This window comes from Thioclava sp. F1Mire-8, assembly GCF_002213165.1.
GTDB classification, from domain to species: domain Bacteria; phylum Pseudomonadota; class Alphaproteobacteria; order Rhodobacterales; family Rhodobacteraceae; genus Thioclava; species Thioclava nitratireducens.
Genome location: NZ_NBNY01000001.1, coordinates 679,534 through 790,523, shown reverse-complemented (window position 1 = coordinate 790,523; position 110,990 = coordinate 679,534). Strand labels below are relative to the sequence as shown.

Below are 110,990 nucleotides of genomic sequence, written 5' to 3'. Positions count from 1 at the left end.
TGAAGAAGGCCGATATCGGCATTGCGATGGGACAACGCGGCACCCAAGTCGCCCGCGAGGCGGCGCATATGGTGCTCAAGGACGATGATTTCGCGACCATCGTCGAGGCGGTGCGACAGGGCAGGGTGATATTCGGCAATCTCCGCAAGTTCATCGTCTACCTGATGTCGTGCAATCTCTCGGAGATCCTCGTGGTGGGGATCGCCGTGGGGGTGGGGCTCCCCGCGCCGCTCCTGCCCCTGCAGATCCTGTTTCTCAATCTCGTCACCGATGTCTTCCCGGCGCTTGCGCTTGGGATGGGGCATGGCGACGGACACGAAATGAGCCGTCCGCCCCGCGACCGTGCGGAGCCGATCCTCGCGCGGCGCGAATGGGAACGCATCGTCATTCTTGGGGTCATTGTAACCCTCGCTACGATGCTGGCCTTCGGAGGGGCGCTCTACGGGTTACAGCTTGCTCCCGGGGCCGCCGTCACGGTGGCCTTCGTCACCCTCGCGCTGGGCCAGCTTTGGAACGTGTTCAACATGCGGGAGGGGGACACCCACGCCCTGCGCAACGATGTGACGCGCAACCCTTATGCCTGGGGCGCGCTCGTGCTGTGTCTCGTGCTGATCGCGGGGGCGCTGTGGCTACCCGGGCTCTCCGATGTGCTGCAGCTTCCGTCGCCCGGAATCGCGGGGCTGACGCTCGCCGGGGCGATGAGCCTGCTTCCGCCGCTGCTGGGGCATCTGGTCGTATCGCGCGCAACCCGCAGATAATTTCCGCTCCCGCGTTGAGCCACATCAATGAAACTGCCTCCTGTCTTCGCCTAGGGAAGGTCATGGGCCGTTCGTCACGGGAGCGGTCTGTCGACTGGCATCACCTTGGGAGGAGGCGTGATGACTTGGGCGATCATCCAGAAGTCGGCCGCTGAACGCGCCGCCGCCACGCTCTCCGAGGAGGACCGCAAGGCGTTCACATGGGACACCGCGCGGGCGATGCTCGACGGGTTTCCCGATGGCGGGTTGAATATCGCGCATGAGGCGGTGGATCGGCATGTCGCCGCGGGTCATGGGGATGACGAAACGATCCTCTGGCTCGGCAAGGACGGCGAGCGGCAAAGCCTGAGCTATCGTGATCTCGCTGCCCGGACCGCGCGCTTCGCCAATGTTTTGACTGCGCACGGGCTGGAACCGGGCGACCGGCTCTTCGGTCTCGCCGGCCGGGTGCCCGATCTCTACGTCGCGGCGCTGGGCACGCTGAAGGCAGGGATGATCTTCTCGCCGCTCTTTTCCGCCTTCGGACCCGAGCCCCTGCGCACCCGGCTCGAGATCGGCGAGGCCAATGCGCTGATCACCACCGCCTCGATCTATCGCCGCAAGATCGCCGCGTGGCGGGACGAAATTCCCTCGCTCAAACTGGTGCTGATCATCGGCGACGAAGCGCCGGAGGGTTGCGTGGCGCTCGGCCCTGCGATGGCGGCGGCCTCGGAGTCGTTCGAGACGGTTCATACGGCACCCGAAGATCCCGCGTTGATCCATTTCACCTCCGGCACCACGGGCCGCCCGAAAGGCGCGGTGCATGTGCATAATGCGGTGGTGATGCACGCCGCCGCAGGCCGCTACGCGCTCGAACTGACGCCGGGCACGCGCTACTGGTGTACCGCCGATCCGGGCTGGGTGACGGGGACATCCTTCGGGATCATCTCGCCGCTGGTGAACCGGGTGCGGATGATCGTTGATGAGGCCGATTTCGATCTCGACCGCTGGTATTCGATCCTGCAGCGCGAGCAGATCGAGGTCTGGTACACCGCGCCCACCGCGATCCGCATGATGATGCGCGCAGGGAAAGAGGCGGCCGCGCCTTACGATTTCTCGACACTGCGGTTCATGGCCTCGGTGGGCGAGCCGCTCAATCCCGAGGCCGTGGTCTGGGGCAACGAGGTCTTCGGTAAGCCCTTCCACGACAACTGGTGGCAGACCGAGACCGGCGGCATCATGATCGCCAATACCCGCGCGATGGATGTGCATCCCGGCTCGATGGGAAAACCGCTGCCGGGGATCGAGGCGGGGATCGTGGAGCGTGTCGACGACGGCCTGCGCGACTGCAAGCCCGGCGAGATCGGTGAGTTGGCGTTGCGCCCCGGCTGGCCCTCGATGATGCGCGCCTATCTGCATGAAGAGGCGCGCTACAAGAAGTGTTTCGTGGGTGGCTGGTATCTCTCTGGCGATCTCGCGATGCGCGATAGCGAGGGCTATTTCTGGTTCGTCGGTCGCGCCGATGATCTCATCAAATCCTCCGGTCACCTGATCGGCCCCTTCGAGGTCGAAAGCGCGCTGATCGAGCATCCGGCAGTGGCCGAGGCTGCCGTGATCGGCCTGCCCGACGAGACCGCAGGCGAGGTCGTGAAGGCCTATGTCGCGCTCAATCCGGGGTTCGAGCCGTCCGAAGATCTCGAACGCGACATCCGTGGTCTCGCGCGCAAGAAGCTCGGCGCGGCGGTCGCCCCGCGCGAGGTGGTGTTCCGCAAGACCCTGCCGAAGACCCGTTCGGGCAAGATCATGCGCCGTCTGTTGAAAGCGCGCGAGCTGGGCCTGCCGGAAGGCGATATTTCGACGCTGGAGAGTGACGAGACATGACTGCCGACAAACCGCACCTGACCCATGACCACATCCGCGAATTGCTCACGGCGATGATCCGTGTGCGCCATTTCGAGGATAAATGCGCCGAGCTCTACACGCAGGAAAAGATCCGCGGCTTCCTCCACCTCTACGATGGCGAGGAGGCGGTGGCCTCGGGCGTGATCCCGCGGCTTGGCCCCGATGATCGCGTGGTGGCGACCTATCGCGAGCACGGTCATGCGCTGGTTCGTGGCGTGCCGATGGAGCGCGTGATGGCAGAGATGTATGGCAAGGCCACTGGTGCCTCGGGCGGGCGGGGCGGCTCGATGCATATCTTCGACGCCGAGCGGAATTTCTACGGAGGCAACGCGATCGTGGGGGGCGGGCTGCCGCTGGCCGTGGGGCTTGCGCTGCGCGACCGGATGATGGGTGCGCCCAATGTCACCGCCTGCTTCTTCGGCGAAGGGGCTGTGGCCGAGGGCGAGTTCCACGAGTCGATGAACCTCGCGCAGCTCTGGTCGCTGCCGGTGTTGTTCGTGTGCGAGAATAACGGCTACGCGATGGGTTCGGCCTTGGCGCGAACCGAGGCCGTGACCGACATCCGGCGCAAGGCGGCGGCTTATGGGTTCGCGACCGAGCAGGTGGACGGGATGGATGTGGTCGCGGTCGAGGCCGCCACCCGCCGCGCGCTCGCCGCGATCCGCGAGACTGGCAAACCCTATTTCCTCGAATGTCTGACCTATCGGTTCCGCGCGCATTCGATGTTCGACGCCCAGCTCTATCGCGACAAGGACGAGGTGGCCGCGTGGCGCGAGAAGGGACCGATCGTGCGGTTCCAGTCCTGGCTCTACGAGAGCGGGCTGATGCATCCCGAAGAGGTCGCGCAGATCGAGGCGGGGGTGGAGGACGAGATCGCCGCCGCCGTCGCCTATGCCGAGGGGAGCGAGTGGGAGCCGCTCGAGACGCTCACCCGCCATGTCATGGCCGAGGAACGCCCCGCGCCGCCCGCGCCGCCCGAACCCAGCGCCGAGACCGTCGAGATGACCTATCGCGAGGCGGTCAAGCAGGCCATCCGCGACGCGATGATCCGCGACGAGCGGGTCTTTCTGATGGGCGAGGATGTGGGCGCATATGGCGGTTGCTATGCGGTCTCGAAAGGGTTGATGGCCGAATTCGGCGAGGACCGCATCCGCGACACGCCGCTGTCGGAGTCCGGCTTCACCGGGGCCGGGATCGGTGCGGCGGCGGCAGGGATGCGGCCCATCGTCGAGGTGATGACGGTGAATTTCTCGTTGCTCGCGCTCGACCAGATCATGAACACCGCCGCCACGATCCGGCATATGTCGGGCGGGCAGTTCGGCGCACCCGTGGTGATCCGTCTTGCGACCGGCGCGGGCAAGCAACTCGCGGCGCAGCATTCCCATTCGCTTGAAGGGTGGTACGCGCATATTCCGGGGCTGCGGGTGCTGGCGCCCGCCACGCTGGAGGACGCGCGCGGGATGCTCTGGACTGCGATTGAGGATCCCGATCCGGTGCTGATCTTCGAGAACGTCATGCTCTACAAAATGACCGGGCAGATCGCGGCGAATGCCGGGCCGGTCGATATCGACAAGGCCGCGATCCGGCGCGCGGGCAAGGATATCAGCCTGATCACCTATGGCGGATCGCTGTGGAAGACGCTCGAGGCCGCCGAGGCGCTGGCGGGCGAGGGGATCGAGGCGGAGGTGATCGACCTGCGCTGCCTGCGCCCGCTCGATGATGAGACGATCATGGCCTCGCTCGCGCGCACGCGCCGCGCGGTGATGGTGGACGAGGGCTGGCGGTCCGGTTCGCTCTCCGCCGAGATCGCGGCCCGGATCGGCGAGCAGGCCTTCTGGCACCTAGATGCGCCGGTGGGGCGGGTGTGCTCGGCCGAGGTGCCGATACCCTATCCCAAACATCTCGAGGACGCCGCCATTCCGCAGGTGCCCGCTATCGTCGCCGCCGTGAAGACGACGCTCGGGAAAGGGTGAGGCGATGGCCGTTTTCAAGATGCCCTCGCTCGGCGCGGATATGGAGGCGGGCAAGCTGGTCGAATGGCTGGTGAAGCCCGGCGATACGGTCAAGCACGGCGATATCGTCGCGGTGGTCGAGACGCAGAAGGGTGCGATCGAGATCGAGGTCTTCGAGGACGGTGTGGTCGAAAAGCTGGTGGCAGAGCTTGGGCAAGACCTGCCGGTTGGCGCGCCGCTGGCCGTTATCAAAGCGCCCGGGGAGGCGTCGGCGGAGACCTCTGAGGCCGCGCCGCCAGTTGCGCCGCAGTCGCCTGCCGAACCGGTCGAACCGGAGGCAAGGATGGAGCCGCCCAGTGCGCCGCCTCCCGCCCCCCCATCAGGGATCGCCGCCTCTCCTGCCGCGAAGGCACGCGCCGCAGAATTGGGGGTCGCGCTGGAGAGCCTGACCGGCAGCGGGCCGGGGGGCGCGATCGTGCTCGCCGATGTCGAGACGACGAAACCCGCCGCGACGCCGAGCCCGGCAGAAGATCGCGGCGCATATATCGCAGAGATGCGCAAGGCGATCGCCGCCGCGATGGCCCGGTCCAAGCGCGAGATCCCGCATTACTACGTCACCCACACGGTCGATCTCAGCGCCGCGAGCGATTGGCTGAGCGCCGCCAATGCGAACCGCCCGCCCGAAGAACGCATCCTGATGGGCGCGCTTCTGATGAAGGCGATGGCACTGGCGGCTCGCGAGGAAAAGGCGGTGAACGGGCATTTCGGGGAGGACGGGTTCACGCCATCCCCGGCGGTTCATCTCGGCCTCGCAATCGCGCTTCGGGGCGGCGGGCTCGTGGCCCCAGCAATCCTCGATGCCCACAAGAAAAACCTTCAGGATTTGATGGAGGCGATGCGCGACCTCACGATGCGCGCTCGCGCCGGGCGGCTCAAAAGCTCGGAGATGAGCATGGCGACGTTGACCTTCTCGGCGCTTGGCGAGAGCGGGGTCGAGGCGATGGCCGGAATCATCGTGCCGCCGCAGGTCGCCATCGTCACTGCCGGCGCGCCCGGCCCGCAAGCATTGGTGCGAGACGGCAAGGTGGTTGCCGCCCAGGCCGTGACGCTGACCCTCGCCGCGGATCACCGCGTGAGCGACGGGCGGCTGGGCTCGAAATTCCTGACCGCGATCGACGCGAAGCTGCAAACGCCGGAGGAGCTATGACCGAAGACGAAATCCGCAGAGCCTATATCGAGGAGCTCGTGCGCGTCGCTCCCGATCTCGATCCCGCCGAAATCGCGGGGTCCGATCATCTTCAGGACGATCTTGAACTCGACTCGATGGATATTCTGAATTTGGTGATTGCGCTCGATAAACGCTTCGGCGTCGAGATTGCCGAAGCCGAGTATCCCCAGATCGCCACCCCGGATCTTGCTGCGGGGTTTCTCGCGTCGCGGATGTGAGAGGAAGGGGCGCCGCCGTATCTGGCGGAGCTGCTTTATCGGAAGTCCTGCGGGGGGCTGGATAGGGCTGCAAGCAGTCCGGCACCCCCCGCAAGAAGCCTCAGAGCCGCTGCAGCGGGATGCGCAGGCTGATCGAAAGCACATGCGCGTCGTTCTCGAAGGTCAATGGAGCGACCGGCGATTCACCTTCGGTCAGCGGCGTGCTGCCGCCCTTCGCGGTCCCGAAGCTGTAATAGCGATAGGACATCTCGAGGATCGCCGGATGCTTGCCGGGAGCCGTCAGTTGGTAGGCCATGCCGATTCCGAGCGAATAGGCGAAATCGCCGTGGGTGTCGCCCGAGAAGGTCCGGTCTACGGGATTCTTCGCGGTATTCGTCCGCGTCCAGTCGCTGACCTTGTTGTTGGCGTAACCAAGCCCCGCCACGACGAAAGGATGCAGGCGGGAATTGACGCCCATCTGCTCGAACGGGGAATAGTAGAGATTACCCATCACCGCGCTGGTCGAAACCGAAGCCGAAGTGATGTCGGCATGCTCGCCGCTGGTCGTGTGCGGACCGGTCGTCGTGGCCGAGCCAGTCGTGAGGACGCTGACATCACCGCGGAAGCCGTTCATCCAGTCATAGCCGAAGGCGATCTCTCCGAAGCCACTCGTATCGTTGCTCAGGTTGAAATCGATCCGCGGATCGTCCGGATATCCGGGCGGGAGCCAGTGCTCGTCGGAGGGTCGGGTGTTCGCGACCCCGAGCCCGAAGCGCACGTAAGGTCCGTAAGTGACGCTTGCCGTGCCCACCTTGAAGAAGTTGGCCGAGTCTTGTGCCGTAGCAGCCGCCGGGGCCGCAAGGCTGAAGACAAGGGCGCAGGCCGCAGCCAGCTTCGTTGAAAATTCCATCTCGATGCCTCTCTGTCCGTCTTTAGTCATTCGCCGGGTCGGATATCCCCATGTCGCGGGATAATGATCTCCGAACCGTGCAAGCAGAAGTGAAATTCTCTGCCCACGCTTTACGCGAGGGCAGAGTGTTGCCTAGGTTCCATAGAGTCTCAGCCGTCATGCCCGGCGAGAACCGCGATCCGCACCGCTTCGGCTTGCGCGGCGAGACTGGTCGCTGCCGCGCCCGTCACCGGCTGGCCGAGAATGGTCGTCACCGCCGTCACCGTGGCGGCCGTGATCGGCACGGTCTTGTCCGAGGCCGTGCCCAGGAAAATCGCCTCCAGCGTCGCGGTGTTGTTCGTCACCCCGAGACTCGAGAGCGCCGAGCTGCCATCCAGCGTGTCCTTGAGAAGGGCGAGGTTTTGCAGTGGCGAGTCGATGAAGGAGACGTTGTCCCAGTTCAGCGAAAGCTGGTCGATCGCCTGATTGAGCGGCAGGTTGTAGAACGAAACCATGGTCGGCGAAATCGTCGCCAGGGCTTCCTCATAGGCGCGCTGAAGCACGTGATCGGGTGAACGCGCCACGTTCAGCCGCCCGAGCTCGACCTCCGGAATTCCTTCGCTGGACCAGACGGGCTTGGTGCCGCGCGTGCCCGACGGGGTGCCGGCTTGCGGACCCTTGCCCTCGGAATCGGGGCCGGGGCCGCCCTGACCCTGCCCGGAAGAGCCGCTGGCGCCGCCATGGCCGCCGCTCTCCTCATGCGTGCCGTCGTCCTCGTGGCCGCCGCTACCATGGCCAGCCTCGCCGGTCTTGCCCTTCTGCTGGCCGCCATCCGTGTGATCGCCATCGGTATGCGAGCCGCTGTCCTGCGCAAGAGCGCTCGGCACGGACAGATGGAATGTTCCGAAGGTCGGGCCGGGCTGCACGGTAAGGCCCAGCCCCGCCATGAGCGCGATGCCGGCTACGGTCGTTGCGCGTTTTGCAGTCTTGCGTGTCATGACTGCCTCCTTGTTATGTTGGAAATGGGTCTGTGGACCCGGACCCCGCGCCGACGGGCGGGTCCGGGCTATTGCGTTTCGGATGCGATCAGCCGTGCCCGGCGAGGATCGCGATGCGAACGGCCTCGGCATCTGCAGCGAGGGATGCCGCCGCGGTACCCGTCACCGGAACCCCGAGGATCTGCGTCACCGCGATTACCGTATCGGTCGAGATCGGGACATTCTTGTCCGACGCCGCGCCGAGGAAGATCGCCGCGAGCGTGTCGGCATCATTCGAGACGCCGGAACTCGCGAGCGGCGTCGAGCCGTCGAGCGTCGCCTGCAGAAGGCCGAGGTTCTGCAACGGCGAGTCGATGAAGCTCACGTTGTCCCAGTTCAGCGAAAGCTCCTCGATCGCCTTGTCCAGGGACAGGTTGTAGAAGGAGACCATCTCGGGCGAGATCGACGCGAGTGCTTCTTCATAGGCCTGATCGATTACGTGCTCGGGCGAGCGCGCGACGTTCAGACGACCGAGTTCGACCTCCGGAATTCCTTCCTGCGACCAGGTCGGCTTGCCGCCGCCCGAAGAGGAGGGGGCGCCTGCCTGCGGCCCCTTGCCGTCGGAATCTTCTCCCGGGCCGCCTTGTCCCTGACCTTGCGATTGCCCGGTCTGAGCGCCTTTGCTACCCTGACCCTGACCGCCTTGATTTCCCTTGCCGGTCCCTTGGCCGCCGGACTCCTGTGCATTGGCCGCGAAGCTTAGCGGGCCGGTGACCGGTGCCTGCCATGCGATCGCGACTCCCAGCGCCGCTGCAAGAGCGACGAGCGAGACGCGAGATTTGCCCGTGAACAATGGATTACGCATTTCATCTTCCTCCACTTTGATGACGCATGGAACCCGCGTCGATCAGAGAAAATCACAGGAGAAGAGAGCGAACTTTGATTCCTATCAATATGATGAATATTTCTATCTAACCGCGTCACAGACCGACTCCGTGCTTCTCGATCCTCGTCTGCCACGATCGAGGTTGCGACCGCACTCCATGGATCTCGGCGGCAAGTTCCGGGCAATTTGGCGCCTGAGCGACGACCGGCTTTCAAGACCTGAGCGACGACCAGAAAGTCTCTTCCGCGAGGTTGTAATTGCCTTGCAGGCGCATCGCCTTGATTTGCAATTCGCAGACCGGAAGTTCCGTGGAGAGATCGACCAGATGTCCCGCCGTGATCGGCTCCAGCGCGAGCGATTCCGGGACCCACGCGACCCCCATGCCGATCACCGCCATCTCGACCGCCGCCAGCGTCAGTGCCGTCTCGACCTTGGGCGCATAGCGGATCGCCGGGCTGAGATAGGGCAGGATACTGCGCTCCATCACTTGGCCGAAGAAAACGTCCGAGGGGTAGGCGATGTAAGGCGTCTCGACGGGACCGGCGCCCTCGGGCGCGGCTTTCGGCAGGCTGGAGTTGAAGACCGGGATCAGCCGGTCGGTGCCGATCGTGATCTCCTCGAGAAAATCGGCACGGGCGTCGTCTCTTTCGTCCGGCGTGCGGTAGACGATCGCGACATTGGCCTGCCGCGAGAGCAGTAGCCCCGTGCAGGCGTCGAGATTGGCCGAGCGCAGGCGGACATATATCCCCTCGCGCTCTGTCGGCATCTTGCGCAGGATCGATGGTATATGCCCGGTGGTCAGCGAGTGCTGGCAGGCGATCACCACGCGGTTGCTTGCCACGCTGTCGCCGCGCCGCAGATCGGCGACGAGCTGACGCAGCCCGTTCGACAGCTGCATGATTTGCTCTCGCTGTGCCCGCGTCGTCGGCTTGAGACGGATCGGCTTGTGCGAGCGGTCGAACAATTCGACGCCGACGAAATCCTCGATCTGCTTAATTCGGCGCGAGAATGCGGATTGCGTGAGCATCCTGCGCTCGGCCGCGCCGCTGAAAGATCCCGTATCCTCGATCGCGAGGATGTCTTCGAGCCATTCCAGTCGCATATCGCCCCTAACTTGCAAGAAGTGCAAAACATATCAAGAATTTCGAATTTGCATAGGGGATTGATCTGCGCAACGCTCGATACAGACAAGTTACCCAAGGAACTCCATATGCATCTCGCTCGCTTTCCCCGCGTTCATCTGGCGCATCTGCCGACCCCTCTCGAAAAGCTTGATCGCCTCTCGAAAGAGCTGGGCGGGCCGGAAATCTGGATCAAGCGGGACGACTGCACGGGCCTGTCGACCGGTGGCAACAAGACGCGCAAGCTGGAATTTCTGATGGCCGAGGCGCAGGCGATGGGCGCCGATACCGTGATGACCCAGGGCGCGACCCAGTCGAACCACGCACGCCAGACGGCGGCGGCTGCGGCGAAGCTCGGGATGGCCTGCCATATCCTGCTTGAGGATCGCACCGGCTCGAACGACGCCAATTACAACGAGAACGGCAACGTGCTTCTCGACCATCTGCATGGGGCGACGACGTCGAAACGGGCGGGCGGCAAGGACATGCAGGCCGAGATGGAGGCGGTCGCCGAGAAGCTGCGCGGCGAGGGCCGGACGGTCTACGTCATTCCCGGCGGCGGCTCCAACGCGACCGGCGCGCTCGGCTATGTGAACTGCGCCTTCGAACTGGTCGGGCAGGCGAATGACCGCGGGCTGGTGATCGACCATATCGCGACGGCGACCGGCTCGGCGGGCACGCAGGCCGGGCTGATCACCGGACTCAAGGCGATCAATGCCGGGATCCCGCTGACGGGGTTCGGGGTGCGCGCGCCGAAGGACAAGCAGGAGGCCAATGTCTTCGCGTTGGCGCAGAAGACCGCCGAGAAGCTGGGCTGCCCCGGTGTGGTGGCCCGCGAGGACGTGGTGGCCGATTGCAGCTATGTCGGCGAGGGTTACGGCATCCCGCGAGAGGATACGCTGGAGGCGATCCGCATGTTCGCGCAGCTCGAAGGGATCCTTCTCGACCCGGTCTATTCCGGCAAGGGCGCGGCCGGGATGATCGACTATTGCCGCAAGGGGCATTTCAAGAAAGGCGAGCGCGTGGTCTTCCTGCATACCGGCGGCGCCGCGGCGCTGTTCGGCTACGAGACCGTCTTTGCCGAGGCCAACAAAGCCCTCGTGGTGGCCTGAGATCATGATCCGGCCGCGCTTCTCCAAGAGCTTCACCCAGCAGCCCCCGATCCCCGAGGAGGGGATCGAGGCGGCCGTGGCGGTGATGCGCTCGGGGCGGCTGCATCGCTACAACCATGCACCCGGCGAGGCGAGCGAGGTGGTGGAGCTGGAGCGCGAATACGCGCAATGGCAGGGCGCGCGCTATTGCCTCGCGGTGGCTTCGGGCGGACAGGCGATGCAGATCGCCCTGCGCGCCGCGGGGGTGATGCCGGGCGATCGCGTGCTGACCAACGCCTTCACGCTCGCCCCGGTGCCGGGCGCGATCGCGGCGGTGGGGGGCGTCCCGGTTCTGGTCGAGATTACCGAGGATCTGGTGCTCGACCTCGAAGCGCTGGCGACGAAGGCTGCGCAAAGCGGCGCGCGGCACCTTCTGCTGTCGCATATGCGCGGTCACCTGTGCGACATGGACCGTCTGATGGAGATCGCGACGGCGCATGGGCTGACCGTGATCGAGGATTGCGCCCACACGATGGGGGCGCGGTGGAACGGTCGGTTGTCCGGCTCTTTCGGGCTGGCGGGGTGTTTCAGCACCCAGACCTACAAGCACATGAATTCCGGCGAGGGAGGCTTGCTGACCTCGGATGACGCCGAATTCATGGCGCGCGCGACGGTCCTGTCGGGCTCCTACATGAACTACGAGAGCCATGGGGCCGGGCCCGCGCCCGAGATCTACGACAAGATCCGGCTGGAGACGCCCAACATGTCCGCCCGGATGGACAATCTGCGCGCGGCGATCCTGCGCCCGCAGCTTCGCCAGCTGGAACAGAGTGTTGCCGCGTGGAACGCGCGCTACGATCTGGTGGCCGATGGGCTGACGCGCTCGCCCGCGATCTGCCTGCCGCGTCGACCGAAGGCGGAATTCTATGTCGGCTCCTCGATCCAGTTTCGGGTGCCCGGCCTTGCGCCTGCCGAGGCCGAGGTCCTGATCGCGCGGCTTGCGGAGGCGGGGGTCGAGGTGAAATGGTTCGGGGCCGATCAGCCCCGGGGCTTCACATCCGATCATCGCAGCTGGCGCTACGTCGCCGCGCAGGAGCTGCCCCAGACCGATGCGGTTCTCGCCAGCCTCTTCGATATGCGCCTGCCGCTGACGTTCAGCCTCGAGGATTGCGCGCATCTCGCAGGTCACATCGTCGATGCAGTCGAGAGCGTCCGCGCCAGGGTGAGCGCATGATGCGGCGGGTCGGAATTCTGGGCGGCATGGGACCGGAGGCGACGATCCTGGTTATGCAGAAGGTTCTGGCCAGCGTGACGGCGCGCGACGATGCCGATCATGTGCCGCTGATCGTGGATCTGAACCCGCAGGTCCCCTCGCGTATCCGCCACCTGATCGAAGGTACGGGCGAAGATCCGGGCCCGGTTCTCGCCGACATGGCGCGCCGGTTGGTGGCAGGCGGGGCGCAGGCTCTCGCGATCCCCTGCAACACCGCGCATCACTACCTGCCCGCGATCCGCGCGGCGGTCGACGTGCCGGTGCTCGACATGGTGGAGCTGTCGGTTGCCCGGGCCGCACGCTTGGCCGGGCAGGGTGGTAGGGTCGGCGTTCTTGGCTCACCCGCGCTGTGCAAGGTGAAACTCTTCGATTCAGCCGCAGCGCGACACGGGCTGGACCTGCGCTACAGCGAGGCGGAAGACGATCTTCTGGCTGCGATCCGCCAGATCAAGGCGGACGGCCCGCAACCGGGCGCGCGCGAAAAACTGGCGGCCGCCTCGAGCGCGTTGTTCGAGCGCGGCGCAACTGTGCAGATGATCGCCTGCACCGAATTTTCGCTTATTCCGGAGGCAGTCTGTCCCCGGGCGGACGTATTTGACACGCTCGACGAGCTGGTCAGTGCTATCGTCGCCTTTGCGACCGCACCGGCGGAGGGGCGCAGCGATAGTGGAACGCGATAACCATCAAAGCGAGAGATACATCTCGCAATGTTACCAACGGAGGTTCTGACATGAACAAATTCAACAAGATGATGATGACGGCGGCGGCCGCGCTGACGCTCTCGACGTCCGCGCTCTGGGCCGAGACGATGACGATCGGGACGTTCAGCGATCCGACCCCGATGAACGCCGCGCGCGCCGAAAAGGCTTTCGAGAAGGCCACCGGCTGGACGATCGAATGGCGGGTGTTCAACTCGGGCACCGACGTGATCGCAGCCATGGCCTCGGGTGATGTCGAGGTCGCGGAACTTGGCTCCTCGCCGCTGGCGATCGCCGCGAGCCAGGGCGTCGACCTGCAAATGTTCATGGTGTCCTACGCGATCGGCGATTCCGAGAGCCTGATCGCGCATAACGGCTCGGGCATCAAATCGCTGGAAGATCTGAAGGGCAAGCGCGTCGCGGTGCCGGTGGGCTCCACCGCGCATTACTCGCTGATGGGCGCGATTTCCCATGCCGGGATGAAGGAATCCGATCTGACCATCATCTCGATGCCGCCGGACCAGATCGCCGCCGCATGGGATCAGGGCACGATCGACGCCGCTTTCATCTGGCCGCCGGTGCAGACAAATATCCTCGAGACCGGCAGCCGTATCGTGAGCGCCGCCCAAACCGCGAAATGGGGCTATCCGACCTTCAACGCATGGACCGTGAACACCAAGTTCGCCGAGTCCCACGAGAAGGAAATGGTGGCCTTCGCCAAGGCGATGAACGCGGCGAACAAGGCCTATCTGGACGATCCCTCGGCCTGGACGCCCGATAACGAGAAGGTCAAGGAGATCGCCAGCGTGACCGGCGCGGGCGCCGACCAGATCCCCGGCATTCTCAAGGGCTACACCTTCGTGCCGCTGTCCGAACAGGTCAGCGACACCTGGCTTGGCAATGCCGCGAACATCATGAAATCGACCGCGGAATTCCTGAAATCCGCGGGCCGCATCGACAGTGTCGCCGACGACTACTCGGCCTTCGTGAATACGAAGATCGCCGAAGACGCCCTGAAGTGAAACAGTCTTTCCTGCCCGGGTATACGATCCGGGCAGGACCAAGAAACCGAGAGGGAGCAGCGACGTGGGATTAAATGTCGAGGACGTATCGGTCGTCTATCCAGCGGCGGATGGTCGCCCGCCCGTCGAGGCCTTGAGCCGGATCAACCTGACAATCGAGGACGATGAATTCGTCGTGGCGCTCGGCGCATCGGGGTGTGGGAAATCCACGCTTCTCAACCTGATCGCGGGGTTTCTGTCGCCGTCCTCGGGGGCGCTGATGCTCGATGGCGAGCAGGTCTCCGGCCCGGGCGCGGACCGCGCGGTGGTGTTTCAGAAACACGCGCTCCTGCCGTGGCTGAACGTTTTGGACAACGTGGCTTTCGGCCTGCAGATTCAGGGCGTCGCCGAGGCCGAGCGCAAGAAGGTCGCCAACAGGTTCCTGAGCATGCTCGGGCTCGACGGGTTTCAGGGCGCACCGGTGTACTCGCTTTCCGGCGGGATGCAGCAGCGCGTCGGCATCGCCCGCGCGCTTACCTGCGATCCGCGCGTTCTGCTGATGGACGAGCCGCTGGGCGCGCTCGACGCGCTGACCCGCGAAAAGGCGCAGGAACTGATCCTGAACATCTGGAACGACACCCATAAATCGGTCTTCTTCATCACGCATAGCGTGGAGGAAGCACTGTTCATGGGCACCAAGCTGGTGGTCATGTCGCCGCGCCCGGGGCGGATCACCCACGTATTCGACCTGCCGTTCTCGCGGCAGTTTCTCGATGGGATGCCCGCCCGACAGGTGAAGGCCTCCCCGAAATTCATCGAACTTCGCGAAGAAGTCCTGAAGATCATCTTCGCCGACGAAGAGGCCGCGGCATGACGGAGCAAACAACTCAAACCCCGACGAAACCGCCCGGACTGTGGGCGCGGATTTCCCGCTCGCGCGCGACCAAGCCCGGCCAGACCTACGGCGTCCCGGGGCAGGGCAATACGCTGTGGCTCTCGATTGGCTCGATCCTGTTTTTCTTCTTCGTCTGGTGGCTCGTGACCTTCATGGGCTGGGTGAAGCCGCTCTTCGTGCCCTCGCCGATGGCGATCGTGTCGAAGTTTCTCTCGGTCTGGAGCGACGGCTATACTGGCACCTCGTTTCTCGATCACGTAGTGATCTCGACTGTGCGAGTCTTCGGCGCCTTCCTGCTGGCTTGCGTGATCGGGATTCCGTTGGGGCTCGCGATGGGGATGAGCCCGATCATGCGCGGCATTTTCGACCCGCCGATCGAGTTCTACCGGCCGATTCCGCCGCTCGCCTACCTGCCGCTGATGATCATCTGGTTCGGCATCGGCGAGACCTCCAAGGTCCTGCTGATCTTCCTGTCGGTCTTCGCGCCGGTCGTGCTGGGGGCGCGCTCTGGCGTGAAATCCGCCGCGATCGAGCAGATCCACGCCGCCTATTCCTTCGGTGCGACACGCTGGCAGGTGATGCGCTATGTCATCATGCCCTCCGCGATGCCGGAGATCCTGACGGCGATGCGGATCGGGGTCGGCTTCGGCTGGACCACGCTGGTCGCCGCGGAGATGGTCGCCTCGACCAAGGGGCTTGGCTATATGGTGCTCTCCGCCAGCCAGTTCCTGCAGACACCGGTCGTGATCATGGGGATCTTCGTGATCGCCGCGATTGCCTTCGCTTTCGATCTTTTGATGCGCTTCGTCGAGCGTCGCCTCGTGCCCTGGAAGGGCAGAATGTAACGGGAAGAACCACCATGATCTACTTGAAGAAAGCCGTCCGGACAGCCGAGGCGGATCAGGAAGGCGTGCATGACATCGTCTCGAAGATGCTGGCGAAGATCGCGGCCGGCGGCGAGGACGCGGCGCGTGACTATGCAAGAGAACTCGACAAATGGACCGGCGAGATCGTCGTCACCCCGGAGCAGCGCGCCGCCGCCAGCGCCGCCGTGCCCGAGCAGCTCAAGGCCGATATCCAGTTTGCCCATAACAACGTGCGCCGCTTCGCCGAGGCGCAGCGCGCGACGGTCACCGATTGCACGATCGAGATACTTCCGGGCCTGACCGCCGGGCAGAAGCAGATCCCGGTCTCGGCCACCGGTTGCTACGTGCCCGGCGGGCGCTACAGCCACGTTGCCAGCGCGATCATGACGATCACCACTGCCAAGGTCGCGGGCGTGCCCCACATCACCGCCTGTTCGCCGCCGCGGCCCGGTCTCGGCATCCCGCCCGCGATCCTCTACGCGATGGACCTGTGCGGCGCCGACGTGATCCTCTCGATGGGCGGCGTGCAGGGGGTGGCCGCAATGGCCAATGGTCTGTTCGGCCTGCCCAAGGCGGATATCCTCGTCGGACCCGGCAACCAATATGTCGCTGAGGCCAAGCGGATCCTCTTCGGCCAGATCGGCATCGACATGTTCGCTGGCCCGACCGACAGCATGGTGATCGCCGATGCGACGGCGGATCCCGAGATGGTCGCCTATGATCTTGTGGGGCAGGCGGAGCATGGCTACAACTCGCCCGTCTGGCTCGTCACCTCCGATCGCGCTCTGGCCGATCAGGTCATGCGCCTCGTGCCGGAGCTGATAGAGACCCTGCCGGAACTCAATCGCCATAGCGCGAAAGCGTCCTGGGCGGATTTCGCGGAAGTCATCCTGTGCGACGGCGCCGAGGAGATGGCGCGGTTCGCCGATCAACTCGCGCCCGAGCATCTGCACGTGCAGTGTCGGGATCTCGACTGGTGGCTGGCCCGGCTGAAATCCTACGGCTCGCTGTTTCTCGGCGAAGAGACGACCGTAGCCTTCGGTGACAAGACATCGGGCCCCAATCATGTGCTGCCGACCTCTGGGGCCGCGCGCTACACTGGCGGGCTCTCGGTGCACAAGTTCATGAAGACGATCACCTGGCAGCGCGCCACCCGCGAGGCGGCCCGACCGCTCGCGGAGGCGACGGCACGAATCTCGCGGCTCGAAGGGATGGAGGGGCATGCGCGGTCCGCCGATATCCGGCTCTCCAAGTTCTTCCCCGAGGAGCATTTCGACCTGCGTCCGGCGCAGGTCCAGGGCTGACGCGGAGCGCGGACGGAGAGGGGAGGCAGGGATGCCGGAATTGTCCTTCACCCGGGCAGGCAACGGGCCGCCCCTCGTCCTCGTGCACGGCTATCTCGGCGGCAGCGCAATGTGGGACGCGCAGCTTGCGCATTTCAGCCCGTTCCGCGATGTCATATGTCCCGATCTCGCGGGGTTCGGGGCAAGCGCAGCGCTGGAGGCGCCCGAGAGCATCGAAGGTCACGCGCGCATGGTGCTCGGACTTCTCGATCGGCTCGAGGTCGAGCGCTTCGATCTTCTCGGCCATTCGATGGGCGGCATGGTCGTGCAGGAGATGATCCGGCTGGCCCCCACGCGCATCCGCAAGCTGATACTCTACGGCACCGGGCCGCGCGGCGTGATGCCGGGCCGGTTCGAGACGATCGCGCAATCCCGTGAACGGCTTCTGCGCGACGGGGTGCCCGCGACCGCGCGGCGGATCGCGGCGACATGGTTCCGGCAGGGAGAGGCGGCGGAGGGTTTTCCGCTCTGCCTGTCGCTCGGGCAGAAGGCGCGCCAGCAGGCCGCGCTCGCAAGCCTCACGGCCTGGGAAGCTTGGGATGGCACGCCCGCTCTTGGCGCGATCGCAAGCCCGACCCTCGTCCTTTGGGGCAGCCGCGACCGCTCCTATGACTGGACGCAGCCCGAAGCGCTCTGGCGCGGCATCCCGGGGGCGGATCTCGCCGTGATGCCCGGCTGCGCGCATAACGTTCACATGGAGAAACCGGACCGGTTCAACAGGCTGGTCGGCGATTTCCTGGATGCGGCAGACTTTTAGCAGGACGCTGAAATCGCCGCGCCGCGACGGGAAGCCGGAAAACAGAAAGCCCAGAGCGAACTCTGGGCTTTGATCTTTGAAATCAATCTCTTGCGAGAACTTTGGCTGCCGGCGGTAAGGAGTTGATCGGTCTTGCCTTCATGCTTAAGGCATTGCATGCGTTATTGTTCTTCTGCGTGGCCTCTTGGTTTTTGCTACATCTGGGTGTTCCAGGGCTAGATATTCGAATTCGGCGCGGCAGGGAATTTTTCGGTAGTCCGCACAGGTGATTAAGCCAATAAATCTCCCGGGTTGACAGAAGGGTCAGCCTAGCGATTTCACCGTCGCCCGCAGCAGGAGCACCCCGCCGCTACCGTGGCCGGATTTTACTCCGCCGTTGACAAGGACCGGATGCGCGCAATGATCGCCGCTCAGGACAATACCTCCGACACGCTGACCGAGCTGATCCAAACCTCGCGCAGCCTGCGGCAGGACGAAATCACCGAGGAGATCGTGGAGCTTGCCACCGCAAGCCCGCCGGTTCGGTAATCGAGGAGGAGCCGATGTCGGAGACAATCGAAGGGGAACGCACCAAGCCCCAGCCCGCCGATGACGTGGCGCGCGAGGTCGATCTGCCGTGGTGCGAGCCCAAGCCCAGCCACGAGGATGTCCGCGCCCCCGATCTGACCCGCGAGATCATGGCGCATCCGAATTACTTGCAGGCCGATGAGGATGTCGATTTCCTCAACCGCGACGACATGCGCGGCGCGCGCCTGCAGCTCGATTACCAGAAGGCCGAGACGCTGCTGCGCGAACAGGGCATCGCCCATTCGATCGTGGTCTTCGGCGGCACCCGGATCCCCGAACCGCAAGCCGCGCATGAGAAGCTGGCCGAGATGGAGGCCCGCAGCGCGGCCGATCCGGGCAATGACGACCTGACGCGACGCGTCGAGATTGCCAGACGCGTCGCCGCGAAAAGTCGCTATTACGACGTCGCCCGCGCCTTCGGCCGGATCGTCGGCGCGCGCGAGGGCCCGCATGGCAACCGGCTGGTGATCGTCACCGGCGGCGGGCCGGGGATGATGGAGGCCGCCAATCGCGGCGCCTATGATGCGGGCGCGCGCACGGTGGGGCTCAATATTACGCTCCCGCACGAGCAATTCCCCAACCCCTACATCACGCCCGGCCTGTGCTTCCGCTTCCGCTATTTCGCCCTGCGCAAGCTTCATTTCCTGATGCGAGCACGGGCGCTCGTGGTGTTTCCGGGCGGCTATGGCACGCTCGACGAACTGTTCGAGACGCTCACGCTGATCCAGACCCGCAAGATCCGCCCGCTGCCGGTGATCCTTGTCGGGCGCGAGTATTGGAGCCGGGTCTTCGATCCGGATTTCCTTGTGGAGGAGGGGGTGATCGACCCCGAGGACCGCGACCTGTTCTGGTATGCCGAAAGCGCCGAGGAGATCTGGGAGGATATCGGGCGTTGGTATGCGCAGTTCGGTCGCAATATCGACGAACCAATGGGAGGAGAGGATGAAGATTTCATTTCACGGTGCCGCGCATGAGGTGACGGGCTCCTGCCATCTCGTCGAATGCGCGGGGCGCAAGATCCTGATCGATTGCGGCATGTTCCAGGGCCGCTCGGAACTGGTCGAAGACAACGCCGCGAAATTCGGCTTCGAGCCCTCAGAGATCGACATGGTATTGCTGACCCATGCCCATCTCGATCACTGCGGGCGGCTCCCGCTTCTGGTCAAGCGCGGCTTCAAGGGCGAGATCATCGCGACCTCGGCCACGCGCGATCTGGCGCGACTGGTGATGCTCGACGCGGCGCATCTGCAAGAGGAAGAGGCGCGCCGTCATCACCGCCATGGGCGGCGCGGCGGGTCGCGTGAGGCGCTTTACGACACGATGGATGCGCTCGACGCGGTCGATCGGTTCGGGCGCAACGCGACTTATCGCAAGACGCTATCGCTGTTTGACGGGATCGAGGCGACCTTTTTCGACGCGGGCCATATCCTCGGTTCGGCCTCGATCCGGCTTGACCTGACCGAGCATGGCCGCAGCCGAAAGGTTCTGTTCTCGGGCGATCTGGGCCCCGACAATCGCCCGCTTCTCAACGATGCCGACCCGCCGGAGGATGCAGATATCGTGGTGATGGAAACCACCTATGGCGAGCGCGACCATCGCGGGCTCGAGGCCTCGATCGCGGAATTCCTCGCCGCGATCCGCGCGACCACGGGGCGGGGCGGCAATGTCATCATCCCGACCTTCGCGCTGGAGCGTGCGCAGGAGTTGCTGTGGTTCCTGCGCGATGGGATGGCCTCGGGCGAGATCGAGAAATCGCTGCGGGTGTTCCTCGACTCTCCGATGGCGATCTCCGCGACCCGGATCTTCGCGCGCCATGACGAGGCGCTGCGCCCGGAACTGGCCAATATCATTCACAAGGGGCGCGACCCGTTCCAGCTGCCCGAGCTGCATTTCACCCGCGAGACGCAGGATTCGATCGCACTCAACGAGATCCGCTCGGGCGCGGTGATCATGGCGGGTTCGGGGATGTGCACGGGCGGGCGCGTGCGCCACCACCTGCGCCACAATCTCGCGCGGCAAGAAAGCGCGGTGATCTTCGTGGGTTACGCCGCCGAAGGGACGCTCGCGCGGATCATCGTGGACGGGGCGAAACATGTGAAGCTTTTCGGCGAGGAGATCCCGGTGCGTGCGCAGATCCACACGATCAACGGCTTTTCCGCCCATGCCGACCAGAGCGATCTGAAACGCTGGCTGGCCCGCACCCGCCACCCGGAAAAGATCTTCCTCGTGCATGGCGAGAAAAAGTCGATGGAGGTCTTCGCGAAAGGGCTCGACCCGGCGAAGGTCGTTATGCCCGAGCTGCATCACAGCTTCGAGCTCTAGCCGCGCTCACAGCCCCGGCAGGTCGATCGCGACGGCCGCGTGATCGCTTGCATGGGGGCGGTGGCGGCCGATGCCGGGCAGGTGCTCGCCCTGATAGCGGGCGGCCTCGGTGCCCAAGCCCTTGCGCAGGATACGCGGCGCCGCATCGGGGTAGCGCGCGGCGAGAGCGCGCGAGGCGAGCAGCACATCGGGGCAATGGTAACGCGCCGAATGGGGGTCGTAATAGGTCCAGCGTTCGGGCCGGGGCATCCGTGCCATCAGATCCACGCTGAACCCGTGTTCAAGCGGCGCCGTCGCGCGGGGCAGAGGTAGCTCGGAGTCGTCGGGTTCGTTGAGATCGCCAAGGATCAGCCAGAGCGCTTCGGCCGGATTGTCGAAGTGCTGCTCGATCAGCGCCCGCGTCGCCAGCGCCTCGAGGTGCCGGGTGCGCCAGGCGGCGGCCTCGTCGGGGTAGGGCGATTTGAAATGCGTGATGAACAGCGTCAGCGCGCCCACTTCGACCATCAGGCAATCGCGCCGGAAGATCGGCATCTCGGGATCGACGCCCTCGGGCAGCTCCAGCCCCAGATCGCCCGGCGTCAGCGCGGCGTGACTGCGCACCGCTCCCAGCTTCCGGCGCGACAGCACCGCCAAATCGAGCCCGCGCCCGTCATTGCCCGGCAGGCAGACCCGCTCGGGGTAAGGCCGCGTGCCGGCGGGCAGCAGGTAGCGCGCGTGGAAGTGCTCCAGGGTCGCGAGGTCGAACACCTCTTGCAGCGCGACCAGATCGGCGTCGATCCCGGCGAGCAGATCGGCCGTCAACCTCCGGTCGATCGGATCGAGGCGCGGGTCCTCGGGGTCGTCGCTGTCCCAAGCCCCATGCAGCCGCCCTAGCTCCCGGTTCGGTAGCAGGCGCATGTTTTGGGTGTTGAGGCTCGCGATCCGCATCTTGGCGTCAGCATCGCATGGGCGAGGCGGTTTGGAACAGCGCGAATGCGTCCGTTGATCCTCCCCCAATGAAGCGGTCCGCCTTTATGTTTAGAAAAACGGAGGATCAGAATGGCTACGAAGCGACACAAGCCGGAAGAGATTGCCACGAAGCTGCGGTGATCACGGGGGCAACGCCTTGCAAGAGCTTGAGCGCGAGGCAGCGGGGCGCATCTTCGACACGCAGGTCGCTCGGATCGGTGAACATCGCCCGAACCGCGCTTCGGATCTTCTCCGGCGATGCGGACAGCGCAATGGCATTATCACCGGGTTTCGACATTTTGGCCTTGCCGTCGATACCGGGCAACCGGCCTGACTTGGGGATGATTGCCCTAGCCTCGGCCAGCACGGCGCAACCTGTCACTGCGTTGATGCGCCGCGCCTTCTCGGGATCATGGGCGTTGTCGGTCAGCGCGTGCCAAATGGCCCTTCCCACATTTGTCGCGCGAGATTAGCTGCTGGATGAGTGTTGGCGGGGCGTCTTTGCGTGCTTTTGTTTCTGGCCCATTTGGGTCAAATGCTGTTTGTAAGATTCACAAAAAGCTCTAACTATTGCGCTCGTTCAGAAAACCCAATCTGCATTGGACCGATTAAGTGAATTCGCAAGACGCTTTGATGCCGGGAGCACGCGGCGCCGAGGACCAAACTGCTCCTGACGCTGGCTACAAGGCCTTGATGGAGTTGATCGATGACGGGTTCTGCGTCATCCAGTTCATCGACGGTCCCAGAGGCCCACTCAGCGACTACGTCCATATCGAAGCCAATTCCGGTTACGAGAGGCATACCGGGATTGACGGCATTGTCGGCAAGACCGTTTTCGATGTCGCTCCGCAAGATGGGGACGAGTGGGTGAAAATCTACGGCGAAGTGCTCAGAACCGGGGAGCCTCTGAGGTTCGAGCGCGAATTCGTTGAGGTCGGGCGGCACATCGAGGTCTCTGCGAGGCGGGTGGAGCCCGCAAGCAAAGCTCAGGTCGCGGTTCTCTTTCGCGATATCACGGATCGCAAACAGAAGGAGCGCGAGCTACGCGAAAGCCAGCGGCGCGCGGAAAAGAACGCGCGTCACGTCGCGCGAGCGCTCTCGGCCGGGGCGATCCTGGGCACTTGGGTCTGGTATCTCGACAGCGAAACCTTCGACCTCGATGACGACTTTTCCCGCAGCATGGGGCTCGACCCCGCGCGGGCTGTCGAAGGCCTGACCATCGAGCAGATTGTCGTAAACGTGCACGAGGACGACAAGCCGGGTCTGATGGCGGCGATCCACCGCGCGACGCAGCAGACGTCGCCTTACGCGCATCAGTTCCGTGTCCGGCGGGCCGACGGGCGCTATCACTGGGTCGAAGCCAACGGCCGGATGGAATCGCAAACACCGCGCATTTTCGCAGGCGTTCTGATGGATCTCGATGATCGGCGCGCCATTCTCGAGGAGCGCGACAAGGCGGCCGCGGCGCTGTCTCAGCTGAATGAGACTCTGGAGCAGCGTGTCGAAGAGCAGACCGCGAAGCTGATGCAGCAGGAGGAGAAACTCCGGCAGGCCCAGAAAATGGAGGCCGTGGGGCAATTGACCGGCGGTCTCGCTCACGACTTCAACAATCTCCTCACCGCGATTTCGGGATCCCTCGAATTCGTCGCGAAGCGCCTTGAAGACGGGCGTCCCGAGGAAATCCTGCGGTATCTGGAAGCCGCGCGATCGTCGACCGAACGTGCCGCAGGCGTCACCCAGCGCTTGCTTTCCTTCTCGCGTCAGCAGTCGCTCATGCCCAAGCCCACCGACGTTCCCCAGCTGGTGCACGGTATGGAGGACCTGTTGCGGCACACGATCGGGCCGCACATCTTGATCAGAACGGAGCACAGCGCAGCGCCTTGGCCCGCGATGGTCGATCCGAACCAGCTCGAGAGTGCGCTGCTAAATCTTTGCATCAATTCGCGCGATGCCATGCCCGACGGTGGCACGATCACGATCAGCACGGCCAACGAAGTCATACAAGATGGACATTCGGAACTTCAGCCCGGTAACTACCTGCGCCTTTCCGTGCGTGACACCGGAACGGGGATGTCCGCAGAAGAGATATCGAAAGCGTTCGATCCTTATTTTACCACCAAGCCCAGCGGTAAAGGCACCGGCTTGGGCCTCTCGATGGTCTATGGGTTTGCGCGGCAAAGCGGCGGATGCGCTACGATCGAAGCCGATTGCGGTGTGGGAACGACAGTGAACATCTTTCTGCCGCGCTCTACGGCGGCGATCGAGTTCCCCACTGCGCAGCGTCCGGTGGCTGAGGCTCCGGCCGCGAGCGCCGATCACTCGATCCTCGTGGTCGATGACGAAGTCATCGTGCGCTTCGTCGTGGTGGAGGCCTTGGAAGAGGCTGGGTTCACTGTCTACGAAGCCGGGAACGCGACTGACGGCCTCGCGTTGCTGCACGAACAGCCGGGGGTGTCGGTTCTGCTGACGGATATCGGCTTGCCCGGCGGGATGACGGGTCGTGAACTCGCATCCCGGGCGAAAGAGTCCCGCGAAGACCTGAAAATCATATTCATGACCGGATATGACGAAGAAGCCGCGACAGGGCCGGCTCAGGTCGACGCCGAAGTCCTTTTGAAACCGTTTGATTTCGACGAGATGGTGCATCGCGTGAAGAGGCTCTCTGGGCTCAGCTGAGTGATGCGGTTCGTCACGAACGGTGTTCGGCGCATTCGCTTTTGCGATTTCGAGTGACAGGGATGTCGGTTCCATTGACCGGTTTGCAAGATCGCAGTGCCCGTGGACGTCGACGATCAGGGGCTTGTCCTCGGGGCAAGATTGAAGACCATGCGTTGACTTTGCCGCAGCTAATTGGCTTACCTGTTTTATTCATAAGAACGGGAGTTCCTGCACATGCCGCAGACAGCGACGGCAAATATCCTGACCATACTCGAAACTGATTTCTCAGGTGTCGTCGAGGAGTGGCTTGGCACTCAGGTGAAAGAGGGCGTGAAACGCTCTGACCTGTTCTCCGACTCCGAGAGTCGTGCGCAGAACCAGGAACTTCTGAAAGCCTTCACCAAGGGTATCCGTGCCGGCGTCGTAAACGAAGAGTTCAGCCTGGACGACGACGAATGGGAAGACCTGCGTGCCGTCCTCGCAGACGTCAGCAAGGAGCGCGTCGGCCGTGGCGTCACGCCGACCGAGATGGCGACATTCGTGCTCGCCCTCAAAGCTCCGCTGTTCAAGCGGCTCGAGGCGATGACGGATGTCGAAAGCGGGAAGCTTATCAGCGACGTGCTGATGGTGACCCGTCTCGTCGATGCTTTCGCGATCTATACCAACGAGATCTTCATCGGCGAACGCGACCAGATCATAGAGCGCCAACGTCAGGAAATGCTCGAGCTGTCGACCCCGGTGGTCGAACTCTGGGATCGCGTTCTCACGCTGCCGCTGATCGGCACTCTGGATTCCGCCCGGGCGCAGGAGGTCATGGAGAACCTGTTGCAGACCATTCTCGAGCGGCAGGCCGAGGTGGTGATCATGGACATTACCGGTGTCGGCACGGTCGACACGCAGGTGGCGCAGCACCTTTTGCGGGCCGCGGCCGCCGTGCGCCTGATGGGCGCGGAATGCATCATCAGCGGCATCAGCCCGATGATCGCGCAGACCATGGTGCAGCTCGGCATCGACGTGGGCACCGTGTCCACCCGGTCCAGCATCCGCACGGCCCTGGCCGATGCATTGCAGAAGGTCGGCTACGTCATCAAAACCAGCGAGGTCTCCTGACGTGTCGGGTGTGACGTCCATAAACCTGGTCGAGAACGCGCTTCTGGTCTCCATTCAGGACGACGTCACCGATACGGAAATCGTGGAACTGCAGGACACGCTCTCCAACCGGATCGCCAAGGAGAACGTCAAGGGCGTGATCCTCGACATCAGTTCGCTGGAGATCGTCGATACCTTCGTCGGGCGCGTCATTGCCCAGCTCGCTGGCATTTCCAAGCTGCTGGCCGCGGAAACCTACGTTGTCGGGATGCGTCCAGCGGTTGCGGTGACCTTGGTCGAACTGGGGATGTATCTGCCCGAGACCCGCACGGCGCTCAGCCTGACCCATGCACTCACTCAGTTGCGGCGTGCCTGATCCAAACGAAACATCCAGCAGACCCGCCGTCGCGGAGATAACGCTTGCGACCAGCCGCGATGTGGTCGCTGCGCGTCAGGCCGTCGCTCGAATTCTCAAGGAGCGCGGGCTGTCGGCGGTGCGGATCACCCGTTTTGCGACGGCTGTGAGCGAAATCACTCGCAACGCAATCGTGCACGGAGGCGGCGGCAAGATTTCAATTTATCTCGACGACCGTTCCGAGTATCTGCGCGTCGAATGCCGCGACGAGGGGCCGGGAATCGAAAACGTATCGCTGGCCATGTCCGACGGTTACACGACCGCGGGAGGCCTCGGCAGAGGGCTCGGCGGCGCCAAGCGCCTTTCACACGGGTTCGAGGTCCGCTCTGCCCCCGGCAAGGGCACAACCGTCTCCATGAGCGTGAAGCTATGAACCAGTGGGTGGAAATTGATGATCGCAGTGCCGTGGCCGTTGTTCGGCGGCTCGCGCGGCGCCATGGGGTCGCGATCGGTCTTCCCGAGACACGCGTCGGCGAACTCGCGATCGTGGCTACGGAGGCCGCGACCAACATGCTGCGCTACGCAGAGCGCGGGCGAGCCCTGATCGAACTTGTGCGCCAGCCCGGTTCCGACGTCATCAACATGATCTTCACGGATCGAGGGCCGGGGATCTCGGATATCGACCGGATGTTCCAAGATGGCGAAAGCTCGACTGACTCCGCCGGTCTCGGGCTCGGGGCGATCGTGCGCCTCTCGGATACGTTCGACATTTTCAGTTCGCCGGACACCGGAACGACGATCGTATGCACCTTCGGCGGGAAAAGCGGCGGTGCTGATTGCGGCGTCGAAGCGGTGGGGCTGCGTGTTTGCCACCCGAACGAAGACACCTGCGGCGACGACTTTCAGATCCGGCAGACCCCGCGGGCGACCGATGTGTTGCTCTGCGACGGCCTTGGGCATGGCCCCGCCGCCGCCGAAGCCGCCAGCGAGGTGATCGCAGCTGCAGGCGCCGCGGGCGGGCTTTCGTCGGAGCCAGGTAAGCTGATGCGCCAGATTACCGAGCGGCTGGTCGGTCGACGCGGGGCGGTGGTAGCTCTGATGCATGTCGCACAGCCGCAGATGGAGCTACGTTACGCGGCGCTTGGCAATATCTCGACCTTGCTGATCGGTGCGAAAGGTATCAGGCGGCTGGCGGTGCGCGACGGTCGCATCGGTGGCGCGGCGACTCATGGCTACGAGGAAGCCGTGCAGCTGGAGGCGGGGGACATGGTGATCCTGCATAGCGACGGTTTGAAAACCCTGCGGGAGGCGCATTTTCCGCCCGGATTGCTGAAGAAAAGCCCGCTGTTGATCGCCGGATTTCTTCTGGATCGCGCGTTCCGCGGGCGCGATGATGCGAGCATCGTCGTCATGCGCATAAACCGGGGAGGCGCCCACTGACCATGGCAAAACTCACCACCGTGAACCTTGAGAAGAGCGCCGACGTGGCCCGGCTGCGCGATGTCGCCATGACGCTCACCAACGTCCTGCAATTCGGCGCGTTCGAGCGCACACGGGCCGTCACCGCCGTCGTCGAACTCGGTCGCAATGCAATCGAACATGGGCAGAAGGGACGCGCGACCTTCTCGCTCACCGAGGTGGAAGGCAAACCGGCACTCGGGCTTCTCGTGACCGACCAGGGGCGCGGCATCCCGAAGGAGAAACTTCAGCCGGATGGGGCGCCTTCCTCCTCGACGGGGATGGGGCTGGGGCTTCGCGGTGTGCAGCGCATCGCAACGCGTTTCGATGTCGAGACCGGTCACGAAGGAACTCGGATCGAGGCGGTTTTCCGCTCGTCGGCAAATCTGTCGGCGGATGCCCGGCTCATCGATCAGGCGACAGAAGCGCTAAACGATCTCAGCATGAAGGACCCGACAGCGGCCCTCAGCGAACAGAACCGCGAACTCTCGGAGGGGATCACCGAACGCGACCTGCTGATGCAGGAGCTACACCACCGGACCGGCAATAACCTCGCGCTCATCGCCGCGCTCATTCGTATGAGCAAGTCGCGGGCCCAACAACCGGAGACCCAGCAGGTTCTGACCGAACTCGAAGTCCGTGTCGGGGCGCTCTCCAAGGCCCACGAATTGATGCAGCGCGGGAAGGAGACCGGAAAGGTGGATCTCGCGCAGATGGCTGCCGAAGTCGCGAGAACTTCGGAGCGTGCGTTCAGCGGCGAAAGCCTCGACGCCAATATCGAGGTGACCTGCGCAGAGCTGATGCTCGACAGCAAGCTCGCCATCGACATTGGGCTCATCATCGGAGAGCTCATCACCAATGCGTTCAAATATGCCTTTACCGGCAGGGAGAGCGGAACCATTCGCGTCGACGTCTCCGGCGACCTGCAAAGCGGGATCGCCCTGGTCGTCTCTGACAACGGCATCGGCTTGCCGTCGGATGCCGAGCGCCCGGAACGGTCGAATTCTCTCGGCTGGCGCCTGATCCGGACCCTGACGTTCCAGCATGATGCGACGCTGACCGTGGACGGCTCCGACGGGCTGCGCGTCTGTATCAAGTTTCCGGCACAAAGCTAAATTTCGGCTCTGATCGTCTTCAGGAATACGCCTGCTTCCCGATGATCAGGATCGTGCGACGATTTCAAGCAAGATGCCGTCGCGCAGATCACGGAGAGGGTCTACCCGGTCAGAGAGGTGGCCGAGCGCTTGGGTGTGAGCCAATGCTCCCTCTGCCCCTGGAGGAAGAAGTTCTCGAAAGCGTCGGCTAGCGACACGGAGACGGATGCCGAGATCTGTCGGCTGAAGAAGGAACTGGCACGGGTCTCGGAGGAGCGCGACATCTTAAAAATGGTCCCCGCTTATTTCGCCTGGAATGCAAAGTGAGATACGCGTTCGCGGCCGAGCATCGCGGGCAGTTCGTCGTCAGAGCCATGTGCCGCGGCCTTCGTCGGTCCGTGCCGCGTTTGTGCCTTTGGGACGCCGGAAAAAAGAAAGCCCAGAGCGAACTCTGGGCTTTTCTCTTTGAAATCAGTCTCTTGCGAGAGATTTGGCTCCGGCGGTAGGGATCGAACCTACGACCAATTGATTAACAGTCAACTGCTCTACCGCTGAGCTACGCCGGAACATGTGAGGGTGTATATGAATCTCGAATTGGGATGTCCAGAGGGTTCTGGCGAAAAAATTCAGGCTTTCGTCACGTCAGCGAAAATAGCGCCTCCGGGCGCAGGTCGGGCGCGGCGATGACTTCGTTTTGTACCGACATTTCAACGAGATGGGCGAAGACATTCCGTTCGGCGGCTGGCAGGAGGGCTGCGGGGACGTCAGTGTATATCGCGCGGGTGAGCGTCTGCGGGGTGGCGGGGCGCTCTGCCAAGGCGCTTCGGATCTGCGCGGTGCGGGCGTCGCGATGTGTGCGCTGACTCGCGATCAGCGTTTGCGGATCGGTCACCGGCTCGCCATGGCCGGGATAGAGAATGCGCGGGCGGAGTGCCTCGATGCGCGCGAGGGAGCGATAGTAGTCGCCCAGATCTCCGTCGGGCGGTGAGATCAGCGTCGAGGACCAGCCCATCACCACATCGCCGGTCAGAAGCGCATCGCCCATCGCGAAGCTCAGATGGTTGCAGAAATGACCGGGCGTATGCAGCGCGGTGAGCGACCAGTCGCCATGGCTCAGCGTCTCGCCATCCTCGATAAGGATGTCGGGGTCGAACGCGTGATCGACTCCTTCACCGCCGCCCGCATGTCCACGCGCTGCGAGTTCCGCCATCACAGGCGCGCGCCCGGCCTCGGGCGGGCCGAAAGCGAGGATCGGCGCGCCTGTCGTTTCGGCCAGCAGCCGCGCGCCGGGGGAATGGTCGAGATGCGCATGGGTCACGAGGATATGGCTGACGCGCTCTCCGGAGGCGAGCGCGTCGAGCAGCGCCTGCAGATGGGCGGGATCGGCGGGGCCGGGATCGACCACTGCGACCTCGCCTGTGCCAATGACATAGGTGCAGGTGCCGGTATAAGTCATGGGGGACGGGTTCGGAGCCAGGATCCGACGCAAGCCGGGCTGCAATTCTTCCATCTTTCCCTCCGTCGCGGCCATCGCTAGGGTTCTGGCATGAATTTTCGCTGGCTGAAACAGATGATGCCGCGCGGGCTTTATGGGCGGGCCGCGTTGATCCTGATTCTGCCGGTGGTGACGATCCAGCTGGTGGTATCCGTCGTCTTCATCCAGCGCCATTTCGAACGTGTCACGCAGCAGATGACCGAAGGGATGGTGCGCGAGATCGCGCTGCTCGATCAGGTCGCGACCAATGCGCCGACGGCCGAGGTTGCGCGCGAACGGCTCGACGTGCTCGACAAGACACTGAACTTCACCTCGCAATTCCCGGCGCCGACGGATCTTGCGTCGCAGCGGGGCGATACGCGCAACTTCTTCGATCTCACCGGGATCGTGGTGATCTCGACCCTGCGCACGAATCTGTCTCAGATTCGCTCGATCGTTCTCGACAACACCACCAACTCCGTGCGGGTGGTGCAGGAGACGCCGAACGGGCCGCTGGCGGTGACCTTCGCGCGCAGCCGGGTATCGGCGTCGAATCCCCACCAATTGCTCGTTCTGATGGTCTTTGTTTCCATTCTGATGACGCTGATCGCCTATATCTTCCTGCGCAATCAGCTGCGTCCGATCCGCAGACTGAGCCATGCGGCGGAGGAATTCGGCAAGGGGCGCAACCTGAATTACCGCGTCTCGGGGGCGACGGAGGTGCGCGCCGCGGGCCGCGCCTTCCTCGACATGCGCAACCGGATCGAGCGGCAGATCGAGCAGCGCACGCTGATGCTCTCGGGTGTCAGTCACGATCTGCGCACACCGCTCACGCGTCTGCGGCTCGGGCTGTCGATGATGGAGGAGACGGACGAGGTCCGCGCGATGGAGCGCGACGTCGAGGAGATGGGTCGCCTTGTCGATGCCTTCCTCGATTTTTCGCGCGACGGCGCCTCGCATGGCGAGCCGGAGACGCTGCCGATCTGCGGCTTCGTCGAAGGCGTGGTGGAAGACATGCGGCGGATGGGCCGCGACGTGACGCTCGTCGATTGCGACACGGAGGAGGAGGCGACTTTCCGTCCCGATGCGCTCAAACGCGCGCTGGCAAACCTGATCGGCAATGCGGTCCGCTACGGCACCCGCGCCGAGATTACCGTCTCGATCGCGCGCACGGGATGGCGAATCGCGGTGCATGACGACGGCCCTGGCATCCCGCCCGAACGCCGCGAAGAGGCGATCCTGCCCTTCACGCGGCTCGATCCGGCGCGCAATCAGGATCGCGGGCAGGGGGTGGGCCTTGGCCTCTCGATCACCGCTGACATCCTGCGGCGCCATGGCGGATCGCTGAAACTCGGGCGATCCGAACGGCTTGGCGGCTTGATGGCCGAGATGATCCTGCCGCGGTGAGCGGCTACACGTTCGATCACGCGCGCGCACGAACCGCTCACGGCAGCGAGATCGCCTCTTGCGGCCTGTCCCGGGGCCACGCATTGTGACGGATGAGTGACATGGCCTAGTTGAATGGACGCTTCGCGGCTCCTAGATATTGGGTCGAACAGGGGAGGGACGTGGTCGCCGAAAACGGGGCCGGACCCTCCTGCCAAGAGAGGAACGCCGATGACCGAATTTAGCTCTGTCACCCATCCGGTCCTGCCGTTGCGCGATATCGTGGTTTTCCCCCACATGATCGTGCCGCTCTTCGTCGGGCGCGAGAAATCCGTGCGCGCACTCGAAGAGGTGATGGCGGATGACCGTCAGATCTTGCTCGCGAGCCAGATCGACCCGTCGCAAGACGACCCCGACACAGACGGGATTTTCCGCGTTGGCGTGCTCGCCAACGTGCTGCAACTGCTGAAACTGCCCGATGGCACCGTGAAGGTTCTGGTCGAGGGCAAGAGCCGCGTGCGCATCAGCGAGTTCGTCGAAAATGACGACTACTTTGAAGCGAATGCCGAGCCGCTGATCGAAACCGAGGGCGACGTGGAGACGATCCGCGCGCTGCTGCGTTCGGTCGCCGAGGAATTCGAGCGCTACGCGAAGATCAAGAAGAACATCCCCGAAGAGGCGCTCTCGGCCGTGGCCGACGCGACCGAAGCGGACAAGCTGGCCGATCTCGTCTCCGGCCATCTGGGGCTGGAAGTGGCCCAGAAGCAGGAGCTTCTGGAGACGCTCGACGTCTCCGAGCGGCTGGAGCGGGTCTACGGGCTCATGCAGGGTGAGGTCTCGGTTCTCCAGGTGGAGAAAAAGATCAAGTCCCGTGTGAAAACGCAGATGGAGAAGACCCAGCGCGAGTACTACCTGAATGAGCAGATGAAGGCCATTCAGAAGGAACTCGGCGATGGCGAAGACGGCCAGAACGAGATCCTCGAGCTGGAAGAGCGCATCGAGAACACGAAGCTTTCCAAAGAGGCCAAGGAAAAGGCCGAGGCCGAGCTCAAGAAGCTCAAGTCGATGTCGCCGATGTCGGCGGAAGCCACCGTCGTGCGCAACTATCTCGACTGGATGCTTTCGATCCCGTGGGGCACCAAATCCCGCGTAAAGAAAGACCTCAGCAAGGCGGAGGCCGTGCTTGATGCCGATCACTACGGGCTCGAGAAGGTCAAGGAGCGCATCGTTGAGTATCTCGCGGTGCAGGCGCGCTCGGCCAAGCTGAAAGGCCCGATCATGTGCCTCGTGGGTCCCCCCGGAGTGGGTAAGACCTCGCTCGGCCGGTCTGTCGCCAAGGCAACGGGGCGCGAATTCATCCGCATCTCGCTTGGCGGCGTGCGCGACGAATCCGAGATCCGCGGCCACCGTCGGACCTATATCGGCTCGATGCCCGGCAAGATCATTCAGGCGCTGAAGAAGGCGAAAACCACGAACCCGCTGATCCTGCTCGACGAGATCGACAAGATGGGTCAGGACTTCCGTGGCGACCCGGCTTCGGCCATGCTTGAAGTGCTCGACCCCGAGCAGAATGCGACCTTCGTGGACCACTATCTCGAAGTGGAATACGATCTCTCGAACGTGATGTTCCTGACGACGGCGAACTCCTACAACATGCCGGGCCCGCTTCTGGACCGGATGGAGATTATTCCGCTCGCGGGCTACACCGAGGACGAGAAGGCCGAGATCGCCAAGCAGCACCTGATCCCGAAGCAGATCAAGGGTCACGGGCTCAAGAAGAACGAGTTCGAACTGACCGATGGCGCGCTGACCGACGTGATCCGCTACTACACCCGCGAGGCGGGCGTGCGGAATCTCGAACGTGATATCGCGAAGCTCGCCCGGAAAGCGGTGACCGAGATCATCAAGTCGAAGGGTCAGATCAAGCACATCACCGTCGATGAGGCGAAGGTGGGCGAATATCTGGGCGTCAAGAAGCACCGCTACGGTCTGGCCGAGAAGGAAGATCAGGTGGGCGTCGTGACCGGCCTCGCCTGGACCTCCGTGGGCGGCGACCTGCTGCAGATCGAAGCTCTGCGCCTGCCGGGTAAAGGCCGGATGAAGACCACCGGTAAGCTGGGCGACGTGATGAAGGAATCGATCGACGCGGCATCCAGCTATGTCCGCTCGGTCGCGCCGCAATTCGGCATCAAGCCGCCGCGCTTCGAGAAGTGGGACATCCACGTCCACGTGCCGGATGGCGCGACGCCGAAAGACGGGCCCTCTGCGGGTCTGGCGATGGTGACCTCCATCGTGTCGGTGCTGACCGGAATCCCGGTGCGCAAGGATATCGCCATGACTGGCGAGGTCAGCTTGCGCGGCAACGCGATGCCGATCGGTGGCTTGAAAGAGAAACTGCTCGCGGCACTGCGTGGTGGGATCAAGACGGTGTTCATCCCCGAGGAGAATGAAAAAGACCTCGCGGATATCCCCGACAACGTGAAGGAGGGGCTGGAGATCGTGCCGGTCACTCATGTTCGCGAAGTCCTCGCCCGCGCGCTGGTGCGTCAGCCCGAGCCGGTCGATTGGGACGAAGAGGCCGAAGAGGCGGCAGCCGCCGCCGCAGCCGCGGCCAAATCGGACGCACAGGGCGCAACCGCGCACTGATCGGCTTTGGATTGAAAACGAAAACGCCCGTCGCATATCGCGGCGGGCGTTTTTGCATCTGAAGGCATTTGCACGTAACCTCCTTTTATTCCGGTCAAAAAAGGAGCCGCCATGGCCAAGAGCCAGAAGCCGAAATCGACCCGCAAGCCCCCCGCCGCGACACCTCCGGCCTCCGCCGCGACGCTCACGCCGGCAGCTCCTGATCCGGGGGCCGAGGCGAAGGCGCTCGTGCGCAAGCGAAGCTTCGTGGATCGGGTGATGGTCGAGGCTGGCGTGAAGCGCGGCGAGGCGAAAGCGATGTCGGAGGCCGTGCTGAAAGTTCTGGGCGAGGCGCTCTCGGAAGGCGAGGAACTCAGCATCCCGCCGCTCGGCAAGCTGAAGATCAACCGCCAGTTCGAGAAGAACGGCGACGAGATCCTCGTGGTCAAGCTGCGCCGCCCTTCGGGCATGCTCGAGGCCGTCGCGGCAGAGGCGGATGGCGCCGCGCAGGCCGAGGACGACGCCTTGGAAAGCGAGGTCGAAAACCGGGGCTGAGATTTCGTCGAAAACCCTCTTGCGGAGCCAGAAGCGGGGCGCTAAAAGCCCGCCACGGAGGGCGATTAGCTCAGCGGTAGAGCGCATCGTTCACATCGATGATGTCGGGGGTTCAAATCCCTCATCGCCCACCATTTTCCTACGAAGGCGCGTCTTGAACAGACGCGCCTTCGTCGTTTTCCGGTTAGTTTTCTGCGCCCCGCGGCGTCAGATTATGGGCCAGACAGCACGCCAGAGAAGCGCCCGAGGCACGAGACGCGGAGGATGCGATGACCGACACGATGCCGATGAACGAAACGACCCCCGACGAGGGGCTGCGCGTCTCCGATTGTCCGGACTGGCTCTATCTGCTGCGGGAATTCGACACGCTCTACCGTCATGGCTCGGCGGGCGGCAGTCGCCTCATCCGCAGCCACCGCAAACGGGTGCGAGACACGCTCTCGCAGATCATCGACACCAATCCCCCGGTGACGCCGCGCCAGCCGCAGCCGAAACCGGTGACCGCGCATCTGTCGCGGGCACTCGATCTGGGCGAGCGCGGTGCGGTGGCGGGCATGGCGCGGGCGCTGTCGCGTGTCGCGAGCCAGCTGACATGGGAATATGGCTACGAGAAAGTGCCGAAGGCGCTGGCACGCAAATATGCCTATTGCGAGGTGCTGGGTCCGCGCGGTCCGGTGGCCTCGGATCGGCTGGTGCTGGGATTCGTCCTGTTCGCGCCGCGCACAACCTATCCGCAGCACAGCCATAAGGAGATCGAGGAAAGCTATATCTCGGTCGCGGGCCCGTGGTCGGAAAATGACACTGCGGTGCATGCGCCGGGGTCGCTGATCCTAAACCGACCCGATCACGAGCACCGCATCACCACGGCCGATCTCGATCCCTGCCTGCTCGCCTATGCCTGGGTCGGGCCGGAAGCGCGGCTGTCCGCGCCGGGGATGAAACTCTCCTCGACCCGCAAGGCGCGGATGCGCGAAGGCATCTGAGCCCTTGATCCCCGCGCAAGGCGGAGCTAGAGGAAGGGGCGGGGGCGGTTAGCTCAGTTGGTAGAGCGTCTCGTTTACACCGAGAATGTCGGGGGTTCGAGTCCCTCACCGCCCACCATTCCCCATGAATAGTACGGATATCAACGGCTTGCGTGGCGTTGCGCGACCGCGCTCAGACTCTGTTCGCGCATGGCTCTATGATATGCGCGCCGCGATGCTACCTTTCCCTCAACCACAGGAAAGGAGCGCTCCGATGAGCTGGAACCCCGCCCTCGACCCCGAAATTCCGATCGGCGATGCCGTCGACGCCATTGAAACCGTTATCGCGCCCCGAGCGCGCGACCTTGGTGGATTCGAGGTGCGCCGCGCCTTGCCCTCGGCTGCACGCCAGATGATCGGCCCGTTCATCTTCTTCGACCAGATCGGCCCGGTGGAGTTCCTCTCCGGCCAGCGGGGCATCGACATTCGCCCGCACCCGCATATCGGGCTCGCGACTGTGACCTACCTGCTGCAAGGCCGCCTGCATCACCGCGATTCGCTGGGCACCGATCAATGGATCACGCCGGGCGCGGTGAACTGGATGAGTGCGGGCTACGGCATCACCCATTCCGAGCGCACTGACGGCAAGGTCCGCGACACCGGCCAGAATCTCGCGGGTATCCAGACATGGGTTGCACTGCCCGAGGATCAGGAAGAGGGGCAGGCGGCGTTCAAACATGTGGGTGCCGAGGCGCTTCCCGAATTGCAGGCCGAGGGCAAGACCGTGCGGCTGGTGCTGGGCGATGCCTGGGGTGCGCATGCCCCAATCGATCTGCCCTCCGAGATGTTCTACGCCGATGCGAAGCTCGATCCGGGCGCGCAGATCCCGCTGCCTGACAATCACGAGGATCGCGGGGTTTATGTGCTGCAAGGCTCCGTAACCGTCGCGAGCGAAACCTACGAGGAAGGTCGGATGCTCGTTTTCCGCCCCGGCGACCGGGTGTCGCTCAAGGCGGGCGGGCAGGGCGCCCGGCTGATCGTTCTGGGCGGGGCGACCCTGGGCGGTCCGCGTTATATCTGGTGGAATTTCGTGGCCTCCTCGCGCGACAAGATCGACGCGGCCAAAGAGGCATGGCGCGCGGGCGACTGGGCGCATGGCCGATTCCAACTGCCGCCCGCGGATGATGTGGAGTTCATTCCCGCGCCGGAACGTTGATTGCATCCGCCGAGAAAGGGGGCGCTGCCCCCGTCGCCGGACGGCGACAAAACTAAAAGAAGAGGGGGCTCCGCCCCCGACCTTCGGTCTCCCCCGGGATGTTTCTGCCAAGGGGAAGCAGAAAGCGCATCTCATCGGGGCACGTGCGGGCGCGATAAATAAGGGCCGCGGACGCGCACTGAGGAGCCGCGATTTGCTTGCCCGAACGGCAGGTGAAAATTCGTCGGATTTTTGCTCTCAGGCCGCTTGACGGGGGCAGGTCGCCCGCGTAATACCCTCCCCACGCTCGGACGGCGATCCGGGCAGATGATGCGAGCGGTTGTAGCTCAGTTGGTTAGAGTACCGGCCTGTCACGCCGGGGGTCGCGGGTTCGAGCCCCGTCAACCGCGCCACTTTCCCCCCTTCTACGGTAAAGTTGCGTTTGTGAAACGCGTATCTGTCGCTTATATCCGGGCGAAGTTTCGGGAGGAGCGCATGCGCTGGATCAAGCAGTTTTTCGACCACATCACCCTGCTGCAAGCAGTCCTGTTCGCGGGTCTGCTGGGTCTCGCGCCATTCACCCCAGAGCCACATATTTGGGAAAAGCTGAAGATGTTGGCGGCGGGCACGCTGGTGCGTACGGTCGATTGGTTCGATCTGGTGATGCACGGGCTCCCGTGGGTCGTGCTGGCGGTGAAGCTGGCGCAATGGGTGAAAACCGGACAAACCGGGAAATCCGGTAGGGGTGCGTAATGAAAGACGACATGGACGCCAAAGGGCTGATCGAGACGATGGGCGCTGCCGCGCGGGCGGCCGCGGCGGAACTGGCCTTCGCCAGCGCCGAGGTAAAGCAGAAGGCGCTGGAAGTGGCGGCCGATGCGGTGCTCGCGCGTAAAGATGACATCATCACCGCAAATGGCGAGGACATGGCCTACGGGGCCGAGAAGGGGCTGAGCCCCGCGATGATGGACCGGCTGATGCTGGACGATGCGCGGATCGAGGCGATCGGCAAGGGATTGCGGGCGGTGGCAGCGCAACGCGATCCGGTGGGCGACACGATCGCGGAATGGGACATGCCCTCGGGGCTGCATATCAAGCGCGTGCGCACGCCGCTTGGCGTGATCGGCGTGATTTATGAATCGCGGCCCAACGTGACGGCGGACGCCGGCGCGCTATGCCTGAAATCGGGCAATGCGGTGATCCTGCGCGGCGGCTCGGAGAGCTTCCATTCCAGCCGTGCGATCCATGCCTGCCTGCTCGAGGGGCTGCGTGCGGTGGGGCTGCCCGAGGCGGCGGTCCAGCTCGTGCCGACCCGCGACCGCGCCGCCGTGGCCGAGATGCTGCGCGCGACCGAATTCATCGACGTGATCGTGCCGCGCGGGGGCAAGGGGCTCGTCGGTCTGGTGCAGGCCGAGGCGCGTGTTCCGGTCTTCGCCCATCTCGAGGGCATCTGCCATATCTATGCCGACGGGGCAGCCGATCTGGAACAGGCGCGGGCCGTCGTGGTGAACGCCAAGACCCGGCGCACCGGGATTTGCGGCGCGATGGAGTGCCTTCTGATCGACCGCGCCTTCTGGAAGAAACATGGCGGCGTGCTGATCGAAGACCTGCTCAAAGCAGGCGTCGAGGTGCGCGGCACGGGCGATTTGCTGCAAATCGAGGGCGTCACCGAGGCAAGTGCGGAAGATTTCGGGCGCGAATTCCTCGATATGATCTGCGCGGCGAAGATCGTCGATGGCGTGGATGGCGCGATCGAACATATCCGCCGCTATGGCAGCCAGCACACTGAATCGATCCTGACAGAGAATGACGCCGCCGCCGACCGCTTCTTCGAGCGGCTCGACAGCGCGATCCTGATGCGCAACGCCTCCACCCAATTCGCCGATGGTGGCGAGTTCGGGATGGGCGCAGAGATCGGTATCGCGACCGGCAAGATGCATGCGCGCGGGCCGGTGGGCGCCGAGCAGCTCACCTCGTTCAAGTACCTGGTGACCGGGCACGGCACGGTGCGTCCCTGAGCGCACCGTACCCTCCGATTTCAGCCGGACGCGGTCGCTGTCAGAAGGCGATCGTGCCGCCTTCGGAATCGACCGACCAATCGAGTCTGCGACCCTGCCGCGCCGCCTCGCGCGGCAGGAGTGCGAATTGCACCCGCGTGGGCGTCAGGTCCAGCGGTTCCCCATCGAGCGCCGCGAAGGCCGCACGATCGGGTCGCGCTTTCTCGGCGCGCGCCGTGATCATCCAGCCGTCGCCGCAGGGCATCGCGCGGATATCGCCGCCGAAGGGCAGCGCGGTTTCGAGGCAAAGCATCGCGAGAAGCGCCAGTTTCACCTCGGCGCGCGGCGTCTCTCCCGGCGCCCGCCAATCGTATTCCACGCGGCTCTGAGCGGAGACTTCGCCCAGCAACCCGGTGATTTCCGCTTCGCTCAACTGCTGATCGGGTCCGGCGCGTCCAAAGGCCAGCCGGAAGAACTTGACGCGCGCATTCGCCGCCGCCACGCTTTGCGAAATGAGCTCCACCTCCGGGCCGGGCGCTTCGCTTGTCATGGTGAGCAATTCTACCCCATTGCCGATGGCCCCGATCGGGCTGATAAGGTCATGGCACAGGCGCGATGCGACAAGTTCGATCAAATCAGCGTCCTCCGCACCCGCATTCGCGGTCTCGAATGGCATCAAACTCTCCAGAAGGTGAAATGTGATCTATGAAATCCTAGAACCCGGCATGCTGGTCAGGAATCCCGCCCAGCCCGACTGGGGCACTGGCCAGGTGCAATCGCGTATCGGCGAAAAGGTGACGGTCAATTTTGAACATGAAGGCAAGCTTGTCCTGGACGGTCGGCGGGTCGCGTTGGAATTGGTTTTCTCTGAACAAAGTTGATGAAACGTTAACAGGCGCGTGAGGTCACGCGAGAAATTCCGTCAACCGGAGGATGTGGCGCATCGCCCCCCGTCGTGATGCGTCCATGACACGCTCCGCGCCGCGCGATATTGCCAATCCGGGCGCGGCTTTCTAAACCGGGCCAGCGAATATCGGCAGGAGGACACCCGTGATCGACAGCGCCGCATTCGAAATCAGGCTGGCCCGCGATGCCGCCGATCTCGTGGCGTCGCAGCGGCTTCGCTACCGCGTTTTCGTTGAAGAACTCGGCGGCGGCGGCGAAACGGTCGATCACCAAAATCGTCTGGAAAGCGATCGGCTCGACGCGATCTACGATCATCTTCTGCTGGTCGATCCCGCGCGCGCGGAAGGCGAGCATGTGGTGGGCGCCTACCGGCTGCTACCTTCGGATCGGCTGGAGCGGGCAGGGCAATTCTATTGCGATAGCGAATACGACCTCTCGCCGCTGGTCGGCACCGGGCGCAAGTTGCTGGAGCTTGGGCGCTCCTGCGTCGATCCGGACTATCGGGGCGGGGCGGCAATGCTGCTTTTGTGGAATGCGCTGGCCGATTACGTCCTTGCCCATGACATCGAGATTCTCTTCGGCGTTGCGTCCTTCCACGGCACCGATGCCGAGAAGCTGAAAGCGCCGCTGTCGTGGTTGCATCACCATCACCTAGCGCCCGCGCACATGCGTCCGCGCGCGCGGTCCGAGGCGTTCCAGCCAATGGACCTCGTACCTGAGGCGGCGCTGGATCGGCGTGCGGCGCTGGCCGAAATGCCCAATCTGATAAAGGCCTATCTGCGGCTTGGCGGATTCGTGGGCGAGGGGGCTTTCATCGACTATCCGTTCAACACGACCGACGTTCTCCTGCTCATGGATACCAAGGCGATGAGCGACAAGCATCGCAGCTTCTACACCCGTCGTTTCGAGGGCCGCGCGTGAGCTGGATCGAGGACGAGCCCGATCCAAAGCAGTTCGGCGCGCTCGATTGGATGCGGGCAGGGCTGCGCGGTCTGATCTGGGGGCTGATGCTGCTGATCGGGCTTGCAGTGCTGCTGCTGGTGCGTCTGGTGGAGCGCCCGGTTCACGGGCTGGCGCGGCCCTGGACGCCGTGGATCACGCAAGCGGTCTGCCGGATGAGCTTCCCGATCCTCGGGATCTCCTATCGCGTCACGGGGCGCCCGATGACCAAGATCGGGGCGGTGGTCGCAAATCACGGATCGTGGCTCGATATCTTTGCGCTCAACGCCTGCCAGCGGGTCTATTTCGTCTCCAAGGCCGAGGTCGCCAAATGGCCTTTCGTCGGCTGGCTCGCGCGGGCCACGGGCACGGTTTTCATCAAGCGCGATCCGCGTGAGGCAAAGACGCAGCAGGGGCTGTTCGAGGATCGCATCCGGGCGGGCCATCACCTACTGTTCTTCCCCGAGGGCACCTCGACCGATGCGCGCCGGGTGCTGCCCTTCAAGCCGACGCTGTTTCAGGCATTCTACAGCCATGGGCTGGAGCGCGTGATGCAGATCCAGCCGGTCACCGTGGTCTACACGCCCCCCGCGGGCGAGGATGTGCGGTTCTATGGCTGGTGGGGCGATATGGAGTTCGGGCCGCATCTGATCAAGGTGCTGGCACAGGCGCGGCAGGGCGCGGTCGAAGTGGTGTTCCACGCGCCGCTCTCGGTTTCCGACTATCGCTCGCGCAAGGAGCTTGCATGGGCTGCGGAAAGCGCCGTGCGTCGCGGCTTGCCTTACGAGATCGCACGCGCCCGGTAATAGGCCAGCACGTAGAGGCGGATTGCCGTGGCAAGGCCCGTCTCGGTGCCGCGATCCACATCAATTTCGGCTGCCAACTCGTTGAGGCCTAATGATTTCTCATGGGCGATATCGCGGAAGGCACGCCAGAATTCATCCTCCAGCGTGACCGAGGTGCGGTGCCCGCCCAGCGTCAGGGAGCGTTTCTTCGGTCGGCTCATTCGTCGTGCTCGCGCTGATGGCCGTCGAGATCGCGCCGCTCTTTCGTGGCGCGGCTTTCCTGTAGCGTTTTCTCGGCCTTGCTGCGACCGAATTTCTCAGCATTCACAGAGCCTTGCTCGCGCTTCTTCACGCGCGCCTGCTGTTTGCGAAACTGGTTGAGATTGGTGACCTTGCTCATGGGCAAAGAGTGCCACAGCCGATCGTATCGGAAAAGGGGCTTGGGCGCGCCCGCATGAGGCGCGCCCGATACAGTTACTCGACTTCGACCAGCGCGTGACGCTTCTTGCCCGCGCTCAGCTTCACCGGGGTCTCCAGATCGGCGGCGGTGAACATGCGGCCCGGATCGGCGCAGGGCTCGTCATCGACCTTTAGCGCGCCTTCCGCGATCAGCCGCTTGCCGTCCTTACCCGATTTCGCGAGGCCCGAACGCACGACGAGCTGCGCGAGGCTGATCCCGTCGCCCAGTTCCTCGAGCGTCAGCGTGAGGGTAGGCAGGTCGTCACCCACGCCGCCCTTCTCGAAGACTTCGCGCGCGGTTGCCTCGGCAGCATGCGCGGCCTCCCAGCCGTGGCAGAGCGCGGTGACCTCGTTGGCCAGCCGCACCTTCGCCGCGTTGATCTCGGAGCCTTCCAACGCGCCCAGACGCTCACATTCCTCGACCGGAAGCTCGGTATAAAGCTTCAGGAAGCGGCCAACATCGGCGTCTGTCGTGTTGCGCCAGAACTGCCAGAACTCGTAAGGGCTCAGCATGTCCGAGTTCAGCCAGATTGCGCCCGAGGCCGATTTGCCCATCTTCCTGCCGTCCGAGGTTGTCAGAAGCGGCGAGGTCAGTCCGAAGATCTCCTGATCGAGCACGCGGCGCGTCAGGTCGATCCCGTTGACGATATTCCCCCATTGATCCGAGCCGCCCATCTGCAGCAGGCAACCGTAGCGGCGGTTCAGCTCGAGGAAGTCATAGGCCTGCAGGATCATGTAGTTGAATTCGAGGAAGCTGAGGCTCTGCTCGCGATCCAGCCGCGATTTCACGCTCTCGAACGACAGCATCCGGTTCACCGAGAAATGCCGCCCGATATCGCGCAGGAAATCGAGGTAGTTCAGCCCATCGAGCCATTCCGCATTGTTGAGCATCAGAGCCGGCGTCTCGGCCTCGTAATCGAGGTATTTCGCAAACACCTGCTTGATGCCCGCGATATTGTCGTCGATCTGGTCGGGCGTCAGCAGCGGGCGCTCATCGGCGCGGAAGGAGGGGTCGCCCACCTTCGTCGTGCCGCCGCCCATCAGGGTGATCGGCTGGTGGCCGGTCTTTTGTAGCCAGCGCAGCATCATGATCTGGATCAGCGAGCCGACATGCAGCGACTTCGCCGTCGCGTCGAAGCCGATATAACCCGGCACGGTGCCTTTCGCCAAAGCCTCGTCCAGCCCCTGATAATCCGTGCAGTCGGCCAGAAAGCCCCGCTCGATCATCACGCGCATGAAGTCTGATTTCGGATGGTAGGTCATCGTGCTTGTTCCTTTCGTCTGAGCGTGCGTATATCGGGGCAGGCGACGAGAGGGAAGCCATGTTGAAATCCGGGCCGGTCTGGGCGGTTGGCGCCATGTCGGGCACGTCCTTGGACGGGGTGGACGCGGCGCTCGTGTTGACCGACGGAACCCGCATTCTCGATTTCGGCCGCAGCGACTACCGCCCCTATACCGAGGCCGAGCGCGCGACGCTCCATGCAGCCCTCGGGCGCTGGCCCGGCGAGGCCGGGGTGGAGGAGGCCTGCGAGGTGGTCGAAACCGCCCATGCCGAACTGCTCAGCGGCTTCGGAGAGGCGCAGCTCGTGGGGTTTCACGGCCAGACGCTCGCCCACGATCCCTATGGGATGCAGGGCCCGCGCCGCACCCATCAGGCCGGCGACGGCTCGGTCCTGGCCGAGGTGCTGTCGCGCCCGGTGGTCTGGGATTTCCGCTCCACCGATGTCGAGATGGGCGGGCAGGGCGCGCCGCTCGCGCCCTTCTTCCACTTTGCCTGCGCGAAATACGCCAAGCTCGATGCGCCGGCGGTGTTTCTGAACCTCGGCGGCGTCGGCAATGTGACCTGGGTCGATCCGCGCCAACCCTCGGCAGAGGTGCCGGGCGCGGTTCTGGCCTTTGACACCGGCCCCGCCAACGCACCGATCAACGATCTGATGCGGCTCAGGCGCAAGGCGGAGTTCGATGCGGGCGGAGAACTGGCGCTGACGGGCCGCGTTGACGAGGCAGTGGTCGAGGCCTTCCTGACGCATCCCTATTTCCTGAAGATGCCGCCGAAGTCGCTCGACCGGAACGATTTTCATGACGTCCTGTCCCGTGTGGCCGCGCTGGAAGACGCGGATGCGGCAGCCACGCTTACCGCCTGTGCGGCAGCCTCCGTCGCGCGGGCGGGGGAGCATTACCCGACCGCGCCCTCGGCGATCTATGTATGCGGCGGCGGGCGGCTCAACACCGCGCTGATGGTGGCTTTGCAGCGGCGCATGAACGTGCCAGTGCAGCCGATCGAGGATATCGGGCTCGATGGCGACATGCTGGAGGCGCAGGCCTTCGCCTATCTCGCGGTGCGGGTGGCGCGTGGCATGGCAACCTCTGGGCCCTCGACGACCGGGGTGTCGGCGCTGATCGGCGGCGGCAAGGTCTCGCGCCCCGGCTAAGTTCGCATCACTTGACGCTGATCATGCCGCGCCGCGGCGGACGGCGCTAGGATCGGCCTCATTGAAGAGGGTAGTCCGATGTCTGAAACTCCAACCGATCCCTGTCCCACGCCGCAGGCGCGCAAGCAGGCCCCGTTCTCGAACCGGGCCGCCGCGGTCTTCCTTGCGGGGCTCAGCTTCGTCGTCATGGTCATCTCCGGCCTCGTCGTCAGCATTGCACCCTCGGGCCGGGTTGCGCGGGATATCGACTGGTCGCTCCTCGCGCTCGACCGCGCCGACTGGGAGCTTTTACACCTCGCGATGGGGGTGCTCTTCGTCTTCGCCGGGGTCTGGCACATCAAGCTGCACTGGCCGGTGATCCGCAACCTGCTGTGGTCCGCGGCGGCGCAAACGCTGTGTCACAGGCGCGAATTGGCGCTGGCGGTGGGGCTCGTGGCCGCGGTGATCGTGCTGACGCTGCTCTGGTGGCCGCCTGTCAGCTGGCTCGATCAACTCTCGCGTTGGGCGAGCATCGGTCTCTGGTGATTAACGGATGTCGAAACCGGGTGGGGCCAGTTCGAACCCCTCGCAGCGAAAGCCCGGCGAGACGGTGCAGCTGACAAGGCTCCACGCCCCGGTCGAGCGCGCGGATTGCCACTGGCCCGCGGGTACGATCCCCTGCGGTTGATCGCCGCCGATCACGTCGGGGCCCAACAGCAATTCCAGCACCGGGCCCGCCTCCTGCGGCGCGATATCGAGCTGCACCGGCGCGCCTGCGTGGAAATGCCAGATTTCGGTCGCGTCCACCTGGTGCCAGTGGCTGCGCTCGCCCGCCTTGAGCAGGAAATAGATGCAGGTGCCCGAAGGACGCGCGCCGTCTGCGGCTTCCGCTTCCCAGGTTTGGCGGTAATGCCCGCCTTCGGGATGCGGCACGAGGCCAAGGGCTTCGATGATCGCGTCGGCCTCGTTCATGCGAAGAGCTCCTTGGCGAGCGTCTCGAAATCGGGCGCGATCGCGTCCCATTCGTCGCTCGGCACAAGGTCCTTGTCCTGAGCGGGACCGTATTCGGTGGGGCGCGGTACGAAAGCGGTCTTTAGCCCCAGCGCCTGGGCTGCCGAGAGATCATCATTATGCGCGGCCACCATCATCACCTCTTCGGGCGGCAGACGCAGCGCGGCGCAGGAGGCCAGATAGACCTCCGGCTTCGGCTTGTAGTCGCGGGCGATATCCGCGCCGAGGATGCAATCCCACGGCAGCCCCGCGTGGCGCGCAAGCCGTGTCATCAGCGCGATGGACCCGTTGGAGCATGGCGCGATGATCGCATGGCGCCTCAGCGCGTGAAGGCCGCTGACCGCGTCGGGCCACGGGTTCAGCCGCTCCCAGACATGCGACAGGCTATCGGGTGCCGAGACCGCGAAGCGCTTGGCTACCCGGTGCAGGTTCTCGCGATGCAGATCGTCGAGCGCCACATAGCCGCGCCCGCCGTCGCGAATGCGCCGCATCGCAGGATCGTATTCGCCACGCCACGCATCGGCGAAAGCAAGGGAATCGATCCCGGGAAAGGCAGTTTCCACCTCACGCGCGACGGAGTTCCTCCAATCGACACAGGTGCCGAACACATCGAAAATCAGAGCCTTGATCATGGCCCGACAGTGACGCGGATCAGGGCGCAACGCAATCGCCCCTTCGGCTTGGCCCAAATATCCTCGCCGAAGGCGAAACGAAAACCCCCGGCGAAGCGCGTGCTCCGCCGGGGGCCTGGGTGTCTCACGTCAAGACGCGCTTAGCGCAGGATCGAACGACCCGCATATTCCGCGGTCTCGCCCAGCGATTCCTCGATGCGGATCAGCTGGTTGTATTTCGCGAGCCGGTCCGAACGCGCCAGCGAGCCGGTCTTGATCTGACCGCAGTTGGTGGCGACCGCGAGATCGGCGATGGTCGCGTCCTCGGTCTCGCCCGAACGGTGGCTCATCACGTTGGTGTAGCCCGCGCGATGCGCCATATCTACGGCCTGCAGCGTCTCGGTCAGGGTGCCGATCTGGTTGACCTTCACCAGCATCGAATTCGCGACGCCCTGCTTGATGCCATCGGCCAGACGCGTCGGATTGGTCACGAAGAGATCGTCGCCCACCAGCTGCACCTTGTCGCCCAGACGCTCGGTCAGGAGCTTCCAGCCTTCCCAATCGTCCTCGGCCATGCCGTCTTCGATCGAGATGATCGGATAGGCCCCCAGCAGCTTCTCGAGATAGTCGACATTCTCTTCCGAGGTCAGCGACAGGCCTTCGCCCTTCATCTCGTATTTGCCGTTCTTGTAATATTCGGTCGAGGCGCAATCCATCGCGAGGTAGATGTCCTCGCCCGGCTTGTAGCCCGCTTTCTCGATCGACTTGAGAATGATGTCGAGCGCGGCCGTGGTCGAGCTGAGTTCCGGAGCAAACCCGCCCTCATCGCCCAGACCCGTGGACATGCCGCCGGCCGAGAGCTCTTTCTTCAGCGTGTGGAATACTTCCGAGCCCATGCGCACCGCGTCGCGGATATTGCCCGCCGAGACCGGCATGATCATGAATTCCTGGATGTCGATCGGGTTGTCGGCATGCTCGCCGCCATTGATGATGTTCATCATCGGCACCGGCAGGACGCGGGCCGAGGTGCCGCCGACATAACGGTAAAGCGGCAGGGTCGAGAAATCGGCGGCGGCTTTCGCGCAGGCGAGCGAGACGCCGAGGATCGCGTTGGCGCCGAGGCGGCCCTTGTTCTCGGTGCCGTCGAGTTCGATCATCGCGCGGTCGATCTCGACCTGCTCGGTGACGTCCTCGCCGACGAGGTTCTCCGCGATCTCGCCGTTCACGGCCATTACCGCTTCCAGAACGCCTTTGCCCATGTAGCGGGCCTTGTCGCCGTCGCGGCGCTCGACCGCCTCATGCGCGCCGGTGGAGGCGCCCGACGGCACGGCCGCACGGCCCATCGTTCCGTCTTCGAGGATGACGTCGACTTCGACGGTGGGGTTGCCACGGCTGTCGAGAATCTCGCGGGCGTGGATGTCGATGATGGTGCTCATGGGGGCGCTCTCCTCGGGCTCCGGTTGATGCTTGGCTAGGTGCATACACCCGTGCTGCGCCTGCGAAAAGGCCGTAAGGGCAATTTCTGGAAGAAATGTTACCGCTAACGGCGACCTTCCCTGCGCAGTTTCGCCTGCCGCCACAGCGCATAGAGGCCCGAGCCCACAATCACCGCCCCGCCGATCAGCGTCCAGCGATCCGGGGGCTCGGCGAAGACGACGGTCGAAATCACGACGGCGAAGGCGAGACGCGAATAGCGAAACGGCATGATCACCGCGATTTCGCCCAGCCGCACCGAGGCGATCAGGGCGTAATAGCCCACCGGCCCGATCGCGAGCGCGCCGAGCAGGTAGAGCCAATCCATCGGTGCGGGCGTGACGAGCGGCTCTGGCAGCACGGCCAGCAGCAGGAGCCCCAGCGGCAACACGCAGAAGAAGCCGAGTGTCGCCACCTGCAGCGAGGTCACGTCGCGCGGCACGCGCCGCGTGGTGACATCGCGCATCGACAGGCCGATGACCGCGCCGACCGCGAGAAGTGAGAGCATCGAGAATTCGTCCGTGCCGGGCCGTATCACGATCATCACGCCGAGAAACCCGATCAGGATCGCCGAAAGCCTGCGCCAGCCGACCCGTTCCTTCAGAAAGATCGCGGCGCCGAGCGTGGTCGCAAGCGGAGTCGCCTGATGGATCGCGGTGGCTTGGGCGAGCGGCGTGAAAGCCACGGCGGAGACGAAGAATCCGGTGCCGACGATCTCGCCGGCGTTGCGCAGCCAGAGCGCAGAGGAAAGCAGCGAGCGGGTGAAGATGCGCTCGCCCTTCAGCTTGGCGAGCACCGCGAAGATCGTCGCGCCGCCAAGCCCCACGGCGGCGAGAATTTGCCCCACCGGCCAGTCGCCCGCGAGCATCTTGATGAACATATCCTCGAGCGCGAACCCCGCCATCGCGAGGATCATCAGCATCGAGCCGCGCAGATTGTCGTTCTCGGTGGGTTCGGGTGTCATGGGGCGCTCCTGACCGGATGGTCAAGGCCCACCTAGCGCGCCTGTGATCGGCCTTCAAGCAGGGTGTCAGGCGCGGGGATGCGCCCGGGTGACGATACCGCCGATATCGGCCCAGATCGGCAGGTGATCCGAGGCCACGCGCGCCAGTGGCGTATCCAGCACACCCTTGCGCACCACGCGGATTCCCGGCGAGGTCACGATCCGGTCGAGCCGGCCGATCGGGGCGCGCGAGGGGTAGGTCGCGCCCGGCGCATGGATGTGAAAGCCGGTCAGCGCTTCAAAGCCGTGGCGTTCGCGCCATTCGTTGAAATCGCCGATGGCGAGTGCCGGATGCGGCTTCACCCCGGCCATGATCTCGGCGATCCGGGTCCATTGTGCGCGCCGGTCGCTCCGCCGCAGCCCAAGATGCGCCGCAATGAGCAGGAAGGGCGCGCCGCTGTCGGGGGCGATGTTCACCGCGATAGCGCCGCGCGGCTCGAGACCGGGCAGGGTAACCGGCTCGATCCCCAGTACCCGGGAGCCACGCCGGACCAGCACGACCTGCCCATGCCAGCCCAGCGAGGCGGCTGTGGTGCGGGGCATGTCGTGGCGGATGAAATCGGTCTCTTCCTCGATCAGCTTTTGCGGCAGTGCGGCGGGGCGCTCACCCATGCGCTTGTCGACTTCCTGCAAGGCGATCACATCGGCGTGCAGCGCATTGATGACGTTCACTATCCGCGCCGGGTCATGCTTGCGATCGGTCCCCACGCATTTGTGCAGATTGTAGGAAGCGATCCGAAGTGTCATTTTTCTGAGTGCCTTACAGGGTGATCTTCATGTCCCGCAGAAGGTCCGGAAGACCCGTTCGTCGGGCTTCGGGGCGTCTTCATACGAGGCGTAACGCGGATCTTCCGCATAGGGGTCCGCCAGCGCCTCCATAAGCCTGTGGAGCGGACCGTCATCACCATCGACCGCGGCCGCGATCATCTCCTCGACCCGGTGGTTGCGCGGAATGCGCAGCGGGTTCGCCATCTCCATGACGGCGCGCGGATCGTCTTCGCTCGCGATCCGCTTCTCCCATCCCTCGCGCCAGAGATCGAATGCCATCGGCTCTGTGAACTCTTGACCCGCCGTCTTTGGATCGCGCCGCAACGCGCTGAAGACACGCGTGAAATCGGCTTTCTCGGTCGCCATGCGGTTCAACAGGTCCTCGATGAGCGGCAGGTCTTCCTCGGTCGCCTCAGCGAGGCCGATCTTGCGGCCCATCAGCCGCAGCCATTCGCCCTGATAGACGCCGATGAAGCTGTCGACGGCGGCACTCGCCCGTTCGATCGCCGCATCGTCGTCGCCGATCAGCGGCATCAGGCAGGTCGCGAATTGCGCAAGGTTCCAGACCGCCACTTGCGGCTGGCGCGCATAGGCGTAGCGGCCCTGTTGGTCGATGGAGGAGAAGACCCGCCCCGGATGGTAATGGTCCATGAAGGCGCATGGGCCATAGTCGATCGTCTCGCCCGACAGCGCCATGTTGTCGGTGTTCATCACGCCATGAATGAAGCCGAGCGCCATCCATTTCGCGACGAGCTCGCCCTGCTTCGCCGCTACCGCACGCAGGACTTCGAGCGGCGTCTCACATTCCGGATAATGTCTATCTATCAACGTGGTGAGGAGCGTTCTTAATCCATCGCGATCATTGCGCGCCGCGAAATACTGGAAGGTGCCGACGCGGATATGGCTGCGCGCGACGCGGGTCAGGATCGCCCCGGGACGCCCCGAGGCATCGCGCACAACGGTTTCGCCCGTGCGCACGGCGGCGAGCGCGCGAGTCGTCGGCACGCTAAGCTTCGCCATCGCTTCGCTCAGGACATATTCGCGCAACACCGGACCGAGCCACGCCCGCCCGTCAGAGCGGCCACGCGAAAACGCGGTGCGCCCGGCGCCTTTCAGTTGCAGATCGAAGCGCACGCCATCGGGCGCGACCACTTCACCCAGCAGCACCGCACGCCCATCGCCCAGACGCGGCACGAAGCCACCGAACTGGTGACCCGCATAGGCCTGCGCGATCGGCTCCGCGCCCTCGGGCATCGTGTTGCCGGCCAGCATCTCGAGCCCTTGGGGGCCCTCCAGCCAATCGGCATCCAGGCCCAGACGGTCGGCAAGGTCGCGGTTCAGCAGCACCAGTTCCGGCGCTTTCACCGGTTGGGGCGGCTGACGCTCGAAGAACGTGTCGGGCAGGCGGGCATAGCTGTTGTCGAAGGGAATGGTCATGGCGTCTCCTTACCTCCCTATCTAAGCCTTGCGCCCTTCAATCCAATCCCCGTTGGCTGTCAGCGGCCTTCAATGTTCCATGTCCGGCAGACCTTCGCGCGACAGCAGCACCGCGAGCGGACGCAGACGCGGGCTTTGCGAACAGATGATCATCAGCGCCACCATGATCGGCACGGCGAGGAACATCCCCGGAAGCCCCCAGACCGCGCCCCAGAAGGCAAGCGAGATGATGATCCCGAAGCTCGACAGCCGCAGCGCATGGCCCATCAGCATCGGGTCGATCACGTTGCCGATCACGAATTGCAGGATGCCGACCGCGACGAGCACCGTGCCCGCCGTGTAGGGGTTCTGGGTCAGCACATAGACCGCGAGCGTCGCGATAACCGTCGCGATGATCGAGCCGATCGAGGGGATGAAGTTCAGTGCGAAGGTGATGATCGCGACCGGGAGCGCCAAGTCGAAGCCGCCCACGGTGAAGACGCCGTAGACCGCAATCGCCGTGACGGCGCTGACGATGGCTTTGACCAGCAGATAGTGGTTCACCCGGCGCATGATCGTGCCGACCATTCGCGCGATCCGCTCTGCGCTGGCGCGATCCCCCATCAGCGAGTTCAGCTTCGCGTCGAACCAGATCCGCTCGGCGAACAGGAAGCCCACGAACAGAATGATCAGGATCGTGGCCGAAAGCAGGTTCGAGGCCTGACCCGCCAGGGTGGTCAGATACCCTGCGACCTGAATGCTCTGCATCGATTCCAGCACCGATTGCTCAACCTCGGGGCCCATCCAGCCGAAGAGTTGCGCGATCGCCTGCTGCGCGGGGCCCGCATAGTTCAGCACCATCGTCACGACGGTGTTCACCTGCGAGATCAGCACCGCGCTCAGCGTGAGCAGCCCGCCCGCGATCAGCGCCAGTGCCACCAGCGACGCCAGACGCGGCGGGATCGAGACCGGCCCGATCCGGAGCCGCCCGACCGCATTGATCGCCTCGGAGGTCAGCGAGAACAAGATGATCGCGATGGCCAGAGAGATCAGGATGAATTTCGCCTGCACCATCAGGAACAGCGCCAGCGCGAAGGCGATGATGCCTAGAAGCACGTTGGTGAGCGCGCGCGGCTCGAATGCGCGCCCATCGATCAGGGCGGGGCGGCCCTCATCGGGAGTGTCCTTCATCTTCATCATCTTCCTGTGCCTGCCCCTGACGGGGGCGTAACCTGATTTTCTTATGCTAGGAGCCACCGGGCAGGCGCGCAAGCGCCGAACCTGCGTGTTTTCAGGGCTTTTTAATGTCCTTCGCATTATTCCGGATCGGCTCTTGCATCCCTCCCGGATTTGCGGATAAACCCGCCGGCGGAGCGGTGGCCGAGTGGTCGAAGGCGCACGCCTGGAAAGTGTGTAGGCGGGAAACCGTCTCGAGGGTTCGAATCCCTTCCGCTCCGCCATTACCCCCTTTCAAGCCCATGTTTTCAAGCGCCTAGCGAGGCTTTGCGCCGCAGTTTACGCTGCGCCGCGGGAGCCCGATCTCTCGCGTCGCGGGGACCAGCGTCGACTCGCACGTCATGGACGGGCGGGACGATGTTTGTGGTGAACGCTTCGCGGCAGAAGGCGCTGCAGTTCTGCTGATCCAGTTGGCGGGACTTGATTCAGCGGTCGGGACGGAGCCGATGACGTTCTCCCTGGCCAGCATCGTCGGTGCATTCGAGGCGCGCCTTTCGCCGATGGCCCGTTCCGTTCTTTGCAATGCGCTCCGATCCGTCCCGTGCGCTGTGCGCAGTTTGTTCCGGGCGATGCCGGACATGGTCGAATGTCTCGAAACGCCGCGCCATCCCGTTCCTTCATCTCCGAGAAACCAAGGTTTACGCAGGTTTGCACGTTTTCGTGATTTCGGCGCTGCGGAGGGCGCTCGGGCGCCAATTTCGCAGAACCCTATAAGTTCTCATAGGTTGCGAGCTTTCGGTGCGGTGACATGAAATGCGCGTGATCGGTTCGTGTGCTTGGGCCGTGACAAAACACCAAAAAATCGGGGTATTCTCATGACATTCAAACTCGCTCTCGCGGCGTCAGCCGCCTGTCTTGCGCTGGCTGCCTGCAACAGCAGCAACGGGTCTTCCGGGGCCTTGACCTCGGCAGAAGCCCAAAACGTCGATGCAACCTATACTGATTATCAGGATCGGATCGGCGGCCCGACCATGACCGCGACTGCGCCGACGGCGGGGCAGGCGTCGATGTCGGGCTTTATGGGCGTAAGCAACGTCAATCCCGACGACCCGACCACGACCGTGATGGGGGAATTGGCGATGGATGTCGATTTTGACACGGGAAAGCTGACCGGCAAGGGAACGAACTTCGGCATCTACAGCGGCGACGTCCTGACGAAAGAAGCCGATGTGACGGGCTCGCTCGACGTTGCGGGCACGGTTACCGGCTCGACCATGGCCGCGACCGCGACGGGCACGATGTCGGATGGCACCTCGCCCGGCGCAGATTTCGATCTGAAAATGAGCGGCGGCTTCTATACGGACGCCAACAACGGGAACGTGTTGACCGCCGTGGGTGACGTCTCCGGCACGTTGACCGACGGCACTGATGTCCGCAACGTCGAAGGCAATTATTACGCCACCGAGAATTGAGGCGGGGCTTTTCCTGCACAGGCCGGACGTTCTGCGTCCGGTCTCTTTCCGTCTCGCCGAGAGGCAAACGACAAGCGCGATGCGATACCGTTCTTCCTTCCTCCTGATCTGGCTCGCCTTCGCGCTTGTCACCTCCACGCTCTTGCCGACGCGTAGCTTCGCCGAACAGACGGTTTCGGATTGGCTCGGCGTGGCGAATGCGCAGCTCGCGCAGGGCAAACCGGGGCGGGCGCTGCTGATTTTCGGCGAAATCGCGTCGCGCCATCCGGAATTTTCTCCGGCGCAGGCCGGGTTGGAGCAAAGCTTCAGGAAACTTGGCTCCGTGCGCCGCAACGAGGCGTTCCTGCGTTATGCGCTCGCCAAGGATCCAAAGCACGAAGACGCGCTTCTCGCGGCTTGGCAGGCGCTCGATCGCGCGCATCCGCTGCGCTTCTCCGCCACCGCCTCGATCCTGCCGAGCAGCAATGTCGATCATGTCGCCTCGGAGCGTTACCTCGTGACAGATTTCGGGACCTTCCTGATCAAAGATGGCGGCAACGAGACCTCCGGCGTGGGGCTCGGCTATGGCGCCAATCTCGACTGGTTCGTTCAGCCGCGCCCGGGTCATCGCATCCGGTTTCGCGCCTCTTATGCGGGGGCGTGGTACCACACTGCGACATTGCGTTATTCCGAGCCCGGCCTTGCGGTGCAATATGAGCATCTCGGCCGTCGCGGGCCCTGGTCGGTCGAGGCGTTCGTCCGCGACAGGCGCTATGGCGGCGGGTCGCAAGACATCACGTCGGACAATCTCACGCGCGGAGTCCGGTTCGCGAAGGCGTGGCGGTCCGTGGCGGGCGGGCGCACGGTTTTCCGGCTGGGCGGCGAATATGCCAGCTATGGCGAGAAGTCCTACCTGAGCGGGCCGAGATATTACGTCGATCTCGCACGTCGGACGCGGGTGGGGCGGCGCGGTGCCCTGAGCTATGGCCTGAGGCTGGAGCGCGCCGTGCCCCGGACGGACTATCACCGCTATTCCGGCGCCGAATTGCGCGTGGGTTTCGAGCGCCCCTTGATCGCGGGCGTACGGGGCGGGCTGTCGCTCAGCTATGGTGAGCGCCGCTATGATGCCGCCTTTCCGATCGTTGGCGTGCATCGCCGCGACCGGGCCGCAAGCCTCGGGCTGAGCCTGGAGTTGAAGCGGGTGAAAATCCTCGGTCAAACGCCCAGAATTTCTTGCACGGCGCGGCGCACCCGGTCGAATGTCGCGCTCTACACGACGAACTCGGTCGATTGCGCTTTTTCCCTCAAGCTTGATTTTTGAGGAAAAGTCGGTGTTTTATGTCAAAAAACATAATCGGTGAGCATTTCAGCTTCGTCGCAGTCGGGTGCAGGCTCGACGGTCCGATTGGCGGTTGTTTGAAAAGTTTGGGGGGCCAATGCCGGGTTCGTTTCTGCGCGTCGTTTTTCAAGAAACGCACATCATGTCACCAATGGTCCGCCCGCGACGACTGACCTGATCCGATGTCACATCTCATATCGCATCACGAGATCTACGACGCCGCGCTTGACGACGAGTTGTTCACGTTGCTGCCCAGCATGATGGCGCGGGAGATCGACATTCCCTCCGCGGTCTTCATCTGGCTCCATCCCGGCGACTATCGCGAAATTACCGCCGGAACCCAGGCGGAGGCCAATCTCGACTACAATTCCTTCGAGGGGCACGACCCATGGTTGGCCCATGGTACGCCGGAGAAGTGCGGCACAGGCCTGTTTCGTTTGTCGAACCACGTAAGCGCGCAGGAGTTCGAACGCAGCGAAATGTATAACGATTTCATCGTGAAGAACGGTGTCGATCGCTACTGGTGTCTCGCGATGATGCAGAGCACCCGCGACGGTCTGGTCGCCACGGCGTTCCACAAGGGCAAGCGCGGGGGGGATTTCACCGACCCCGAGATGAAGACTCTCGGCGCGCATGTCCAGGATCTGGGGCGGCTGCACAAGATCCGTCGGGAGCTTCATCGCGCCAGTATCCAGCAGGTCACCGCGTCTGATAACAGCCTGCTCGACGACGCCCCGATTTTCGAGCTCGATCACGAGGGCCGCCTTGTGCGGATGAACGGGATGGCGGAGACGCTGATAGAAATCCACCCGCTTCTCGTGCTGAATTTCCAGCGTGTGCTGCGGGCGCGCGGGGCGGCGCAACCTGCCTTGCGCCGCGCGATCGGACGGGCGACCGATGCTGGTAAAAGCGCGGCGGGCTCGCTCGATCTGCCGCAGATGCGTGGAGCGGACGGGCGGATCATTCCGAGGCTGCGACTGAACCTTCTGCCGCGCACAGATGGCGGGCGCCGGGTCCTCGTCATCGTCACGAGCGAGGAAGAGACAGCCCTTCGCGATCTGGTGGATGCACCGCGCGACAGGATTCACCTGACCCCGCGCGAGCGCGATGTCCTGCACGGGATGATCCGCGGCCGCAGGCGCGATCAGCTGGCCCATGACCTCGATCTGGCCATGCCGACAATCGATATGCACAGCGCCAACCTGCGCCGCAAACTCGGCGCCCGGACGATCGCCGAAGCCGTGGCGATCGCATTGCGCTTCGGGCTTTTGTAGCGCGCGGGCAGCCGGGCCGCCCACGTGCCGGTCACATCATCCCACCACGTTGAACTCCGGCCCGTAGGGGTAGCCTGTGATGTTCTCGTTGCCGTTCTCGGTGATCAGGAGGATGTCGTGCTCACGATAGCCGCCCGCGCCGGACTGGCCCTCGGGGATCGTCAGCATCGGCTCCATCGAGATCACCATTCCGGGCTCCAGCACCGTGTCGATATCCTCGCGCAACTCCAGCCCCGCTTCGCGCCCGTAGTAATGCGACAGCACGCCGAAGCTGTGGCCATAGCCGAAGGTGCGATATTGCAGCAAGTCACGCTCGGCGAAGAAGGCATTGATATTCTCGGTCACCTCGGCGCAACTCGCCCCGGGTTTCAGAAGGCTCATCCCGTATTCATGGGCGGCGACATTCGCCTCCCAGATCGCGCGCGAGGCGTCGTCAACCTCGCCCACGAACAGCGTGCGCTCTAGCGCCGTGTAATAGCCTGAAATCATGGGGAAGGTGTTGAGCGACAGGATATCGCCGCGCTGCAAAACGCGCCCCGTCACCGGGTTATGCGCGCCGTCGGTGTTGATGCCCGACTGGAACCAGACCCAGGTATCGCGATACTCGGCGTCGGGAAATCGCCTGGCGATTTCCAACTCCATCGCGTCGCGGCCCGCCATCGCCACGTCGATCTCGCGCACGCCTTCGCGGATCGTCTCGCGGATAGCATAGCCACCCCCGTCCGCGACCGCGGCCCCTTGCCGGATCAGGGCGATCTCGGCGGGCGATTTGTGCATCCGTTGCCGCATCGTGGCGGGGGCGATGTCGCGGGTCTCGGTCGGCTCGAGGAAATCCTGCAGAAGCGCCGCCTGCGCAAGCGCCAGGTGATCGGACTCGATGCCCAGCACGCGGCGTTTGCCGGTGACGGAGGCGATCGCGCGCCAGTAATTGTTCCGCGCCCAGTCGGTATAGGTGATATTGTCGCCATGGCCGCGCCGCCACGGTTGCGCGGCATCGATCCCCGCCGAGATCGTCACGCTGTCGCTTGGCGTCACGACCAGCGCGTAGGGCCGCCCAAAGGCGCAGTATAGAAAGCCCGAGTAATAGGCGATGTTATGCATCGAAGTGAACAGGCAGGCATCAATGCCCGCTTGGCTCATCGCCGCGCGGAGACCCGCGAGCCGCGCCTCGTATTCGCTGGCAGCGAAGGGCAGGATGCGCTCGCCTTGGTGAAATCGGTAAAAAGCAGGACGGTCCATCGGCACTCTTCCTTATCAGAGGCCGCAACGCGCCGAGGGACGATCTTCCCCCGTCGCGCGCTGCGACAAAGCAAGATCCCGGCGTACAGGACGGGTGATCGGGCGGGCGCGCAACGCGCTGGCGACGCCATCGCCTTCAGCCCTCGCCGACAGAGTGGGCGAAAACGGCCCCGCTGCCAAGTCCTTGGCGGCCGCTACGTGCGATTTGTTTTCGCACGCTGGACGGGGGCGGAGAGGCCATCGCATTGGTCGCGCGGCATCCGCCGCTGCAACTGTTCAGCGAGGCCGAGGCGGGGATCTAGGATGCGCTTGCGGATGTCGTGGTGTCAGCGACCGCTCGCCGCCGCAACCGATCACGCCCTTTTGCTGGACGGAGGGCCGCGCAAGGCACTATAGCTTGGGGAAATTGATCCGCGCGAGGGGCAGGGCGCGCCTGCCTCACGCGCCACTCGGAGCGCAGAATGTCGAAGACAATCCATATCCTCAACGGCCCGAACCTGAACCTTCTGGGCAAGCGCCAGCCCGAGATCTACGGCTCGGACACGCTCGAGGACGTGGAGCGGATTTGCCGCGAGGAGGCGCAGCCCCGCGGCTTCGATGTCGCGCTGTTCCAGTCGAATTTCGAGGGCGAAATCGTCGAGCAGATTCACCATGCGCGCGACGAGGCCTGCGCCATCGTGATCAATGCGGGGGCCTACACCCACACTTCCGTCGCGATCCTCGACGCGCTCAACACTTTCGAAGGCCCGGTCTTCGAAGTGCATATTTCCAATGTTCACAAGCGGGAAAGCTTCCGCCATCATTCCTACATCTCGCAACGGGCGGAGGGGGTTCTGGCAGGCTTCGGGATCGAGGGTTACGCGCTCGCAACCCGCCGCGCCTGTTCGGTTCTGAGTTAAGAGGGGACTTTAAGATCGGTCTGCAAGCGTTTGAGAAAAAAATTAGAATTGCGTTCGGGCTGATCCCGGGCGCGACTTGCCTCGCACTTGCACTCAACCTTGCGGCCCCCGCCTGGGCGAGCGACACCGGCGCCGACCGGAACATCGCCAATTCCGGCAAGATGAGCGACCGCGACTTCTATCGCGCGATGGCCTGCGCCGCGCGGCCTGGGGGCGCCTGCACCTTGCCCTACCGCCGCTGGTCGGCCAGCAAATGCCGCGATCTGACGGTCGGCCTCGCCTTCCGCTCACAGCATTTTCCAGCCAAGCGCGCCCATGCCATCGAACAGGCCGCCCGTGCCGCGATCGCGCAGATCAACAAGACCGGCGCTGCGTTGCACCTTAGCTATGCCGGGGCGCGTCCCGCCGATATCAAGCTCTACCTGACCGACACGCCCGTGGGCGGCACGGTGCGCGGCACACCATCGATGCGGCTCAATGGCCGGCGACTGGGACCGGGCACGGTCGCGAAGGTGACCTTCTACTGGCAGACCAACACGGGCCGGATCATGGATGCCGATATCGCCTTCAGCCGGGACATCCAGATGCGCGATATCCGCTCGGTCGTGCTGGAAGAGATCGTGCAATCGCTCGGTTTCTCGACCGATCTGGAAGATCCGTATTACACCCAAAGCTCGATTTTCTCGGAGGACGGGAATTCGGTCACGCGGCTGATCGGGCAGGACGCGATGGCGCTGCGCAGCCATTACCCGCCGCGCTGATCACATCACCTGCGTCGCGCCGCGGATCAGCAGCAGGACCGACAGCACCGCCAGCATGATCTGGATAACCCGCATGTAGAGTTGCTGCGACAGCCGCGCGGTCAGCCAACGCCCCGCAACGGTTCCTGCGATCCCCGCCACGGCCAGCCCCGCGACAAGGGGCCAGTTCAGCCCGTCGAGCTGACCGATCACCCAATAGGCGGGCAGTTTCACGATATTTCCGATGGCGAAGGCGATGGCGATGGTGCCCGCGAATTCCAGCTTGGGCAGCTTTTGCGGCAGCAGGTAGGCCTGCGCAGGCGGCGAGCCGGAATGGGTGATGAAGCTCGCGATCCCGGTCAGCGTGCCCCAGAACAGCCCCGGGATCACCTTGGCCTCGGCCTGGCTGTCGTCATGCCGTTTCAGCCAGGCGCGCCCGACATGCCATATCCCGATCAGCCCGGTGAAGATGAGCAACGCCCATTCCGGCGTGTAGGGCGTGATCACGGTCGCGATGGCGACGCCGGCAAGCATCGCGGGCACGAGAATGAACAGGTTCCGCCTGGAAAAATGGTGACGGTAGAGCCAGACGCCCACCCAGTCGGTCACGATATAGACCGGCAGTAGCGTGGCTGCCGCCTTCACCGGGTTCATGAACAGCGCGAGCATTGGCACCGCGATGGCCGCAGCGGACGAAAGCCCTCCCTTCGACATGCCGACGACCAGCGCCGCGACGATCAGCAAAACGGTTTCATACATGTGAACGGCGTCCGGGCAGGAGGGGAGAAGCGGGCGGCCCGGCGGGCCACCCGAAAGAAGGCGATCAGGCGCCCGCGTCTGTGAGGCGGCGCATCTCTTCGTCGCTGAGCGTCATCTCCGCGGCCTTCGCGAAGCTTTCCACCTGCTCGATGCTGGTAGCGCTGGCGATCGGGGCGCTGACGCCCTCCCGGTTGATCAGCCAGGCGATGGCCACCTCGGCGGGTTTCGCGCCTTTCTGGCTCGCCACGTCTTCGAGCACGTCGAGAAGCGCCATGCCGCGATCGGTGAGGTATTTCTCGACCATCCCGCCGCGCTTGCGGCCTTCCAGATCGGCTTTCGAGCGATACTTGCCCGACAGGAACCCGGCGGCGAGCGAGAAATAGGTGACCACCCCGATAGTCTCGCTGACACAGAGATCGCGCAACGGCCCGTCGAAAGCCTCGCGGTCATAAAGGTTATATTCCGGCTGGATCACCTGATAGCGCGGCAGCCCCTCGCTATCGGCAGTCTCCAGCGCCGCTTTCAGCATGGCGGCATCGTAATTCGACGCTCCGATCGCGCCGATCTTGCCCGCTTTGAGAAGCTTGTCATAGGCGCCCAGCGTCTCGGCATGGCTCACGCTGTCATCGGGCCAATGCGAGAAATAGAGATCGACGTGATCGGTGCGCAGCCGCGCCAGCGACCGGTCGATGGCTTTGGAAATCCACTCCGCGCCGAGGCCTTTCTCGCCCGGGCCGCCCATATCCGAGCCGACCTTGGTGAACAGCTTCACCTTGTCGCGCATTCCGGGGCGTGCGTCGAACCAGCGGCCAAGAACCGTCTCGGACTCGCCGCCCGCATTGCCCTCGGCCCATTTCGAATAGACATCGGCGGTGTCGATCGCGTCGAAGCCGTGGTCGATGAAAGCGTCGAGAATGCGGAAGCTTGCGACCTCGTCGAGCGTCCAGCCGAAGACATTGCCGCCGAAGACGATGGGGGCGATCTCGAAGCCGGTCGTTCCGAGAGCTGTGCGTTTCATGGGAGGTCCTTTCGCTTGCTCAGACCAGCAGCCCGCCACCTTCGACGAAGACGGTGGTGCCGGTCATGTAAGGGTTGTCCATCAGGGCGAGCGCCTGAATCGCGATATGTTCGGGCAGGCCCACGCGACCCGCAGGAAGGCGGTCCGCGGCATTGTCGAACATCGCGCGGCGGCTGTCGCCTTCAAGGGTCTCGTACATCTCGGTTTTCACCAGCCCGGGAGAGATGCAGTTAACCCGCACCGGCGCGAATTCCAGCGCGAGGCCACGGGTCAGCCCCTCGAGGCCGGCATTGATCGCGCCCTGGATCGCCGCGCCCGCCTTGGGCCGCTGCGACAGAAAGCCCGAGGTGAAGGTGAGCGAGCCGCCGTGGCCGATCTTCGCCGCACGAGCGAGCCGATAAGCGCCCCAGAACTTCGACTCGAACGAGGCCTGCGCGTCCTCCAGCGGCAACTCCTTCACCGCCGCGACCTTGGTGCTGGCTGCCGAGCAGTAGACATGTTCCCACGCTTCGCGCTCCGCGAAAAACGCCTCCAGCGCGGCGGCGTCGCCGGTATCGAGCGTGACGCCCGCGACGTTGCCGCCCAGCCGTTTGCAGGCATCCTCGATCTTCTGAGCCGAGCGTGAGGCGATGGTCACCTGCGCGCCGCGCGCGAGCGCCGCCTGCGCTACGCCGAAGCCGATGCCGGACGAACCGCCGACGACGAGAATGCGGTTATCTTTCAAACTCATGACGATGGTCTCCTCCTGTCGGGCCCGCGGTGAGGGCGGGGCGGTCTGCGTTTCAAATCGACTTAGGGCCCCGCGCGAGATCGTCCCGAAATTCTTTGCGCCGGGCGCGGGCTGCGCAAGACCCAGCAGAGCGAAAACAAATCCGCCCTCGTTGTTCGAAATCAATGCCACGGGCCGGAGGGCACGGCAGGCTTACGGTCGAATACGCCCCTGCAGAGGCTCATCCGGATGTCCGATTTCGAAGGTTACACCGACCGGAGGGAGGCGGGGATCATCCTCGCCCGAAAGCTCGACGCCTATCGCGGGCGCGACGCGGTGGTGCTTGCCCTGCCGCGCGGTGGGGTGCCGATCGCGTGGGAGATCGCGGAGCGTCTCGATCTGCCGCTGGACCTCGTTTTCGTGCGCAAGCTCGGCGCGCCCAGCAATCCCGAAGTGGCGCTTGCAGCGATCGCGGGTCTTCGCGGCGAGGTGATCGTGCGCAACGCGGACGTGATCCGCGCCACCGGCTGCGACGCGGCGACGCTGGAGCGTCTCGCAGCCCGCGAACGCGAGGTGATCGCGGACCGGATCAAGCTTTACGGGGCCCCGGGGCTGCCGCTGGCCGGGCGGGTCGCGATCCTCGTGGATGATGGGGTGGCCACGGGGGCCACGATGCGCGCGGCCTTGCGGGCAGTGCGCGCCGCCGGTCCAGCCGAGCTGGTCTGTGCGACCCCGGTCGGCGCCACCGACGCCTTGGAGGCGATCCGCACCGAGGCCGACCGCGTGGTCTGCCCGCTCGAGGTGGAATTCTTCGGAGCGGTCGGGGCCTATTACACCTATTTCGATCAGGTGCCGGACGCCGAGGTCACGCAAATTCTCGCGAAGGCGCGGGCGCGCCCCTTGGGCAAGGATCCGGCATAGCGGCCCAGCGGCGCGATCAGGCCAGGAGGCTGCGCAACGAATGACGCATCGCCTGCGTCACCTGCCGGTATTCGCCCTCGGAAATCCGCTCGTGCAACAGATCGAACACCGCCGCCACCTCCGCTTCGGGATCGTCGAGCGGGCGGTCTGCGAACGCCTCCGTGACCCTCGCCACGAAGGCATCGCGATTGCGCGGATGCGCGGGCTGGCGGGAGGGCACGAAACCGTCATAGTAGATGCCGCGCAGCAACACTGGAAGCTGCGCCCCGAGATCGGCCGCTTCCGCGGTGGTCAGGAAATCGCGGATCGCATGCAAGGTGGTACGCAGCAGCAGATAGGCGTGGCTGCGATCCTTGTTGTCCAGACGATATTCTAGATCGTTGAGCCATTCCGCCACGATTTGCGGGGCGTGGTCGATGGCGCTCAGGCCGGTCACTTTCATCGGTCGAACCTCCCGGTCGAAGTACTGAAGACACCGCCTCAGCTTTGGATACTCGCGAGATATTCCGCGATCAGCAGGATTGTCCTTCCAGATTTGGGGCGGCCCCGCGCGCCGAACGGTTGCGGCGCACGGGGCAAGCCTCCGGTCATGCGCAATTATTGCGCCTTGACCGCGATGCGGCGGTCTTTCTCGCGCGCTTCGGTGGTTTTCGGCAGGGTCACGGTCAGAACCCCGTCGCTCAGAACCGCGTCGATGCGGTCTGGATCGACCCCGCGCGGCAAGGTGATCGTGCGTTCGAGCCTGCCGGAGCTCCGCTCCTGCACGACGTAATCGCCCTCATGCGTCTCGCGCTTGCTGGAGCTTTCTCCGCGGATCTTCAGGCGTCCGTCGTCGAGCTTGAGCTCGATCTCCTCGGGCTTGAGCCCGGGCATGTCGACGCGCAGCTCGTAGCTCCCGTCATTCGCGACGAAATCCATCGCGGGCGCGGAGAGCGAAAGGTCGCCGAAGCCCGACGGCAGGGTCAGGGCGCGCGGCCATCCGGCTCCGGGACGCGCAAAGTCGTCGAACAGGCGGTCGATCTCGGAACGCAGCATCGCGAAGACATCGCGCCCCCGCGCGGGCGGGGCGGCGCTGGAGGCTGGAGGTTTCGCCGGTGTTTCGGCGCTCGGGGGCTTGCTGGTCGGCGGGGCGCTCTCGTGCTTGACGCCGATCTCGGTGGCTTGTGGTGTCATGCTGGATCTCCCATGCGAAGTGTCTTGGTAGAACGCCATCGAAGCTGTCACGACCGGTGCGGCTTGCGCATTGACGGCGCGCATAGGGGGCGCGGCGGACCGATGGTTCCGAACCGCTCCGACGTTGCGCGCGATCAATGCCGCATCGCCCGCAGCGGCGCAGTCTCGGCGCGATGCCAGCCACTCAGGAGCCCGAAGATGATTCCGCGCACCGTTGCCGCCGCCTTTCTCGAGACCGACGACGCCCGATGGCTCGCCCCGATGACGGCCGGGTTGTGTCGCGGTTTCAACGCCCATCTGATCGGGGTGCATGGCGTCGAGCCGCTGCCGCTGTTGGGGGGCGATCTGGCGAGCGATCCGATTATCTACCCCGAATTCCTCGACTGGCAGCGCAAGGAGGCCGCCGCGATCCGGGAGACCTTCGAGCACGCGCTGACGGCGGAGGATGTGCAGGGAGAGTTCCGCAGCCCGGTCGACACGCGCGACGCGCTGGTCGACTTCCTCGTAGATAGCTGCCGCGCCGCCGATCTGGTCGTCTCTGCGCGGGTGCCGCCCCATGCCGGCCGCGCGAGCGACATCCGTCTGCAGGAGCAACTGATCCGCCAGACCGGACGTCCGGTGCTGGTGGTGAGCGAGACCGCAAAGCTGGAGCGGCCCGCGCGGCACGTTCTTCTCGGTGTTTCCTGCAGCCGCGAGGCGATGCGTGCGGCGCATGACATGCTCTATCTTGCGGCCAGCGGTGCGCGGATCGATCTGCTCTCGGTGTCGCCCTCCGGGGGAGAGCGGCAGGCGGTCGACGATCTGCGCGACGATCTGGCGACGGCGCTCGACCGGCGCGGATATGACGTGACGCTTCTCGACCGGATGAAAACGACGTCGGAGGCGGGCGACGAGTTGCTGCATACCGCGCGCGAACGCGGCGCCGAGCTGATCGCCGTCGGCGCGTTCGGTCATTCGCGCCTCTATGATTTCGTGATCGGCGCGGTGACGACGCGCCTGTTGGAGACTTCCCATCTGCCGGTGCTGTTTTCGAAATAGGTGAGCCGATGCCCCAGCCGAAGAAAATCGAATGGATCGTGGTGATGAACTCTGCCAGCGCGCATGTGCTAGCCGATGCCGAGGGCCATGCGCTGGTCTTCGAGCTTGAATCGCCACATGCACGCCCGCGCGACCGAGACCGCGACCGGGCCGGGCGCAGTTTCGCGATCGGATCGCCCGGGCGGCGGGCCGCGATGGCGCCGCATGGTGATCCGAGCCATGTTCAGGAACTCGCCTTCGCCCGCGATCTGAGCGGCCGCCTCGAACGCAGCCTCGGGGAGGGAGAGTTCGACACGCTCGTCCTCGTCGCGCCGCCACGCATGCTCGGTGCGATGCGCGAGGCGATGCCCGATTCCCTCGCGGCGCGCGTGAGCCGCGAAATCCGCTCTAACCTTGCGAGCCTTTCGCCGAACCAGTTCCGCGAAAAACTGCAGGAGGCGCTGAAGGTGACGTGACCCGCGCATTTGCATTTTGCAGTGACAGCGATCAATGCGCGCCGCCTCGCGGCTTCGCATCCTGACCCTGCCGCACGGAGTCGAACCCGATCAGAGGAGAAGTGTCATGGCCAAGTCCTCCAGCGAAGACACGCCCGACCGCGCCGATATCGAGGAACACGAGCGTCTGGCAGTCGAGGCGATCCGCTCCGATCTCGAAGATCTGCGCGAGGATGTGACGGAACTGGCGCAGGCGCTGCGTCGTCATGGCCGGTTGCGGGCCAGCGATCTTGGCGCCGAAGCGACGCGGCGCGGCCACGAGTTCGTGGAAGATGCCCGCGACGCGGTCTTCGAGATGCGCGAGGCGCTCACCGAGGCGCAGCACGACCTGCGCCGCAGCGTGCGCAGCCATCCCGTGCCGTGGGCCGGGGTGCTGCTGGGGATGGTGGGGACCGGGCTGCTGGTCGCCCTGCTGATGGAGCGACGCAATTGAGAGTTGGCGGCATGGGCACGGGTGCAGGCCGCGCGGGCGGTTGGGGTCGATAAAACGACACTGCTTGCAGGTCTGTTGGGGGGAGTAGCGCGCGTTTCCACATCGGAAGCGCGCGCTGCGCATTCTGGGGCCGAGTTCCCTCGCACACGACGGCCGTATACTCGCGTCCCGTCCTATCGGTTATTTTCCGACATGTCTCGCGCCAGGGCTCCGACCGGCTCAACGGCTTTGGCGAGGGGCCGATGATCACGCGGCGCTCAAGGTTAATTGCCCGCGCCCCGTTTCGTCGCTTGATCACGGTCAAAGACAGAACCGGCAGGGCGAAGGGATCATGGCGTACCTTCGGAGGAGGCGCCTGTGGAACGGCAGACAATTCTTATCGTCGAAGATGATGCCGCCGTGCGTGCGGCGCTGCGGGAGTGTCTCGAGGCGGAAGGCTGGGCGGTGCGCGAGGCGCAAGACGCGGCCGGCATGTTGCGCGAGATCGAAACGGGCGGCATCGACCTCGTGACGCTCGATCTGGGGCTCGGCGCCGATGACGGGTTTGCCTTGGCCCGGGTTCTGCGCGGGCGCAGAAACATTCCGGTCGTCTTCATCACGGGATATGGTCAGCCGCTAGACCGGGTACGCGGGCTGGAGGCGGGGGCGGACGACTATATCGTCAAACCCTTTGCCGCGCGCGAAGTGGTGATCCGCATCCGCCGCGTGCTCGAGGGATACCGGACGCGGGCCGTGCCGGTCGACCGGCTCCATATCGATCACAGCAGCATCGACCTGCGTCGGGGTGTGATCGAGCATCGCGACGGGCGCCGCGAGGACCTGACCGGGACCGAGACGAAACTGCTCGAGCTGTTTCTCAGCCGCCCGGCGCAGGTGCTCTCGCGCGACGATATCAACCGGGCTCTGCACGGGCGCGACTGGTCGCCCTACGACCGCACCATCGACACCCATATCGCCCGGCTGCGGCGCAAGATCGAACCGGGAGACGCGTCGCCCCGGATGATCCGCTCGGTGCGCGGCGTGGGCTATGTCTTCACCGGGCAGATCAACCAGGAGGCGCGTCGGGGTTGAGCGCGCGCGCGACGGCTGCGCTCAACGTCGAGAGCGAATAGGGTTTCGTGAGCAATTCGATCTCTCGCTCGACCTTCGGACGCCCGGCGAATTTCTCCGATGCGTGCCCCGAAGTCAGAAGCACCGGCAATCGGGGGTCTCGGGCGCGCACCCGATCGACCAGGTCGAAGCCCGAGCAACTGCCGGGCAGGACGACGTCGGAAAACAGCAGATCCACCGGCTCGCCCGCCTCGATCTGCTCCAGCGCCTGATGCGCATTCCCGGCCTCGATCACCGCGTATCCCAAGGCTTCCAGCCGGTCGAGAACCGTCTCGCGCACCAGCGGATCGTCCTCGACCACGAGCACGAGTTGACCGTCACCCATCCGCAGCGCGTCGCGATCTTCGGCTGCGGCGAGCATGGGATCCCCGTCGACCTCGGGAAGATAGAGCGTGATCGTCGTGCCCTCACCGGGGGCGCTGTCGATGTCGAGAAAACCGCCCGCCCGCGCCACCGAACTCGCGACGCTCGTCAGCCCGAGCCCGTTCCCGACCCGCGCATCCTTGGTGGTGAAGAACGGATCGAGCGCCTGCCGCCGCACATCCGGCGTCATGCCGTGGCCGGTATCGCTCACGCTAACCGTCAGGAACCTGCCCGGGCGCGCGCCTTCGATTTCGCCTGCCTGCTGCACGTCGAGCTGCGCGCTGCCGGTCCGGATCGTGATGGTGCCAGCCGCCGAAATCGCATCGCGAGCATTGATGACGAGATTGAGCAGCGCTCCGTCCAGTTCCCCGCGATCCATGTAGATCTGGCCTCGATCCGCGCCCGGCAAGAGACGCAGATGCACCTGTTCTCCGAGCACCCGCTCGAGAAGCGTCCATGTCTCTGCGAGTTGCGCATCGAGGCCGAAGCGCACCGGTTTGGGCGTCCGCGCCCCCGCGAGCGCCAGCAGCCGCTGGTTGAACCCCGCGCCGATCCGCGTCGCGTCGATGGCGCGTTCGAGATGCCCGCGCGCGAGATCGGCCATCTCGGTGCGCGCCGCCAGCTCCAGATTGGACAGGATGACGGTCAGAAGATTATTGAAATCATGCGCGATCAGCCCCGCCATCCGGCCTACGGTTTCCATCCGCTGCCCGCGCACCATCGCCGCCGCGATCCGAGCGCGCTCGGTCCGGTCGAGGATTGCGCCGATAGCGCCGACCGGGCGGGGCGGGTCGGCGCTCTCGTCGAAGCGGATGTTCCCGCGCAATTCGATTACCTTGGGCTCGGCGCTGCGGGCGAGCTTGAACTCGATGGAGAATTTCCGGCTGCCCGTGGGGTCGATCGCCGCGCGATGCGCCTCTTTCAGACGCACACGATCCTCGGGCGCGGCGAGGGCGATCCACGTGTCGAAGCTGTCGGGCACCTCCTGCGTCTCGAGGAGTTGCCGGGCGGGCTCCGTCGCGACGAGCGTGTCGCGGTCGAAATCCATCTCGAAGAACGCAATTCCCGCGGCTTTCATCGCCTCGATGATCTCTTCCGCGCGCAGGTCCGTCAGCTGTTGAAATTCCTTTTCGGCGCTGATGTCCTCGATGATCAGGATGATCCCCGCGACTTGTCCTGCGCGGCGCAGCGGTGCGACGGTCCAGCGGGTCCACGCCTCGCGGCCATCGGGACGCATCGTGCGGCTCTCGTCGCACTGCACGGTTTCGCCCGCCAGCGCTTTGCCGCGCGCGTCGCGGCAGGCGGCGGGCAGCCAAGGCAGCAACGCGTCATGGTCCGACCCGACGGCATGTGCGATATCGCCCCCGTAGGCCGCCAGAAACGCCGCCGAAGCCGCGACGAACCGCATCTCGGTGTCGAACACCGCGACCGGAACCGGTATCAGGTCGATCACGCCCTCCAGATCCTCGGCGAGCGCCGCAGCGCCGTGGCCCGGTCTCGGGTCGGGCCTGCACTCCTCGGAATTTGCCATCGACGCCACTCCTTGCGCGCTTGGCACCACGCGTCCCGTGCCGCGCCAACCGCTGCCGCGGGCTCTCATACGGGCGTCGCGTGACGCTTCTCTCCGGAGCCCGCGACCCGCAGAGAGCTTACGAAAAGCTCCTGCGCCTGTTTTTGCGTGTCGAACACAGCCGCCGTCATTTCCTCGGCGACCTGTCCCCAGAGGCGGCGATAGAGCGCGGAATAGTCGTCGATCGCGCCCGAGACGAATTCCGACCACGCGGCGGCGATGGCCGCCGGATCGCCGGGATTGGCGAGATTGGCGAGCAGGGCGCGGTCACAGGTGATCCGATCGGTGGTGAAGCGCAGCCATTCCTGGTTGAACTGCAACGTCCGATCCGCCGCCTGCATCTGCATCGCGACGAAGGGGCCAAGCAGCGCAGGGTCCGGTCCGTCGGGTGGAAGCAGGCGTTTCAGCAGTTCGGCGTAGCCCGCATTGGTGTACGCGGTCGCGTCGGTCGAGCTGGGCATCGGAGCCTCCTCCGGAGTTGATGTCGGCTCCCCGAGCTTTGCCGCAGGGGCAGGCGCGTGCATTGATGGAGATCAATGCGCGCGTGGCGAAACCCGCCTTGGCCCGGGGCGGTTGCCTAGCGCCGCGTCCCGGGAAACGCGGCAGCCAGCGAGCCTTTGGGCGCTTGTCCCGCGCCGCTACGCATGGCCGCGGCTTTCCCGCCCATCGCCCCTCGGTCGAAGTCCGACAGGCGCGGCGCGGGAGCGGGTTCTGCAAGGGCCGCGCCGATCCGCTCGTTCTGGAACTTGGCAAGTCGCCGCAACCGCCCGAGATCGGTGACGGCGAGGTGATCGGGCGCAAGCAGGCGGATTGCGCCGCGCTCCTCGATCTGGTGCAGCGCGCGGCACAGGGTCTCCACTGTCATGTCCAACAGCGAGGCCAGATCGCGCCGGGTCAGCACGATGCGGATTTGCGGCGTGCTGCCCTCGGTCGCGCCGGGCAACTGCTCCACGAGCCAGAGCGCGAGCCGCTGCACCGTACTGCGCCCGCGCATCTTCACCACGCTCATCTGCAATTCTTCGAATTGGCGGTTCAGCGCCGACAGGAAGCCCCGGAAGATTTGCGGATGTGACTGCAGAAAACCGTGCCAGGTCTGGCGCGGCATCCAGCAGATCGTGGTCTCGGTGGCGGCCTCGCTCGAGAACCCGTTCACCTCGCGTTCGGGGTCGCCGATCAGGTGACCCGTGCGCAGAATCTGCAGAACGTGTTCGTCGCCGCCTTCGGTCAGAACGACGAGTTTCACGAGCCCGGATGCGACGATCCCGATCCGGTCCGCCGCTTCGCCCTGTGCCGCGATCTCGGCCCCTTGGCGATAGGTTTCGCGGTAGCTGCGCCGGGCGAAGTCGAGTAGCGCGTCACGATCGAAAGCGCTGCAGAGCCCTGTCTGGCGCGCCGTGCAGTCGTCGCATTTCGCGTCGAATTGCGGCCGTATCGGCTGAATACTTGACATGTTTCCCTCCCCCTTGGGTCGCCCGGTCGGTGGCAGTTCGCGGGCAACGGTCACCTGCGTGACGAGAGGAATCTTGCCGTGTCGGAGGGCATCTGTCAGGCGGTGAATTGTAGAGAAATGTTAATTTATGAAATTTGAGCGGCGTTGTGCGCAATATTGTTGCGCGGAGCATAGGGGATAGAAGCCGGCGGAGAGAGACCGCCACGCCGATGAATTCGGTCCCGCCGGCCACGCCTCGGGGAGGGGCGCATGGTGGCCGACGGGATTCGCGAAATGCTCTTCGACCGGGGCGACCGAGCGTGGTCACCCCGAGCCTTCCGCGAATGCCAAATGATGCCCCAGCGCGGAGCAGGCGCCATTATCGGGCGTCAATCGCGGCGTAGCGAAGGCGCCGGTGCGGGGCTCGGCTATCTGCGCGTAGGACCAGGCGCGCCCCGCCAGCGCCTCCGAATTGACGGCGGACAATGCCGCTGCACCGCGCCGCGGGAAAGCTGGGCCACCGATATGGGAGGATATCAAATGACTCAGGTTCGACCTTTCCTGCTCGCTCTCGTCTTGATCGGCGCGGCGGGACCGCTCGCGGCTCAGGACGCCATGACGTCCGACGAGATGGGCGCGCAGCTTTATGCGGACAATTGTGCCGCCTGTCACGGCATGAAGGGGCAGGGTGACGGCCCGCTCGCAGAGGCCTTCATTCAGGACATTCCCGCGCTGACCGGGTTGTCTGCGGCCAACGACGGGACGTTCCCGCTGCTCAAGGTTATCCAGATCCTCGACGGGCGGACGGAAGTGCGCGGGCATGGCGGGCCGATGCCGGTCTTCGGCGCGCTGTTCCGCAACGAGCTGGAGCCGTTGGTCGGGCGTTTCGGAACCGAGGCGGTGATCCGGGGCCGGGTGCTGGCGATCGCGGAGCATGTCGCCACCTTGCAGGAATGAAGGCACCTGCCGCGCGATTGTCGCTGGTCAATGCAGGTCGCGCGGATCGCGCGCAGACTTCCGAAATCGATGCGAGGAGTCGATACGGAGATCGCCATACGGATACGCTGCGCGCTGCGGCCCGGTGGCCGGTCCGCCCCGACACGGAGAGCTCCATCGATCGAAGGGTCATCGTTGTCGTGTGATTTCCGATGTGAAAACATCGACATCGCGCGTCGGACGATGGCCTTTCGTCACGTTTGACGCACCCAGGGGCCGGGGCGGCCAAACTCTCCGGCGCTTTGACCAAATTTTTTCGCGCAACTGTGACCCTGTCTCGCGCCTGTCGCAAACCTCTGCGAGAAATGGGCGAAACCCCGCCCAGACAGACCGTCCGAGAGGGTTTGCGGGTTTCGCATTGACGGCGGTCAATGGCGCGGCTGGCCGGATTGGTTTTAGCTGGGAGGCGTCATAGCCAAGCTCGAAGGAGTGTGCGGATGTTTCGTTGGATCACCCCCGAGAACAGTTCTGACCTTCTGCCGCAGCCGCGAAGGTCGCGGGACGATGGCCTCGCGCCGGAGACCGTTCCGTGGCCGCTGCCGGGCGCGCGCGCCAGACCGGACGACACGGTCGGCCCGACCGGAGTGCGGCTTCGGAAAACGGGACCGGACCGCACGTTGGAGGTCTCGGCGTTGCGCGATCTCGGCCTCTCTCCACAAGAGATCGCGCGCTATCTCGGCCTCGCGCTGCAGGAGGTCGCCAGTTTGCTGAGCGCCGATCTCGACCTCGCTGCGAGCCTCGCCAACAATATGACCCCGGTTTATCGCACCCGCGCGAACGCGATGCGCTGGGTGGGGTGAGCCGGTCCCGCGATCATCGCAGACCGTCCTCCGGAATGTGAAGGGCGGCCTGCGAAATGCCGGGACAGGACAGGGCAGGATGGGGGCGGTCGCGGTTACCCGCGCGTCATGGTCACGGCCATCTGGCACAGGATCTCGAACATCACCGAGACGCCGAGGAAGGCGGTAGCGCCGGAAGGGTCGAAGGGCGGGGAGACCTCGACGAGATCGGCGCCTACGATATCCACCCCGTCGAGCAGACGGATCACCTGCAACGCCTGATAGGAATTCGGGCCTCCCACTTCTGGCGTGCCCGTTCCGGGCGCGAAAGCCGGGTCGATGAAGTCGATATCGTAGGAGAGATAGGTGGGCTTGGATCCGACGATCTCACGCGCCTCGGTCATCACATCCTCGACGCCGCGGGCGTGGAACTCCTCGATCGGGATCACGCGCACGCCTACGCTGTCGGCAAAATCGCGATCTTCGCTATCATAGGTGGAGCCGCGAATACCGATCTGCACCACGCGTTTCGGGTCGAGCAGCCCTTCTTCGATGGCACGGCGGAAGGGCGTGCCATGCGTGTACATGGTGCCGCCGAAATAGCTGTGGAAGAGGTCGGTATGGCTGTCGAAATGTACCATGCCGAGCGGCTCGGGCTTGCCCAACGCGCGCAGGATCGGCAGCGAATTGAGGTGGTCGCCGCCTGCGGTGAGCGGGCGGATTCCATGCTCGCGGACCGTCTCGAAAAACCGGGTGATCCGGTCCATCGCGTCCTGAATGTCGGCGGGGTTCGGGGAGACATCGCCGAGATCGGCGCAGTTGACCATCTCGAAGGGGCGCACGCCGGTCGCGCCGTTCTGCGCCCGGATCATCGTCGAGAGATCGCGCAACTGGCGCGGGCCGTGGCGCGGGCCGGGACGGTTGGTGGTGCCGGAGTCCCACGGGCTGCCGATCAGACCGATCTGCACGTCGCTCAGGCGCGGATCGTCGAGCGGCACATGCGGCAGGCGCATGAAGGTCGGCACGCCCGCGAAGCGGGGCAGATCGAAGCCGGAAACGGGGTGGAAAAAGGGATCGCTGGACATGGGGTCGCTCCTGTCAGGTCATGACGCTGCCACCGTTCACGCCGAAGCATTGACCGGTGATGAAATTGCTCTGCGGGCCCGCGAGATAGCAGGCCATCGCGGCGATATCCTCGGGCTGGCCGAACCGGGCGAGGGGCGTCGCCATGTCGATTGCCAGCTGTTCGGGGCTCATCGAGGCGGGGCTCGTCATGTCGGTCTCGATCGAGCCCGGCGCGATGGCGTTGACAAGGATTTTCGGTGCCAGTTCGCGCGCGAGGGTCCGGGTGAGCGCGATGATCCCGCCCTTAGAGGCGGTATAGGCGGACATTTCCTCGCGCCCGAGAAAACCCAGATCGCTCGCGATATTGATGATCCGGCCTTCCTCGGCCCTGCGCACGAAGGCACGGGCGGCGAGGAATGTGCCGCGCAGGTTCACCGCGATCACGCGGTCGAACTCGTCTATCTTCGTCTCGGCAATCGGGCTTTCGCGCAGGATCCCCGCGTTGTTCACGAGGATGTCGATCCGCCCGAACCGCGACTTGACGGCGTCGAACATCCCCTCGACCTGCGCCTCGTCGGAGACGTCGGCGGGCAGGGATTCCGCCTCGGTCAGCTTTTGAAGTTCGGCGAGCGTTTCGCGCGCCTGCGCATCGTCGGGATGGCAGAACGCGACTTTCGCGCCTTGTGCCGCCAGCGCCAGCGAGATGGCGCGCCCGATCCCGCGCGAGCCGCCGGTGACCAGTGCGACTTTACCGTCGAGGCTCATGACATGACCTCGCCGCGGTCGACGTTGAGCGCCTGACCGGTGATATTCGCGCCAGCCTCGGACGCGAGGAACATATACGGATCGGCCATGTCGGCGGGCACCATCAGCCCGTCGATGGCTTGCGCGGCCATGATCTCGGCCTCGACCTCGGCCTCGCTGCGCCCGCTGGACTCGGCCAGCTCCCGCAGCGAATTGGCCGCCGGCCCGGTTTTCACCCAGCCGGGGCAGATCGCGTTGACGCGGATGCCGCGGGGGCCCAGCTCCTGCGCCCATGTCCGGGTCAGCCCCAGAAGGGCGTGTTTGCTGGCGACGTAGGCCGAGAAGCCCGGTACGGCGGTGCGCGCCCAGATCGAGGCGGTGATCACGATGCGCCCGCCCTCGGGAATGCGCGAGATCAGCGCGTCGGTCACGTTCTGCGTGCCGGTCACGTTGATCGCCACGATCCGCTCGAACATCGCGTTGCCCGTGGGATTGTCGCCGGTGAGCGGTGTGGGGCGCTCGAGCCCCGCATTGTTCACCAGCACATCGACGCGTTCGATATCGGCCAGCGCCTCGGTCACCATCTCCGCCTCGGCGATGTCGCAGCGGATCGCGCGGACCTTGCCGGGCAGGCTCTCGGCGGCCTCATAGATCGCGTCGGTCTCTGACAGGATGATCAGGTCGGCGCCGGCGCGGGCAAACCCTTCGGCGATGCCATAGCCGATCCCGCTCGATGCGCCTGTGACCAGAACGGTCTTTCCGGTGAAGTCGAATGTCACACTCATTCCTTGCCGCGTCCTTCCTCTCTCATCAGCCGCATCAGATGCCCCTCCAGGTCGGAGTAGCCTTCCAGTTTCACGGCTTTTTCCTTGTCGGCGATCCGCGCGCCCTGCTTGAATTCGGGCACGATCACCTCTTTCACCCGGCCCGGATGGCTCGAGAGAAAGACGATCTTGTCGGCGAGGAAAATCGCCTCCTCCAGATCGTGGGTGACGATCACCATCGTCGTGTTGGTCTTCTCAGCGACGTCGATCATCAGCTCCTGCATCAGCCAACGGGTCTCGGCATCGAGTGCGCCGAACGGCTCGTCCATCAGCAAGACCTCGGGGTCATTGGCGAGCGTGCGCGCGATGGCGACGCGCTGACGCATCCCGCCCGAGAGTTGCGACGGGTAGGCTTCGGCGAATTTCCCGAGGCCTACGAGATTGATGAATCGCTCCGCGCGTTCGCGGCGCTCGGCGGCCGGGACGCCGTTGATCTGCATCCCGAACTCGACATTCTTGCGCACCGTCAGCCAGTCGAAGGAGGTATAGGCCTGAAAGACCATGCCCCGGTCGCGGCCCGGTCCCTCTACGCGACGACCGCCGATGACGATCTCGCCGCCGCTCGGGGTCTCGAGCCCCGCGATCATGCGCAGGATCGTCGATTTCCCGCAGCCCGACGGGCCGAGAAGGACGCAGATGGAGTTGCGTTCGACGGTGAAGCCCGCGCCCTCGACGGCGACCAGCTTGCGCCCGCCCGACAGCTCGAATTCCTTCGTGATTTCGCGGATTTCCAATGCGGTTTCGGCAGCCATGCTCAGCTCTTTCTCAGATAAGGGAAGGCCCAGCGATGCAGGGCGGAGAAGGCGAGGTCGAACAGCAGGCCCAGCACCCCGATCACGATGATTCCCGACAGGATTTCATCGGTCTTCAGGAAACGTCGCGCGCGCATCATCATCGCGCCGATGCCGGTGGTGGAGGCGACGATCTCGGCGATCACCAGATAGGTCCAGGTCATCGCCAGCATCTGGCGCATCGCGGTCACGATATCGGGCAGAACGGCGGGGAAGATCACGCGAGCCACGACCTTGCGGCGCGGTGCGCCTAGCGTGAGGGCAGTCTCGACGAGTTCCTCGCGGACGTTCTTGGTGTGATCCATGATCAGCGTGATCAGGAAGAAGATCACCCCGAGGAACAGCAGCGCCAGTTTAGGGGCCTCGCCGGTGCCGAACCACATTAGCAGGATCGGGATGAAGGACGGCGCGGGCAGATAGCGCCAGGCGGAAACGAAGGGGGCGAAGAACGCCTCGATCGCGGGGAAGGAGCCCATCATCACGCCCAGCGGCACAGCCACGGCGCTGGCCAGCGCGAAGGCGATCAGCACGCGGCTGATGGAGATCAGGACATCGCTGCTGAACCCGCGACTGAAGAACAGATCGAAGGTGGTCGCGAAGACCTGATGCGGGGCTGGGACGAGAAGCGGGTTCACCAGACCGCTGGCCGAGGCGACGATCCAGATGCCGAAGAACAGCACCCAGACGGCGAGCGCGGAAAGCAGCTTCTGACGGCGGTTCACGGGCTTGCGCAGCTGGAGAAAGGGAGTGGGTCGGGCGCTCAAGGCAGATGCTCCGGCTTGGGGGAAGGGAAGCGCCGGGACGTGGCGCTTCCCGCGTGTGTTAGTGTGCGGTCAGGCTCTGGCGGTAGCCGGACTTGACCAGATCGCCCATCAGCGAGCAGTCGACGCCCTTCGACGCATCGACCTTGTTTTCCATCAGGCCGAGTTTGATCCACCAGTCATTGGTCATCGCGATCGAGTCGACCATCGAGCCGTTGGCCATGCCAAGCGGGCCTTCGCCGTCGAGCACGCCGCAGAGCCGGGCAGACTCGTCGAAATCCATCATGTAGATGCCGCCCTCGAAGGACTTGCCGTTGGTGCCGATAACGTAGCCGACATCCTCGGCGGGCCATTGCAGGAAGGAGGCGATCATCTTGTTGGCCTCTTCGGTATGCTGGTTCCAGTAGGCCAGACCATCCCAGCGCGCCTTCAGTACCGCCAGCGCCGCCTCGCGGTTATCGGCGATGAACTTCTTGTTCATGTAGAGCGCGTCCATGAAGATCCCGGTCTTGAGCATTTCCGGATCGGAGGTGTCGACGATGGAGCGCGCGCCCGGTTTCGCCTCGAGCACCTTGGAAATCCACGGCTCGTACATGTAGGCGGCGGACAGGTCGCCCGACATCATCGGACCGACGGCTTCATCGGCGTTGAGGTTCACCCATTCCACCTGATCGGGGGTGATGCCCTCGGAATCGAGCCAGATCCCCATCAGCAGCTGGCCGATATAAGCCTGCGGGGCCGCGACCTTCTTGCCCGGCAGGTCGGCGGGCTCGGTGTCCGGTGCGAGAATGACGTGATCGACCCCGTAGGAGGGGTTGAGCTGAGCCACGTTCACCACGTCGGTGCCGCGATCCACGACCAGCGGCGTGTAATCGGCGGTGCAACCATAGACGTCGATCTGACCCGCGGCGAGGGCGGCATGCCCGCCCAGCGGATCTTCGAAGATCGTGATGTTGAGATCGTAATCGGGGATCAGGTTCTGCTCCTTGGCGACTTCGAGCATGGCATAGCCCGGCCAGGAGACGCAGACCCCGACATTGACGGTTTCAGCGGCGGCAGCGGAGAGGCTGCCCGCGGAGAGGGCGACCGCGGAGGCGGCGGCGATTTTGAGAACGGAGCGCATAAGCGGACCTCGCTGTTGGTATGGATTCTTGATCTTGTGAAGAAAACTTTATGAGATAAAAACTTTTATGCAATAAAAATTTTGTCTTGACCAAAAACGAGCCATCGCAGACAACTGTTCGCAACCCTAGGAGGACCTTGTGAGCAACCTGCGCGCCCAACAAAAACAAGACCGTCGCAACCGCATCGTGACATCGGCCAAAGAGCTTTTTCGCGAAAAGGGCTATGACAAGACGACGATCGAGGCGATCGCGGTCGCCGCGGGCGTCTCGGGGGTGACTGTCCACAACTACTACGGAACCAAGGCGGGGGTGCTGCTTGCGCTGGTCATCGAGAGCGACAAGCAGCTCTTGGAACGGCTCGACGCCAGGTTGCCCGGGAAAGAGGCCGATCTCGTCGAGCTGACGCTCGCCTTCGCGCATGAGATCATGGAACACGCGATGCAGACGCTGGAGAAGGAAATCTGGCGTCAGGTCATCGCTGCGGTCACGATCGAGGCGGGCACGCAGCTGTCCAAGGCCTATTTCAAGCTCGACGAACAGCTTGCCTCGGTGCTGGTGCGCCGGATCGAGGCGATGCAGCGGGACGGCCGGCTCAGTGCCGATCTCAACCCGCTCCACCTGGGCCGCGCGCTGTTCCAGCTGCAGAACGCCCGTTTCATCCAGTTCATTTCCACCGACGCCGCGCGCCGGGACGATATCGAGACCTGGCTGCGCAACGATATCGTGGCGCTGTTCTCGGTGACGCTCCCGGTGTCCGCCGATCCTTCCTGAGCGGAGAGTGACATGTTTCTCAACCCGATCACCTGGCCCGAGGGCAAGCGCTGCGCCGCCTGCGTGACCTTCGATATCGACGCGGATTCGCTGATCCGCACCGCCCGTCCTGACGATGCCGAGCTGCGCCTGCAGCCGATTTCGATGGGTCGCTACGGGCCGACGGTCGCGGTGCCGCGCATCCTCGAGACCTATCGCCGTCTGGGCCTCACGCAGACCTTCTTCATGCCCGCCTGGGTGATGCAGAATTATCCCGCGACGGTCGAGGCGATCCTGAAGGCAGGGCACGAAATCGGGCACCATTCGTGGATGCACGAAGACCCGATGGAACATTCCGACGAACGCGAGGCGGAGCTGTTCGAGCGCGCGCTGGAGGTTCATGTCTCGATGACGGGCCGCAAGCCGCGCGGCTATCGCGCGCCGGTCTATTCCTTCACGCCCGCGATGCTGAACCGGTTGATCGAGCACGGGTTTCTCTATGACAGCTCGATGATGGCCGACGAGTTGCCCTACCGCGTCGAAACCCCGAAAGGCAGCCTGATCGAGATGCCGCCGCATTGGGGCACCGATGACTGGCCGCCCTTCGCGCATTTCGGCGAGATCGACTACCTGATGCCGATCCGTGCGCCCTCCGATGGCATCCGCGCCTTCGCCGAGGAGTTCGACGCGATGCACGAGGCGGGCGGGTTCTGGATGCCGGTGCTCCACCCGTTCCTGACGGGCCGGTTGGCGCGCTGGCGCGAGATGGAACGGCTGCTGGAACGCGCCGTGGCGACGGGCGACGTCTGGTTCGCACCGATGGAAGAGATCGCCAGCCATGCGAAAGCTACGGAGGCGACGCTTCGCCACGAACGGATCGGCGTCGAGACGTAAAGCCGCTTCGGGAACGAAGGCCACCGATCTGCCAAATAGAACACCGCGGCGCCGAACAGCGCCGCGGTGTTTTCGTTTATCTGTTGGCTGTTCGCGCTTATTCGGCCGCGGTGTCGGAGGGCATCGCGGGGAGATCACCATCCGCCACCAGGTGTCCGTCGCCAACATCGCGCAGCGTGAGCCGCTGCGGGCCGGTGCCCAGCTTGTAGACCGGGCTGGGAACCTCGCCGGAGAGGCGCGGAATGGGTTCGCGCACCTTGTCGGGGTCGGGGATCGGCACGGCGGCCATCAGGCGCTTCGTGTAGGGGTGCTGCGGTGCGCCGAAGATCTGCGCCCGCGTGCCCATCTCTACGATTTGTCCCATATACATCACCGCGATCCGGTCCGATATGTTCTCGACCACGGCCATGTCATGGCTGATGAACAGGTACGCGATGCCGAACTCGCGCTTCAGCGCCTCGAGCAGGTCCAGCACCCGTGCCTGCACCGACACATCCAGCGCCGAGACGCTTTCATCCGCCACGATCAGTTTGGGCTGCAGCGCCAGCGCGCGGGCGATGCAGATCCGCTGGCGCTGGCCGCCCGAGAACTCGTGCGGATAGCGGTCGAGCTGATCGCGGGTGAGGCCGACGCGTTCGAACAGCGCCGCGACCTTCTCGCGTTGCTCCTCGGGGGTACCGATGCCATGGATCACCAGCGGCTCGGCTACCAGATCGCCCACCCGCATCCGCGGATCTAGCGCGGCCATCGGGTCCTGAAAAACGATCTGCACGTCGCGGCGCATCTCCTTCATCTTCGCGCCGCTCAAACTGCCCATCGTGTGGCCTGCGACCTCGATGCGGCCCTGATGCGGCACGAGGCCGGTCAGCGCCTTCGCGATGGTGGATTTGCCGCAGCCGCTTTCACCCACGAGCGAGAAGGTCTCGCCCTCCATGATATCGAAGCTGACACCCTCGACCGCGTGCACCCGGTGCGTGACCTGCGACAGGATACCGCCGCGTATGTCGAAATGCACCTTCACGTCGCGCAACCGCGCCACGGGTTTGGCATCCGGCGACGCGCCCGCAGCGCCGCTGCCGTCGCCCATGCGCGGTACCGCGGCCAGCAGGTCCTGCGTATAGGCCTCGCGCGGGGCGGTGAAAATCTGCGAGACAGGGCCGGTCTCGACCGCCTGACCCTGCTTCATGACGATGACCCGCTCGGCCATCTCGGCGACGACGCCCATGTCGTGGGTGATCAGGATGATCGCCGTGCCCATCTCGTCCTGCAGATCGCGCAGCAGGTCGAGCACCTCGCGCTGCACCGTCACGTCGAGCGCGGTCGTGGGCTCATCGGCGATCAGCACGTCGGGGCGCAGCGCCAGCGCCATCGCGATCATCACGCGCTGCCGCATGCCGCCGGACAGCTCGTGCGGATATTGCGTCATGCGACGCTCGGGTTCGGAGATGCGCACACGCCGCAGTGCCTCAAGCGCACGGGTCCGAGCCTCTGGCTTCGAGACCGGCTCATGCGCGCGGATCGCTTCGGAGAGTTGCAAGCCGATCGTCAGCACCGGGTTGAGCGACGTCATCGGCTCCTGGAAGATCATCGCGATGCGGTTGCCGCGAATTGCGCGCATCCGGCCCTCGGGCAGGCGCGTCAGGTCTTCGTCATGGAAGCGGATGGCGCCGGAACTGACCCGAAGGGCAGGGGGCGGCAACAGACCCATGATGGCCAGAGAGGTCAGCGACTTGCCCGACCCGCTCTCGCCCGCGATGGCGATGGTCTCGCCGCGTGCGAGCGTGAAGCTCAGATCGCTGACCAACGCGCGCTCGCGCCCCTCCGAGCGCACCGAGATCGTGAGACCTTCGACGGCGAGCACCGGCTGGGCGGGCTCCGGGGCCATGACGGCCCCGGCTTTCGTTTGTTGCATTTCGATCATTCGAACACGTTTCTCGGGAAGTAGAAGCTGACGACCCAGTTGGGCATATCGACGATCTCGGAGATGCGCAGATCGCCACAGGTCGAAACCAGCATATAGGCGTCGACCGCCGACATGCCGCGCTGTGCGCACAGAAGGTCGATCATGCCCGAGACCGCATCGCGCGCGCCCGACATCAGGTCCGGGCCGATGCCCGTCGTGACCTCGTAGCCCGCCGTGTCGAGGTGGCGCGTGACCGGCCCCGGCGTGGTGAAGCGCGGGAATTTCAGCGTCTCGTTCTTGATCAGGTCGAAGTTGAGCACGCAGTTCATCGGGCTTTCGATCGCGGTGCCGCAGACCTCGCCATCGCCTTGGGCGGCATGGGTGTCGCCCACGGAGAACAGCGCGCCCTCGACCTCGACCGGCAGGTAGAGCGTGGTGCCCGCCGCCAGATCGCGAATGTCGAGATTCCCGCCCACGCGGCGCGGCGGGACGATGGAATGCGGGCCGGCTTCTGCCGGGGCGACGCCGATCGTGCCGCAAAACGGTTTGAGACCCACCTTGCCTTCGCTGCCCCAAAGCGCCTTGTCGGGCGAGGCGGCGTCGTATTTCCAGATCGTCAGCGCCGGATCCTCGAACTGATCCGCCAGCAGGCCGAAGCCCGGAATGTTGGCGGTCCAACCCCAGGCGGAGCCTTCCTGCTCGCGCGGGGTGAAGCTGTCGATGGTGACCTTTAGCACGTCACCGGGTTTCGCGCCTTCGACATAGATCGGGCCGGAGACCGGATTGATCTTGCCGAAATCGAGCGTCTTGACGTCTTCCACGGTCGAGGACGGTCCGAGCTGTCCGGCCGAGCTGTCGTGGCAATGGAATTCGATGGTCGATCCCGGGGCCACCGTCTCGGCCGGGACAAGCGAGTTGTCCCAGCCGAAATGGTGCTGTGCGCCGTGGATCGTATAGTCACAGGCTTTGCACATGCGCGCTTACTCCGTCACGTACACGTAGTCGTAGTTCACGGGGATCGAGACCGGGTCGACATAGAGCGCATCTTCGCCGCCCATACGGCTCGACTTCATGGTGTAGCGGTTCTCGTTGAACACCGGCACCCACGGCGCGTCTTCCATGACCTTCATGTAAACGTCGGACCATTTCTGCAGGCGTTCGTCCTGCTTGGCCGGGTCGGTGATCGAGTCCGCCTCGGTCGCCATCGCGTCGAGTTCCTTGTTGCAGTACCACGACCAGTTCCAGCCGCCCTCGACCGCACCCGCGCAACCCAGGATCGGCCCGTAGAAGTTGGACGGATCGGGGAAGTCGGCGATCCACGCCATGCCGCCCGACCAGATCATCGGCGCGGTTTTCGGCGTGCCGCCCGCTTCGATCACGTTGGCCTGCGCCAGCGCCTTGATGTCGACCTTCACGCCGATCTGCGACAGGTCCTGCTGGATCGCCTGAGCGATACGCGGGTTCGGATCGGTGTTCATCACGTAGAGCTCGGTCTCGAAGCCGTCGGGATAGCCCGCATCCGCGAGCATCTGCTTGGCCTTTTCCTGATCGAAGGGGTAGCCTTCGTAATCCTTGGTATAGCCCGGCATCGACGGCGGCAGCGGCTGGTTCGCGGGCGTGGCGCGACCGTTGATCATCTGCACGATGCGATCCTTGTTGATCGCCATGTTCATCGCCCGACGCACCTCGACCTTGTCGAAGGGCGCCATCTGGGTGTTCAGCGTGATGTAGCCGGTATGCAGCTGGCCGCCCATGACGACGCGCTTGGCCTCGTCGGGATTGTTCATCACCTCGTTGAACTTCGCCGGCGGGATGCCATCGCCGGGCACGTCCACCTCACCCTTCTGCAGGCGCAGCAGGGCCACGATCGGCTCTTGGCCGACCTCGAAGGTGATGGTGTCGAGATAGGGGATGCCCTCGCGCCAGTAATCGGCGTTCTTCTGGAACACGAGCTGCTGGCCGATCGTCCAGTCGGCGAGCTTGAACGCGCCGGTGCCCACGGGATGCTTGCCGAAATCGGTGCCGTATTCGTCGACCGCTTCCTTCGGCACGACCGAGGCGAAGTTCAGCGCCATCACGTGCAGGAAGGTCGCGTCGGCGCGCGACAGCTCGATCTTGACGGTGTAGGGATCGACGACGGTCACGCCTTCGAGGCTCGTGGCCGAGCCGTCCGCCATCGCGTCATAGCCCTTGATCGAGCCGAAGAAGCCTGCGCCGGGCGACTGGGTCGCGGGCGTGGTCACGCGGTCGAGCGAGTATTTCACGTCTTCGGCGGTCATTTCGCGACCGTTGTGGAACTTTACGCCCTTGCGCAGGTGGAAGGTGAAGACCGTGCCGTCATCCGAGATCTCGTAGCTCTCGGCGAGGCCGGGGCGCAGCTCGGTGGTGCCGGGAACGTAATCCATCAGCCCGTCGAAGATCGATTTGATCATCGACCAGTTCTGCCAATCATAACCGATCGCCGGGTCCAGCGTGGCCACGTCATCCTTGTAGGTGATGACGATATCGCCGCCTTCCTTGGCGTTCGGGTCGGGGGTGTAGTCCGCCGCCGCGGCAAAGCTGCCGAAGCCCAGCGACACCGCGAGGGTGCTCGTCACGAGCATCTTTCTCATCAAGCTCATTTTGTCTCTCTTTCTCCGTTGGACGTTAGTCGAGGGGCCCGGTTCCTCCGGGGCTCTGGTTGCGATCAGCGCAGCTTGATGCGCGGATCGATGAAAGGTGTGATCAGGTCGGCCAGCAGGTTGCCCAGCACGATCGCGCAGGCGGATACGAGCGTGACGCCCATGATGATCGGGATGTCGACGCGCTGGATCGCCTGCCAGGCGAGCTGCCCGATGCCGGGCCAGCCAAAGACGCTTTCCACGACGACGATGCCGGACATGAAGATGCCGATATCGATCCCGATCATCGCGATGATCGGCAGGATCGCGTTCGGCATCGCGTGCAGCGCCAGCACCCGGAAGCGGCGCAGACCCTTGGCGCGGGCGGTACGGATATAGTCCGAGCGCAGCACGTCGATCATCGAGGAGCGCATCATCCGGCTGTACCAGCCCGAGCCCATGATCCCGAGGGTCAGCGCCGGCAGCACGAGGTTTGAGAAGCTGCCGTAGCCACCGATCGGGAACCAGCTCAGCTTGACCGCGAAGACATAGAGCAGAAGCAGGCCGACCACGAATTGCGGCGCCGAGACCGCGACGAACGAAGTGATCATCAGCGACTGGTCGAGCGCGCCGCCGCGGCGGATCGCAGCGACGATGCCCAGCGTGAGCCCCATGATCAGTTCGGCGACGATCGCGCCCAGCATCAGCAGGAGCGTCGCGGGCAGACGCGCGGCGACCAGCGTCGCGACCTCGGTCTTCTGCAGGTAGCTGCGGCCCATATCGCCCTGGAACAACCCGGTCAGGTAACGCCAGTATTGCACGATGAAGGGCTGATCGAGGCCCAGCTGGTGGCGGATATTGGCAACCGTTTCGGGCGTGGCCGAGCGGCCCGCGATCTGACGCACCGGGTCGGCCGGCAGCACGAAGAGCAGGAAGAATGTGATGAAGGAAACGCCGAGAAGGATCAGGGCAGCCTGGATCAGGCGTCGGATCAGATAGGCCAGCATCAGTCACGCCCTCTCTGCGTCGGGTCGAGCACGTCGCGCAATGCGTCGCCCACGAGGTTGAAGGACAGCGCCAGCAGCAGGATCGCGGCGCCCGGGATGAAGACGAGCCAAGGGGCCGCCTGGAAATAGGTCTGGTTCTCGAAGATGATGTTGCCCCAGCTTGGCGTCGGGGGCTGAACCCCCACGCCGAGATAGCTCAGCGTCGCCTCCAGCAGCACCGTGGTCGAAATCCCCAGCGTGCCCCAGACGATGATCATCGGCACCAGATGCGGCAGGATGTGGCGGAACAGGATACGCACCGTGCCCGCGCCGAGGGTCCGCTCGGCGGCGACGAATTCACGCTCGGCCAGCGCGGAGGTCTCGGTGAAGACCACGCGCGCCGTCTGCACCCAGTTCACCAGCGCGATCACCATCGCGACGATCCACAGCGACGGCGTGAAGATAGCGGCGAGGCAGATCGCCAGCAGCAGCGCCGGGAAGGCCATCATCAAGTCGGTGAAGCGCATCAGCACCGCACCGATCCAGCCGCGGAAATAGCCTGCCGTCACGCCGATCAGCGTGCCGATAATCAGCGCAAGGCCGTTCGCGACGACGCCGATGATCAGCGAGGTCCGCGCGCCGTAAAGGATGCGCGAGAACAGGTCGCGGCCGAGAAGGTCGGTGCCGAGCCAGAACTTTTCGCCCGGCGGCATGGGGGCGCCTTCCAGCGTCAGCCCGTCGAACATCTGGTCCTGCGGCTCGAATGGCGCGATCCACGGCGCGAAAATCGCGCCAAGCGTTACGATCGCGATGATCGCAAAGCCCAGAAGGGCGAGCTTGCGGCGCATCAGGCGGCGCAAGGCGCTTTGCGGTCGGGCCGGTCCCTCAGCCAAGGTCGCGTCGGTCATCGGTCTTCCTTTGTTCGTCATGGTTGGCGACGATGCGGCGCGCGGCATCCTCAAAACTCACGCGCCAGGCCATCGCCATCTGGCGGAGCTGGTCATAGGCCTCCGCCTCACTCTTTCCCCGCGCGGCCAGCAGAGTGACCGCCCGCACCACCGTCTGGCGCTCGTCGAGGCGGCGACGCAAATCCGCGATCTCCGCCGAAAGCTGCGCCCGCGCCTCGAAACCGAGCCGCGCGATCAGCAGCGCTGAATAGACCCCGCCATCGCCCACCGGTTTGAGGAGCTGCGCATGGGCACCGGCTTCCAGCGACCATTCGATCCGGCCCGGCGCTTCGGTCCCGATCAGCGCGATCATCGGCATCGGGCTTTGCCCCGGCTTCCACGGGAATTGCTCGTCATAGCCCTGATCCGCGTCGAAGAAGACGAAATCGCCCGACAGCGCTTCCGCCGGAAGTTCGGGCCAGCAATGCACGACCGTCAGTCCGATCGCGCGCAACTGTCGTTCGAGCGCCTGCACGGTCGCGTGCGGGCGATGCAGGATATAGGCGCGGGCGCCACCGAGATCGGGGATGCGGATCTTGCGCTTCATGACACCACCTTCAGTCGGGGCGCGCCGGGCGAGACCGCGTTGCGACCCCGTGCGAGATAGGGGTCGCCCGCGACGGCTTCGAACCGCTCGCGAACGGTGAAAGCGCCGTTCTCGACCTGCGCGATCAGGACGGGCAGGGCGGTATGGTGGGTCGAGGCGTCGATGCCCTCGGTACCCTGCGGCGCATCGTGCAAGAGTTGTGCGAGGCTCTGGTCCGGGGCGTCTTCGTGCCCTGAGAGCAGAAGCGCGAGACGATAGACCGAGGACCAAGCGGCCGCTTCATGCGAGGAGCCGAAATTGCGCTGCGCCTGCGGCCAGCCGGTCGCGCCGCGGAAATACGGCCCGGCGGCCACGAGCCCCTCGGCCGCGCCCGGATGGATCGCGGGCAATTCGCATTCGGTCAGATTGCATGAGAGGATCGGGCAGGTCTCGGGCCGGAAATGGGCGTCCTCCTGACCGAGCCTGTGATAGGCTTCGAGGAAGGCGTATTGCGACGGGCCGATCAGGTTGTTGAGAATGAAATCGGGCCGGGTCGCGCGAATTTCAGCAATCATCCGGTCGACATCAAGCGAGCCGAGCGGCAGATAACGTTCGCCCAGAACCTCGCCGCTAGCGGTCGAGATCACGTCTCGGGCGAGCCGGTTCATCTCCCAGCCCCAGATGTAATTCGAGCCTGTCAGGAAGCCCCGCCGTCCCAGCCGGGCGAAGGCCCAGCCGAGCATTGGCAGCAGGTGCTGGTTCGGGCAGGCATGGGTGTAGACGACATGATCGGAGGCTTCGAACCCTTCGTAGGGCACCGCGTACCAGAGCGTACCGCCCGCTTTCTCCAGCGTCGGGATCACTTCCTTGCGGCTCCACGACGTGACGCAGCCGATCACGTGGCGGGCATCGCTGTCTCGCAGAATTTCCTCGCAGAGCGGACCGTAGGCGTCGATGTTGCCCTCTGGGTCGCGCTCGACCGGAGCAAAGGTGAGCGGGAAATCGGGCATCGCGTTGATCTCTGCAATCGCGCTCAGCGCCCCGGTCCGGCAAGCCTCTGAAATCAGAGAATAGCTCCCCGAGCGGGAATATAGCAGGCCAAGTTCGATCCGTTTCTTCATATCCGCTCCCGCAGCACCCCTGATCCAAAACGCAAAACGCCCCGCTGACTTGCCGCAGGAAAGCGGTGTCAAAGCGAGGCGCAATTGCCGTTCGGGTTGTTCCGATGTGGAACCAAATTTGCAGCGTGAGACTCAGGCGGCAAGCGCAAATTGCGAAACCCCTGCGGGTTCACAGCTCAGAAGTGGATTTTTCGGGGTGGCTGCACAAAATTTGTGCACAAAACCGTCATCTGAGAGCAATGTTTTGTCACACGCCGGTGAGAATCGGTTTTGGAGGGATCGGTTTCGTTCGTCCGAGGACGACGCGCCGCGTCTGCCGCCGGGAACAATGCTGCCGGCGCGGCGACTGGCTTCGGTCCGGGAGCCTCTGACTTTCCGCAGGGGGCGGCTGTTTGCCAAAATTCGGAAGCCGGGAAAAGGGCAAGCGCTCCGCTGGCATGGCAAATTCACCGAAAGAGCTGGGCCACGCGCCGAGCTGCGCTAGCTAAACGCTGATTTTCTTGGATATTTTCCCCACATTCATTCGCCGGGGAAAGTGGCGGAGAGACAGTGCGCCACTGGACAAGCTGAATCTATATTTTTCAATTGCTTAGCTTGATCGTGTGAACCAGATTGTGAACCGCAGTGTGAACCCGAAAATGGCTTAGTCAGGGCTCCTTTTTGGCGCAGTGTAGCTGAAAAGGGTATCGCAATATGCCATGCGATCCTTGGTCCAGTCGACAAGGGCGCTTCCGCCCAAGCCGGGATAGAACCAAGGGCTGTCAGCGTAGGTCGCAGGGAAAATCTCGCGCTCCTTTTCGCGCTAGTCATCCACGATTTTCCGATCGAGGGCGGTGGCCAGATCGAAGATCGTCTTGAGGGACAAGATGCCGTTGTTGCGCAGCTCCGCATAGCGCGCATTGCACTCGTCCCGAAGGTTCGCAAGCACCAGCCCCCAGATGCCGAACCCAGGCGTTGCGCTGCCGGAAATACCGGTCTGGAATGTGCGATCCAGATCGTAGACCGTCGCGCTCCAACGTGTGCCGTCATGGGTGGCGAACAGCCGGTTGTTGTGCCGCCCATCGAGGTCGCCAACAAACTCCATGAACAGCACCGTATCGATGAAGCTGTTGACGTCGAGATAGTCTTGGTAGGTGGTCGCGAAATCCTGCACGCCGTTGATGCAGTCGGCGATCCAGTTAAAGAACCGCTCCACCTTCACGCTCACATCGCCATCGGTCACGGTCATGCCCGGCTCGTAGCCAACGATTTCCGATACCTTGGCGCGCATGATCGCGGCCAGCTCGTTTATTACTTCATCGGCTGTCACCTTCGTGCGCTCGGCACGCTCGGTCATGAGCCGCTGAACCTCTGCCTTCACGTCTTCGCGTTGCAGCAGGTTATAGCCCTGCTGGCCTGCGGTGCGCTCAGAATAGCCCGCCCGGATCGTGGCCTTCGTCGCATCCAGATCGATGATATACTCCGCGCAGAACGCAGCCTGTTTCGGGGTGAGAGGCATCGGCGAGTGGCCTAGTGAGGTTCACAATGTGGTTCACACGTTCGCACAGTTAGGGTTCGCTTGGCAATCCGACGCGATATCTGGTTGGAGAGTTTATGGTCGCCGCGTTCAGTGATCGCGCAAAAATGCTGCGTTGCGAGGCCGAAGTGCAAATTTTCAAATCAATCTAAGTCGTTGATTGCACCTACCGGAAATTGCGGAATTTTGGCCCCAAATGCCAAATCCAGCATTTCTTGCACCTCCTGAACGGTCGCGCAGAACCACTCACGGCCTGCACCGGTTCCGAGATAGTGCTTGGATCGGATCTTAAGTAAGCCATGCACGGCTTCCTCCGCGGCCTCCGCGCTGCTGACCTGCCACGCGGCTTCTAGAAAAGGTGCGTCTGGGAGGTGAGCTTTGGCATGCAAGAGCCGGTGCTGCTGCATCCTTTTTCCAAATCGGCCGTGCGTCCAATCTTTAGAAGGCCGACAGACATTGGTAGTGAAAATGCGTACAGCCATCCTGCTTGATCGCCGTTCGCATCAGCATCGCCATCGTCGGAAATATCCTCTGGCGCAAGCGTAAGGGGGGCGTAGATGCCACGCGATATGCGAGTCACGAGCTCACCTGCGGTGGCCATATTCGCTATCATCGAGCGCGTTCTGACTTTCCATCGCGGATCAATATGTTGATCGGTTACTTCAAGATCGTGATCGCCAAGCGCTCCGTTTTCTTCGATAATTCTCCCTTCCATTCGATCAAATATTTCCGAGAGTGGCATCGGCGAATTTGCTTCCCCAATAATCTGAACGAGCTTTTCGCGAATAAAGGCGTGGTAGCTAGGCATTTATATCCTCACAAGTCTTTTGTTTCCTTCGCGCAACGCGAGGCCGCGTTCGTCTGCATGATCAGTGGGCGTCGGAAACAAAGTAGCGTATGAACGTCAGATGACGTTGCCGCCACTCGCGTTCCATATCGAGCATAGTTTTGCCCTTGCGCCACTTCTCAATTGTCAGCTGATCGTTCAGTGAAAAAAGGAGCCGCAGCGTATCATTGCAGAACTGCAAAAGATCGCCGTTTACAATGTCGAACTCTCGTTTGTCGGATATGTCGCTCCTTCTCCGATCGGCACTTTTTCCGAACTGCACACTGTGCGCCATCGTCTCGGTGCGCGCGACCCTAAGACGTTGACATAGAGGGCGGTTGAACAGGTCGTCGTATGCTAGGCGATCGTCACGGTCAGGCAGTAGGCCGTGGCACCCCAAGAAAGTCTTTTCTTCAAGATGGGTTACAAGCACTGGAATTGATAAGCTATGTAGGTGGCTTCCGTCTTTTCGCGATTGACCCGGTCCATCCCACAGACGAGAGAGGCCAAGAGCCATACCCTCAAACGCCCATCCGAAACACGCATTGAGGGTCGGCAGGAATGGCGCGTCGGCGACCTCTATTATCAAATCGAAGTTCTGAAACCAAACCTCCGCAAAGGTTTTCTGCTCCATCAGCTGTTCGAACTCGACATGAAACCGAGCTGAATACTCAATATGCAGCCCCATAGCCTCTTTACCATTCATCGCCATTCCTTCCAGATTTTCAGCGATGCTACTAGGCTAGCCCCTTGTCTGCCATCGATCGCTTGAGCACGGGTCGAGCGGGATCGGGGCCTACGAGGCCATAGCTATGCCAATTTGGATTGCGCCAATAAGGGCGGATACGGTCAGCGATACAGCTGCCCAAAAGATCGCATTTCGTGAGCCTTCGCGTGCCTCTTGCAGCTCGATGCGCTCAAGGTGCTTGAAGGTCGCATCTAAGGTGAGCGTGAACCGATCACCGCGTTCTGCAGCGGCGATCAGAACATGCCGCGGGGGCCTTCCCACATCGCGAAGTTCAAACATGTCCAGGAACAGCGCTAACTTTCTCTGCTTGCGGGCCTCGTAGCCTGATTGCATCAACAATTGCTCGAAGTCTTGGAACGTGACGCCCTCGTTGATCCTGACGTATCCCCACGCAAGGATTTTCTCATAAATGTTCTCGCCGTTGCAGGCTTGAACACCTTTTGGAGCAGAAAGGGGCTTCAACTGATCACTCGTGTAGCCAGCTCGCAATGATGGTTTCAGCATCGTTACGATCAACGTCATTCTTCGCCATAACGGTTTGAACGCAATCATCAAACGCTTGCTTGGCGTTTTCGATCTTGGCGCGAATTTCATCGTCGATGCTGATCTGAATGCTGCGGTATCTTTCGTTCATCCTAAAAGCCCTTGGTTGATAAAATCAGGAAAAATGATCCGCGATTCTCGTTTGGTGAGCAAACTGTATTTTCCTCAGCTTGCTTCCCGTTGGTGCTCGGCGCGCACTCGAGCGCGGGCAAGCATGATTTCCTCGGTTGAGGCGTTGGCGAGAGCGGCCTCGAGCTGCTGGCGGCGCTCCCATGCCTCGAGGGTCAGATCGGGACGCCCGGCGATCCGTGCGGATTCTGACGGGCTCATCCACCATCGGCAGGCGTTGGAAATCGCCCATGCAGGCTTTCCTTTCAGCTCGTGTGCCCAATCGTTCCCGATCGCCCGGTTTACCTGCTCAGGCAGCTCGGCGGTGTAGTAATGGATCAACAGCGCGGCCATACGGCCCACGATCCATTCACGGGTTGCAGGCCGGGTGAGCTGCGCCATGATTTCGTTGAGCCGATCAAACTCAGCCGTCGAAGTCACCGGCTGCGCTTTGAAAGCCCCGCAGGAAGCTATCATGCGCGCTGCGCCCTCGGGTGTGACGTGTTGAGCTACCCGCTCGTGAAGGGTTGGTATGCTCATTCCGAGCCTCCATCGTTTTGAGTTGGTCGGCGGTGAGTTCGCCCGAAAGCCTCTGCATCGCCGTGGTGAAATACTTGAATGATCCGGGCGGGCCGGTATCGCGCTTGGACGCCATGACTCTTCGGACCTCCGCGATCGCCACGTCCTCGGTGATGCCGGGCAGCTCGAGCCATCGCCGGGCCTCGGCCATGTCGCCTTGTCCTCCGATCCAGCTCGAGGGGCCGGCGATCCCATCAGGACCAACCCCCATCGCCTCGAGAAGCCGTTTTCCCCGGCTGATCGCGTGCTTTCCAACATCTGCGGCCCCTTCGTTTTCCACACCTACGAACTCAATCGCGCGACGGGAAAAGTCATGTTTCGTTGCCACGCAATCGACCGGCGACATGGCTCGCCAGACAAGACGCTGAAGGAAATTTTTGATGTCTGAGCGCAAATTCGTGGAATGTCACAAGGAAGCGCGCGCTGAGCTGATGCAGGCGCTTTACCATTCGCGGGGCGGCAACCTCGAGGATCGCGCCTATTGGATGATCGCTTCGCTGGGCCGGGAATATGACGCGGCAGCCGAAACGTCCATTCTGGTGCGGCAGGAGAACAGGCGCCTGCGCCAGCGCGCCGTTGATCTGAATAACAAGCTCGAGGCCGCGCTTGATCGCGCTCGCGCCGCCGAAAAGCTAGCTCGACAGATAGGTACCCATCGATAAAGTGTCGCCGTCGCTATAACTCTTGGCTTCGCTCAGTTTTTGTCGCGATTTTCCGTGTAGTGGCGGCGGATCAAGGAACCAAGCCCTTCCTTCCTCTTGGCCTGCTTCGTTTCAAGGTGTTCACATAGCAGGAAAAGCGATTCCTTAATCCGACGCGCGTGATAGTTGGCATTTATATCGACCAGTTTCTTATTATTCGTATGGTGAATCTTAATTTGTCCACCATACGTTGCCCTAAGCAGGTCAACAACTTCCTTGGTTGTCAAGTTACGATGAAGATCGCACTCATCGAACTTATCGCAATAGTTGCGGTAATACCTGATTTGCGCTTGGCGGAGAAAGAAAGTTGCACGGCCATCGTCTGCCATGGAAAAAGTAACTACTGGTTTGGCTTGGTCGCTGTCGTCCTTAATGTGATTTGAGGTTTGAATGCTTCCAAAAAATTTTGATAATATACCAGCGGGGTTGGTGTCGGGATCAATATCCGCCACTTTTCGGTATATTTTTTTAATATTTGGCAAAAGAAATTCGTCTTCAAAGTAAGTCCTATCCATATCAGCAATCATATCGATAGTGTCGTCTGAGCCGAAACCCTCCGTAAGCCAGCCAATTTTCTGCTCAAGGGAGAGTTTTCTATCTGAAATCACAAATTTAGCATAAAAATACTCCTGAAATGACCTATGGGCAAATTCATATAAAAGGCCAACGCGCTCCATAATCGAAATGGATTCACGAAAATCTCTAATAACCTCAGAAGTTTGAGCTTCGAGGCCGCATGCTGCGACCGCGTCATTTACAAATCTTTCCATTTGGTCATCATCGAATGAGATAATTCTCTCAACGTAAGATACTGCGCAAAAAAACATAAATGCTTTTTCGATCTGGTCCATGGCAAGGCCTGAAAACAGTTCGCGTTTGTAGCGCCCTTTAGAGGCGTCGTGTTCCCTCGCAAGTACATCGAAGCATTTAGCGTAGAAAATATGGCGCTTTTCGGGGATTTCTCCAAACGAATCGTAAGTTAGCAACATCATTGCCGACAAGAGGGGGTTTGAAAGAAAATCCCTATTTCTGTCGAAGAGACCTCCTTTCAAATCCGCTAAGAAGTCATTTTTTTTATCGCTATCAAAACGAAGTTTAGAGATGTAAGATACGGCTTTTTCAAGATCAAAAGGAAGAAGCTTCGCCTCATTAAATCCTTCCCAAGATACGAATTCATCTGAGGGACGACTCGTAACTAAAAGCGCACACTTGTGGAAGCTTCGAGCAATCGAGATAATCTCCTCGGAAATTTGGTCTCTTATATCTTGGTTAAGTTCATCAAATCCATCTAAGAGGAAGTAGAATGCACCGTTTCGTAATCCATGATTGAATTGAGCACGCGTAAAATCCGAGGCGCATGAATGAATGGATTCATATATTGCAGTTAGCAGAAAATCCTTTTTTTGCTCGTATCTATTAAGGTTGCGAAGCTCGAAAAATATTGGATAAAATGAAAATCCTTTTTCAAGGACCGCCCTAAAGGTATATTTGAGGAAGACGGATTTTCCGCTTCCTGCGAGGCCGGTAATTACAACTTTGCCACCAGATGAGTTCACCTGATCCAAGAAAGCCTCTGAGCAAACCTTTTTTCCCATCCAAGAAAAATCTGGCGCAACGAAGCAGTCATCTAAGGGAATAGGATCATTCCTGTTAAGAAGAGTTTTGAGAGTTTCGCATTTGGCGTAATTGCCCTCCAAGTAAGCGGGGAGTCCCTTGTCTAAATCAAATCTAAGTGTGTCGTATTTATCTTTTATGAACTTGAAAGGTATATTGTCGAGAAGGCTCTGGGTCGACTTTTCGATAGCTTTCTTGGCGCCGGCTCCCAGGGCTACGGTGGCAGCAGATGAAATTGGATCGACCAAAGTTATGCCTCTCAAAAGTATGTATTTTTCAAATTCTTGCATGTGAGGCGATCTCCCGCAACCTTTGAGAAGCGATTGTGCCGACCGCTGAATTTAAAAGTTGAGTTCGCGCTCTCACACAGCGATTTTTTTGAGTAAAGTGGCGATGTGATCGATGCCGCCGCCGTCGCCGTAGCGCTCCCGATTGAGCGTGTGGCCCAGCATGTCGCGCCTGATCCGCTCATCAATGTTCGCGCGCAGCATCCGATCCTCAAACGAGTGCCTGAGCGAATACATCACATGGTTGGGCGTCTCGAGCAGGCCGTTTTCCTCAAGGAACTTGTTCACCGTGGCCGAGAGGGTGGCGCTGTTCTCGCGATAGCGCGGGAAGCCTTGCTTGGCCTCACGGAAGGCCTCAAGGCTGATGCCGGTCAGCGGGATTGTCCGCTCGCTATGGATGTTCTTGAGTGATCGCCACGGTTCCGGACGGATGATGATATGAGGCGTCTTGGCCTCGAGCACGATCGCGTTCTCATCGAGCCCGGCCCCTTCGCTTGGCCGGTAGCCGGTATTGATCATGCCGAGAAGGATCAGGCGGGCGTCGGTGTTGAGCCCATCGAGCGCGCCGGGGGCGAGTAGGCGCTCAGTGATCCATATGTCGGAGAAGGGCGGGCGCGTCTTCTTCTTGGCATTGGAGCGCAGCATCAGGCCGTCATTCTCGTATTGCAGCTTGATGCCCTTTGCGCGGGCGACCTCGCGCCACATGGCGTTGAGGTAGGTCATGGATTTGTTCGCGGTATCCGCCGCAATCTCTTGGCGAAGAACGCGCTCCATCAGCGCGTTGCGCAGATCGAACATGTCGGACGTTGTGATTTCGCCGAGGGGCTTGTCGCCGCAAACCTCGATGAACTCCTTGGTGGCTTTGATGCGCGGGTTACGGTGGCGGCGCAGCTGATCCTGGCTCTTGCCCACCAGCTTATCGGCGGCGACCTCATAGAACAGTTCAAACGCGCGGTTAGGCGTGATTTCGGGCGGGGCCACGAGGCCAAGGGCGGCATCGGCCTCTTTCTTGTCGATCGTGCCATTGGGGCGCTTGATGCTCTCCACGCGCTTGAGAACCTCATCGATCGGCAGGCGGGCCACTTCATCGGCGCGGACATAGCGATAGCCACGGGTGCGCGCCAAATCCATCGCGGCTTCCATACGCTCTTCGGCATCGGAGGTTTCGCCGCGCAGCTTCGCTTCCCAGCCATCGATCATGCGCGACCATACTTCGGGGGTCTTGCGATCCGCGATATCGAGGCTGTCGGTCCATAGGCACTGATTGATGATGGTGCGCGCTTCCACGCTCGAGTAGCGGCGCGGCACGCGCTTTCGGAAGTAATAGACGCCTTCGCGTAGGAAGGGCTTGATCTTGGCCACGAGGAATCTCTCTCAGAACGCTCGCATCCTGACCGCTCGAGGAGGTTTTGCCAAGCGGCAAATGTGAACCCGATTGTGAACCTGAGTGTGAACCTGAAACCGACCCAAGGCGGCGAATGGCCGCTTCCTTTTCGCTGAAAGCCCTTGTTTTGTTGGGCTTTTCGTTAGGATGCAAAAAGGAAAGTGGCGGAGAGACAGGGATTCGAACCCTGGGTCGGCTCTCACCGACAACGGTTTTCGAGACCGCCGCATTCGACCACTCTGCCACCTCTCCGCATCAGGGGTCGTTTCGTAGGGCGGGATTTAGCCGCCCTCGCGCGCCCTTGCAACCCGTTTTTCGAGGATTTTTTCAGATCCTTCGCAAAGCCGTCATAAACGTGAGGTCAACGCATCCGGAGCGCCCCGTCGAGGCGGATCACTTCGCCGTTCAGATAGCCGCTCTGGACGATGAAACCGGCAAGTTTGGCGTATTCCGACGGATCACCGAGCCGCTTCGGGAAGGTGACTTCGGCGGCGAGGCTGTCCTGCACCTCCTGCGGCAGGCCCTTCATCATCGGCGTGGCGAAAATGCCCGGCGCGATGGCGCAGCAACGGACGCCCTGGCTGGCCAGATCGCGGGCGAGGGGCAGGGTCATCGCGACGATTCCGCCTTTTGACGCCGCATAGGCTGCCTGGCCCTTCTGGCCGTCAAAAGCCGCGATGGAGGCAGTGTTGATGATCACGCCACGCTCGGGGCCGGGGTTGCGGGCCATTTCGGCGGCGGCGAGGCGGGCGACGTTGAAGCTGCCCACGAGGTTGATGTCGATCGTGCGCGCGAAACTCTCGAGCCGGTGCGGCCCGTCGCGGCCGACCACGCGCTCGCCGGTGGCGATACCGGCGCAATTGACCGCCACATCGATGCCGCCCATCGCGTCTACTGCGGCTGCGATCCCGGCGGCGACGCTGTCCTCGGAGGTCACGTCGACCTCGGCGAAGGTCGCGCCGATCTCTGCCGCATAAGCCTCGCCGCCCGCCCGGTCGCGGTCGAAGAGCGTTACCTGCGCGCCCGACTCAACGAAGTGCCGCGCGGTCGCAGCCCCCAGCCCCGAAGCGCCGCCGGTGATGATGGCGCGAATTTTGCTCAACTCCATGTGATACTCCCTCGAAATGAACGCGTGTTCATTAACCAGTGGAACCGCCACTTTGTCCAGTGTTGCCAATGCATTTTGCGGCTGCAGCATCCGGCGCCCCGATCACGTCTTGTGACAGCTTCGGCAACCTGCCGCCTATGGCCGGAACCAAGCCGATTGACGTTGCATTGAATGAGCATAGGTCCGGGCAACGGATCTGATCCAAAACGTCTCAACGGGGGATGAACCCCCAAGACAGGAGAGAGAGAAACATGAAACGTATCATCGTTACGTCGAGCATTCTGGCACTCGCTGGCTCCGCCGCGATGGCGGGCGGCTACACCACCCCGGCACCGGCTCCGGAAGTCACCCCGGCCCCGGTCGCAGTCGCGCCCGCGCAGTTCAGCTGGGACGGCTTCTATGCCGGTGCTCAACTCGGCTACGGCAAGGCTGACCAGTCGATCGATGGCGACGGCGTCGTGGGCGGTCTGCACGCGGGTTACCTGCGCGACTTCGGCGGCTATGTCCTCGGTGGCGAGCTGGCTTATAACGCCGCGAACATCGACGACAACACCACCGGCGCGAAGGTCAACTCGATGACCGACCTCAAGATGATCGCCGGGGCGCCCTACAACAACATGCTGTTCTACGGCACGCTCGGTGCGTCCTACGTCGACGCTGAAGACAATTCGGGCGCCAGCTACTCCGACACCGTTCCGCTGGTTGGCGTCGGCATGAAATATGCCATCAACCCGAAGTGGACCGTCGGTACCGAGCTCGACTACCGCAAGGGCAACAACTTCGACGGCACCACCAACGATCTGAACACCACGACGCTGAACCTCACCGCGTCCTACAAGTTCTGATCTGGAACGGATCGTCTGATATCGACGGGCGGGGGGAAACCTCCGCCCGTTTTTCTTTGTCCGGATGATGCTGCGACGCGGCGGGATCGCGCAGGGCGGCTCAATCCGGAGCGATCAGGCCCAGCCCGCGCAGATAGACGCCGATGCCGCTTTCCAGAAGGTCCTCGGGGGCATAGGGCGCGCGATTTCCCTCGCGGGAATAAAGCTCCACGACGCCGTGGCTCATCGCCCAGACATGCGCCGCGACCATCGCGACGGGCGGGCGCTTTTCCGGCGGCATATGCGCCATCAGGGCGCGCGTCGCACGTTCCATCGCGTCGCTGGATTTGCGCGCCACCGCCGCAAGATCGGGTGAGCGGTTGGGCGATATGCCGCTTTCGAACATCGCCATGTAGTGACCGGGATATTTCCGCGCGAAGGCGAGATAGGCGCGCCCCACCGCGGAGAACGCCGCCAGCGCCGAAGGCTTGCCGCCGTTCCACGCGTGATCCAGCAGGTCGCCGAAGATCAGATAGCCCTGCCGCGCACATTCCGCGATCAGGTCCTCGCGCCCCTCGAAATGGCGATAGACCGCAGCCGGGGTCACGCCTGCGCGTTTCGCCGCTTCCGAGAGCGTGAAGCCGGTCGGGCCCTTCTCCTCGATCAGCTCCAGCGCGGAGGCTACGAGCGCCTGACGCAGGTTGCCGTGATGATAGCCTTGCTTAGACATTCAGAACGTCGATGCCACCGCAGATTTCACCGTCGATCTCGCCGATCGCGTCGCGGTCCTTATGCGCATAATCGACCGCGTTCAACACCGTCTGGATCGCGGCAATCCGGGCGCGTTTCTTGTCGTCCGAGCGGATTACCGTCCAGGGCGCATGCGCGTTGTCGGAGCGCGCCAGCGTCTCCTGGATGGCGTCGGAATAAGCGTCCCAGCGCTTGAGCCCTTCGACGTCGATCCAGCTCAGCTTCCACTGTTTGAGCGGATCCTTCTCGCGCTTGAGAAAACGGCGCAACTGTTCGGCGCGATCCACGTTGAGCCAGAGCTTCACGAGGATGATCCCGTCATCGACCAGCATCTTCTCGAAATCGGGCAACTGGCAGAAGAAATGCTCGCGCTGCTCGGGCGTGCAGAAGCCGAAGACATGCTCCACCACGCCGCGGTTGTACCACGAGCGGTCGAACATCGCGATCTGGCCCGCAGCCGGAAGCCAGTCGACATAGCGCTGGAAATACCATTGCGTGGCTTCGGTCTCGGTGGGCTTCGGCAGCGCCACGACATAGGCCGAGCGCGGGTTCAGGTTCTGCCGCATCCGCCCGATCGTGCCGCCTTTGCCCGCCGCGTCGCGCCCTTCGAAGATCACCGCGATCCGCTTGCCGGTTTCCTTGGCGTCCCAGAACATCTTGACCAGTTCGACCTGAAGCGCATCCATGTGACGGTCGTATTTCTTGCGCTTCATCTCCTCGTCGTAAGGGTAGGAGGGCGAGAGCATGTCATCCTTGCCCGCCTTCTCGATCGCCTCGCGCAGGACATCCGGCGCTTCCTCCTCGAGGTAGCGGGTGATGTCGCCCACGAAGGGGATATCGAACGGCGGGTCGCTCTTGTCCTTGGCCATGATCTGCCTTTTGTCGTTTCATGGCAGTATGCTGCGCGGGCCGGGACGGTGCAAGCGGTGCCGCACAGCGGCAGGCAGGCGATACCGGGCGTGTGACGTGCGCGCAAAACCGCAGGAGTGACCGCTTTTCACGCGACTGCAGTGCTTGAGTGGCGGTTACTCCGCCGCCGCCTTCATCGGGATATCATAGCCAGCGCGCGTCGCGACACGGTCCACCGCGGCGACGGTCTGGAGCAACGCGACATGCGGGACCATGTGTCCGATCCCGTCTAGCGAGACCAGTTCCGCCCCCGGCACCTCCTTCGTGAAGGGCACCGCGTGGATTTTCTCGCCCACGATGGTGTCGGCCGTGCCATGCAAAGAGACGATCGGGAGGTCGAGATCGGGATAATGGGGGATCATCTGCTGAATTTCGGGCTTCAGCTCGGCACGCTGGCGCGCATTCACCCGCATCGTTTCGACCCGCAGCGTCATGCCGGGGCCGAACCAGCGCATGTAGCCGATCGGCATCTCCTGCGGCGCGAAGACTCCTTCCACCTCGGAGCGAATGATCGCGGGTGGCGTCCAGGCCGAAATCAACGGGACGGCGATCGCCTGACCCAGTGGCGGCGACGTGATCTGATAAAGAAGCGGCAGCCCGGTGTCCCAGCTATGCGAAGGAGCGGAGACCGGCACCAGACCCGAGAGCGTGCCGGGCAAATATACCGCCCAGGCAATTGCGACAGCCCCGCCATAGGAATGGCCGAGCACGATCGGTTTCTCCGCGCCCGCCATCTTCGTCGCCTGCTGCAGCAGCTTGGCCTGGTCCTCGATCGTGTCGTGCCCCTCCGGCAGCGGATCGGAATAGCCGAACCCCGGACGGTCGGGCACGAAGACGCGATAGCGTTTCGCTAGTTCCGGTGCGAGATCGAAGGTCAGATCGCGGGCCGAGCCCGAGGCGCCGTGGATCAACACGACCGCCGGGCCGTGATCGCCCTTGATGACCATATGCACACGCTGGTCCCCAACGTCCACGAATATGCCGTTGGGCGGATAGCGCTGCTCCGCCATCCGGCCGCGCCAGCTCTCGAGTCCCCAGGTCGCGCCGCCCAGAATGAGCAGCACGAGGACGAGGCTAGTTACCAATCTCGGCCAGATCATACGGAGTTTCCTGATAAATCTCGTTAATCCAGTTGCCGTAAAGCAGGTGGGCGTGGCTCTTCCACCGGTTCGTCGGCACCCGGCTCGGGTCGTTCTCAGGATAGTAATTCGCGGGGACGTTGATCGGTTTCCCCGCCGCGACGTCACGATCGTATTCTTCTTTCAGCGTGCCGCTGTCATATTCCAGATGGTTGAAGATGTAGAGCGCCCGATGAGCGCGATCTTCGACCAGACAGGGCCCGGTTTCATCGGAATGGATCAGCGTGATCATGCCCGCCGCTTCCAACTCGTCACGCCGCATCTCGGTCCAGCGGCTCACCGGGATCAGCAGATCGTCCGAGAAGCCGCGCAGGTAGGGCGAGGCGGGCGCGCAATTGCGATGCCGGAAGCAGCCGAAGGCCTTGTGATCGAGCATGTGCTTGTTCACGCCGTGGAAGTAGTGGGCCATCGCCATGCCGCCCCAGCAGACGCCGAAGGTCGAAAAGACATGGGTCTGAGTCCAGTCGAAAATCCGCTTGAGCTCTTCCCAGTAGGTCACCTCCTCGAAAGGCAAATGTTCGATCGGAGCACCGGTGATGATCAGCCCGTCGAACTTCTCGCCGGTGGCCTCGACCTCTTCGAAGGGACGGTAGAACTCTTCCATATGCTCGGCGGCGGTGTTCTTCGTCTGATGCTCGCTCATGCGGATCAGCTGGAAGTCGATCTGCAGCGGCGTCGCCCCGATCAGTCGTGCGAACTGGTTCTCGGTCTGGATCTTCTTCGGCATGAGATTGAGAAGGCCGATCCGGATGGGACGGATTTCCTGCCGCGATGCGCGCTCGGGCGACATCACCATCACGCCTTCCCGCGACAGGATGTCGAAGGCGGGGAGGTTTTCAGGCAGCTTGATCGGCATTGTTTCTCAGTCTCTTGCAGGGTGAAGTTAAAGTAATGCGTGAAGTGTCGCGGCTCACGCGGGCAGCGCGTCGGCGATCAGCGATGTAAAGCCTTTTGCGTCGCGGACAAGGTAGAGGTCTTCGGCACGGATCGTCACGCCCCAGTTTCTCGCCATCGCCGCATAGCGCGGCTGACGATGGGCCAGCGCCTGCGCATAGGTCCAGCGCACGAAGTCGTCGGGGTCGACCTCCGTCTCCGCCACACCTTTCAGATCGCGATACTCGTCCCATTTCGCGGCCAGAAACGCGGGCTGATAATACATCGGCTTCGGCGCGCGCGAGAAGCGTTTGATCAGCTCCTCGGTGTGCGCCTCGGAGCCCTCGATCCAGACCATCAGCAGGTTCTGCGACAGCGAGGTCAGGATCGGATCCTCGGGGTCGTCGGGGTCCACCACCTCGCAGATCGAGCCGCCGGAATCGCACAGGAAATTCTCGATCCCGTAAATCTGCTTCGCGCGGTCGATGAAATGCGCGGTGTCGAGAAGCGCGTCCATCTCGGCCTTGCGGTGCTGGCGCTGGCGTTCGAGGTATTCCTCGAAGGGCAGCCCGCCCTTGGTCGGATCGCCCGGCTTGCCGAGATAGGTCGACAGCGGCGCGAGGTTCTCAAACGTGATGTTCGACGCGATATAGACCGAGTCCGACAGCAGAAGCTCCGCCAGGAACGGGTTCTTCATCGCCTCGCGCTTGAAGTTGTCGGCGATATATTCGCCCATGTAGCGCGTGCCGATCCGGTAATCGACGGAGTAGTGGAACCAGCCCTCGTCGCGCAGCAGGTTCGCAGCCCAGGTCTTGCCGAGGCCGGACATGCCGAACAGGGCAACCTTCCTCGATTTGGCGGCCAGCCACTCGGCGCGATTGGAATAGATCATCGTGTCCCCATAGGTCTTTCGCCCCGGTGTAGCCCGGCAAGGCGCGCACGTCACGGGGTTTTGGGGCGGCGGTTCAGGATCAACAGACCGAGCGCGAGGATCGCGAAGCCCAAGGCCTCTGCCCAGCCCAGACGCTCGCCATAGACCGCCCAGCCTGCGAGGATCGCGACCGGCGGGATCAAGAGCGTGACGAGGGCGAGATTGGCTGCCCCCGCCAGCGCAAGGATGCGGTAATAGAGCAGGTAGGCCAGCGCCGAGCAGCCGACACCCAGCCAGAGCATCGCGATCCAGACCGAGGGCGCGTAGTCGAAGCTCGGCACGCCTTCGGTAAAAAGCAGGATCGGCAGCGTCCAGATCGCACCGCCGGTGAGCATCCCGGCTGCTGCAACTTCGGGCCGTAAGCCTCTGATTGCAAAGCGCGCATAGGCGCCCGCGAAACCATAGCTCAGCGCCGCTCCCAGCACGGCGAGCTGGCCCGCCGAGGTCAGATCGAACCCCTTCAGCGCATCCGGCCCGATCGCGACCACGACGCCCGCGAAGCCCACCGCGATTCCAGTGGCCTTGCGCGCGCTCAACCGCTCGTCGGTGAAGACCACCGCCGCGACCAGCGCCCCGAAGATCGCGGTCGAGGCGTTCAGGATCGAGGCCAACCCGCTATCGATATGCTTCTGCCCCCAGACGATGAGAGAGAAGGGAATGGCGTTGTTCAACAGCCCCATGATCAGGAAATGCCCGAGATAGATCGGGTGCCGCGGCACCGGCAGGCGGCGCAGCGCGACATAGGCCCAGATCAGCACCGCGCCCGAGGCCACGCGCAGGAAGACCACGGTAAAGACGCCCGCACCTTCCAGCGCCGCGCGGTTTGACAGGAAGGACGAGCCCCAGATCAGCGCCAGCGCGGCGAGTAGCGCCCAGGCGAGCGGGGTGAGGGATAAAGCGGCGGGTGCGTGTTTCATCGCTTCGATCTAGCGGGCGGCAGCGATGCGCACCACCCGGAACTTGCGGCAATGTCGATATTCCAAGAAAAAGCCCCGCACGAGACGGGGCTTTTCGAGAATTATCAGTACCTTGCGATCAGAAGTTGATCCCGACGCGGAGGCCAGCGCCCCATCCGTCATTGCCGGAGAAGTCGGTGGTGTAAGGGTCGATTTCCGTTTTGGCGTTGCCAATATCGACATAGCGCACGCCGCCGGTGATCTTGATGTTGCTGGTCGCCTGGTAGCTTGCCGCCAGCGAGACAGATTTGAAGCCATCGGTCGGACCGAGGTTGCCCACGATGCCTCCTTGGTGCTTCTCATAGCCGAACATGATCGCGCCCGACCATTGGTCGTTGAAGCGCCGACCCACGCCGAGATTATAGGTGATCGTGTTGTTCGCATAGTCCACGAGCGAGTCACCCTTGGTCGCGATCTGGTAGCCGAGCGGGGTGATGTCGAATTGCTTCCAATGCACCCAGCGCACCGAGCCCATCAGCAGCGTGTCCTTCATGATTCCGGTCTGGAATTCGAGGTTCACCGATTCCGGAACCGTCGTCGTGAAGGGGGCGCTCGGCGCGCCGTTTTCGGTCACGTCGAACGTGTGGTCGATTTTCGAGTTGTAGGTTAGCGCCACACGAGCGGCGATCTCGGGCTTTTCCCAAGCCGCGCCTACGACGTAGCCGAAATCGGTCTCTTCCGACGTGGACATCGTGTAGCCTTGGGCCGGCAAGTTCACGTTACCTTTAACGCTTTCGCTGCGCAGGCCGCCATAAACCGAGACATTGCTCGGCATCTTGTAGCGGACGAGCGCAGTAACTGCGGATGATTTGATCGAGGCTTGTGAGCCGCCAGCCGGGTAGCCTGCGGGAGGGGCAGGCTGCGCGGGATAGTGCACTTTCGCGCCGACGGGCTGGTCAAAAATGACCGCGAGATCCCACTGGTCGTTGAGCTGTTGCTTATATCCAAGGCTCAGCGTGCCATAACCCGGCGCCATGTCGCCGGACTCGGCGCCGACTCCAGGAGCATACGTCACCGTACCCGACACATCCGGGTTAAACGCACCGAAGCTCACTTCGCCGTAGTTCCCCTGTTCGAACAGGATGCCGACCGATTGCGTCGAGCGCTCCACCCCGCCCGCATGGGCCGCGCCTGCGCCAATCGCGAGGGCGACCATAGAAGTCATCACACGTTTCATAATTGTCCTCTTCCCTAACGTGTCCCGAAGGAGATCCTAACGTCTCGAAGGAATTCCTTTTGGCGACGCTACCACCCGGAAGGTGTAAATCAATCTGGGGATCGCGGTGACGTCACGTTCTGTTGCAGCTGTGCAGGGAAAACCGTGTCTTCGCGGTCACTCCAGGGTGACCTGAACGTCAATTTCTGAACTGAAGCGTTCAGAAGTCACTGGAAAAGCTGAGAATCGCGAGAAGGCCGAGCCAGAGGGCCGCGCCGAAGATTGCGATGAAAAGCGCGCTCCAGAGCGTCGCGCGCGACGCTGGCAGGTTTCGCGGTTCCTCGGTCTGGCGGGGGCGCAACGGTTTGCGCGCGGGTCTGGGTGATTGGCGCAGGTTGCGGAGCGCGTTGGGGAGAATGCGGGGCATGTTCGCCTCAAGGTTGAAACGTTTCGCGTCTCCATTAACCCAGACTTAGGTGAAGCCGGCCTTAATGACAGCGATGAAACCTCTTCGTGTCATGCAGTTTCCCGGCTCCGACGACAGCTGGAACCGTGCGTTGCGCGCGCTTGCGCCGGAACACCCTCCGGCTGTTCAGCAGGCGGCGCTCTATGGAACGATCGCGGCCGCGCGCGGGCGGCGATGCCTGCGGCTGGAGGCGACATGTCAGGGCAGGCGGGTCGCGCTGGCGCAGATGATCGGGCGTGGCGGTTTGTGGCTTCTGTCGCGCGGGCCGGTCTTTGCGCCGGAGCTCGGTATCTGGATCCGGCGCGCAGTGCTGCGTCGGATCGCGCGCCGTGCCGGGCTGGTGCTGACGACGCCGGATAACCCGCTGGCCGGGTTCGGGCTGATCTCGCTGATCACCCCGCGCCACCATGCGCATTGGTCCTTGCTCGCCGATGGCCACACGCTGCGCGCAGGCTTGGCGGGAAAATGGCGCAACAGGTTGGCGGCAGCAGAGCGTGCCGGGCTGTGCGTGGAGCCCGAGCCCGAGATCGAGTGGCTTCTCGCCTCCGACGCGGCCCAGCAACGCGCCCGCGGTTACCGCGCCTTGCCGTCGAGCTTCACCCTCGCGTGGGCGGATCGCAGCGCCGCCGACCTTCTCGCCTTGCGCGTCGCGACATCGAAAGGCGAGCGGATCGCGGGCGGCATCTTCCTGCTTCACGGCGAAGGTGCCAGCTATCACATCGGATGGACCGGGCCGGAAGGGCGCGTGTCCGGCGCGCATAACCTGATGCTCTGGCAGGCCGCGCTGCGGCTGAAGGCGCGCGGGATCCGACAGCTCGATCTCGGTGCGGTGGATAGCGAGGACGGGGCAGGGCGGATGCACTTCAAACTGGGCACCGGCGCCAAGCCGCACAGTCTCGGGGCGACTATGTGGGTGTTGCCGCGCTAACCCCTTCCTCTTGATCCAAATATCCCCGCCGTAGGCTCCTCAGCCCGCCGCAGACGCGCCGCTGGACTGTCGCGCGTGGAAGATGAAGCCGAGGAAATTCAGCAGCACCTGCGCTGCGAGGATCGGGGTCGAGCCGCTGGGGTCGTAATCGGGGGCGACCTCGACCAGATCGATGCCGACAACTTCGTGCCGCTTTGCCACGCCCTGCAGGATCTCCAGCACCTCGTAATAGAGAAACCCGCCATGGCTCGGCGTCCCGGTGCCGGGCGCGATCGAGGGGTCGAACCCGTCGATATCGATCGTGACATAGATCCGTGCGCCTTCCGGGATGCGGGCCAGCACGCCCTGGGACCCCAGCTTGCGCACCTGCCGTACGCTCAGGAAGTCGTCGCTCATTGCGCGGGCGGCGTCATACCCGTCTTTCGCGGTGGAAGAGACGTTGCGAATGCCAAGCGCGGTGATGCCCGAGACATAGTCCTTCTCGGCGGCGCGGCGCATCGGATTGCCGTGGCCTTCGGTGACGCCGTGACGCTCGTCCACGAAATCGAGATGGGCGTCGATTTGCAGGATATGGATCGGTCCCTTCTCGGCGCAATCGGACTCGAAGGCGCGGATGCAGGGGATATTGATCGAGTGATCGCCGCCGATCACCACCGGCAGCGCGCCCGCCTTCAGCATCGCACGCACGCCGGCCTCGATATTGGCATGGCTCTTCACCGTGTCGGTATGGACGATGTCGGCATCGCCGATATCGACGATGGTGACCTCGGGGCCGAGATAGGTCGCGTCATCCTCGTGGTCGTAGGCGCCCGCGTGTCCGAAGGAGAACAGCGTCGAGGCCTCGCGCACCGCCCGCGGCCCGAACCGCGCGCCGGGGCGGAACTGCGTGCCGAAATCGAAGGGCGCGCCCATCACCGCCACATCCGCCTCGATCGCATCCCAATCGGCCACGTATGCGCGCTTGCCGAAAGTCGAAATCCCCACGAAAGGCAGGTTCAGCCGCCCCGCCTCATACCCATGTCCCGCCATCTTGCCTCCAGACACCCTGTCGCACCCCCGACAGCTTTTCGCCACGCGCGAAATATTGCAAGCTTCTGCGCGACCGAAATGATTTGCCGATTGCCCGAGGAGAGCGCATGTCCTTCGCCCCGCCCAAGATGACGCCCAAGGGCCTGTTTCGCCGCACCCCGCCCGCGATGTTCCCGCCCGTGCTGGGGCTGATGGGCCTCGGGATCGCGTGGCGGCGTGGTGTGGGGCAATTCGCGCTGCCGCCCGATCTGGCGGAGCTGTTTCTGGGCGCGGTGACCTTGCTCGCGCTGTTCACGCTGGTTGCCTATGGCGCGAAGATCGTGCGGCGTCCGGGCGTGGTGTTCGAGGATCTGCGCGTGCTGCCCGGGCGTGCGGGGCTCGCGGCTGGAACGCTGACGATCTATCTGATCGCGGCGTCGCTTGCGCCCTATGGCGGGCTGGCAACGATCGTCTTCTGGCTGGGCGTCGTCGTGCATCTGGGGCTGATCGCGGCGGTGATCTACACGCTCGCGACCGGCCCGGCCGAGCAGCGCCGCGTCAATCCCACGTGGCAGCTGACCTTCTCGGGCTGGATCGTCGGCGCGGTGGCGGCCGTGATCCTCGGGCTCGATAGCGTGGCTCTGGTGATGTTCTGGGTCGCGATGCTGTCGGCCGTCGTGATCTGGATGATCTCGCTGCGACAATTCGCACATGAGCGCGTTCCCGCGCCGCTGCGCCCGCTACTCGCCATTCACCTCGCGCCTGCGGCGCTGCTCGGGACTGTCGCGAGCGGGTTCGGCGCGATGGGCATCGCGCAGGCGATGGCGATCCTGTCTGCGGGCTATTTGCTGGCACTGGTCGTGTCGGTGCGCTGGCTGCTCGCTGGGGGCTTCTCGCCGCTCTGGGGAGCGTTCACCTTCCCGGTCGCAGCCACGGCGGGGTGCTGGCTCGCGCTTGGCGGCGTCTGGGCGCTGCCCGGCGCGCTGATGCTGACGGCGGCGACGCTGGTCGTAGTACCGATCGCGCTGAAGGTGTTGCAACTTTGGGCGAAGGGGCAGCTTGCGATGAAGACCAACGCCGCGATTGCGTGAGACGAAAGGGCGGCCCCCGAGCCTCGGATGGGCGCTTTGCTCCGCACGTGGCCGGCTGCTTTGTCGTGAAGGCCCGGATGTCGAGTGTGCCCGCGACGACATGACCAATGCGCCCAACCGGGGGAGGCTCGGGCGCGGCCCGGGGGCTGGTCGCCCCCGCGCCCAGAGACCTTTGGCGCGGCGCACGCAGGCCGACCTTTCCGCACACCCGCTGCGTACCGCGTCCGCGAGGGGTTGCCTTCGCGTCCATTGCGTGAAACAGCAAACTGCCAAACGCATCTGGACACTGGAGACCCCCCATGCAGATTCGCGAGGCGCTCACCTTCGACGACGTTCTTCTTCTTCCCGCAGCCTCTTCGGTGCTTCCGGCAACCGCAGATGTTTCGACCCAGGTGACGAAGAAAATCCGTCTCAACATCCCGCTTCTGTCCTCCGCGATGGACACCGTCACCGAGGCGCGCATGGCGATCGCGATGGCGCAGGCGGGCGGCGTGGGCGTGATCCACAAGAACCTCACCGTCGCGCAGCAAGCCGACGAGGTCCGCCGCGTCAAGCGTTTCGAGAGCGGCATCGTCTACAACCCGATCACGCTGCGCCCGGATCAGACGCTGGCCGATGCGAAAGCACTGACCGAGCGCTACGGTTTCTCCGGCTTCCCGGTCGTCGATGAAAACCGCCGCGTCGTCGGCATCGTGACCAACCGCGACATGCGCTTCGCCCAGAAGGACGAAACTCCGGTCTCGGTGATGATGACCACCGACAACCTCGCGATCCTGCAGGAGCCGGCGGATCGGTCCGAAGCGATCGCGATGATGCGCGAGCGCCGGATCGAGAAGCTGCTGGTGACCGATGACGAGGGCAAGCTGACCGGCCTGCTGACGCTGCGCGACACCGAGCAGGCTGTCCTCAACCCCACCGCCTGCAAGGACGAGCTGGGCCGCCTGCGCGTGGCCGCCGCGACCTCGGTCGGCGATGCGGGCTTCGAGCGGTCCGAGGCGCTGATCGATGCGGGCTGTGACCTGATCGTCGTCGACACCGCCCACGGCCATAGTCAGGGCGTGATCGACGCGGTGAAGCGCATCAAGCAGGTGTCGAACGATATTCAGGTGATCGCGGGCAACGTGGCGACGGCAGATGCCACCAAGGCGCTGATCGACGTGGGCGCGGATGCAGTGAAATGCGGCATCGGTCCGGGTTCGATCTGCACGACGCGGATGGTCGCGGGCGTGGGCGTGCCGCAGTTGACAGCAATCATGGATTGCGTGAGTGCGGCCGGAGACGTGCCGATCATCGCCGATGGCGGCATCAAGTTCTCGGGCGATTTCGCGAAAGCCATCGCGGCGGGCGCAAGCTGCGCCATGGTCGGCTCGATGATCGCGGGCACCGACGAGAGCCCCGGCGAAGTGATCCTCTATCAGGGCCGCTCGTTCAAATCCTATCGCGGCATGGGCAGCTTGGGTGCGATGGCACGCGGCTCGGCGGATCGCTACTTCCAGAAGGATGCGGCGAACGACAAGCTCGTGCCGGAAGGCATCGAGGGGCAGGTGCCCTACAAAGGCCCGGCAGGCGCCGTCGTCCACCAGCTCGTGGGCGGTCTGCGCGCAGCGATGGGCTATACCGGCTCCGCGACGGTGGCCGAGATGCGCACGAACTGCAATTTCGTCCGCATCACCGGCGCGGGTCTCAAGGAAAGCCACGTCCACGACGTGGCGATCACCCGCGAGAGCCCGAACTACCGGATCGGGTAAGTATCTGATTATACGTCTTTAATTGATCCTGCGGGCCGCGCGCGATGCGCGCGGCCTGAAGGTGAACAGGATATGAACTACCCAGAACTGGACAGCGTTTGCTTATGCGAACTGATTCAGTTTCGTTGCAGCTGCATCCGTTCGCTCCGATGCTATCTTTTCGAGGCTCGGTATATCGCTGACGCGTCGCTGTCGAACGGGGTTATGTTGATGCTTCAATGCACCGCTGATGCGCGCAGGTGTCGAGCGCGTCAGATAAACTGGTAGCGATACGGAACGGTCATCATGTCAGAGACAAAGTCTCGGAAAATTGGCCGATCGCCCGATGTTTTAGTGCACATGCAGCGATCAGCTACGCCCAGCAGCCCCGGATGACTAGCTCTTGTCGGCCCATCCCAAACCAGACACTTGCTCCAAGCGCAGCGGGCGTCCGCTCGCTTGAATTAACCTCTCATCTAATGACAGCAGTCATGCATTGCGCGGCTGCAACGCAATAAAGGTGTGCTGGAGGGCGACTGCTCGCGCATGACACCCGTGAAGGAAATGCCACCGCCCTCCCGGCACAGGATCAATCGTCGCGGAGCGCGAAGCGTTTGTAGAAGGCGGTATCCGCGTCCTCACGTGATATCCCCATGTCCTCGAGCCGTTCGTCGGTCATGGAGCGCAACTTGTGCGATGCGCGGTAGTTGGCATTCTGCTCCACAATCCAGTGGAGGGCGTGCATCCAGCCCTTGGGGCGGCGAATTTTGAGGGCAATGTCGCTTAGGGTTTGCATCTCTGGGCTCCTGCTGAAGTGGCAAACTGAAGCCAGATTGCCAGTCTTCCGCAAAACACCCGCAAAAGCCGCCCACCAAAACTCTCCCTCCAGCGTAAAAATCGCGTAAAATCGAATGCGACGACCGTAAGAAGCTTCGAGAACCGCGAGATATTATGGCTACGTCGACGGGACAGCTGCATTTGACACTTATCCTTCACGGAGTGTTCTCTGCCCATTATGGGTCAGGCCTCGAACTCGTGGGCCTGTCGCGAAGGGGGCAAGCGCTGCTTGCCTTCCTGTCACAACAACCGGAAATGCGGGCCGAGCGTGCGCGATTGGCAGACCTTCTCTGGTCGGACCGATCCGAGCGGCAAGCCCGGGCATCGCTCCGACAGGAGTTGTCGGTGTTGCGTCGCGTTTTGCCCGAAGGGATTCTTGACGCGAACCGACAACTCGTCTGGCTGGACCCGACCGCAGTGGTCGCCGACAAGTCCGGCTCGGGCGTATTTCTCGAAGGGTTCGATCTTGCCACGGAAGGTTTCGAAGATTGGCTCCGGGAAATGCGGCAAGCCGAGCGCCCTGGCTCAGCCACTCCTGTAGCTACAGCCGCCCCTCATAGAGCAAGGCGGCTTCCCAGCCTTGCAGTGCTCCCCTTCGAAGAGATCGGAGTGGCTGCAACAGACATGTTTGCCGACGGGGTGGTCGAGGAAATTACTGGTGCGCTCGGCCGGGTGCATGAGTTCCACGTCATCGCCCGCCAATCTGCAATCGCGATTATCGGCGAGCATCTGGATGTGCCTCAAGTCGCCGAAAGACTCGGGGTTGATTACGTTGTTGAGGGGACCGTCAGGCGCGCCGACGACAGAGTGCGGATCTCAGTTCAACTCGTAGAGGGGCGCGACGGTCGCACAATCTGGACTGAACGCTTCGACGATCGGCTCGACGACCTATTCGCCTTGCAGGATAGGGTCGCAGGCCAAGTCGCGGGGCAGATTTTACCCAGTCTGCGCAATGCCGAGATCGCACGCGCAAGAACCACTCCGCCAGAAAGCCGGAATGCTTACGAATTGTTTTTGACCGGCCTGCCGCACATGTGGGCCCATCAACGCAAAAGCAACGCACGAGCGATTGACCTGTTCGATAGAGCGCTTTCGATCGCTCCGGACTATGGACCTGCTCTGGCGCATAAGGCATGGGCGCTTGCGCAACAGTGCTCCTACATATGGTCAGACAATCCTTTGGCGGATAAGGCAGAGGCGCTGCGGTTGGCGCAGCAGGCTGCCCAATTCGTCGGTGAACATGCGCCTTCGATGGTGGCTGTCGGCGCAGCAGTTGACCTCGTTTCAACGGATCACGATTTCAGCAGAACTTTTATAGATCGCGCGCTTGCGATCGACCCAAATTGTGCTTGGGGCTGGATGCGCCGCGGCTGGAACCGTCATTATCTTGGAGAAACCGAAGAGGCGCGCTTGAGCTTTGATCGTGCGGAAGCCCTTAGTCCCCTCGACCCTTTCCTGTTCAACATAGAGTTTGGCCGCGGTGTCACATATCTCCATGAAGACCGCTTTGAGGAGTGCCTCAAACACTTCAAGCGAGGAATGGCCCTCTCTCCTGGCGTCGAATGGGCCTACCGTTTCATAGCGTCTCTGAATATTCGGCTTGGACGGCAGGCGGATGCCGAAGAAGCCTATCGAAAGCTGCTCGCAGCGTATCCGGGACTGACCGTTCGCAAACTGAGCGACTCGCTTCCACCATCAGCCGTAGAGAACCGGCAGGAGTTCTACGACGCAATGCGTCGGGCAGGTTTGCCAGAA

The 110,990-nt window shown here is 63.5% G+C and carries 114 protein-coding genes, 6 tRNA genes and 1 pseudogene (2 of these 121 only partly in view); 59 read left to right on the top strand and 62 right to left on the bottom strand.

What is annotated here, in order from left to right:
* The 5 genes from B6V75_RS03700 to B6V75_RS03680 form a co-directional block, all read left to right on the top strand.
* Positions 1–758: the final stretch of a cation-transporting P-type ATPase gene (locus tag B6V75_RS03700; protein WP_088718761.1), read on the top strand. The gene continues 1,879 nt to the left of window position 1, outside the view; only the last 758 of its 2,637 coding nucleotides appear in the window; the start codon falls outside the window, past its left edge; the stop codon is at positions 756–758.
* A 120-nt stretch (positions 759–878) separates the two neighbouring features.
* Positions 879–2,618 (top strand): acetate--CoA ligase, encoded by a 1,740-nt coding sequence (acsA, locus tag B6V75_RS03695; RefSeq protein ID WP_088718760.1) that lies wholly within the window; start codon positions 879–881, stop codon positions 2,616–2,618.
* Positions 2,615–4,612: a pyruvate dehydrogenase (acetyl-transferring) E1 component subunit alpha gene (gene pdhA / locus B6V75_RS03690; protein WP_088718759.1), complete on the top strand. Its 1,998-nt coding sequence runs from the start codon at positions 2,615–2,617 to the stop codon at positions 4,610–4,612. The genes acsA and pdhA overlap by 4 nt, the downstream gene beginning before the upstream one ends.
* A 4-nt stretch (positions 4,613–4,616) precedes the next feature.
* The gene (locus B6V75_RS03685; RefSeq protein ID WP_088718758.1) at positions 4,617–5,798 is read left to right on the top strand and encodes a dihydrolipoamide acetyltransferase family protein; all 1,182 of its coding nucleotides are present in this window, start codon (positions 4,617–4,619) and stop codon (positions 5,796–5,798) included.
* A complete protein-coding gene (locus B6V75_RS03680; RefSeq protein ID WP_075774695.1) occupies positions 5,795–6,037 on the top strand; it encodes a phosphopantetheine-binding protein in 243 nt (80 codons plus the stop codon). Before B6V75_RS03685 ends, B6V75_RS03680 begins: the two co-directional genes overlap by 4 nt.
* Positions 6,038–6,137: 100 nt before the next feature.
* Here B6V75_RS03680 and B6V75_RS03675 read toward each other — a convergent pair whose 3' ends face one another.
* From B6V75_RS03675 to B6V75_RS03660, 4 genes are all read right to left on the bottom strand, one after another.
* Positions 6,138–6,926, bottom strand: a complete 789-nt coding sequence (locus tag B6V75_RS03675) for an outer membrane beta-barrel protein (RefSeq protein ID WP_168174437.1) — start codon at positions 6,924–6,926, stop codon at positions 6,138–6,140.
* Between the two features lie 149 nt (positions 6,927–7,075).
* Positions 7,076–7,903 carry a hypothetical protein gene (locus tag B6V75_RS03670; RefSeq protein WP_088718756.1) on the bottom strand — a complete coding sequence of 276 codons (828 nt, stop codon included), beginning with the start codon at positions 7,901–7,903 and terminating at the stop codon, positions 7,076–7,078.
* Between the two features lie 88 nt (positions 7,904–7,991).
* Positions 7,992–8,747 carry a hypothetical protein gene (locus tag B6V75_RS03665; RefSeq protein ID WP_088718755.1) on the bottom strand — a complete coding sequence of 252 codons (756 nt, stop codon included), beginning with the start codon at positions 8,745–8,747 and terminating at the stop codon, positions 7,992–7,994.
* Between the two features lie 232 nt (positions 8,748–8,979).
* Entirely contained in the window at positions 8,980–9,870 is an 891-nt protein-coding gene (locus B6V75_RS03660) for a LysR family transcriptional regulator (RefSeq protein ID WP_088718754.1), read from the bottom strand.
* A gap of 108 nt (positions 9,871–9,978) precedes the next feature.
* Here B6V75_RS03660 and B6V75_RS03655 point away from each other — a divergent pair, with 108 nt between their 5' ends.
* The 11 genes from B6V75_RS03655 to B6V75_RS03605 all read left to right on the top strand — a co-directional run bounded on the left by B6V75_RS03655 (position 9,979) and on the right by B6V75_RS03605 (position 20,702).
* The gene (locus B6V75_RS03655; RefSeq protein WP_088718753.1) at positions 9,979–11,001 is read left to right on the top strand and encodes a D-cysteine desulfhydrase; all 1,023 of its coding nucleotides are present in this window, start codon (positions 9,979–9,981) and stop codon (positions 10,999–11,001) included.
* A 4-nt stretch (positions 11,002–11,005) separates the two neighbouring features.
* Entirely contained in the window at positions 11,006–12,214 is a 1,209-nt protein-coding gene (locus B6V75_RS03650; RefSeq protein WP_088718752.1) for an aminotransferase class I/II-fold pyridoxal phosphate-dependent enzyme, read from the top strand.
* Positions 12,211–12,933 carry an amino acid racemase gene (locus tag B6V75_RS03645; protein WP_088718751.1) on the top strand — a complete coding sequence of 241 codons (723 nt, stop codon included), beginning with the start codon at positions 12,211–12,213 and terminating at the stop codon, positions 12,931–12,933. Before B6V75_RS03650 ends, B6V75_RS03645 begins: the two co-directional genes overlap by 4 nt.
* Positions 12,934–12,983: 50 nt before the next feature.
* The gene (tauA, locus tag B6V75_RS03640) at positions 12,984–13,973 is read left to right on the top strand and encodes a taurine ABC transporter substrate-binding protein (RefSeq protein ID WP_088718750.1); all 990 of its coding nucleotides are present in this window, start codon (positions 12,984–12,986) and stop codon (positions 13,971–13,973) included.
* Positions 13,974–14,037: 64 nt separating this feature from the next.
* A complete protein-coding gene (locus B6V75_RS03635; protein ID WP_075774704.1) occupies positions 14,038–14,826 on the top strand; it encodes an ATP-binding cassette domain-containing protein in 789 nt (262 codons plus the stop codon).
* Entirely contained in the window at positions 14,823–15,692 is an 870-nt protein-coding gene (locus tag B6V75_RS03630) for an ABC transporter permease subunit (RefSeq protein WP_075774705.1), read from the top strand. The genes B6V75_RS03635 and B6V75_RS03630 overlap by 4 nt, the downstream gene beginning before the upstream one ends.
* Before the next feature lie 14 nt (positions 15,693–15,706).
* Entirely contained in the window at positions 15,707–17,017 is a 1,311-nt protein-coding gene (hisD, locus tag B6V75_RS03625) for a histidinol dehydrogenase (protein WP_088718749.1), read from the top strand.
* Between the two features lie 31 nt (positions 17,018–17,048).
* On the top strand, positions 17,049–17,813 hold the full coding sequence (locus B6V75_RS03620) for an alpha/beta fold hydrolase (protein WP_075774707.1): 765 nt from the start codon (positions 17,049–17,051) through the stop codon (positions 17,811–17,813).
* A gap of 354 nt (positions 17,814–18,167) precedes the next feature.
* A complete protein-coding gene (locus B6V75_RS03615; RefSeq protein ID WP_146735104.1) occupies positions 18,168–18,341 on the top strand; it encodes a F0F1 ATP synthase subunit gamma in 174 nt (57 codons plus the stop codon).
* Positions 18,342–18,355: 14 nt separating this feature from the next.
* Positions 18,356–19,354, top strand: coding sequence for an LOG family protein (locus tag B6V75_RS03610; protein WP_088718747.1), 999 nt, complete (start codon positions 18,356–18,358; stop codon positions 19,352–19,354).
* Positions 19,323–20,702, top strand: a complete 1,380-nt coding sequence (locus B6V75_RS03605; RefSeq protein WP_088718746.1) for an MBL fold metallo-hydrolase — start codon at positions 19,323–19,325, stop codon at positions 20,700–20,702. The genes B6V75_RS03610 and B6V75_RS03605 overlap by 32 nt, the downstream gene beginning before the upstream one ends.
* A gap of 6 nt (positions 20,703–20,708) precedes the next feature.
* Here the strand turns inward: B6V75_RS03605 and B6V75_RS03600 are convergent, their stop codons facing one another.
* Both B6V75_RS03600 and B6V75_RS18825 read right to left on the bottom strand, forming a co-directional pair.
* Complete coding sequence (locus tag B6V75_RS03600) at positions 20,709–21,629, bottom strand: endonuclease/exonuclease/phosphatase family protein (RefSeq protein WP_088718745.1); 921 nt, start codon at positions 21,627–21,629, stop codon at positions 20,709–20,711.
* Positions 21,630–21,744: 115 nt separating this feature from the next.
* Positions 21,745–22,104, bottom strand: coding sequence for a hypothetical protein (locus B6V75_RS18825; RefSeq protein WP_240496898.1), 360 nt, complete (start codon positions 22,102–22,104; stop codon positions 21,745–21,747).
* A gap of 179 nt (positions 22,105–22,283) precedes the next feature.
* Here B6V75_RS18825 and B6V75_RS03590 point away from each other — a divergent pair, with 179 nt between their 5' ends.
* The 7 genes and pseudogenes from B6V75_RS03590 to B6V75_RS03560 form a co-directional block, all read left to right on the top strand.
* Positions 22,284–24,326 (top strand): ATP-binding protein, encoded by a 2,043-nt coding sequence (locus tag B6V75_RS03590; protein ID WP_088718744.1) that lies wholly within the window; start codon positions 22,284–22,286, stop codon positions 24,324–24,326.
* Between the two features lie 216 nt (positions 24,327–24,542).
* Positions 24,543–25,418 (top strand): STAS domain-containing protein, encoded by an 876-nt coding sequence (locus tag B6V75_RS03585; protein WP_075774712.1) that lies wholly within the window; start codon positions 24,543–24,545, stop codon positions 25,416–25,418.
* A gap of 10 nt (positions 25,419–25,428) precedes the next feature.
* Positions 25,429–25,773 carry an STAS domain-containing protein gene (locus B6V75_RS03580; protein WP_232621759.1) on the top strand — a complete coding sequence of 115 codons (345 nt, stop codon included), beginning with the start codon at positions 25,429–25,431 and terminating at the stop codon, positions 25,771–25,773.
* Positions 25,766–26,185 carry an ATP-binding protein gene (locus B6V75_RS03575; protein ID WP_233243229.1) on the top strand — a complete coding sequence of 140 codons (420 nt, stop codon included), beginning with the start codon at positions 25,766–25,768 and terminating at the stop codon, positions 26,183–26,185. Before B6V75_RS03580 ends, B6V75_RS03575 begins: the two co-directional genes overlap by 8 nt.
* Positions 26,182–27,192 (top strand): ATP-binding SpoIIE family protein phosphatase, encoded by a 1,011-nt coding sequence (locus B6V75_RS03570; RefSeq protein ID WP_088718742.1) that lies wholly within the window; start codon positions 26,182–26,184, stop codon positions 27,190–27,192. Before B6V75_RS03575 ends, B6V75_RS03570 begins: the two co-directional genes overlap by 4 nt.
* Positions 27,193–27,194: 2 nt before the next feature.
* Positions 27,195–28,325 (top strand): ATP-binding protein, encoded by a 1,131-nt coding sequence (locus B6V75_RS03565; RefSeq protein ID WP_088718741.1) that lies wholly within the window; start codon positions 27,195–27,197, stop codon positions 28,323–28,325.
* Between the two features lie 87 nt (positions 28,326–28,412).
* Positions 28,413–28,696 (top strand): annotated as a pseudogene (locus tag B6V75_RS03560) (transposase); the annotation flags it as partial.
* A gap of 99 nt (positions 28,697–28,795) precedes the next feature.
* Here the strand turns inward: B6V75_RS03560 and B6V75_RS03555 are convergent.
* Together B6V75_RS03555 and B6V75_RS03550 are read right to left on the bottom strand one after the other, a co-directional pair.
* A tRNA-Asn gene (locus tag B6V75_RS03555) sits at positions 28,796–28,870 on the bottom strand.
* A 71-nt stretch (positions 28,871–28,941) separates the two neighbouring features.
* The gene (locus B6V75_RS03550) at positions 28,942–29,814 is read right to left on the bottom strand and encodes an MBL fold metallo-hydrolase (RefSeq protein WP_240496897.1); all 873 of its coding nucleotides are present in this window, start codon (positions 29,812–29,814) and stop codon (positions 28,942–28,944) included.
* Between the two features lie 36 nt (positions 29,815–29,850).
* Here B6V75_RS03550 and B6V75_RS03545 point away from each other — a divergent pair, with 36 nt between their 5' ends.
* From B6V75_RS03545 to B6V75_RS03500, 10 genes are all read left to right on the top strand, one after another.
* Positions 29,851–31,185: an ATP-binding protein gene (locus tag B6V75_RS03545; RefSeq protein WP_088718739.1), complete on the top strand. Its 1,335-nt coding sequence runs from the start codon at positions 29,851–29,853 to the stop codon at positions 31,183–31,185.
* Positions 31,186–31,395: 210 nt separating this feature from the next.
* On the top strand, positions 31,396–33,810 hold the full coding sequence (gene lon, locus B6V75_RS03540) for an endopeptidase La (RefSeq protein WP_075774719.1): 2,415 nt from the start codon (positions 31,396–31,398) through the stop codon (positions 33,808–33,810).
* Between the two features lie 111 nt (positions 33,811–33,921).
* Positions 33,922–34,344, top strand: a complete 423-nt coding sequence (locus B6V75_RS03535; protein ID WP_088718738.1) for an HU family DNA-binding protein — start codon at positions 33,922–33,924, stop codon at positions 34,342–34,344.
* A 59-nt stretch (positions 34,345–34,403) separates the two neighbouring features.
* A tRNA-Val gene (locus tag B6V75_RS03530) sits at positions 34,404–34,478 on the top strand.
* A gap of 135 nt (positions 34,479–34,613) precedes the next feature.
* The gene (locus tag B6V75_RS03525; protein WP_168174436.1) at positions 34,614–35,327 is read left to right on the top strand and encodes a dimethylsulfonioproprionate lyase family protein; all 714 of its coding nucleotides are present in this window, start codon (positions 34,614–34,616) and stop codon (positions 35,325–35,327) included.
* Between the two features lie 42 nt (positions 35,328–35,369).
* A tRNA-Val gene (locus B6V75_RS03520) sits at positions 35,370–35,445 on the top strand.
* 135 nt (positions 35,446–35,580) lie between these two features.
* The gene (locus B6V75_RS03515) at positions 35,581–36,522 is read left to right on the top strand and encodes a pirin family protein (protein ID WP_088718737.1); all 942 of its coding nucleotides are present in this window, start codon (positions 35,581–35,583) and stop codon (positions 36,520–36,522) included.
* Positions 36,523–36,837: 315 nt separating this feature from the next.
* Positions 36,838–36,914, top strand: a tRNA-Asp gene (locus B6V75_RS03510).
* An 82-nt stretch (positions 36,915–36,996) separates the two neighbouring features.
* Positions 36,997–37,254: an RND transporter gene (locus B6V75_RS03505; RefSeq protein WP_088718736.1), complete on the top strand. Its 258-nt coding sequence runs from the start codon at positions 36,997–36,999 to the stop codon at positions 37,252–37,254.
* Complete coding sequence (locus B6V75_RS03500) at positions 37,254–38,519, top strand: glutamate-5-semialdehyde dehydrogenase (protein ID WP_168174435.1); 1,266 nt, start codon at positions 37,254–37,256, stop codon at positions 38,517–38,519. Before B6V75_RS03505 ends, B6V75_RS03500 begins: the two co-directional genes overlap by 1 nt.
* Positions 38,520–38,559: 40 nt before the next feature.
* Here B6V75_RS03500 and B6V75_RS03495 read toward each other — a convergent pair whose 3' ends face one another.
* Positions 38,560–39,174 carry a histidine phosphotransferase family protein gene (locus tag B6V75_RS03495; RefSeq protein WP_088718735.1) on the bottom strand — a complete coding sequence of 205 codons (615 nt, stop codon included), beginning with the start codon at positions 39,172–39,174 and terminating at the stop codon, positions 38,560–38,562.
* Between the two features lie 25 nt (positions 39,175–39,199).
* Between B6V75_RS03495 and B6V75_RS03490 the strand changes: the two genes are divergently transcribed.
* From B6V75_RS03490 to B6V75_RS03480, 3 genes are all read left to right on the top strand, one after another.
* Positions 39,200–39,379 carry a DUF3553 domain-containing protein gene (locus B6V75_RS03490; protein WP_233243185.1) on the top strand — a complete coding sequence of 60 codons (180 nt, stop codon included), beginning with the start codon at positions 39,200–39,202 and terminating at the stop codon, positions 39,377–39,379.
* A 169-nt stretch (positions 39,380–39,548) separates the two neighbouring features.
* A complete protein-coding gene (locus tag B6V75_RS03485; RefSeq protein ID WP_240496896.1) occupies positions 39,549–40,325 on the top strand; it encodes a GNAT family N-acyltransferase in 777 nt (258 codons plus the stop codon).
* Between the two features lie 50 nt (positions 40,326–40,375).
* Positions 40,376–41,149, top strand: coding sequence for a lysophospholipid acyltransferase family protein (locus B6V75_RS03480; RefSeq protein ID WP_088719379.1), 774 nt, complete (start codon positions 40,376–40,378; stop codon positions 41,147–41,149).
* Here the strand turns inward: B6V75_RS03480 and B6V75_RS03475 are convergent.
* From B6V75_RS03475 to tyrS, 3 genes are all read right to left on the bottom strand, one after another.
* The gene (locus tag B6V75_RS03475; RefSeq protein WP_075776606.1) at positions 41,125–41,349 is read right to left on the bottom strand and encodes a ribbon-helix-helix domain-containing protein; all 225 of its coding nucleotides are present in this window, start codon (positions 41,347–41,349) and stop codon (positions 41,125–41,127) included. The genes B6V75_RS03480 and B6V75_RS03475 overlap by 25 nt on opposite strands.
* On the bottom strand, positions 41,346–41,528 hold the full coding sequence (locus B6V75_RS03470; RefSeq protein ID WP_078523133.1) for a DUF4169 family protein: 183 nt from the start codon (positions 41,526–41,528) through the stop codon (positions 41,346–41,348). Before B6V75_RS03470 ends, B6V75_RS03475 begins: the two co-directional genes overlap by 4 nt.
* Before the next feature lie 74 nt (positions 41,529–41,602).
* Entirely contained in the window at positions 41,603–42,850 is a 1,248-nt protein-coding gene (tyrS, locus tag B6V75_RS03465) for a tyrosine--tRNA ligase (RefSeq protein WP_088718734.1), read from the bottom strand.
* Between the two features lie 59 nt (positions 42,851–42,909).
* Between tyrS and B6V75_RS03460 the strand changes: the two genes are divergently transcribed.
* Positions 42,910–44,019, top strand: a complete 1,110-nt coding sequence (locus B6V75_RS03460; protein ID WP_088718733.1) for an anhydro-N-acetylmuramic acid kinase — start codon at positions 42,910–42,912, stop codon at positions 44,017–44,019.
* 78 nt (positions 44,020–44,097) lie between these two features.
* Positions 44,098–44,544, top strand: a complete 447-nt coding sequence (locus tag B6V75_RS03455) for a DUF4405 domain-containing protein (RefSeq protein WP_075776602.1) — start codon at positions 44,098–44,100, stop codon at positions 44,542–44,544.
* Here B6V75_RS03455 and B6V75_RS03450 read toward each other — a convergent pair whose 3' ends face one another.
* The 7 genes from B6V75_RS03450 to B6V75_RS03420 form a co-directional block, all read right to left on the bottom strand.
* Positions 44,545–44,970, bottom strand: coding sequence for a cupin domain-containing protein (locus tag B6V75_RS03450; RefSeq protein WP_088718732.1), 426 nt, complete (start codon positions 44,968–44,970; stop codon positions 44,545–44,547).
* Positions 44,967–45,641, bottom strand: a complete 675-nt coding sequence (locus tag B6V75_RS03445) for a haloacid dehalogenase type II (protein WP_088718731.1) — start codon at positions 45,639–45,641, stop codon at positions 44,967–44,969. The genes B6V75_RS03450 and B6V75_RS03445 overlap by 4 nt, the downstream gene beginning before the upstream one ends.
* 140 nt (positions 45,642–45,781) lie before the next feature.
* Entirely contained in the window at positions 45,782–47,056 is a 1,275-nt protein-coding gene (eno, locus tag B6V75_RS03440; protein ID WP_088718730.1) for a phosphopyruvate hydratase, read from the bottom strand.
* A 104-nt stretch (positions 47,057–47,160) separates the two neighbouring features.
* A complete protein-coding gene (locus B6V75_RS03435; RefSeq protein ID WP_088718729.1) occupies positions 47,161–48,057 on the bottom strand; it encodes a DMT family transporter in 897 nt (298 codons plus the stop codon).
* Between the two features lie 66 nt (positions 48,058–48,123).
* Positions 48,124–48,843, bottom strand: a complete 720-nt coding sequence (locus B6V75_RS03430; RefSeq protein ID WP_088718728.1) for an endonuclease/exonuclease/phosphatase family protein — start codon at positions 48,841–48,843, stop codon at positions 48,124–48,126.
* 27 nt (positions 48,844–48,870) lie between these two features.
* Entirely contained in the window at positions 48,871–50,301 is a 1,431-nt protein-coding gene (locus tag B6V75_RS03425; protein WP_088718727.1) for a protein adenylyltransferase SelO, read from the bottom strand.
* 69 nt (positions 50,302–50,370) lie between these two features.
* The gene (locus tag B6V75_RS03420) at positions 50,371–51,471 is read right to left on the bottom strand and encodes an AI-2E family transporter (protein ID WP_077701375.1); all 1,101 of its coding nucleotides are present in this window, start codon (positions 51,469–51,471) and stop codon (positions 50,371–50,373) included.
* 179 nt (positions 51,472–51,650) lie between these two features.
* Here B6V75_RS03420 and B6V75_RS03415 point away from each other — a divergent pair.
* From B6V75_RS03415 to B6V75_RS03400, 4 genes are all read left to right on the top strand, one after another.
* Positions 51,651–51,740, top strand: a tRNA-Ser gene (locus B6V75_RS03415).
* Positions 51,741–52,331: 591 nt separating this feature from the next.
* On the top strand, positions 52,332–52,928 hold the full coding sequence (locus tag B6V75_RS03410) for a hypothetical protein (protein ID WP_088718726.1): 597 nt from the start codon (positions 52,332–52,334) through the stop codon (positions 52,926–52,928).
* Between the two features lie 79 nt (positions 52,929–53,007).
* Positions 53,008–54,228 (top strand): surface lipoprotein assembly modifier, encoded by a 1,221-nt coding sequence (locus B6V75_RS03405; protein ID WP_168174434.1) that lies wholly within the window; start codon positions 53,008–53,010, stop codon positions 54,226–54,228.
* 200 nt (positions 54,229–54,428) lie between these two features.
* Positions 54,429–55,520, top strand: coding sequence for a LuxR C-terminal-related transcriptional regulator (locus B6V75_RS03400; RefSeq protein WP_088718724.1), 1,092 nt, complete (start codon positions 54,429–54,431; stop codon positions 55,518–55,520).
* A gap of 36 nt (positions 55,521–55,556) precedes the next feature.
* On the opposite strand, the gene B6V75_RS03395 is transcribed toward B6V75_RS03400, so the two are convergent.
* Complete coding sequence (locus tag B6V75_RS03395) at positions 55,557–56,759, bottom strand: M24 family metallopeptidase (RefSeq protein WP_088718723.1); 1,203 nt, start codon at positions 56,757–56,759, stop codon at positions 55,557–55,559.
* 461 nt (positions 56,760–57,220) lie between these two features.
* Here B6V75_RS03395 and aroQ point away from each other — a divergent pair, with 461 nt between their 5' ends.
* Positions 57,221–57,658 (top strand): type II 3-dehydroquinate dehydratase, encoded by a 438-nt coding sequence (gene aroQ / locus B6V75_RS03390; RefSeq protein ID WP_088718722.1) that lies wholly within the window; start codon positions 57,221–57,223, stop codon positions 57,656–57,658.
* A 161-nt stretch (positions 57,659–57,819) separates the two neighbouring features.
* Positions 57,820–58,419 carry a DUF2927 domain-containing protein gene (locus tag B6V75_RS03385; RefSeq protein WP_088718721.1) on the top strand — a complete coding sequence of 200 codons (600 nt, stop codon included), beginning with the start codon at positions 57,820–57,822 and terminating at the stop codon, positions 58,417–58,419.
* Here B6V75_RS03385 and B6V75_RS03380 read toward each other — a convergent pair whose 3' ends face one another.
* From B6V75_RS03380 to B6V75_RS03370, 3 genes are all read right to left on the bottom strand, one after another.
* Positions 58,420–59,157, bottom strand: a complete 738-nt coding sequence (locus B6V75_RS03380; protein WP_075776589.1) for a sulfite exporter TauE/SafE family protein — start codon at positions 59,155–59,157, stop codon at positions 58,420–58,422. It lies immediately after the preceding gene.
* Between the two features lie 64 nt (positions 59,158–59,221).
* The gene (locus tag B6V75_RS03375; protein ID WP_075776588.1) at positions 59,222–60,175 is read right to left on the bottom strand and encodes an aldo/keto reductase; all 954 of its coding nucleotides are present in this window, start codon (positions 60,173–60,175) and stop codon (positions 59,222–59,224) included.
* A gap of 19 nt (positions 60,176–60,194) precedes the next feature.
* Complete coding sequence (locus tag B6V75_RS03370) at positions 60,195–60,905, bottom strand: SDR family oxidoreductase (RefSeq protein ID WP_088718720.1); 711 nt, start codon at positions 60,903–60,905, stop codon at positions 60,195–60,197.
* A 228-nt stretch (positions 60,906–61,133) separates the two neighbouring features.
* Here B6V75_RS03370 and B6V75_RS03365 point away from each other — a divergent pair, with 228 nt between their 5' ends.
* Complete coding sequence (locus B6V75_RS03365) at positions 61,134–61,805, top strand: phosphoribosyltransferase family protein (RefSeq protein WP_088718719.1); 672 nt, start codon at positions 61,134–61,136, stop codon at positions 61,803–61,805.
* A gap of 16 nt (positions 61,806–61,821) precedes the next feature.
* Here the strand turns inward: B6V75_RS03365 and B6V75_RS03360 are convergent, their stop codons facing one another.
* Positions 61,822–62,247, bottom strand: coding sequence for a DUF2267 domain-containing protein (locus B6V75_RS03360; protein WP_075776585.1), 426 nt, complete (start codon positions 62,245–62,247; stop codon positions 61,822–61,824).
* A 155-nt stretch (positions 62,248–62,402) separates the two neighbouring features.
* The gene (locus tag B6V75_RS18585; protein ID WP_166504531.1) at positions 62,403–62,978 is read right to left on the bottom strand and encodes an Hsp20/alpha crystallin family protein; all 576 of its coding nucleotides are present in this window, start codon (positions 62,976–62,978) and stop codon (positions 62,403–62,405) included.
* 198 nt (positions 62,979–63,176) lie between these two features.
* On the opposite strand from B6V75_RS18585, the gene B6V75_RS18580 reads away from it, so the two are divergent.
* From B6V75_RS18580 to B6V75_RS03340, 4 genes are all read left to right on the top strand, one after another.
* Positions 63,177–64,016, top strand: a complete 840-nt coding sequence (locus B6V75_RS18580; protein ID WP_075776584.1) for a universal stress protein — start codon at positions 63,177–63,179, stop codon at positions 64,014–64,016.
* An 8-nt stretch (positions 64,017–64,024) separates the two neighbouring features.
* Complete coding sequence (locus B6V75_RS03350) at positions 64,025–64,471, top strand: host attachment protein (RefSeq protein WP_088718717.1); 447 nt, start codon at positions 64,025–64,027, stop codon at positions 64,469–64,471.
* A gap of 106 nt (positions 64,472–64,577) precedes the next feature.
* Positions 64,578–64,943 carry a hypothetical protein gene (locus tag B6V75_RS03345; protein ID WP_075776582.1) on the top strand — a complete coding sequence of 122 codons (366 nt, stop codon included), beginning with the start codon at positions 64,578–64,580 and terminating at the stop codon, positions 64,941–64,943.
* A gap of 357 nt (positions 64,944–65,300) precedes the next feature.
* A complete protein-coding gene (locus tag B6V75_RS03340) occupies positions 65,301–66,014 on the top strand; it encodes a response regulator transcription factor (protein WP_088718716.1) in 714 nt (237 codons plus the stop codon).
* On the opposite strand, the gene B6V75_RS03335 is transcribed toward B6V75_RS03340, so the two are convergent.
* From B6V75_RS03335 to B6V75_RS03325, 3 genes are all read right to left on the bottom strand, one after another.
* Positions 65,989–67,947: a PAS domain-containing sensor histidine kinase gene (locus B6V75_RS03335; protein WP_168174433.1), complete on the bottom strand. Its 1,959-nt coding sequence runs from the start codon at positions 67,945–67,947 to the stop codon at positions 65,989–65,991. The two genes, B6V75_RS03340 and B6V75_RS03335, sit on opposite strands and share 26 nt — an antisense overlap.
* A 65-nt stretch (positions 67,948–68,012) precedes the next feature.
* Positions 68,013–68,447: a hypothetical protein gene (locus B6V75_RS03330; RefSeq protein WP_088718714.1), complete on the bottom strand. Its 435-nt coding sequence runs from the start codon at positions 68,445–68,447 to the stop codon at positions 68,013–68,015.
* Positions 68,448–68,563: 116 nt separating this feature from the next.
* The gene (locus B6V75_RS03325; protein ID WP_088718713.1) at positions 68,564–69,436 is read right to left on the bottom strand and encodes a Crp/Fnr family transcriptional regulator; all 873 of its coding nucleotides are present in this window, start codon (positions 69,434–69,436) and stop codon (positions 68,564–68,566) included.
* A 519-nt stretch (positions 69,437–69,955) separates the two neighbouring features.
* On the opposite strand from B6V75_RS03325, the gene B6V75_RS03320 reads away from it, so the two are divergent.
* Together B6V75_RS03320 and B6V75_RS03315 are read left to right on the top strand one after the other, a co-directional pair.
* Positions 69,956–70,372: a cytochrome c gene (locus tag B6V75_RS03320; protein WP_075776577.1), complete on the top strand. Its 417-nt coding sequence runs from the start codon at positions 69,956–69,958 to the stop codon at positions 70,370–70,372.
* A 476-nt stretch (positions 70,373–70,848) separates the two neighbouring features.
* Positions 70,849–71,211: a hypothetical protein gene (locus tag B6V75_RS03315; protein WP_088718712.1), complete on the top strand. Its 363-nt coding sequence runs from the start codon at positions 70,849–70,851 to the stop codon at positions 71,209–71,211.
* A gap of 95 nt (positions 71,212–71,306) precedes the next feature.
* Here the strand turns inward: B6V75_RS03315 and speB (B6V75_RS03310) are convergent, their stop codons facing one another.
* The 6 genes from speB (B6V75_RS03310) to B6V75_RS03285 are packed head-to-tail and all read right to left on the bottom strand — an operon-like array spanning position 71,307 to position 76,498.
* Positions 71,307–72,275 (bottom strand): agmatinase, encoded by a 969-nt coding sequence (speB, locus tag B6V75_RS03310; protein ID WP_088718711.1) that lies wholly within the window; start codon positions 72,273–72,275, stop codon positions 71,307–71,309.
* Between the two features lie 13 nt (positions 72,276–72,288).
* Positions 72,289–73,020 (bottom strand): 3-oxoacyl-ACP reductase family protein, encoded by a 732-nt coding sequence (locus B6V75_RS03305; protein WP_075776574.1) that lies wholly within the window; start codon positions 73,018–73,020, stop codon positions 72,289–72,291.
* The gene (locus tag B6V75_RS03300) at positions 73,017–73,784 is read right to left on the bottom strand and encodes an SDR family oxidoreductase (RefSeq protein ID WP_199224695.1); all 768 of its coding nucleotides are present in this window, start codon (positions 73,782–73,784) and stop codon (positions 73,017–73,019) included. Before B6V75_RS03300 ends, B6V75_RS03305 begins: the two co-directional genes overlap by 4 nt.
* Positions 73,781–74,575, bottom strand: a complete 795-nt coding sequence (locus tag B6V75_RS03295; protein WP_075776572.1) for an ABC transporter ATP-binding protein — start codon at positions 74,573–74,575, stop codon at positions 73,781–73,783. Before B6V75_RS03295 ends, B6V75_RS03300 begins: the two co-directional genes overlap by 4 nt.
* A 2-nt stretch (positions 74,576–74,577) precedes the next feature.
* Positions 74,578–75,378 (bottom strand): ABC transporter permease, encoded by an 801-nt coding sequence (locus tag B6V75_RS03290; RefSeq protein WP_077701206.1) that lies wholly within the window; start codon positions 75,376–75,378, stop codon positions 74,578–74,580.
* 58 nt (positions 75,379–75,436) lie between these two features.
* Positions 75,437–76,498 carry an ABC transporter substrate-binding protein gene (locus tag B6V75_RS03285; RefSeq protein WP_077701207.1) on the bottom strand — a complete coding sequence of 354 codons (1,062 nt, stop codon included), beginning with the start codon at positions 76,496–76,498 and terminating at the stop codon, positions 75,437–75,439.
* 139 nt (positions 76,499–76,637) lie between these two features.
* Between B6V75_RS03285 and B6V75_RS03280 the strand changes: the two genes are divergently transcribed.
* Entirely contained in the window at positions 76,638–77,270 is a 633-nt protein-coding gene (locus B6V75_RS03280) for a TetR/AcrR family transcriptional regulator (RefSeq protein WP_075776571.1), read from the top strand.
* Positions 77,271–77,282: 12 nt separating this feature from the next.
* Positions 77,283–78,143: a polysaccharide deacetylase gene (locus B6V75_RS03275; protein ID WP_075776570.1), complete on the top strand. Its 861-nt coding sequence runs from the start codon at positions 77,283–77,285 to the stop codon at positions 78,141–78,143.
* A gap of 97 nt (positions 78,144–78,240) precedes the next feature.
* Here B6V75_RS03275 and B6V75_RS03270 read toward each other — a convergent pair whose 3' ends face one another.
* The 14 genes from B6V75_RS03270 to B6V75_RS03210 form a co-directional block, all read right to left on the bottom strand.
* Positions 78,241–80,055: an ABC transporter ATP-binding protein gene (locus B6V75_RS03270; protein WP_075776626.1), complete on the bottom strand. Its 1,815-nt coding sequence runs from the start codon at positions 80,053–80,055 to the stop codon at positions 78,241–78,243.
* A 5-nt stretch (positions 80,056–80,060) separates the two neighbouring features.
* Entirely contained in the window at positions 80,061–81,020 is a 960-nt protein-coding gene (locus B6V75_RS03265; RefSeq protein ID WP_088718710.1) for an acetamidase/formamidase family protein, read from the bottom strand.
* A 6-nt stretch (positions 81,021–81,026) separates the two neighbouring features.
* Positions 81,027–82,658, bottom strand: coding sequence for an ABC transporter substrate-binding protein (locus B6V75_RS03260; protein WP_075776625.1), 1,632 nt, complete (start codon positions 82,656–82,658; stop codon positions 81,027–81,029).
* Between the two features lie 74 nt (positions 82,659–82,732).
* Positions 82,733–83,653 (bottom strand): ABC transporter permease, encoded by a 921-nt coding sequence (locus B6V75_RS03255; protein WP_075776568.1) that lies wholly within the window; start codon positions 83,651–83,653, stop codon positions 82,733–82,735.
* On the bottom strand, positions 83,653–84,540 hold the full coding sequence (locus tag B6V75_RS03250; protein WP_075776567.1) for an ABC transporter permease: 888 nt from the start codon (positions 84,538–84,540) through the stop codon (positions 83,653–83,655). Before B6V75_RS03250 ends, B6V75_RS03255 begins: the two co-directional genes overlap by 1 nt.
* Positions 84,518–85,126, bottom strand: coding sequence for an ANTAR domain-containing protein (locus B6V75_RS03245; protein WP_075776566.1), 609 nt, complete (start codon positions 85,124–85,126; stop codon positions 84,518–84,520). The genes B6V75_RS03250 and B6V75_RS03245 overlap by 23 nt, the downstream gene beginning before the upstream one ends.
* Complete coding sequence (locus B6V75_RS03240) at positions 85,123–86,226, bottom strand: transporter substrate-binding protein (protein ID WP_088718709.1); 1,104 nt, start codon at positions 86,224–86,226, stop codon at positions 85,123–85,125. The genes B6V75_RS03245 and B6V75_RS03240 overlap by 4 nt, the downstream gene beginning before the upstream one ends.
* Before the next feature lie 802 nt (positions 86,227–87,028).
* A complete protein-coding gene (locus B6V75_RS03235; protein WP_088718708.1) occupies positions 87,029–87,724 on the bottom strand; it encodes a terminase small subunit in 696 nt (231 codons plus the stop codon).
* A gap of 367 nt (positions 87,725–88,091) precedes the next feature.
* Positions 88,092–88,550 (bottom strand): hypothetical protein, encoded by a 459-nt coding sequence (locus tag B6V75_RS18575; RefSeq protein ID WP_168174431.1) that lies wholly within the window; start codon positions 88,548–88,550, stop codon positions 88,092–88,094.
* A 61-nt stretch (positions 88,551–88,611) separates the two neighbouring features.
* Positions 88,612–89,280 carry a hypothetical protein gene (locus B6V75_RS03225; RefSeq protein WP_088718706.1) on the bottom strand — a complete coding sequence of 223 codons (669 nt, stop codon included), beginning with the start codon at positions 89,278–89,280 and terminating at the stop codon, positions 88,612–88,614.
* An 84-nt stretch (positions 89,281–89,364) separates the two neighbouring features.
* Entirely contained in the window at positions 89,365–89,778 is a 414-nt protein-coding gene (locus B6V75_RS03220; RefSeq protein ID WP_088718705.1) for a hypothetical protein, read from the bottom strand.
* 4 nt (positions 89,779–89,782) lie between these two features.
* Positions 89,783–89,950 (bottom strand): hypothetical protein, encoded by a 168-nt coding sequence (locus B6V75_RS18570; RefSeq protein ID WP_168174430.1) that lies wholly within the window; start codon positions 89,948–89,950, stop codon positions 89,783–89,785.
* 74 nt (positions 89,951–90,024) lie between these two features.
* Positions 90,025–90,408 carry a hypothetical protein gene (locus B6V75_RS03215; protein WP_146735102.1) on the bottom strand — a complete coding sequence of 128 codons (384 nt, stop codon included), beginning with the start codon at positions 90,406–90,408 and terminating at the stop codon, positions 90,025–90,027.
* The gene (locus B6V75_RS03210) at positions 90,392–90,892 is read right to left on the bottom strand and encodes a hypothetical protein (RefSeq protein ID WP_088718703.1); all 501 of its coding nucleotides are present in this window, start codon (positions 90,890–90,892) and stop codon (positions 90,392–90,394) included. The genes B6V75_RS03215 and B6V75_RS03210 overlap by 17 nt, the downstream gene beginning before the upstream one ends.
* 34 nt (positions 90,893–90,926) lie before the next feature.
* On the opposite strand from B6V75_RS03210, the gene B6V75_RS03205 reads away from it, so the two are divergent.
* On the top strand, positions 90,927–91,208 hold the full coding sequence (locus B6V75_RS03205; RefSeq protein ID WP_088718702.1) for a hypothetical protein: 282 nt from the start codon (positions 90,927–90,929) through the stop codon (positions 91,206–91,208).
* A 32-nt stretch (positions 91,209–91,240) separates the two neighbouring features.
* Here the strand turns inward: B6V75_RS03205 and B6V75_RS03200 are convergent, their stop codons facing one another.
* From B6V75_RS03200 to B6V75_RS03185, 4 genes are all read right to left on the bottom strand, one after another.
* Complete coding sequence (locus B6V75_RS03200; protein WP_088718701.1) at positions 91,241–93,151, bottom strand: NACHT domain-containing protein; 1,911 nt, start codon at positions 93,149–93,151, stop codon at positions 91,241–91,243.
* A gap of 72 nt (positions 93,152–93,223) precedes the next feature.
* Complete coding sequence (locus B6V75_RS03195) at positions 93,224–94,510, bottom strand: tyrosine-type recombinase/integrase (protein WP_240496895.1); 1,287 nt, start codon at positions 94,508–94,510, stop codon at positions 93,224–93,226.
* Between the two features lie 184 nt (positions 94,511–94,694).
* Positions 94,695–94,784, bottom strand: a tRNA-Ser gene (locus tag B6V75_RS03190).
* Positions 94,785–94,893: 109 nt separating this feature from the next.
* Positions 94,894–95,640: an SDR family NAD(P)-dependent oxidoreductase gene (locus B6V75_RS03185; protein WP_088718700.1), complete on the bottom strand. Its 747-nt coding sequence runs from the start codon at positions 95,638–95,640 to the stop codon at positions 94,894–94,896.
* Positions 95,641–95,891: 251 nt separating this feature from the next.
* On the opposite strand from B6V75_RS03185, the gene B6V75_RS03180 reads away from it, so the two are divergent.
* On the top strand, positions 95,892–96,485 hold the full coding sequence (locus tag B6V75_RS03180) for an outer membrane beta-barrel protein (protein ID WP_158275150.1): 594 nt from the start codon (positions 95,892–95,894) through the stop codon (positions 96,483–96,485).
* Between the two features lie 100 nt (positions 96,486–96,585).
* On the opposite strand, the gene B6V75_RS03175 is transcribed toward B6V75_RS03180, so the two are convergent.
* The 8 genes from B6V75_RS03175 to B6V75_RS03140 all read right to left on the bottom strand — a co-directional run bounded on the left by B6V75_RS03175 (position 96,586) and on the right by B6V75_RS03140 (position 103,605).
* Positions 96,586–97,194, bottom strand: a complete 609-nt coding sequence (locus B6V75_RS03175) for a TetR/AcrR family transcriptional regulator (RefSeq protein WP_075776547.1) — start codon at positions 97,192–97,194, stop codon at positions 96,586–96,588.
* The gene (gene ppk2 / locus B6V75_RS03170) at positions 97,187–98,083 is read right to left on the bottom strand and encodes a polyphosphate kinase 2 (RefSeq protein WP_088718698.1); all 897 of its coding nucleotides are present in this window, start codon (positions 98,081–98,083) and stop codon (positions 97,187–97,189) included. The genes B6V75_RS03175 and ppk2 overlap by 8 nt, the downstream gene beginning before the upstream one ends.
* A 156-nt stretch (positions 98,084–98,239) precedes the next feature.
* Complete coding sequence (locus tag B6V75_RS03165; RefSeq protein WP_088718697.1) at positions 98,240–99,223, bottom strand: alpha/beta hydrolase; 984 nt, start codon at positions 99,221–99,223, stop codon at positions 98,240–98,242.
* The gene (gene metA, locus B6V75_RS03160; RefSeq protein ID WP_075776544.1) at positions 99,198–100,118 is read right to left on the bottom strand and encodes a homoserine O-succinyltransferase; all 921 of its coding nucleotides are present in this window, start codon (positions 100,116–100,118) and stop codon (positions 99,198–99,200) included. The genes B6V75_RS03165 and metA overlap by 26 nt, the downstream gene beginning before the upstream one ends.
* 54 nt (positions 100,119–100,172) lie before the next feature.
* On the bottom strand, positions 100,173–101,027 hold the full coding sequence (locus B6V75_RS03155; protein WP_075776543.1) for an ATPase: 855 nt from the start codon (positions 101,025–101,027) through the stop codon (positions 100,173–100,175).
* A 50-nt stretch (positions 101,028–101,077) separates the two neighbouring features.
* Positions 101,078–101,983 carry a DMT family transporter gene (locus tag B6V75_RS03150; protein WP_088718696.1) on the bottom strand — a complete coding sequence of 302 codons (906 nt, stop codon included), beginning with the start codon at positions 101,981–101,983 and terminating at the stop codon, positions 101,078–101,080.
* 118 nt (positions 101,984–102,101) lie between these two features.
* On the bottom strand, positions 102,102–103,199 hold the full coding sequence (locus tag B6V75_RS03145) for a hypothetical protein (protein ID WP_088718695.1): 1,098 nt from the start codon (positions 103,197–103,199) through the stop codon (positions 102,102–102,104).
* 199 nt (positions 103,200–103,398) lie between these two features.
* Positions 103,399–103,605 (bottom strand): hypothetical protein, encoded by a 207-nt coding sequence (locus B6V75_RS03140; protein WP_088718694.1) that lies wholly within the window; start codon positions 103,603–103,605, stop codon positions 103,399–103,401.
* A 73-nt stretch (positions 103,606–103,678) separates the two neighbouring features.
* Between B6V75_RS03140 and B6V75_RS03135 the strand changes: the two genes are divergently transcribed.
* Positions 103,679–104,572 carry a GNAT family N-acetyltransferase gene (locus B6V75_RS03135; protein WP_168174429.1) on the top strand — a complete coding sequence of 298 codons (894 nt, stop codon included), beginning with the start codon at positions 103,679–103,681 and terminating at the stop codon, positions 104,570–104,572.
* A 39-nt stretch (positions 104,573–104,611) separates the two neighbouring features.
* Here the strand turns inward: B6V75_RS03135 and speB (B6V75_RS03130) are convergent, their stop codons facing one another.
* On the bottom strand, positions 104,612–105,601 hold the full coding sequence (gene speB, locus B6V75_RS03130) for an agmatinase (RefSeq protein ID WP_088718692.1): 990 nt from the start codon (positions 105,599–105,601) through the stop codon (positions 104,612–104,614).
* A gap of 107 nt (positions 105,602–105,708) precedes the next feature.
* Between speB (B6V75_RS03130) and B6V75_RS03125 the strand changes: the two genes are divergently transcribed.
* Both B6V75_RS03125 and guaB read left to right on the top strand, forming a co-directional pair.
* Positions 105,709–106,671, top strand: a complete 963-nt coding sequence (locus B6V75_RS03125) for a tellurium resistance protein (protein WP_088718691.1) — start codon at positions 105,709–105,711, stop codon at positions 106,669–106,671.
* A gap of 299 nt (positions 106,672–106,970) precedes the next feature.
* Positions 106,971–108,419: an IMP dehydrogenase gene (gene guaB, locus B6V75_RS03120; protein ID WP_075776536.1), complete on the top strand. Its 1,449-nt coding sequence runs from the start codon at positions 106,971–106,973 to the stop codon at positions 108,417–108,419.
* A gap of 568 nt (positions 108,420–108,987) precedes the next feature.
* Here the strand turns inward: guaB and B6V75_RS03115 are convergent.
* Positions 108,988–109,194: a DUF1127 domain-containing protein gene (locus tag B6V75_RS03115; protein ID WP_075776535.1), complete on the bottom strand. Its 207-nt coding sequence runs from the start codon at positions 109,192–109,194 to the stop codon at positions 108,988–108,990.
* Positions 109,195–109,580: 386 nt separating this feature from the next.
* On the opposite strand from B6V75_RS03115, the gene B6V75_RS03110 reads away from it, so the two are divergent.
* Positions 109,581–110,990: the 5' portion of a hypothetical protein gene (locus tag B6V75_RS03110; RefSeq protein ID WP_146735101.1), read on the top strand. It continues 6 nt past the right edge of the window; the window shows 1,410 of its 1,416 coding nt (coding positions 1–1,410); its start codon is at positions 109,581–109,583; its stop codon lies beyond the right edge, outside the window.

Bases quoted from the DNA above. Each gene is read 5' to 3' on its own strand.
- acsA (WP_088718760.1), top strand. From the start codon at position 879: ATGACTTGGGCGATCATCCAGAAGTCGGCCGCTGAACGCGCCGCCGCC.
- pdhA (WP_088718759.1), top strand. From the start codon at position 2,615: ATGACTGCCGACAAACCGCACCTGACCCATGACCACATCCGCGAATTG.
- B6V75_RS03685 (WP_088718758.1), top strand. From the start codon at position 4,617: ATGGCCGTTTTCAAGATGCCCTCGCTCGGCGCGGATATGGAGGCGGGC.
- B6V75_RS03680 (WP_075774695.1), top strand. From the start codon at position 5,795: ATGACCGAAGACGAAATCCGCAGAGCCTATATCGAGGAGCTCGTGCGC.
- B6V75_RS03675 (WP_168174437.1), bottom strand. From the start codon at position 6,926: ATGGAATTTTCAACGAAGCTGGCTGCGGCCTGCGCCCTTGTCTTCAGC.
- B6V75_RS03670 (WP_088718756.1), bottom strand. From the start codon at position 7,903: ATGACACGCAAGACTGCAAAACGCGCAACGACCGTAGCCGGCATCGCG.
- B6V75_RS03665 (WP_088718755.1), bottom strand. From the start codon at position 8,747: ATGCGTAATCCATTGTTCACGGGCAAATCTCGCGTCTCGCTCGTCGCT.
- B6V75_RS03660 (WP_088718754.1), bottom strand. From the start codon at position 9,870: ATGCGACTGGAATGGCTCGAAGACATCCTCGCGATCGAGGATACGGGA.
- B6V75_RS03655 (WP_088718753.1), top strand. From the start codon at position 9,979: ATGCATCTCGCTCGCTTTCCCCGCGTTCATCTGGCGCATCTGCCGACC.
- B6V75_RS03650 (WP_088718752.1), top strand. From the start codon at position 11,006: ATGATCCGGCCGCGCTTCTCCAAGAGCTTCACCCAGCAGCCCCCGATC.
- B6V75_RS03645 (WP_088718751.1), top strand. From the start codon at position 12,211: ATGATGCGGCGGGTCGGAATTCTGGGCGGCATGGGACCGGAGGCGACG.
- tauA (WP_088718750.1), top strand. From the start codon at position 12,984: ATGAACAAATTCAACAAGATGATGATGACGGCGGCGGCCGCGCTGACG.
- B6V75_RS03630 (WP_075774705.1), top strand. From the start codon at position 14,823: ATGACGGAGCAAACAACTCAAACCCCGACGAAACCGCCCGGACTGTGG.
- hisD (WP_088718749.1), top strand. From the start codon at position 15,707: ATGATCTACTTGAAGAAAGCCGTCCGGACAGCCGAGGCGGATCAGGAA.
- B6V75_RS03620 (WP_075774707.1), top strand. From the start codon at position 17,049: ATGCCGGAATTGTCCTTCACCCGGGCAGGCAACGGGCCGCCCCTCGTC.
- B6V75_RS03610 (WP_088718747.1), top strand. From the start codon at position 18,356: ATGTCGGAGACAATCGAAGGGGAACGCACCAAGCCCCAGCCCGCCGAT.
- B6V75_RS03605 (WP_088718746.1), top strand. From the start codon at position 19,323: ATGAAGATTTCATTTCACGGTGCCGCGCATGAGGTGACGGGCTCCTGC.
- B6V75_RS03600 (WP_088718745.1), bottom strand. From the start codon at position 21,629: ATGCGGATCGCGAGCCTCAACACCCAAAACATGCGCCTGCTACCGAAC.
- B6V75_RS03590 (WP_088718744.1), top strand. From the start codon at position 22,284: ATGCCGGGAGCACGCGGCGCCGAGGACCAAACTGCTCCTGACGCTGGC.
- B6V75_RS03585 (WP_075774712.1), top strand. From the start codon at position 24,543: ATGCCGCAGACAGCGACGGCAAATATCCTGACCATACTCGAAACTGAT.
- B6V75_RS03570 (WP_088718742.1), top strand. From the start codon at position 26,182: ATGAACCAGTGGGTGGAAATTGATGATCGCAGTGCCGTGGCCGTTGTT.
- B6V75_RS03565 (WP_088718741.1), top strand. From the start codon at position 27,195: ATGGCAAAACTCACCACCGTGAACCTTGAGAAGAGCGCCGACGTGGCC.
- B6V75_RS03550 (WP_240496897.1), bottom strand. From the start codon at position 29,814: ATGGAAGAATTGCAGCCCGGCTTGCGTCGGATCCTGGCTCCGAACCCG.
- B6V75_RS03545 (WP_088718739.1), top strand. From the start codon at position 29,851: ATGAATTTTCGCTGGCTGAAACAGATGATGCCGCGCGGGCTTTATGGG.
- lon (WP_075774719.1), top strand. From the start codon at position 31,396: ATGACCGAATTTAGCTCTGTCACCCATCCGGTCCTGCCGTTGCGCGAT.
- B6V75_RS03535 (WP_088718738.1), top strand. From the start codon at position 33,922: ATGGCCAAGAGCCAGAAGCCGAAATCGACCCGCAAGCCCCCCGCCGCG.
- B6V75_RS03525 (WP_168174436.1), top strand. From the start codon at position 34,614: ATGACCGACACGATGCCGATGAACGAAACGACCCCCGACGAGGGGCTG.
- B6V75_RS03515 (WP_088718737.1), top strand. From the start codon at position 35,581: ATGAGCTGGAACCCCGCCCTCGACCCCGAAATTCCGATCGGCGATGCC.
- B6V75_RS03505 (WP_088718736.1), top strand. From the start codon at position 36,997: ATGCGCTGGATCAAGCAGTTTTTCGACCACATCACCCTGCTGCAAGCA.
- B6V75_RS03500 (WP_168174435.1), top strand. From the start codon at position 37,254: ATGAAAGACGACATGGACGCCAAAGGGCTGATCGAGACGATGGGCGCT.
- B6V75_RS03495 (WP_088718735.1), bottom strand. From the start codon at position 39,174: ATGCCATTCGAGACCGCGAATGCGGGTGCGGAGGACGCTGATTTGATC.
- B6V75_RS03480 (WP_088719379.1), top strand. From the start codon at position 40,376: ATGCGGGCAGGGCTGCGCGGTCTGATCTGGGGGCTGATGCTGCTGATC.
- B6V75_RS03475 (WP_075776606.1), bottom strand. From the start codon at position 41,349: ATGAGCCGACCGAAGAAACGCTCCCTGACGCTGGGCGGGCACCGCACC.
- B6V75_RS03470 (WP_078523133.1), bottom strand. From the start codon at position 41,528: ATGAGCAAGGTCACCAATCTCAACCAGTTTCGCAAACAGCAGGCGCGC.
- tyrS (WP_088718734.1), bottom strand. From the start codon at position 42,850: ATGACCTACCATCCGAAATCAGACTTCATGCGCGTGATGATCGAGCGG.
- B6V75_RS03460 (WP_088718733.1), top strand. From the start codon at position 42,910: ATGTTGAAATCCGGGCCGGTCTGGGCGGTTGGCGCCATGTCGGGCACG.
- B6V75_RS03455 (WP_075776602.1), top strand. From the start codon at position 44,098: ATGTCTGAAACTCCAACCGATCCCTGTCCCACGCCGCAGGCGCGCAAG.
- B6V75_RS03450 (WP_088718732.1), bottom strand. From the start codon at position 44,970: ATGAACGAGGCCGACGCGATCATCGAAGCCCTTGGCCTCGTGCCGCAT.
- B6V75_RS03445 (WP_088718731.1), bottom strand. From the start codon at position 45,641: ATGATCAAGGCTCTGATTTTCGATGTGTTCGGCACCTGTGTCGATTGG.
- eno (WP_088718730.1), bottom strand. From the start codon at position 47,056: ATGAGCACCATCATCGACATCCACGCCCGCGAGATTCTCGACAGCCGT.
- B6V75_RS03435 (WP_088718729.1), bottom strand. From the start codon at position 48,057: ATGACACCCGAACCCACCGAGAACGACAATCTGCGCGGCTCGATGCTG.
- B6V75_RS03430 (WP_088718728.1), bottom strand. From the start codon at position 48,843: ATGACACTTCGGATCGCTTCCTACAATCTGCACAAATGCGTGGGGACC.
- B6V75_RS03425 (WP_088718727.1), bottom strand. From the start codon at position 50,301: ATGACCATTCCCTTCGACAACAGCTATGCCCGCCTGCCCGACACGTTC.
- B6V75_RS03420 (WP_077701375.1), bottom strand. From the start codon at position 51,471: ATGAAGGACACTCCCGATGAGGGCCGCCCCGCCCTGATCGATGGGCGC.
- B6V75_RS03410 (WP_088718726.1), top strand. From the start codon at position 52,332: ATGACATTCAAACTCGCTCTCGCGGCGTCAGCCGCCTGTCTTGCGCTG.
- B6V75_RS03405 (WP_168174434.1), top strand. From the start codon at position 53,008: ATGCGATACCGTTCTTCCTTCCTCCTGATCTGGCTCGCCTTCGCGCTT.
- B6V75_RS03400 (WP_088718724.1), top strand. From the start codon at position 54,429: ATGTCACATCTCATATCGCATCACGAGATCTACGACGCCGCGCTTGAC.
- B6V75_RS03395 (WP_088718723.1), bottom strand. From the start codon at position 56,759: ATGGACCGTCCTGCTTTTTACCGATTTCACCAAGGCGAGCGCATCCTG.
- aroQ (WP_088718722.1), top strand. From the start codon at position 57,221: ATGTCGAAGACAATCCATATCCTCAACGGCCCGAACCTGAACCTTCTG.
- B6V75_RS03385 (WP_088718721.1), top strand. From the start codon at position 57,820: ATGAGCGACCGCGACTTCTATCGCGCGATGGCCTGCGCCGCGCGGCCT.
- B6V75_RS03380 (WP_075776589.1), bottom strand. From the start codon at position 59,157: ATGTATGAAACCGTTTTGCTGATCGTCGCGGCGCTGGTCGTCGGCATG.
- B6V75_RS03375 (WP_075776588.1), bottom strand. From the start codon at position 60,175: ATGAAACGCACAGCTCTCGGAACGACCGGCTTCGAGATCGCCCCCATC.
- B6V75_RS03370 (WP_088718720.1), bottom strand. From the start codon at position 60,905: ATGAGTTTGAAAGATAACCGCATTCTCGTCGTCGGCGGTTCGTCCGGC.
- B6V75_RS03365 (WP_088718719.1), top strand. From the start codon at position 61,134: ATGTCCGATTTCGAAGGTTACACCGACCGGAGGGAGGCGGGGATCATC.
- B6V75_RS03360 (WP_075776585.1), bottom strand. From the start codon at position 62,247: ATGAAAGTGACCGGCCTGAGCGCCATCGACCACGCCCCGCAAATCGTG.
- B6V75_RS18585 (WP_166504531.1), bottom strand. From the start codon at position 62,978: ATGACACCACAAGCCACCGAGATCGGCGTCAAGCACGAGAGCGCCCCG.
- B6V75_RS18580 (WP_075776584.1), top strand. From the start codon at position 63,177: ATGATTCCGCGCACCGTTGCCGCCGCCTTTCTCGAGACCGACGACGCC.
- B6V75_RS03350 (WP_088718717.1), top strand. From the start codon at position 64,025: ATGCCCCAGCCGAAGAAAATCGAATGGATCGTGGTGATGAACTCTGCC.
- B6V75_RS03345 (WP_075776582.1), top strand. From the start codon at position 64,578: ATGGCCAAGTCCTCCAGCGAAGACACGCCCGACCGCGCCGATATCGAG.
- B6V75_RS03335 (WP_168174433.1), bottom strand. From the start codon at position 67,947: ATGGCAAATTCCGAGGAGTGCAGGCCCGACCCGAGACCGGGCCACGGC.
- B6V75_RS03330 (WP_088718714.1), bottom strand. From the start codon at position 68,447: ATGCCCAGCTCGACCGACGCGACCGCGTACACCAATGCGGGCTACGCC.
- B6V75_RS03325 (WP_088718713.1), bottom strand. From the start codon at position 69,436: ATGTCAAGTATTCAGCCGATACGGCCGCAATTCGACGCGAAATGCGAC.
- B6V75_RS03320 (WP_075776577.1), top strand. From the start codon at position 69,956: ATGACTCAGGTTCGACCTTTCCTGCTCGCTCTCGTCTTGATCGGCGCG.
- B6V75_RS03315 (WP_088718712.1), top strand. From the start codon at position 70,849: ATGTTTCGTTGGATCACCCCCGAGAACAGTTCTGACCTTCTGCCGCAG.
- speB (WP_088718711.1), bottom strand. From the start codon at position 72,275: ATGTCCAGCGATCCCTTTTTCCACCCCGTTTCCGGCTTCGATCTGCCC.
- B6V75_RS03305 (WP_075776574.1), bottom strand. From the start codon at position 73,020: ATGAGCCTCGACGGTAAAGTCGCACTGGTCACCGGCGGCTCGCGCGGG.
- B6V75_RS03300 (WP_199224695.1), bottom strand. From the start codon at position 73,784: ATGAGTGTGACATTCGACTTCACCGGAAAGACCGTTCTGGTCACAGGC.
- B6V75_RS03295 (WP_075776572.1), bottom strand. From the start codon at position 74,575: ATGGCTGCCGAAACCGCATTGGAAATCCGCGAAATCACGAAGGAATTC.
- B6V75_RS03285 (WP_077701207.1), bottom strand. From the start codon at position 76,498: ATGCGCTCCGTTCTCAAAATCGCCGCCGCCTCCGCGGTCGCCCTCTCC.
- B6V75_RS03275 (WP_075776570.1), top strand. From the start codon at position 77,283: ATGTTTCTCAACCCGATCACCTGGCCCGAGGGCAAGCGCTGCGCCGCC.
- B6V75_RS03270 (WP_075776626.1), bottom strand. From the start codon at position 80,055: ATGCAACAAACGAAAGCCGGGGCCGTCATGGCCCCGGAGCCCGCCCAG.
- B6V75_RS03265 (WP_088718710.1), bottom strand. From the start codon at position 81,020: ATGTGCAAAGCCTGTGACTATACGATCCACGGCGCACAGCACCATTTC.
- B6V75_RS03260 (WP_075776625.1), bottom strand. From the start codon at position 82,658: ATGAGAAAGATGCTCGTGACGAGCACCCTCGCGGTGTCGCTGGGCTTC.
- B6V75_RS03255 (WP_075776568.1), bottom strand. From the start codon at position 83,653: ATGCTGGCCTATCTGATCCGACGCCTGATCCAGGCTGCCCTGATCCTT.
- B6V75_RS03250 (WP_075776567.1), bottom strand. From the start codon at position 84,540: ATGACCGACGCGACCTTGGCTGAGGGACCGGCCCGACCGCAAAGCGCC.
- B6V75_RS03245 (WP_075776566.1), bottom strand. From the start codon at position 85,126: ATGAAGCGCAAGATCCGCATCCCCGATCTCGGTGGCGCCCGCGCCTAT.
- B6V75_RS03240 (WP_088718709.1), bottom strand. From the start codon at position 86,226: ATGAAGAAACGGATCGAACTTGGCCTGCTATATTCCCGCTCGGGGAGC.
- B6V75_RS03235 (WP_088718708.1), bottom strand. From the start codon at position 87,724: ATGCCTCTCACCCCGAAACAGGCTGCGTTCTGCGCGGAGTATATCATC.
- B6V75_RS18575 (WP_168174431.1), bottom strand. From the start codon at position 88,550: ATGCCTAGCTACCACGCCTTTATTCGCGAAAAGCTCGTTCAGATTATT.
- B6V75_RS03225 (WP_088718706.1), bottom strand. From the start codon at position 89,280: ATGGCGATGAATGGTAAAGAGGCTATGGGGCTGCATATTGAGTATTCA.
- B6V75_RS18570 (WP_168174430.1), bottom strand. From the start codon at position 89,950: ATGAACGAAAGATACCGCAGCATTCAGATCAGCATCGACGATGAAATT.
- B6V75_RS03210 (WP_088718703.1), bottom strand. From the start codon at position 90,892: ATGTCGCCGGTCGATTGCGTGGCAACGAAACATGACTTTTCCCGTCGC.
- B6V75_RS03205 (WP_088718702.1), top strand. From the start codon at position 90,927: ATGTCTGAGCGCAAATTCGTGGAATGTCACAAGGAAGCGCGCGCTGAG.
- B6V75_RS03200 (WP_088718701.1), bottom strand. From the start codon at position 93,151: ATGCAAGAATTTGAAAAATACATACTTTTGAGAGGCATAACTTTGGTC.
- B6V75_RS03185 (WP_088718700.1), bottom strand. From the start codon at position 95,640: ATGGAGTTGAGCAAAATTCGCGCCATCATCACCGGCGGCGCTTCGGGG.
- B6V75_RS03180 (WP_158275150.1), top strand. From the start codon at position 95,892: ATGAAACGTATCATCGTTACGTCGAGCATTCTGGCACTCGCTGGCTCC.
- B6V75_RS03175 (WP_075776547.1), bottom strand. From the start codon at position 97,194: ATGTCTAAGCAAGGCTATCATCACGGCAACCTGCGTCAGGCGCTCGTA.
- ppk2 (WP_088718698.1), bottom strand. From the start codon at position 98,083: ATGGCCAAGGACAAGAGCGACCCGCCGTTCGATATCCCCTTCGTGGGC.
- B6V75_RS03165 (WP_088718697.1), bottom strand. From the start codon at position 99,223: ATGATCTGGCCGAGATTGGTAACTAGCCTCGTCCTCGTGCTGCTCATT.
- metA (WP_075776544.1), bottom strand. From the start codon at position 100,118: ATGCCGATCAAGCTGCCTGAAAACCTCCCCGCCTTCGACATCCTGTCG.
- B6V75_RS03155 (WP_075776543.1), bottom strand. From the start codon at position 101,027: ATGATCTATTCCAATCGCGCCGAGTGGCTGGCCGCCAAATCGAGGAAG.
- B6V75_RS03150 (WP_088718696.1), bottom strand. From the start codon at position 101,983: ATGAAACACGCACCCGCCGCTTTATCCCTCACCCCGCTCGCCTGGGCG.
- B6V75_RS03145 (WP_088718695.1), bottom strand. From the start codon at position 103,199: ATGAAACGTGTGATGACTTCTATGGTCGCCCTCGCGATTGGCGCAGGC.
- B6V75_RS03140 (WP_088718694.1), bottom strand. From the start codon at position 103,605: ATGCCCCGCATTCTCCCCAACGCGCTCCGCAACCTGCGCCAATCACCC.
- B6V75_RS03135 (WP_168174429.1), top strand. From the start codon at position 103,679: ATGAAACCTCTTCGTGTCATGCAGTTTCCCGGCTCCGACGACAGCTGG.
- speB (WP_088718692.1), bottom strand. From the start codon at position 105,601: ATGGCGGGACATGGGTATGAGGCGGGGCGGCTGAACCTGCCTTTCGTG.
- B6V75_RS03125 (WP_088718691.1), top strand. From the start codon at position 105,709: ATGTCCTTCGCCCCGCCCAAGATGACGCCCAAGGGCCTGTTTCGCCGC.
- guaB (WP_075776536.1), top strand. From the start codon at position 106,971: ATGCAGATTCGCGAGGCGCTCACCTTCGACGACGTTCTTCTTCTTCCC.
- B6V75_RS03115 (WP_075776535.1), bottom strand. From the start codon at position 109,194: ATGCAAACCCTAAGCGACATTGCCCTCAAAATTCGCCGCCCCAAGGGC.